We start from the raw sequence: 115343 nt of genomic DNA, 5'->3' as shown, positions 1-115343 counted from the left end.
AGAGTCCGAGCGCATTCGCGCCAACGCCGATCGCCGCCGTCGGGTGCTGCTGGCCCAGGCCAACGAGCGCGCCGAGACGCTGCGCGGCGAGGGCGATGCCGAGGCCGCGGCTATCTTCTCGGAGGCCTACGGCAAGGACCAGGAGTTCTTCTCCTTCTGGCGCAGCCTGGATGCCTATCGCAACAGCTTCAAGGGCGACGGCAACATGCTGGTGCTGGATCCGTCCAGCGACTTCTTCCAGTACCTCAAGAGCCCGAACGCCCAGACCGACGGATGACGACCGAGTCACGGGGCGGCGGTGTCGTCGCCCCGTCTCGGGGTTCATCCCGCGGGCAAACGTGATAGACTCCTGTAACCGGGCGTGGCCCGGTTTTTTTGTGGCCTCACCACGGGGTTTTCGTGGCCGCACCACTGCCCGGCAATCCCCTCCGGCACCCCCGCCATGATGTCACGCCGCGAGGCTTGCCGAAGGCCAATCACCGTCTTGCAGGAAGAACGACATGACCATCGCTGACCGCTGGCTGCTGCCCGACGGCATGGACGAGGTACTGCCGCCTCAGGCCAGCCGTATGGAGGAGCTGCGCCGGGCGTTGCTCGATCTCTATCATCGCTGGGGCTACGATCAGGTGATGCCGCCTCCGGTGGAGTTTCTGGATTCCCTGCTCACCGGTACCGGCACCGAGCTGGATCTGCAGACCTTCAAGCTGACCGACCAGATGACCGGGCGGATGATGGGCGTCAGCGCCGATGTCACCCCCCAGGTCGCGCGTATGGATGCCCACTCCCTGAAGCGCCAGGGTCCGGTGCGGCTGTGCTATTGCACCACCGTGCTGCGCGCCAAGGCCGACCAGCACCAGGGCGGCCGCAGCCCGGTACAGGTTGGTCTCGAGCTGTTCGGCCATGCCGGCCTGGAGGCCGACCTGGAGATCTTGCGCCTGGCGCTGACCAGCCTGCAGGTCGCCGGCGCCGGTGAGGTGCACCTGGCGCTGGGCCACATCGGCATCTACCGCAGCCTGGTGGAGGCCGCCGAGCTGGCCCCCGAGCAGGAGAAGGCAGTGTTCGAGGCCCTCGAGCTCAAGTCGCCGGGCGAGCTGGCGGCGCGGGTCGAGCAGAGCGTGAGCGATCCGGCGCTGGCGGCGATGCTGTGCGCGCTGGGCGAGCTGCACGGCGGCCCCGAGGTGCTCGACCAGGCCCGTGAGGCCTTCGCCGAGGCACCCCAGGCGGTGGGCGCGGCGCTGGACCAGCTGCGTGCCCTGCATGCCGGCGTGGTCGCCGAACATCCCGAGGTCGACCTGTACTTCGATCTGGCCGAGCTGCGCGGTTACCAGTATCACACCGGGATGATGTTCGCCGCCTACGTACCCGGCTATGGCCAGGCACTGGCCAAGGGCGGCCGCTATGATGACACCGGCCGCGCCTTCGGCCGCGCCCGGCCGGCCACCGGTTTCTCGCTGGAGCTCAAGCTTCTGGCCTCCCTGGCGCCCAGCGAGCCGCGCCACGATGGCATCTGGGCTCCGGCCGAGGGTGATGGCCTGGCCGAGGTCATCAATGCCCTGCGCCAGCAGGGCGAACGGGTCGTCCAGGCGCTGCCGGGGCAGCGCACCGGCCCGCAGGAACACCGCTGTCAACGACGCCTGGTCCAGGCCGACGGCGGATGGCAGGTGGCACCGCTGGCGCCGTCCGGCGATCAGGCCTGAAACCATATCGGCACCGCCCCCGAGACCGGCGGCGCAGCAACGAGAGACGAGAGCACTATGGGCAAGAACGTAGTCGTACTGGGCACCCAGTGGGGTGATGAAGGCAAGGGCAAGGTGGTCGACCTGCTCACCGAGTCCGCTGGCGCGGTGGTGCGCTTCCAGGGCGGGCACAATGCCGGCCACACCCTGGTCATCGACGGTGAGAAGACCGTCCTGCACCTGATTCCTTCCGGCATCCTGCGCGACGACAAGACCTGCGTGATCGGCAACGGCGTGGTGCTGTCCCCGGAAGCGCTGATCGAGGAGATTCGCGAGCTGGAAGCCAAGGGCGTGCCGGTGCGCGAGCGCCTGCGCCTGTCGCCGGCCTGCCCGTTGATCCTGCCCTACCACGTGCGCCTCGACCAGGCCCGCGAGAAGGCGCGCGGCGTGGCCAAGATCGGCACCACCGGCCGTGGCATCGGCCCGGCCTACGAGGACAAGGTGGCGCGCCGTGGCCTGCGCCTGGGCGACATGCTGCACCGCGAGCGTTTTGCCTCCAAGCTCGGCGAGGTGCTGGACTACCACAACTTCGTGCTGACCAAGTACCACGGCGAGGAGCCGGTGGACTTCCAGCAGGTGCTCGACGACGCCATGCGCATGGCCGACGAGCTACGTGCCATGGTCTGCGACACCGTGACCCTGGTCCACGACATCCGCAAGGCCGGCGACAACATCCTGTTCGAGGGTGCCCAGGGCTCGCTGCTGGACATCGACCACGGTACCTATCCGTTCGTGACCAGCTCCAACACCACGGCCGGCGGTACCGCCACCGGCTCCGGCGTCGGTCCGCTGTACCTGGACTACGTGCTGGGCATCACCAAGGCCTACACCACGCGCGTCGGCTCTGGTCCCTTCCCGACCGAGCTGTTCGACGAGCACGGCCGCCACCTGGCCGAGAAGGGCCACGAGTTCGGGGCCACCACCGGCCGCGCGCGCCGCTGTGGCTGGTTCGATGCGGTGGCCCTGCGTCACGCGGTGCAGATCAACTCTGTGTCCGGTATCTGCCTGACCAAGCTCGACGTGCTCGACGGCCTGGAGAACATCCGTGTCTGCGTGGGATATCGCAGCAAGGACGGCGAGGTGCTCGACAACCCGGTGGATTCCGAGGGTTACGAGGCCATCGAGCCGGTCTATCAGGACCTGCCGGGCTGGAGCGAGTCGACCCTGGGCGTCAAGCGGGTCGAGGAGCTGCCGGCCAACGCCAGGGCCTACATCAGCTTCCTCGAGGAGCAGGTGGGCACCTCCATCGACATCATCTCCACCGGGCCGGATCGCAACGAGACCATCGTGCTGCGTAATCCCTTCGGTGAATAAGCCCTGCGGTGAATAAGCGCCGCGGCGGGTAGGCCTTCGGGCCTCCCTCCGAACGACGACGGGCCGGCAGGAGACTGCCGGCCCGTCGTCGTTCGTGAAGGCTGTCGTCAGCGCTGCGCCGATGCCGTTCGCAGGGCATCCATGGCGTCCTCGTCGGACAGCAGGTCATGCAGCGTCTGGGCGGCCATCTCGCCGTCGCCTTCCATTACCTCATCGAGCCACAGCAAGGCCTGCTCGCGGTTGGCGTTCTCGAGCCCGTTGGCGGTCAGGTAGGCCTTGGCCAGCGCCAGGCGTGCGGTCTCGTGGCCCTGGCGAGCGGCTGCCAGCAGGTAGTCGGCGCCCTGGCGACGGTCCATGTCGAGGGTCTCGCCGCGCAGCAGCTCCCGGCCCAGGGTCGCCTGGGCACCGGCATGGCCCTGCTCGGCGGCCTGCTCGAGCAGGCGTCGGCCGCGTTCGACGTCGGTGGGCATGCCGCCGTCGCCGCGCAGCAGGGCGGTGCCCAGCAGGGTGCGGGCCGACAGGTTGCCGGCCTCGCTGGCCCGGCTGAGCCAGGTCTCGGCCTGCTGTGGATCGGGGCTGACTCCCTTGCCCTCGAGGTAGGTGGCGCCCAGCAGCTGGGCGGCGTAGTCGTCGCCGCTGTCGGCGGCCTGGCGCAGCAGCTCGAGACCTCGCTGGGTGTCCTGATCGACATGCTTGCCTTCCAGCAACACCTCGGCCAGGGTGAGCCGCGCACCGCCATTGCCGTTGGCGGCGGCCTGTTCGAGCAGGCGCAAGCCGCGCTCGGGGTCGGCGGGCAGGCCGCGACCGGTCAACAACAGCTCGCCCAGGTCGGCGCGGGCGCCGGCGTGGCCAGCACCGACGGCGCGCTGCAGGTAGTGGGCGCCCTTGGCCGGATCGCGCGGGACGCCGTGGCCGTCGAGATACATGCGGCCCAGGTCGGCGGCGGCACCGGCGTGTCCCTCGTCGGCGGCGCGCGTGAGCCAGATGCGCGCCTGTCGCAGGTTCTGCTGCACGCCGCGCCCGTTGAGGAACGCCTCACCCAGGGTCGCCATGGAGCCGGGGTGGCCGTCCTCCGCCGCCTGGACCAGGGCCTCGATGTTGCCGGCCTCGCCCTGGTCGTAGCGTAGCTGCGCCAGTGCCTCTTCGGCCGACGGGTGCCCGGCGTTCCGGGCCCGGGTCAGCCACTGCCTGGCCTTCTGGAGGTCGCGCGGGACGCCCTCGCCCTTGCGATAGGCGCGGCCCAGCACCACCATCGCGTAGGCGTCGCCCTCCTGGGCGGCTTCTTCCAGCAGCGCGACGCCGCGGGACGGTCGACGCTGCTTGAGGGTTCCGTCCAGGTAGCCGGCGCCGAGCGCCGTCCTGGCGGAGGCGTCGCCGGCCTCGGCCGCCCGGGTCAGCAGTTCCTCGGCCTTCGAGGGGTGATAGGGCAGCACCTCGCCTGCCAGGTAGCCCTCGCCGAGCAGGCGCAGGGCGGCGGTCTGGCCCTGTTCGGCGGCCTCGCTCAGCAGCTGCTCGGCGCGACTGCCGTCGGGGGCCACGCCGCGGCCTTCCAGGTACATCTGCCCCAGCTGCTGGGTGGCGTAGGGATGGCCAAGCTCATGGCCGCGCTCCAGGTAGTCGCGTGCCATGAGCGGTTGGCTGGCGTGGGCCTCGTCGTCGAGGTAGTAGGCGCCGAGCAGGGCCAAGGCCAGGCCGTCGGCCTGACCGGCGGCCTGCTCCAACAGTTCGATGCCCCGCTGCGGGTGGGCGGGCAGCCCCTCGCCAGTGAGCAGCGCCTGGCCCAGGGTGACCTTGGCGTTGACCGAGCCCTGGGCGATGGCGGCGCTCAGCCAGTGCTGCGCCTGGTCGGGGCGGTGGGCCACGCCGTTGCCGCCTTCCAGCAGGGCCTTGCCCAGAGCCTCCATCGCCGACACGTCGCCGGCCTCGGCGGCCTGCTCGAGCATCGACAGGCCGCGCTGCGGGTCATTGCCCTCCAGCAAGGTGCGCCCGGTCTGGCTCAGGGCGCCGGATTCGCCGGCATCGGCGGCCCGAGTCAGCCACTGCATGCGGCGCTGTGGCTGGTCGCCCAGCAGCCCGTCTTCGCCATACAGGGAGGCGAGCTTGGTCATGGCATTGACGTCGCCCCCGTCGGCACGCTGTTCCAGTCGCTTGGCATAGCGCTGGGCGTATTGCTGCGTGAGTGCCGGATCTTCCTTCATCCAGCCGCCGGGGCCATGGGCCTTGGCCAGGGCGACCAGGGCGTCTTCGTTGTCCGCCTCTGCGGCGCGTTGATAGAGCGAGGCGGCCAGTTCGGGATCGGCGTTGACCCCTTGGCCGCCCTCGGCCAGCAGCTCGGCAAGCGCGGCGTCGGCCCGCGGGCCGACCTCCTCGTCGGTGGCTTGCTGCAACAGGTAGTAGGCGAGTACGTCGTTGCGTTCGACGCCGCGTCCCTCGCGATACAGCTCGGCCAGCTTGAGCGAGGCGTTGCCCAGGATGTAGGAGGGTGTCTTGATGGCCTCGGCATACAGGCGAGCGGCGCGCTCCGGATCGGCAGGCACGCCCTTGCCCTGGTCGAAGATCTTGGCCATCTCGTAGTAGCCCTTGGGCAGCCCCTTCTGCATCAGCGTCTCGAGCTCGGCGATGGCCTCCTGGCTGTGGCCTTCCTCCAGCAGCTGATGCGCCTTCTCCACGGTGTTCTTGTGCATCCATTCCAGGGGGCGTGGCTGGCCGCCGTCGAACCAGTCTGCGTACTGGGGCGGCACGGGGGCGGTGACGTGGGCGTCGGGCTGCGGGGTGACGGCACAGCCGCTTAGAAAGGCCAACAGGGTGGCCGAGACGGCCAGCTTGCGCCTCGGCAACTGGCCGAGGGAGTGGGGGGGATGTGGAAACTTGGTCATGATGTCGGTTTGCCTCGCGGTAATGGATGAACGTCGGGGCGAGCGCTCATTGCTCGCTCAGGCCCTTGAAGGCGGCGTCCTCGCGCTGCTTCTCATCCATGACGATGTTCTGCTGGGCGTCGGTGGCCATGACGTAGAGCGTCATGTAGCCGCCGGCGCTGCGGTTGTAGATGGGACGCTGCCGGCGAATGAAGTCGGCGATCCGCGGATCGTGGTAGCGGGACTGGTAGATCTCCATCCACGAGAAGTACTGGCTGTCCTTGAGGAAGCCGGTGTATTGCTCGTGTGGGGCCATGTCGCCCAGGGCCATGGGGCTCTCGAAGGCGTCCAGGGCGAAGTCGACGGCGTCCCGGATGGTGTGCCCGTCGACCTCCAGGTCGAAGATGTCGTAGCCCTGACGCTCGATGACGCGCATGTTGGTGATCAGGTAGAGCAGGGCATAGTTCTGGTAGTGGGTGGCGCGCCGCCCGCGGGCCACCTCCATCGGCAGGGCACCTTCCTCGGTGATGTCGTGCAGGGCGGAATAGATCGCGCTGACGCCAAAGCGGAACAGTTCGTCGTCCTCGGTCAGCACGCCGACCATGCTCGCGTAGAGGGCGCGGCGGTAGAAGTGGTTGTTGCAGCAGCTGTTGCCGGGCTGGCCCTGGATGTCGGAATGCTGGTGGGCCAGGCCGTTGAGCCAGCGCTCGATGCGCTCGCGCTCCTCCTGCATGCCCTCGATCTCGGGGCGCACCACCGAGTAGGCCATGGCCGCGGCGAAGATCATCGATTCGGTGGCGAACCAGGCCTGTGGCTCCATGGAGTCGTAGTAGAAGTTGGTCAGCGCCTCGTCCTGGGACCACTTGTCGAGGAAGCGCACCAGGCACTCGGCGTAGTAGGCGTCGCCGGTGGCCACGTAGCTGCCGGCCAGGTGAGAGACGTTGTCCTCGAACTGGAACAGCGGCTCCGAGGCCAGTTCCCACTCCTTGGGGCTGGGGTAGTAGCCTGGAATCCGCATGCGGGTGTCGATGGGCTCGTACGCCAGCAGCTGCTCGCAGCTGGTGCCCGTCGACAGCTGGTCGATCTCCTGCAGCAGAATCGGATTGTCGGTGTCCTCGAGCATCGCCATGCGCTTCTCGACGTCGAAATAGGAGGCGTCGGGGGACGTCACCTCATACGCCGAAAGATCGAGCTCGGCGCGTTCCTCGAGGGTCATGGCCTGGGCCGCGGGCAGCCCGCCCGCGCCCAGCCCGCACAGGGCGAGGGAGACCCCGGCGAACAGGCGACGGGGCAGGAGGGAGCGGCGTGAGCCGCTAGGCTGGGGCATGGACATCGGCTCTCCTCGTGCCGCTGGATCAGGTGCGGGGTGCATAGAAGCGGAAGCCGGCAAAATCGACCCGCTGATCGCGGGGCGTGCGCCAGTCCTCGCCGTGGCCACCGAAGAAGGTGGAGAACATCAGGCCGTCGATGGTCACCGCGTCGGTGGTGCGATAGACGATGCCCTGCTGCTCGAGGATCGGTCGCCCGTTCACCCACACGCGGGCCAGTCCGTTGTCCTGGCCGGGGTCGTTGAGGATGATCTCCTGCTCGAGGGTCACCCACTGGCCGGTGGGAAAGGTCCAGCGCCCCCGGCCCACCGACTTGCCGTACTCCTCGCCCTGGCCGACCGCGTACTCGTAGAGTTCGCCCTGGCCGTCGGTGCGCCACATGTAGCGCATGGAGAAGCCGTTCTTGCCGTCGGCTTCCTCACCGCCGCTGGGGGCCTCGCCGCCGAACAGCCCGGGCAGCTTGCCGCCCTTGACGAAGTCGAAGCCGGGCTCGAAGCGAACCCGGTACTGCAGGCAAGCGCGCTCGGCGCCGGCCAGAGCGCCGGGCTTGGCATAGAAGCCCGCGCCACCCTTGTCGGTGTCGCCGGGCGAGGAGGTGCCCGCCGGATAGAGCACCCGCAGGCCGGCTTCCTCGAGGCCGGTCTCGGTGGCCGCCAGCAGTTCGACGTTCTCGTCGGTGCCCCAGTCTCGCTGGGTACCGAAACCGTCGCGCACGGCGGCCTTGGCATCCTCGGCCTGGGTGGCGGGCGCCGGGGCGGCGACCAGTGGATAGCGAGTCGAGCAGGCCGGTTCGCCGGGGATCGTCAGCTCGGCGTCCTCGCTGCCCTGGGCCGTGGTAGCAAGGCCGGGTAGCGCGGCCGCCAGCATCAGGATGAAGAGGCGACGCGTGCCGTTAGGAAGTCGGTTGGCAGACATATCGGGCTCCTGTCGGAGGCCGCCGCTTGGGCGGCCGGGATGTCCTTGCGAAGAGGCAATCGGGGTCAGCTCGCCTGGCGTTCCTGGTCGGGGAGGGGCGCCTCGTCGTTGTCCGCGCCGGTGAAGCGCTCGACGATGCCGCCGAACAGCTGGCCGACGGCGCGGGCGCCCTGCCAGACCCACTCGGCCGTGGTGCCGATCAGTGGGGCCTCGGTGAAGCGCACGTCGACCGGCGTGCCGACGCTTGCGGCGGGCAGCGGACGCTCGGGAACCAGTAGCACGCTGGCCACGTTCTGCTGCTGGCGTACCCAGCTGGGGAAGCCGGCGCGCGGCTGGCGTTCGATGTCCAGCGCCACGCTGCGCACCCGGGCGCTGATCGGCCCCGAGGTGTGGGGCAGAGAGATGTAGGCCTTCTGGTTGGGGTCGATGCGATCGATGTCGTCCATGTGCACCAGGGCTTCGACCATGATGTCGTTATCGCCGGTGCGGATGAGCGTCATGATGCGCTCGCTCTCGTTGATGTAGGTGCCGTCGGAGCTGCTCAGGGCCCAGGCCACCAGGCAGTTGCAGGGACTGTAGATCTCGTTCTGGGACTCCCGGGCTTCCAGGGCGGTGATCCGCGAGTTCTGGAAATCGCGTGCGGTCTCGAACTGGTCGATGCGCGCCCGGGCGATCTCCGGTGACACCGTCTCGAAGCTGACCGATTCGCCGTTGGCCGGGCGAGCGGAGTTGGCCAGACTGACCTGGCTCGTGCCGGCATCGAGGTTCTCCTGGAGATTCTCGATCAGCTGGCTGTTGTAGCGCTGGGCCGCCTGGGCCAGGATCAGATCGGACTCCAGGTCGACGTTCTTGACGCTGGTCAGCCTCTCGTCGCGCTCCACCCGGTCGCCGGCCTGGAGGTCGTGGGCCATCAGGATGCCCGGCCCCGGTGCGCGGATGTCGATGCGCGGGGCGGTCACGGCGGCGAAGCTCGGCTCGATCAGCATGAAGTTGCGATAGGCCGTGGCGGCCGCCACCACGCCCAGCAGGCCGAGGGCCATGAACAGCACGACATAGCGGCCCAGGGGCTTGGGAGGGCGCTGGGCGGGTTGGGCATGGGACGTGCCTTCGCCGCTGCGGCGCTTGCGGGGCGTCTGCGGATCCTCGCCGGCCATCAGGCCTTCGATGTCCATCTCGCGACCGCTCAGGCTGGCGCGCACCACGCGACGCAGCAGTTCCAGATGCCCGGGGGCGATGTCGGTGATCTCGAAGCCCGCGGTATGGCCCTGCTCTCCGGCCGTGGAGTGTCGGCACTCGGCGGCCACGGGAATGATCAGTTCGGCGCCGCCGGCCAGTATCAGCAGCGAGGCCTTGATCCTGGCGCCCTGGCGGATCGGCCGGGGGCTGTGGATCGCGAAGCCGCCTTGGGAAAGATCGACGCCGTCGAAGACGTTGCCGTCTTCCATCTGCACCTGGAAGGACCTGGCCACGCGGATATAGCGGCGTTCGTCGCGACGTTCGTGGGCGATGCCGGCCCCGCCGGCATTTGGCTGCCAGTGGCCCCGGCGCTCGGGGCCGATGCCGGCGTCGCTGGTGTCGTGGCCGCGGGCGTCGTGGCTGGCGGCGCGAGGGGCGGCCTCGCTCGGTTCGCGGGTGCCTGCGTCGGCATCGCGCCGGTCGTGCAAGGTGGGTTCCCGGCGGTCATGGGTGTCGGCGAAATAGTCGGTCATATGGTGTCTCCTGGAGAGCTCTCCCGGGGCCGGCGCCCGTCGGTGCGGTCAGGTTGTAGGCGGATATTCAGGTCGACCAGGGCCACGCTTCCGTCGTCCAGCTCGAGGGCGCAGCCTGGCGAGGCGTGGCAAGACTGGGGGCGGCGCGAATCGAGAGGGCGCCCGCTGGCGTCGCGGACATGGCGGGCCAGCGCCGGACCGATGTCGAGCGTGGTCGCCTGCTCGCCGCTTGCCCCGATCAGGCGGTCGACGCCTGGCTGGCCGAGCCCGGTCAGTTCGTCGAGCAGGCCGGCATCCAGGCGCAGGTGCGCCGGGGGCAGGCGCACGGCGCCGCTGGAGGTGCCGTCGACCAGTATCGTGGCCAGCCAGCGGTTGGCCGTGCCCGTTGCCGCTTCGCTCTCGTCGGGGCCGCGCAGGATGGCCATGGCGGTGCGGTCGGGGGGCTGCATCACGCCGGTGGCGAGCACCAGGACGTAGAGCATCACGGCGACGAAGAAACCATGCAGCACATGGCCCATGCGCCGCTGGCGGGCGACCGCAGTGGGATCGCCGGGCTCGCCTGCGGAGATTCCCTGGCGCGACCACTTCTGGCGGTTGAAGCGGAAACTGACGTAGGTCTTGAGCAGCGCGCCGAAGACCTGGTTGTAGTAGATCAGTGGGATCCACAGCAGGCTGAACCGGCCGCGCTGCCAGGCCAGGATCAGCGTCGAGATGCTGCGCGTGAACAGGATCCACAGCGCGTAGGCGAACAGGAAGGAGGGACGCACGAACAGCGTCACCAGGATCGCCACCATGGGGCCGATCAGGGTCGTCCACATGGAGAGCCGCTGGTCGACCAGGCTCCACCAGGTGAACATGCCCATCGGGCGCGGCCCCAGTGCGATCGCCCGGCCGCTGGTGCGCAGCATGTTGCCGTACCAGCGGCGCATCAGGTCGGTGGTCGACTTGAAGAAACGGCGCCGGTCCGGGAGCTCCTCGAAGCCGGACACGTAGACGTCCGGCAGGTAGAGCATCCGCCAGCCATTCTTCAGCAGCCAGTACCAGGTGGACTTGTCGTCCCCCGAGAGGAACTTGAAGTTGCCGAAGCGCCAATGGTCCACGCGATCGTTTTCCACCAGCTCGATGAAGCTCGGCTGGGTGGCCAGGTCCAGGCGAAAGGCGCTGTAGCGGCCGGTCAGCACCAGCAGGCGGCGCGATACCGACAGCGAGCTCATCACCAGGTGACGCTGGGCATAGCGCAGGTCGTACCACTCCTTGGTGACGTCGCCGCCGGTGACGATGGCGCTGTTGTTGGTGGTCAGCGCGCCGAGTTCTGGATCGGTGTGGAAGAACGACAGCGAGCGCGACAGGGTGCCAGGTTCGAGCAGGATGTCGCCGTCCATCGAGACCAGCAGGGCATCCGGGGCCGGGGCCCGGCGCGAGATGGCGCGCAGCACCTCGGCCATGGCGGAGCGCTTGCCGTCGCCCTTCTGGAACATGTAGCGCAGCTCGACGTTGCTCGGCCAGCCGAGGTCTTCCATCACGTGGGTGATGATGTCGACGTCGGTGCGATCGGACAGCGAGGCGAAGATCGTCGTCGGCACGTCGTAGTCGCGGACTTCGCGCACCAGCGCCTCGTAGACCCGATAGCTGACGTCCGGGTCGATGCGAAACGAGGTGCACAGCACGTACAGTTCGCCGGGCCGGGCCGCCTCGCCGGCGGCGTCCGCGGCGGCGCGCAGGCGCGGGAAGACGCGTCGGTTGTACCACACCGAGCGCAGCGCCTGGACGAACCACCAGGTGTAGCGCCAGGCGCCGATGGCGCCGATGGCGAAGAAAAAGCTCTTCGAGGCCGGCGAGAAGACCTCCGCCGGCAGTTCGCTGAGCAGCACCACCAGCAGGGTCAGCAGCAGCACCAGGGCGGTGAGCTCGGTTACCTTGCTGGCCACGGAAGTGTGATCGGGAAGCTTCGACATGGCGTGCCCTCAGACCACCACGGGACGTACCGACGCCCCGCGGCCGATGGCGTAGTAGGTGAGCCCGGCCTGCTGGGCGCTGTGCGGCGAGAACAGGTTGCGGCCATCGACGATGACCGGCTCGAGCAGTCGTTCGCGCAGGTCATCGAAGTCGACGGTGCGAAAGGCCTTCCATTCGGTGCAGATGACCAGGGCATGGGCGCCCTCAAGGGCCGCATCGCGCTGGTCGGTCAATGTCAGGTCGTCGCGTTCGCCATACAGGCGGCGACACTCCTCGGCGGCTTCCGGATCGTGGGCCTGGACTCGAGCCCCGGCCGCCCAAAGGGCCTCCATCAAGGCACGGCTGGGGGCCTCGCGCATGTCGTCGGTCTCGGGCTTGAAGGCCAACCCCCACAGCGCAATGGTCTTGCCGGCCAGTTCGCCGTTGAAGGCCTGGCAGAGCATCTCGAACAGGCGGTTCTTCTGGCGCTCGTTGACCCGTTCGACGGCGTGGATCATCTCGGCGGGGTAGCCCGCGGCCTTCGCGGTATGCGCCAGCGCCTTGACGTCCTTGGGAAAGCAGGAGCCGCCGTAGCCGCAGCCTGGATAGATGAAGTGATAACCGATGCGCGGATCGCTGCCGATGCCGTGGCGCACCTCCTCGATATCGGCGCCCAGGCGCTCGGCCAGGTTGGCGATTTCGTTGATGAAGCTGATCTTGGTGGCCAGCATGGCGTTGGCGGCGTACTTGGTCAGCTCGGCGCTGCGCACGCCCATGAACATCAGCTTGTCACGCTGGCGATTGTAGGGGCCGTAGCATTCGCGCATGACGCCACGAACGCGCTCGGAGTCGGTGCCTATCACGATGCGCGCGCCTCGGGAGAAGTCCTCGATGGCGGCGCCCTCCTTGAGAAATTCGGGGTTGGAGCAGACATCGAAGTCGAGGTTCGCATTGCGTTCCGCCAGGGTGGTCGCGACGGTGCGCGCCACCTTGCTGGCGGTGCCCACGGGAACCGTCGACTTGTCGACGATGATCCGGTAGTCGGTCATGTGGGTGGCGATGGTCTCGGCGACCTTGAGCACGTGGCTAAGATCGGCGCTGCCGTCTTCGTCGGACGGGGTGCCGACGGCGATGAACTGGAGCAGGCCGAAATCGACCGCGGCCTTGGCATCGTCGGTGAAGTGAAGCCGACCCGCCTCCAGGTTGTGGTGGATCAGCGTCTCGAGTCCCGGCTCGTAGATCGGGATGTCTCCCTGGCTGAGCCGGGCCACCTTGTCGGCGTCCACGTCCACGCACATCACCTCGTGGCCGACCTCGGCGAGGCAGGCGCCGGTGACGAGTCCTACATATCCGGAACCGAAAATGGTGATCTTCATGGGCGTCTTTGCTCCTGGTCTTGAGCGTGAACGCACGCCAGCCCTGGCCCACCTGGGGCTCGGGGCGCTGGCGAACGCGGGTATGCCCTTGGCAGTAGCAAGAAACGCGCCAATTAATGAACAGTGTTCTGCATCAGGGGGTTATCGCGGTCCGGCGGGCCTTGGCGATGAGGGAAGGGCGAGGCCGAATGCGAGAAACGTCGTCGATGGGCAACAGTCGTGGCAAAGGGGGCCGGATATTCGGCCGACCCGTCGAGGGCTTCCGCGGACCCGCCGGAAGCTGCCGGGGGCGATGGACATCGGGCTGTGAGCCTTGCCAGGCGCGCCCTGTGGCGAGACCGGTTGGTGCCGGCGGTGGCGTGAAACGAGGCCGCAGGCAGGATGGTCGCGTCGAGGGTGTTGCGACGCGTCGACACCGGTGCGGTGAAGGGAGGGTGCCACTACGAGAAAGGCGGCCCGTGGGCCGCCTTTCTGTAAGAGGTTCGAGGTGTTGCCTCAGACGCTCTTGGGTTCGCTCATCAGTCCCTTGATGATGGCGTAGCAGCCGACCAGCAGCACGATGGTGAAGGGCAGGCCGGTGGATACCGAGGCCGCCTGGAGGGCGGTCAGGCCGCCGCCCAGCAGCAGGGCGATAGCGATGGCGCCTTCGATGATCGCCCAGAACATGCGCTGCGGCTTGGGCGCGTCCACCTTGCCGCCGGCGGTGATGGAGTCGATGACCAGCGACCCGGAGTCCGAGGAGGTCACGAAGAACACGATCACCAGGATGATGCCGACGAAGGAGGTGATGCCGGTCAGCGGCAGCTGGCTGAGCATCACGAACAGCTTGAGTTCCAGCGCGGCATCCTGGACGCCCTGGAAGCCGTCGGCGACGTACTGGTTGATGGCGGTGCCGCCGAACGCGGTCATCCACAGCACGGAGACCAGGGTGGGCACCAGCAGCACGGCGATCAGGAATTCGCGCACGGTGCGGCCGCGGCTGACCCGGGCGATGAACATGCCGACGAACGGTGACCAGGAGATCCACCAGGCCCAGTAGAAGGCGGTCCAGCCCTGGCTGAAGTTGGCGTCTTCACGCCCGAAGGGCATGGACAGCGCCGGCAGGTCGGCCAGGTAGGCGCCCAGGTACTTGAAGAAGCCGGTGGCGATCATCAGGGTCGGGCCGACGGCGATCACGAAGGCCAGCAGCAGGAAGGCCAGTATCATGTTGATCTGCGAGAGACGCTGCACGCCCTTGTCGACGCCGAGCAGCACCGAGCACAGCGCCACCGCGGTGATGCCCACGATCAGCAGCACCATGGTGACGTCGGTGTTGGGAACGCCGAACAGGTAGTTCAGGCCCGCGGCGGCCTGGGAGGCGCCCAGGCCCAGCGAGGTGGCCAGGCCGAACAGCGTGGCGAACACCGCCAGGATGTCGATCAGGTGGCCCGGCCAGCCCCAGACGCGCTCACCCAGGATCGGGTAGAAGATCGAGCGCATGGTCAGCGGCAGCCCCTTGTTGAAGGAGAAGATGGCCAGCGACAGACCGACGATGGCGTAGGCTGCCCAGGGGTGCAGACCCCAGTGGAAGATGGTCGCGGCCATGCCCAGCGTCTGTGCTGCCGGCTCGTTGCCGGCGGCCGCGCCCAGCGGCGCCCAGTCGGTGCGCATGCCGTTCTCCATGCTGGTGCCGCCCAGCGACGTGGAGAAGTGCGTCATGGGTTCGGAGACGCCGTAGAACATCAGGCCGATGCCCATACCGGCGGCGAACAGCATGGCGAACCAGCCGGCGTAGCTGAAGTCCGGCGTGGCGTGGGCACCGCCGATCCTTACCTTGCCGAGCGGGGAGATGACCAGCCCCAGGGCCACTAATACGAAGACATTGCCACCCAGCAGGAATACCCAGGTGAGGTTACTGGTCAGCCAGTTGCGGATACCGTTGAATAACGGCTCGGCCTCGGTCTGCAAGGCCAGGGTAAGGATCACGAAGACCAGGATCACCAGCGATGAGATGGTGAACACCTTGCCGTGCAAGTCGACGTCCATGCCGAACTTGTTGGTGGTGATATTGTCCTGGCCGATCACGTAATCGGTGTCGATGAGGTTGGCCGGCCCTTCGGGGGCGGGAATGCCCTCGTCGGCCGTCGCCTCATGGGCTTTATTGTCGTTCGTCACGGGATGACTCCTTGTTGACGTCGATGAACGATGTGTGAGTGTGGCATCAATCCTGTTGCGGTCGCACGAGGAACACCGATGCTCGGGTATGCGTGGCGACCTTGCCACCATGGGAGGGAATGACCACATCCAGGTGCTTGGGGGGATGGGTGGGCATGATCACCAGGTCCGCGCCGACCTCATCGATGGCATCGACGAGAACGTCGTCGAGGTCGACGATGGGATCCGGGCAAGTAATGACGCGGGCGCTGACCGGTTGGCCGTGCACCTTGGCGCGTTCCCGGGCGAAGGCCTCGAGCTTCTGCTGGTATTCCTCGGGAGTGCGTGCCACGGCTCCCGGGGTGGTAGCGGTGACTGCCACGTAGCAGACTTCCGCGCCGTAGTGCCTGGCCTGGTCGGCAACCACCTGCAGCGATGGCTCGATCACGTCGAAGTGGGCCAGGTCCACCGGCACCAGGATCTTCTTGAACATGCCTGCGCTCCTTACGGGTTGTGTCAGCGGATCACACGCTAAGTGTGGCCGCTGGACGACGATTCTGGGAGCCCGCTTTTCAACGGGCTCCGGCAGCAAGCGTCGCCTCACTCCACCCTCCCTGGGTCATGTCGCGCTGGGAAATGGCGATGGGGCCATTTCGGATAAGCGATTCTAATCGAGTTTCGGTTTTTTGATAACAGCCGATTAGTGAATCAATCCGTCCTCTCGGGGCATCGTCGTTCGCGCCATCGGGATATCTTCCGGCGTCCTCGGTGCCGAACGCTGCCAAAACGTTGAGGGACAATCCCCGCGGAGCGTGGAGCAAGGGTCTTTGAATAGTTTTTTATGATGCTGGTTAAATAATAAATATATTTTAACTAATCAAGGGCGGCTCATAAGGTGTCAACACAAGACAGCACGTTGACGCAAACAACAAGGAGACCGCCCATGACCGAGCTCGCGCTTGAGAACATGAACGTCGATACGCTGGTGGTTGGCGCCGGTCAGGCCGGCGTAGCCATGAGCGAGCACCTGGGAAATCTCGGGGTGCCCCACCTGGTGCTGGAGCGACATCGCATCGCCGAGGCCTGGCGCACGGCCCGCTGGGATTCCCTGGTGGCCAATGGCCCGGCCTGGCACGACCGTTTTCCGGGCATGACCTTCTCGGAAATCGATGCCGACATCGGCGCCGATGCCTTCGCCCCCAAGGAGCGTGTCGCGGCGTATTTCGAAGCCTATGCCAGGCGCTGCCAGGCTCCCATCCACACCGGGGTGGACGTGCACAAGGTACATCGCAATGACGGTCGCCCGGGCTTCACCGTCGAGACGTCCGCGGGCGTGATACAGGCCAACCGCGTGGTGGCGGCCACCGGCCCCTTCCAGCACCCGGTGATTCCGCCGATCGCGCCCGGTGACGAGGCGCCGCTCACGCAGATTCACTCGTCCGAATACCGCCATCCCGGGCAATTGCCCGAGGGCGCCGTGCTGGTGGTCGGTGCCGGCTCCTCGGGCGTGCAGATCGCCGAGGAACTGCAGCGTGCGGGCAAGCCGGTCTACCTGTCGGTGGGGCCGCACGATCGTCCGCCCCGTGCCTATCGCGGCCGCGATTTCTGCTGGTGGCTGGGCGTGCTCGGCGAGTGGGATGCCGAGGCCATGAGGCCCGGCACCGAACACGTCACCATCGCCGTGAGCGGCGCGAACGGCGGGCACACGGTGGACTTCCGCGCCCTGGCCCATCGCGGCATGACGCTGGTGGGGCGGACGAGGGCGTTCGAGGATGGCGTGGCGACCTTCGAGCCTGACCTGGCCGACAATCTGGCCCGCGGCGATGCGAACTACCTGGCGCTGCTGGATGCCGCCGACGACTACATTGCCCGCAATGGCCTCGACCTGCCGGAGGAGCCCGAGGCCCGCCGCATTCTGCCGGACCCCGAGTGCGTGACCCGCCCGCTGCGTGGGCTCGACCTGGCCGCCGCCGGGGTGACCTCGATCGTCTGGGCCACCGGCTTCTCGGTGGACTACGGCTGGCTGGACGTCGATGCCTTCGACGAGCACGGCAAGCCTCGGCACCAGCGCGGCGTGTCGAGCGAGCCGGGCGTCTATTTCGTGGGGCTGCCGTGGCTGTCGCGCCGTGGCTCCAGTTTCATCTGGGGCGTCTGGCACGATGCCAAGCACGTTGCCGACCACATCGCCACCCAGCGCAAGTACCTGGCCTATCACGAGGCCGCACAGCGCCAGGAAACGCACACGCCATCCGAACCATCGGTCAACGATGCCAGCGCAGAGAGGGCCAGCTGATGCCGACGCACACCCGAATCCGCATGTTCAATACCCAGGAGACGTACCCCAACCAGGCGTTGGACAACGACCTCTGCCAGGCGGTCAGGGCGGGCAACACCGTCTATGTCCGCGGCCAGGTCGGTACCGACTTCGAGGGGCGGCTGGTCGGCCTGGGCGACCCGCAGGCCCAGGCCGAGCAGGCGATGAAGAACGTCGCGCAGCTGCTCGAGGAAGCCGGCTCCGAGCTCGGCCACATCGTCAAGACCACCACCTACATCACCGATCCGCGTTTCCGCGAGCCGGTCTATCGCGAGGTGGGTCGCTGGCTCAAGGGCGTCTTCCCGATCTCCACCGGCCTGGTGGTGGCCGGCCTGGCCCAGCCGGAGTGGCTGATGGAGATCGATGTGATCGCGGTGATTCCGGATGCCTCAAGCGACGAGGAGGGCACCTCATGACCTTTTCCATCGCCGGCGTGTGCCGCGAGACGGGGCAGTTCGGCACCGCCATCAGTTCCTCGAGCATCTGCGTGGCCAGCCGTTGCCCCTTCATCGCCCCCGGCAAGGGCGCGGTGCTGACCCAGAACGTGACCAATCCCGAGCTCGGCCAACTGGGCGTGCGACTGCTCCAGGAAGGGCTCGATGCCGAGGGCGTGCTGGCGCGGCTCGTCGAGAACGAAGCGTATCCCGAGTGGCGCCAGCTTCAGGTGCTCGATGCGGCTGGGCGCAGCGCGGTGCACAGCGGCGCACAGACCCTGGGCATTCACGCCACCCGGCAGGGCCGAGACTGCGTGGCCGGTGGCAACATGCTCGCCGATTCGGGCGTGATCGATGCCATGGTCGCGGCCTTCGAGTCCTGTGACGCTGAGCTGGCCGAGCGCCTGCTGGCCGCCATGGACGCTGGTCTGGCTGCCGGGGGCGAGATGGGGCCGGTCCATTCGGCGGGGCTGAAGGTCACCGACCGGGCCCGTTGGCCGGTGGTCGACCTGCGGGTCGACTGGCACGTGGCCCCGCTTTCCGAGCTGCGCATGATCTGGGAGACCTACCTGCCTCAGCGCGACGCCTATGTGCTGCGAGCGGTGTGCCCCGACGACTCGCCGTCCTATGGGGTGCCGGGCGACGAGCGTTGATATCGTTCTAGCCAGACCGGCCCACGCTGGACAAGGTGAGGGGCGCCGGGGACAGGTTGAAAAGGAGGTAAACCTGTCGACGGATCTGCCCCGAGCCGCTGCGATCGTCATCGCTGCCTTGTTTTCTTCCCTGACCATCCGGGGTCTCCATGTCACAAGATACCGTCGTCGAGCTGCTCGCCGAGCTGATCGCTTTCGATACCACCAGCCATCGCTCCAATCTGCCGCTGATTGCCTTCATCGAGGAGTACCTGGCCCGCTATGGCGTGGCCTCGCGGCGGGTGACCGACGCGACCGGCGAGAAGGCCAACCTCTATGCCACCATCGGCCCGGTGGATCGTCCCGGCGTGATGCTCTCCGGACACACCGACACCGTGCCGGTCACCGGCCAGGCCTGGCGCGTCGACCCCTTTCGGCTGACCGTCGAGGGCGAGCGCCTGTACGGGCGCGGCACGGCTGACATGAAGGGCTTCATCGCGGCGGTGCTGGCCGCCGTGCCGGCGCTTGTCGAGTCCGAGCTCGCGGTGCCCGTGCACCTGGCCTTCTCCCATGATGAGGAGGTGGGCTGCCTGGGCGTGCGTACCCTGCTCGCCGATCTCGCCTGCCAACCGGTACGTCCTGCGGCCTGCCTGGTCGGCGAGCCGACCTCCATGAAGCCGGCCACGGCGCACAAGGGCAAGCTCGCGGTGCGCCTGCACGTGCGCGGCAAGGCCTGTCATTCGGGCATGGCGCCCGAGGGCGTCAATGCGATCCACGCCGCCGCCCGGCTGGCCACCTGGGTCGAGCGGACGGCCGCTGCCAAGGCCTCCCGCGGGCCCTTCGACGCACGCTTCGCGATTCCCTGCACCACCCTGCAGGTGGGTACCATTCAGGGCGGGGCGGCGCTCAACATCGTGCCCCAGGACTGCCGGCTGGACATCGAGATACGCAACGTCGCCGAGGACGACCCGGAGGCGCTGCTCGGCGAGCTGATGGCCGTTGCCGCCGCCCTGGAAGCCGAGATGCGCGAGATCTCGCCCGAGGCGGGCATTCGGCTCGAGCGCCTCAGCGACTATCCCGGACTGTCGATGGACGACGACCATGCACTGGTGGCTTTCATCCTGTCGTTGCTCGATGAGCGGGAACTCGAGCGCATTGGCTATGGCACCGAGGGCGGGCTGTTCCAGCGCGAGTTGGGTATTCCTACCCTGGTCTGCGGCCCCGGCAGCATGGCCCAGGGCCACCAGCCCGACGAGTTCGTGACCCGCGGCCAGCTGGCCCGCTGCGAGGCGTTCCTGGTCCGCTTGATCGATGCCCTATCGGGTCCCGAGGCGCGGCGTCGCCTGGCCGCGGGCGAGCTGCTGGATGATGCCACGGCATGATCGAGCCGCCCCGGCGGTTAGCCAGGGCGGCGATGCTCCCGAGATGGGGCGTCGGTCGAGGGGCGGCAGGGATGGCCCTCCGTCGAGACGCCCGGCACGGGCGCCTGATATGCTGAGCGCAACTGCCCTGCGCCCGTCGCGGGGCGAGCTTGTTCGTCCAGCGACGGTAGCGAATCGATGCGTCAATTCACCCTCAAGCAGCTGCGCTATTTCGTGGTCGCCGGGGAGCTCTCCAGCGTCACCCAGGCGGCTCGCAAGCTGCACGTTTCCCAGCCATCGATTTCCGCGGCCATCCAGCAGGTCGAGGAAATTGCCGGGCTGCAGCTGTTCGTGCGCCACCATGCCCAGGGGCTGTCGCTGACGCCGTCGGGCAAGCAGCTGCTGACCCGGGCCCGTCAACTGCTGCGCGATGCCGAAGGACTGGAAAAGTACGCGCTGTCGCTGGGCGAGGAGATCGGCGGCGAGCTGCGCCTGGTGGCCTTTCCTACCTTCGCGCCGGTGTTCCTGCCGCAGCTGCTGCGGCGCTTCGCCGACCGCCATCCCTCGGTGAGCCTCTACTGCGACGAGATGAACCAGGTGGATATCGTCCGCGGCCTCGGCCAGGGCGACTACGAGCTGGCCTTCACCTACGATCTCGAGGTGCCCGAGGAGATCGAGTTCACGCCGCTGTATCGTTTCCCTCCCTATGCCGTGGTGGCGGCCGACCATCCGCTGGGGCAGCGCGACAGCGTCACCCTGGAGGAACTGGTGGCCCATCCCATGGTGCTGCTGGACTGGCCGCTGAGCCGTGAGTATTTCCTGTCGATCTTCACCCACCATGGCCTGTCGCCGGCGGTGGCCCACCGTGCCAAGTCGATGGACATGATGCGTGGCCTGGTGGCCAACGGCTTCGGCTTCTCGCTGTTCAATACCCCACTGACCGCCCTCGAATCCCTCGATGGCGGTGGCCTCAAGCCGTTGCGGCTGATCGGCGACGCCCGCCCGCTGTCGATGGGCATCGCCTGCCTGCGCGGGTTGCGCCTGAGCCCCGCCGCCGAGGCCATGCATCGCCTGGCGCAGGACCCCGAAGCCCGCGGCGAGGTGTTCGCGCGGCTCGGTGACGGCCTGGCCGAGGTGGCCATTCCCTGAGCGGCGTCGCCCGACCCGCAAGGACGAATCGCACGAATGGATGGTTCTCCTCCCTCAGGGGAGGGCAAGCGATGGCCCTTTGCATAGGAAATAATGATGCTGTTCTTCGAATAAAAATATTTTAGTTAATCAAGAGTCCGGGGCTATCGTGATTCCACGGTCGTAACCGGCGCCCAACAACAACGCACTGACTACGGAGACCTACCCGATGGCGGCACATGATCTGTCCTACTGGCGTGACCTGCGCACCCGGCTGACCCTGCCGGATGGCGCCTTCATCGCGGGCCGGCGCGTCCCGGCCGACGACGGTGAGACGCTGACCACCTGGAATCCGGCCACCGGCGAGGCCCTTGGCGACGTGGCGGCCTGCGGTATCGAGGACGTGGAGCGAGCCGTGGCAGCGGCGCGCGGGAGCTTCGAGGCCGGCGACTGGTCGCGGGCCGCGCCGGCAACGCGCAAGGCGGTGCTGCAGCGTCTCTCGGCGCTGATGATGGAGCACCAGGAGGAACTGGCCCTGCTCGAGACCCTGGATACCGGCAAGCCGATCCGCGATGCCTTCGAGCTCGACATTCCCGGCGCTGCCGGCTGCTTCGGCTGGTACGCCGAGGCCACCGACAAGCTCTACGGCGAGGTGGCGCCCACCGACGGCGACACCCTGGCCACCATCACCCGCGAGCCCGTCGGCGTGGTGGCCGCGGTGATTCCCTGGAACTTCCCCCTCGACATCACCGCCTGGAAGCTGGCCCCGGCGCTGGCCGCCGGCAACAGCGTGATTCTCAAGCCTGCCGAGCAGTCCCCGCTCACCGCGCTGCGCCTGGCCCAGCTGGCCAAGGAGGCGGGGATTCCCGACGGCGTCTTCAACGTGCTGCCGGGCCACGGCCATATCGCCGGCCAGGCCCTGGGCCTGCACCCGGACGTGGACTGCCTGACCTTCACGGGGTCGACCGTGACCGGCAAGCGCTTCCTGGAGTATGCCGCCCGCTCGAACATGAAGCAGGTGTGGCTGGAGTGCGGCGGCAAGAGCCCCAATCTGGTCTTCGCCGACAGCGACCTGGAGGCTGCGGCGAGGATGGCGGTGCAGGGCATCTACTTCAACCAGGGGGAGGTGTGCTCGGCCAATTCGCGGATTCTCGTGCAGCGTGACATCAAGGACGCCTTCGTCGAACGCTTCGTGGCCGCCGCCGCCGAGCTGGTGGTGGGCGATCCCCTGGATCCGGCCACCGACGTCGGCTCGCTGATCGACGCCGGCCATGCCGCCAAGGTGCGTGGCTATATCTCGCAGGGCCTCGAGGAAGGCGCACGACTGGCGCTGGGCACGGCGCCCAGCGGCGAGGAGCAGGACGCCTACGTGACGCCGACGCTGTTCGAGGGCGTGACGCCGCGGATGGCCATCGCCCGGGAGGAGATCTTCGGCCCGGTGGCGGCGCTGATCGAGTTCGCCGACGAGGACGAGGCGGTGGCCATCGCCAATGACTCCATCTATGGCCTGGCCGCCTCGGTGTGGACCCGCGACCTGTCCCGGGCGCATCGGGTATCGCGGCGCCTGCGGGCGGGCACCGTCTCGGTCAACACCGTGGACGCCATCGACTTCACCACGCCCTTCGGCGGCTACAAGCAATCCGGCTTCGGTCGTGACCTGTCGCTGCACGCCCTGGACAAGTTCACCCAGCTCAAGACCACCTGGGTGCGCCTGTGAATCGCCCCTGACTCCGCCCGCCGGCGACTCGCCGGCGGGCATCTAACCCGACAACAACAAGAGGGTGGATGACCATGCAAGATGCCATATCCAAACCGGCGGCGGTCGCGACCGCTGGCCACAAGAAAGCGCGCGGCGCGCTGGGGCTCAAATCGCTGATGGCCGTTGCGGTCGGCCTGGTGGTGTCCCAGGGCGTCATGGTGCTGATGCTGCAGGGCGTGGGCATCGCCGGCGCCGCCTTCATCGTGCCGTTGGCCATCGCCTGGGTGCTGGCGCTGTGCTACGCGGCGTCCTTCTCGGAGCTGTCGCTGATGATTCCTCGCGCCGGCAGCCTGAGTGCCTATACCGAAGTGGCCCTCGGCCACTTTCCGGCGATCCTCTCGGTGTTCTCCGGCTATGTGGTGGTGGCGATGTTCGCGCTCTCCGCCGAGCTGCTGCTGGTCAACTACCTGCTCGGCGTGCTCTATCCGGCGGTGGAGGGGACCCACTACATCGCCTTCGGCATCCTCGGCGCGTTCACGCTGCTCAACCTGCTCGGCATCGATGTCTTCGCGAAGCTGCAGAACGTGCTGGCCTTCGCCATGGTGGTTGCCCTGACGCTGCTCGGCGTCAGCGCCCTGACCGGCGGCTTCGCCCCCCACCAGTTCCATGCCGCCGACCTGGCGGCGGGCTTCGACCTTGGCAACGGCGCCTTCACGCTGATCGCGCTGGCCATCTGGGGCTACGTGGGCGCCGAGTTCGTGTGTCCGCTGGTCGGCGAGTCGCGTCGCCCCGAGCGCAACATCCCGCGCTCCATGTACCTCGGCCTGACGGTGATCTTCGCGGTCTTCGCCCTCTACTGCCTGGGCGCGCTGTTCTACGTGCCGCAGGAAGTGCTGCTTTCCGCCGAGCTGCCGCACCTGGAGTACGCCAGCGCCGCCTTCGGCGGTTCGGGCACCTTCCTGCTGGCGGTGGCGGCCGTGACCGCGACCTGCAGCACCGTCAACACGTCCCTGGCCGCGGTGCCGCGCATGCTGCAGGGCATGGCCGAGCAGGGCCAGGCCTTCCCGGCACTGGGCTGGCTGACCTCCGGCAGCCGGGTCCCCTGGGTGGCGGTGCTGTTCACCGCCGGCGTGACCGGGCTGCCGCTGCTGATCTGGGGCAACGATCCGAGCACCGTCGAGCTGTTGCTGATCGCTGCCGCCATTGCCTGGCTGATCGCCTACATCATCGCTCACGTCAACGTCATCGCCCTGCGCCTGCGCTATCCCGAGGCCAAGCGGCCCTATCGCTCACCGTTCTATCCGCTGCCGCAGCTGCTCGGCATCGCCGGCATGGCCTACGCCATCTTCTACGCCTCGCCGGCCCCGGAGCTGACGCGCCAGATCTTCACCAGCGCCGGGGTAGTGCTGGGCCTGGTCAGCGTGGTGGCCGTGGCATGGATCAAGCTGGTGATGAAGAAGCCGCTGTTCCGGCCCGAGCCCCTCGACGAGATCGCCGAAGGCTGACACGGCGCAACAACCGGACCCAACGCGAGGCGGTCCCCCCCGGGCGCCGCCTCCCGACCCCGAAGGAGAATCACAATGACCAGTCAGAATGCCTCCGCCAACCTCGAAAAACAGGAAATCTGGCAGAAGGATCGCGACCACTTCATGCATCCCTGGACCGATTTTTCCTCCTTCAAGGAGACCGGTTCCATGGTCTTTCAACAGGCCGACGGTGTCTCGATCCAGGATGCCGATGGCAAGCGCTACCTGGATGGCATCGGCGGGCTGTGGTGCGTCAACATCGGCTACGGCCGTGACGAGATCGCCGAGGCGGTGGCGGCACAGATCCGCGACATCCCCTACTTCTCCACCTTCGGCCACCACACCACCGCCCCGGCCGCGCGCCTGGCCGCCAAGCTGGCCGAGCTGGCGCCGGGCGACCTCAACCACGTCTTCTATGGCTGTGGCGGCTCGGTGGCCAACGACACCGCCGTGAGGATGATCCACTTCTACTTCAACCAGCTCGACAAGCCCAGCAAGAAGCAGATCATCTCGCGCATCGACGGCTACCACGGCAGTACCTACATGGCGATGTCGATCACCGGGGTCGAGTTCGACCACATCGGCTTCGACATCGATCGCCAGCTGGTGCATCACATCTCCTGTCCCAATCCCTATCGCCGGCCCGAGGGCCAGAGCCTGGAGGACTTCTGCGATGCCAAGGTCCAGGAGCTGGAGGACAAGATTCTCGAGCTGGGGCCGGACAACGTGGCGGCCTTCTTCGCCGAGCCGATCATGGGCGCCGGCGGCGTGATCGTGCCGCCCGAGGGCTATCACCGCAAGACCCTGGCGGTGTGCCGCAAGTACGACGTGCTCTACGTCTCCGACGAGGTGGTCACCGCCTTCGGTCGCCTGGGGCACATGTTCGCCTCCGAGGACGAGTTCGGCATCGTTCCGGACATCATCACCTGTGCCAAGGGGCTGACTTCCGGCTACCTGCCGCTGGGGGCGACGATCTTCTCCGATCGCATCTACGAGGTGATCAGCAAGCCACAGGCCGACGGCGCCATCTTCACCCACGGCTTCACCTATTCCGGTCATCCGGTGAGCTGTGCGGCGGGGCTCAAGAACATCGAGATCATGGAGCGCGAGGGCCTGTGCGAGCACGTCGAGGAGGTGGGCGACTACTTCGAGCGTCGCCTGCACGAGCTCGAGGATCTCGAGATCGTGGGCGACGTGCGAGGCCGCAAGTTCATGATGTGCCTGGAGAACGTGGCCGACAAGGCAACCAGGGAACTGATTGCGCCCGAGGCCAAGGTGGGTAATCGCATTGCCGACGAGTGTCAGCGGCGCGGACTGATCGTGCGTCCCCTGGCGCACATGAACATCCTCTCCCCGACGCTGATCCTGACCCGCGAGCACGTCGACTTCGTGGTGGCGACCCTGCGCGAGAGCATCGAGGCCGCGACCGCATCGCTCAAGGCCGACGGCTACCTGCCGGATTGATCCCCTCTCCCCGGTCTCGCGCGAGACCGGGGCACCCAAGGCCCTGCACGCTTTCCGCTGCGCTCCGTCGTGGCTCGGGGAGGGCGTGTCTCGTTATCCGGAGGAGACACCATGGAATCCTGGACGTTTCTCGCCTTCTTCATCGCCTCGGCCGTGACCCTGGCGATGGCCGTGACGGCGCTGGTCCTCGACCGCCGCCGCTGATGTCCCACGAGACGATAACCACAAGGAACTGCCCCGATGTTGAACTGGATACTGCTCGGCGTCTCGGCCGCCATCCTGGTCGGCCTGTCGCTTCATTCCATGCGTGCCGCGGGTGACAAGGAAGAGTCCGGCTTCTTGGTGGCCAACAATTCCCTTGGTCCCTTCGTGGCTGCGGCGACGCTGATCGCGACCGGCTACAGCGGTTTCGTGTTCATCGGCTCTCCCGGTGTGGCCTATGAATACGGTTCCCTGGAGCTGTTTTCCAACGTCTTCTATGCCCCTGCCTTTCTGATCGCCACGCTGTTCTTCGCCAACTTCCTGCGCCGAAAGGCGGCCAGCCTGGGCAGCCGAACCATGCCGGAATACGTCGCCCAGACCCATTCCGGCGGACGATCCGGTCGCTGGCTGCAGGGCCTGACCGCACTGATCATCGTCCTGCTGCTCGGCGTCTTCCTGATCTCTCAGGTCAAGGCGATCGGGCTGCTGGTCTCGAGCTGGCTGGGCGTATCGACCACCACCGGCGCCTTGCTGATCACGCTGCTGGTCATCGGCTACACCATGTTCGGCGGCCTGCGGGCCGTGGCCTGGACCGATGCACTGATGGTGCTGGGCATGGTGATGGGGTCCTGCGTGATCGCCTACGTCATCTTCGTGCAGGTGGGGCTCGGCGAGCTGATCGGTCGCCTGGATGCCCTCGACCCCGAGCTTGCCAATCCCAGCACGGGGGCGCCCTACGGCGACAGCAAGGCGTCGGCCTTCCTGCTGCTGCCCTATGCCTTCCTGTGGGCGGCGGCGTTGCCCTTCATGTCGGTGCGCTTCCTGGCCATCAAGCAGGGCGTGAGCATGGCTCGGGTAGGTATCTGGGTAGCGGTGCTGGGCCTGGCGCTCAACTTCACGCCGTTGGCCGGGCTCTATGCCAAGGCCTATTTCCCGTCGCTGGCCTCGCCGGATCTTGCCATGCCCACTTTCCTGGAGCATGGAGTCGGCCCGCTGATGTCCAGCGTGATGACCCTGTTCATCCTGTTCGCCATGAAGTCTACGGCCAACTCGCTGATGCACACCGTGTCCACGGCGCTGTCCTATGACCTGCGGTCGGCACTCGGCAAGCGGGAAGGCTTCACCACCACCATGACCTTCAATCGGCTGATGGTGCTGATCGTCGGCGTCAGTGCCTTCATCGGCATGGCCTATCTGCCGCCGGTGATGATCCTGTGGCTGGGGATCCTCGGTAACGGCACCCTGATGGCTTCGCTGTTCGGCGTGACGCTGTGCTCGACGTTCTGGCAGGGCAGTGCCGCCGGCGCTTTCGCGTCCATCGCGGCGGGGTTCGGCGTCAGCGCCTGGCTGCTGCTGGGCAGCGACCTCGGCTGGGTGCAGGGCCCGCTCTACGGCTGTCTGGCCTCGGCAGCCTGCTATGTGGGCGTGAGCCTGATGACCCGGCGCGTGGCGGTCTATGCCACCTGAATGTCGAGCCCCGCTCAACGGCGGGGTTCGAACATGCCTCGGGGGATTGGGCGCCGAGGCTCTGCCGCAGCGGGATGTATTCCCTTCATCGTGATGGCCGGCGCTGGCGCCTCAGCACCAGCAGGCCCGATGCGAGGATCAGACTCATGCCCAGCCAGGTCATTGCGTCGGGGACCTCATGGAACAGCAGGTAGCCCCAGAGGCTGACAAACAGCAGGTAGGCGTAGTCGAAGGTGCCGATCAGCGCGGAGGGGGCGACCTGGTAGGCCTTCGCGACGCTGGTGTTCACGGCCACCATCAACAAGGCGTAGGCGACGATGATGATGAGTTCATCGCGCCCGATGGGCTGCCAGGAGGCAAACAGGAAGGGCGACTGCTCGGCGAGGGATGAGGTGTCGGTGAAGGCGAGCAGGATGCTGACGCCGCCACCGGCCACCAGGAAGGCCAGGTTCAGGCCCAGTGCCAGCGTCAGCGGATGTTCCTTCTGGCAGTAGCGTCTCGTCGCCACCATTGCCAGGGCATACAGCACTGCCGCCATGACCGGCAGTAGTGTCGCGGGTGTGTAGGCGTCGCCGGTGGGGCGGAGCACTACCACGACCCCGATGAAGCCGCACAGGATGCCGCCCCATATGATGGGAGAGAGGGGCTCTCGGGCGCCCATGGAGGCCAGGATGGCGATGAACAGCGGCGTCGTGTAAATGGCGACGGCCGCCACGGACAGCGGTATCAAGGGCAGGGCCATATAGTAGGCCACCCACATCAGCAACAGCAGCAGGCTCCTGATGCCGACCCAGCGCCATGATGTGGGGGATAGTGGGCGTGTTTTTCGCTGGGCAATGATCAGCCCCGCCAGGGTGGGCAAGGATACCGACGAGGCAAGGACATAGAGTTGCCACAGGGTGATGCTTGCGCTTAGATACTTGACCAGAGCGTCGGCCAGGGCGAGAAGGAAGACGGCTCCCACGATCAAGGCCACGCCTCGGGATGTGTTGTCTTCATGCGCATCATCTGCGGTCATCACGGGCTCTCCTGCTGGTGTTCGACAAGGAGAGTGCCGATTTCCCGGTCAGGCCCTCAAACGATTTCTCGGCCCTTGCACATAAGGGAGCGTTATGGATTCGCCCACCAGGCCTCTGCCCCCGCTCGCGACGCTACGCCCTTTCGAGGCCGCCGCGAGACTCGAGAGCTTCACGCGTGCCGCGGCCGAGCTTCACCTGACCCAGGCGGCGATAAGCCGTCAGATACGCCTGCTGGAAGAGGACCTGGGTGTAACGCTCTTCGAGCGACGCCACCGCCGTGTCTTCCTGACCCGCGAAGGGCGCGAGTTCGGCCGAACGGTATCGCAGGCCCTGGACAGCATCGCCACCGATGCGCGCGTTCTGAGAGGCGATATCCGCGATACGCAGGTGGTGTTGTTCTGCCAGCTGTGCGAAGCCTTCTATTGGCTCATGCCGCGTCTGGATGATTTCAACCGGCGCCACCCCGAGCTGGATATCAAGCTGGCGACATCGACGCGTCCGATCACGGAATTCGGCGAGCCCTTCGACGTCGCCCTGCAGACCAGCGGACGCCCCAGTGGCACCCATCAACTGGCATTGACGGCCGCGGACGAGATCTTTCCCGTCTGCAGTCCCGCCTATCTGGAAGGACCGGCAGGCTCTTTGCATCTCGATGACCTGCCGGACCACCGGCTGTTGCACTATCGGGTCGAGCCGGCGGACTGGCTGGAATGGCCGGATTGGTTGCGAGCCGTGGGGTGCGGCGACCTCGTGCTCGGCAAGGGCGTAGACTTCGACAGCTATCCGCTGTTGCTGCAAGCGGCGGTCGCCGGACAGGGGATCGCCCTTGGCTGGCGGCGTACCACGCAGCACCTCATCGACAGTGGCGAACTGGTTCGGCCGGTCGTGGAAAGCCTGCCGCAGAAGGATGCCATCGCCATTTATACCCGTCGGGGTGCATCGCGGCGAGCCGCGACTCGTGCGTTGCTGGCATGGCTCGGCGAACGCCTGGCGGAAGACGGGTTTCCGCGCTGATGCCATCGTCCAGCACACGCACTGCGTCGGCCCGACGTAGGAGGGACGCGCCGGCCGTCGGCGGGCAAACGAAACGATAAAGGGGGAGATGCCGTCAGGCATCTCCCCCTTTCATGCGACCGGAAGGTCGTCGGAAAGCCTCAGGAGGCTTCCGGCAGCCACTCCTGGACCATGTCCTGATGCTCTTCGACCCACTGCTTGGCATTCTCGTAGGGGTCGGAGTCTTCCTCCTGGTTCATGAGCATGACTTCGCCCATGTCCTCGGCGGTCCACTGGAAGGCATCCAGGATGGCGTAGGCCTCCGGCATGTCTTCCTCGAGACCCTGGCGCACGATGGTGTGGATCTGCTCGGCGCCGCCGTAGACGTTCTTGGGATCCTCCAGGTACTTGAGGTCCCAGCGAGCGAACATCCAGTGCGGCGTCCAGCCGGTCACCGCGATGTCCTCGTGGTTGTCGATGGCGCTCTTGAGGGCCGCGGTCATGGTGGCGCCGCTGCCGCTCTGCAGGTCGAGGTCGAGGTCGTACTCGTCGATGACCTTGTCGGTCAGGCGCATGATCCCGGCGCCCGGATCGATGCCGGTGAGCTTGCCGTCGAAGTCCTCGGCATGCTCGTTCAGGTCGGCGATGGAGTTGGCCTCGCTGTAGGCCGGTACCACCAGGCCAAGCTTGGTGCCGTCCAGGTTGACGCCGGTGTCGACCAGCTGGTCCTTGAGGCGTGCGTAGTAGTCCTCGTGGGTGGTCGGCAGCCACCCGGCCAGGAAGGCATCGGTGTCACCGGTGGCCACGGACTGCCACATGGCGGCCGCGGACAGCGAGGAGACCTCGACGTCGTAGCCGGCTTGTTCCAGCACGGCGCGCATCACGTTGGTGGACGCCACGGTGGACGACCACTCGACGTAGGCCAGGTGGACAGTTCCCTTGTCCTGGGCCTGGGCGGTCGCCGCGGAGAGGCTGGCGCCGGCGATCATGGCCAGGCCGGCGAGACGCATCGGTTGCTTGATCATTGGACGTGCCTTTATTAGATGTGCGGTCTGAGGATGCAGGGACGAACCGCCGGATGCAACCGGCGGCTCGCTCACGCGGGTGTCAGGCCTTGCCTTTCTTGCGCAGCGACTGGGTCAGACGGTCGAGCAGCATGGCCAGGATTACCACGGCGATGCCGGCCTCGAAGCCGTCGCCCGGGCGCAGGCGTTGGATGGCGCGCCATACCTCGCTACCCAGGCCGTCGGCGCCGATCATGGCGGCGATCACCACCATCGACAGTGCCAGCATGATGGTCTGGTTGATGCCGGCCATCACGGTCGGCAGCGACAGCGGCAGCTGGACCTTGAACAGCTTCTGGCCGCGGGTGGCGCCGTAGGCGTCGGCGGCCTCGACCAGCTCGGTGGGCACCTGGCGGATGCCCAGGGTGGTGAAGCGGATCGCCGGCGGCATGGAGAAGATCACGGTGGCGAAGATCGCCGACACCGAGCCGATGCCGAAGAAGGGAATGGCCGGGATCAGGTAGACGAAGGCCGGCATGGTCTGCATGAAATCCAGTATCGGCATGATCGTCTTGTAGAGCCGCTCGGAGAGGGCGGCGGCGATGCCTACCGGCAGGGCGATGACCACCGCCACCAGGGTGGCGATCACCACCAGGGTCAGGGTCTCGATCATCGGATCCCAGAGCCCCAGGTCCCAGATCAGTGCCAGGCCGGCGACGGCGCCGATGGCCAGACGCACGTTGGCCAGCCACCAGCACAGGCCGACGATGATCACCAGCAGCGACCAGTCGGGCAGCCACATCAGGGCATCGTTGAGGCCATCGATGCCGGTCTGGGTGATGCGCGAGATGCCGCGGGTCACGCCGGAGTATTCGGTGGTCAGCCAGTTCAGGCCGCCTTCGATCCAGTCGCCCAGCGGGATGCGCGGAAAGTCGATAGCCATCAGTGATCTCCTGCCTGTGCGAGTTCGTCGAGGACGGCGCCTTTCACGACCACGCCCTGCAGGACCTGGTCGTCGTCCACCACGGCGATGGGGAAACGGTTCTCGCTGAACATGGCGAACAGGTTGTGCAGCGGTTCGTCGCGAGTGACCTTGCGGAAGTCCTGGGTCATCACCTCGGTGACGGTCTCCTTGCCGTCCTCCAGCGCCTGGCTGGCGGCGTCGGCGTCGATCAGGCCGATCAGGCGGCGGTCACGGTCGAGGATGTAGATGGAGTCGAGGGTATGGTCGCGCATCTTGCGCAGCGCGGTGCGCGGGCCGTCGGTGTCGCGCACGGTGGAGCGCACCTTGCGCATGGCGCTCTCGGCGCTGAGGATGCGTGACTTGTCGACGCCCTCGATGAAACGCCGCACGTAGTCGTCGGCGGGCTTGGTGAGGATCTCCTCGGGGGTGCCGATCTGCACCACCTCGCCGTCCTTGAGCAGCACGATGCGGTCGCCGATGCTCAGGGCCTCGTCGAGGTCGTGGGTGATGAAGACGGTGGTCTTCTTCATGCGGTGCTGGAGCTGCAGCAGCTCCTGCTGCATGTCGCCGCGAATCAGCGGATCAAGGGCCGAGAAGGCCTCGTCCATCAGCAGCACGCTGGCGTCGTTGGCCAGCGCACGGGCCAGGCCGACGCGCTGCTGCATGCCGCCGGACAGCTGGCGGGGCAGGGCATTTTCCCAGCCGTCCAGGCCGACCTGCTTGAGCGCATTGCGGGCGGTTTCACGGCGCTCGGCGGCGTCGACGCCGCGGATCTCCAGGCCGAACTCGGCGTTCTCCTGAACGGTGCGGTGGGGGAAGAGGGCGAAGTTCTGGAACACCATGGAGAAGTGGCGGCGGCGGCACTCCAGCAGCTCCTTCTCCTTGAGGCTCGGGATGTTTTGCCCGTCGATGACGATCTCGCCTTCGGTGGGCTCGATCAGCCGATTGAGGCAGCGGATCAGGGTCGACTTGCCGGAGCCCGAGAGCCCCATGATGACCAGCAGCTCCCCTTCGTAGACATCGAAGTCGATGTTGGAAAGGCCCAGGGTCTGGCCGGTCTTGTCGAGGATCTCGGGGCGCTTCAGTCCCTGGTCGCGCAGTTCCAGCGCCTTCTTCGGCTGGCTGCCGAAGACCTTGCTGAGATTGCGGACCCGAATCTTGACGTTTCGGTTGTCACTCATTGGCGATGCCTTGGTCGGCGCCCGGCCTCGCTACCGCAGGAGGCGGGCCGGGAATGGGTTGTCGGGATGGGGCGTCGCTCCAGCATGCCAGCCGGCTGCGTTGACGCGAATCGAAGCGCCATACCCTAGCGTTTATTGAATGGTCATTCAAATTGCGCCGAATGTCGTCGAACGGGACTCATTCGGCACATTGTGCGGCCGTTCCGCTGGTGTCGGCGGCCGGCGACAGGCGCCAGAGGCTACCGCTCGCATCGTCGTCCAGCAAGTAGATCATCCCGTCGTTGCCCTGCAGGACGGTACGGACACGACCGATTTCCCCCTGGAGAATCGTCTCCTGCTCGACCACGGCATCGCCCTCGAGGTGCAGTCGCAGCAGGGCCTCGCTGCGCAGGCCGCCGGCCAGCAGGTCGCCGCGCCAGGGCGCGAATGCCGGTGAAGAGGCCTGGGCGAGCCCGGAGGGCGCGAAGCGGCCTGTGAACAGGTACACGGGGTCGCGCATGCCGGCGGCGCTGTTGCGACCGATAGGCAGGTTGGTGACATAGTCGCGGCCCCGAGTGACCACCGGCCAACCGTAGTTGGCGCCGGGCACGAGGCGGTTGAGCTCGTCGCCGGTGCGCGGGCCGTGCTCGGTGGACCAGGCCGTGCCGTCGTCGGCGACGACCAGGCCCTGGGGGTTGCGGTGCCCGAGGCTGAAGATCTCGTCGAGCACTGCGGGGTCGTCGACGAAGGGGTTGTCGGCGGGCACCTCGCCGCTGTCGGTCAGGCGCAGGATGCTGCCGGCGTGATCGCCGCCGTCCTGGGCGCGCTCCGGGGTCACGCCGCGCTCGCCGACGCTCATCAGCAGGGTGCCGTCGGGCAACCAGGCGAGCCGTGAGCCGTAGTGGCGCCCGGGACGGGAATAGCGGTCCTGGACGAACAGATGCTCGAGATCGGTCAGTCGGGCCTCGCCGAGCCTGGCCCGCGACAGCGCCGTGGCATCGCCGCCCGGTCCCGGTCGGCTCCAGGTAAAGTAGAGCCAGTCATGTTCACCGTCGCCATGCGCGTCGCGGCCGAATCCGGGGTGCAGGGCCAGGTCGAGCAGCCCGCCCTGGCCGCGCGCCGAGACCTCGGGCAGGCCGGCGAGCCGGGTGATCTCGCCGCCGTCGATCAGGGCCAGGCTGCCGACTCGCTCGCTCACCAGGAAGCGGCCGTCGGGCAACTGGGCCAGCCCCCAGGGGTGGGCCAACCCGCCGGCGATGCGGGTCAGGCACAGCGGCAGGTTCCGGGTGTCGAGGGGAATCGGCGCGCCCTGGGCCTGGCCGATCAGCAGCAGTCCCAGCAGCGCCGCAGCCAGGCGTCTCGCGAAGGGAATCATGTTCCGGCTCCGTGGAAAATGGCGCTTTCCAGTATAGGCAGCGCTCCCGGACGTGCCGGTCCCGCCGCTACATCAGCAGCGCCAGCAGCCCCGGCAGGTAGAGCAGCGAGAGCAGGGTCGAGCAGAACACCAGGCTCGCCACGTACTCCGGCTCGCGGCGGGCCTTCTGGGCGAACAGGTAGTTGAACACCGCCACCGGCATGCTCATCTGCAGCACCAGGATGGCGTGAGCCATGGGCGGCAGCGCCAGCAGGGCGCCGATGCCCCAGGCCAGTCCCGCGGCCAGCGGCAGACGCATCAGGCAGAAGCCGAGGCCGGAGCGCAGGTTCCTGACCTGGATGTTGGCCAGCGAGACGCCGAGGGTGATCAGCATCAGCGGCACGGTGAAGCCCGAGATCAGCTCCACGCTGTTGGCCAGCCAGGGCGGCAGGCTGGTATCGCTGAGCAGCAGCGCCAGGGCGATCAGGATGGCGTAGACCGTCGGTGTCTTGGCCAGCGATTTCAGCGGATTGCCGCGGCTGGTCATCATCGTGCCCAGGGTGAACTGGAACAGCGATACCGTGACCATCACGGTGATGCCGAACGCGAACCCGGCCTCGCCGAAGGCATAGAGCACCACCGGCAGCCCCATGTTGCCGGTGTTGGGGTACATCATCGGCGCCAGCAGCACGCGCCAGTCGCGCTTCAGCAGCCGGGCCGTGACCAGCGTGGCCGCTCCCATGGCGATCAGCACCAGGGCGGTGGCCAGCATGGTGCGGCCGAAGCTGCCGGCATCGATCTCGGCGTTGGCCAGCGAGGCGAGCACCAGCGAGGGGGTGCCGATGTTGAATACCAGGCGGGTGACGAAGGCCACCGGGTAATCGTGGCCGAGCCGAACCCAGCCGAAGCCCAGACCGGCGCCGGCGATGACCGGCGCCATTACGGCGAAGAGTTCGGCGAACATGACGCTCCTCCCTGGAAGATGAATGAGGCGGCCGGCATCAGGCCACTTCTGCGCTCGCGGCGTCGAGGCCGCGCGAGCTGCGAGCCCGCTTCGCCTGGCGCTGAAGCGACAGGTCCAGGCGCTCCAGCAGCCCGGCGAGCAGGGCATGATGGCGCTCGGTCAAGCCGGGTTGGCGGCGCGCGGCCTCGATCAGTGACTCGCCCGCAGTGTGAATATCGCCGGGCTGTCGGCCCCGGGCGCTGTCGGCATAGGCCCTGGCCAGGGCGGCGAAGAAGGCTCGCTTGGCGCGGTGCAGGTCGTCGCCGGGCAGGTCATCGAGACGCCGGCGTAGCTGCAGGCAGGCGTAGCCGATATCCAGGCCGGTCAGGCCCAGGGTGAACAGATGACGCTGATCCTCGGGCAGCACGTCGTCGTGCTTGGCCAGGTGCAGCAGGCGGTCGGCCATGCCGCCGACGAAGCGAGCTTCGGCTTCGTGGATCGGGGGATCGGCGAGGCGGCGCAGGTCGCCGACGATGGCGCTGACCAGTCGCCGCTTGCGCAGGGTGGAGCCGAAGCCGGGCAGCAGCCGGAACCCCGTTACCACCGTGGCCAGTCCGATCATCACGGCGATGGCTCGGTTGATGAAGCTGTCGAACGAGAAATCCATGCCGTTGCCGGGCATGGTCAGCAGGATGTTGCCGATGGTGAAGGCCAGGCAGTAGCCCATCAGGCGCGGGTTGGCCGCGCCCAGCAGGCCCAGGAACAGCGGTGTCAGGAAGATCATCGCCAGCATCGGGAAGCCGCTGGCCTGGGCCAGCAGCACATGGCCGAACAGGAAGGCGCTGGGGATCGCGGCCAGCATGCCCTTGGCGAACATCATGCAGATCATGACCGGATTGTCGCGGCTGGCGAAGAAGGCCGAGAACAGGGTGCCGAGCAGCATGGCCACCTGGCCGTTGTTCCAGGCGGTGGCCAGCCAGAACGCGGCGAGCACGGTGAAGATGAGCCCGGCGCGCAGCGCATTGAGCCCGGCGACCAGATGATCGCGATGCCAGGCCAGGGCCACGCCGCGCAGCCGCTTGCCGTCGGGGCGGGTGATGGCGTCGCGGGCATCGAGCATCACCAGCGCATGGCCCAGCGCCTCGCGCATGCCCAGCAGGCAGCGCTGCTCGAGCGGGGAGAGCGCCTCGTCGGGGCACGACAGGGCCCGGTGGCGCAGCTCGTGCAGGCGATGATGGGCCGGGGCGATGCCGCTGACCTCGGCGGCGTCGCGAAAGCCCTCGGCGATGTCGCCGGCCAGCGCGTGGATCTCCGGCGACAGGCGTTCGCCGTAGTGGTGCAGTAGCTGCTGCAGGGCATGCAGGGTGGCCATCAGCCGCAGGGTACGGCGAGTCAGCACATGGCTGGCGCGGATCCGCCCCGGCCCCTCGGGCCCCTCGTAGCGGGCGGCCTGGCTGTCGCCCTCGAGCTGGGTGAGCGGCTCGAGGCTGCCGGTCAGGGTGCTCTGCAACTCGCCGAGATCGGAGGAATCGGTCAGCCGGCGGGCGGCGTGCCGAAAGGCCTGGTTGACGACCTCGTCGGCCTGCTGGCCCAGATGGTGGCCGACCTTGATCGGCCACAGCAGCGCGCTGACCAGGGTCGCGCAGGCCGCGCCCAGGGCCAGTTCCGAGAGGCGGGCCACGGCGATGGCGAAGATGCCGTCGGGCTGGCTGGCGCCGATCACCACGATCAGCATGGCCGTGACCGCCCCCATGATGCAGCCGTAGGAGGCATTGTTGCGCAGCAGCGAGCTGCCGTAGGTGCACAGCATGATCCACAGCGTCAGGCTGGCCAGCGCCGGAATGGGCGCCTGGGCGAACAGGCTCATGATGACGATGCCGGCGCCGCAGCCGACCAGGGTGCCGCTGATCTGGCTCAACCCCTTCTCGACCACCATGCCGCTCATCGGGCGGATCTGCAGGAAGGCTGCCGAGATCAGCGCCCAGTAGGGGCGCTCCAGGTCGCACCACAGGGCCACGTAGAGCGCCAGCAGCATGGCCAGGGTCGCCTTGACGGCAAACCGAACGGCCTGGCCGCTGGGTGTCAGGTAGGCCTGAAACCAGGGCGACATGCGCGGTTACTCCGTCGGCTCGATGTGTACCGAGGCCGTCATGCCGGCGCTCAGCAGCGTGCCATCGGGGATCTCGTCGAGGGCGATGCGGACCGGAATGCGCTGGGCCAGCCGCACCCAGCTGAAGGTGGGGGCCACCTGCGGCAACAGCTGGGCATTGGGCGAGGTGTTGGAATCGGCGATGGCGCGCCCGATGCTCTCGACGTGGCCGCGTAGCTCGGTGTTGCCGCTCATCAGCGTCACCCGGGCCTGATCGCCGACCTTGAAGTGGGGCGTCTTGGTTTCCTCGAAATAGCCGGTGACGTAGTAGGAGTCCGACTTGACCAGCGCCATCACCGCCGTGCCGGTATTGACGTAGTTGCCTTCGGCGAGCTGCAGGTTGAGCACGTGCCCGCTTGCCGGGGCCTGGACCGTGGTGCGTTCCAGATCGAGCCGGGCGCTGTCGAGTTCGCTGCGTGCCTGGGCGAGGCTGGCGCTGGCTACCTGGCTGTCGATGCGCGCCGTTTCCTGGCTCTCGGCGCTGATCGCCTCGCGGCTCAGCCGGTTGCGGCGCGAGGCCTGATGCTGGCTCAGCTCGAGTTCGGCCTGGCGCTGGGCCACCACCGCCTCGGCCTTGTCGACCGCCGTCTGGTAGCGCTGGCGATCGATCTGGAAAAGCGGCTCGCCCTCGGCGACACGCTGGTTGTCCTCCACCGCCAGCGACACCACCCGCCCGGAGACGTCCGGGGCAATGGTGATCACCTCGGCCCGTACCCGGCCGTCGCGGGTCCAGGGCGTGTAGAGATAGTAGTGCCATAGCCACAGGCCGGCGGCGATGGCCAGGGCCACGATGACCAGGGTGACGAGGCTTCGTAGCAGGGTGCGCATAATCAGACGGTCCCGGTGGCGGAGGAGAGGTAGGCGATGCCGGCGGTGCAGATCACGAACAGGGCGGTGTCGAACCAGGCCTCGAACCACAGCCGGTTCGTGCCCAGCAGGCGGTAGAGCACGGCGCGGATCAGCAGGGTGACGACGAGTCCGCTCAGGGCGTACAGCAGCAGGGGAGAGAGGTAGAGGCCGCCGATGGCGATTTCACGAAGGGCCATGCTCGCTCCTTGAGCGTCGGAGAGAGCCCCATTCTAGCAACCGAGGCTGCGGGAGGCACGGTCGCCGGCTTGACGCCCGGGCGAGCCCTCTCTAATTTTTTGTATACGATACGGGTTTCGTGAGCGGCCGACATGGGCTGCCCGCAGGCCCGAAGACGTCAGCAATGCCCGGGCGGATGACGCTCGGTGCCCCTTTCCCTGACTCCGGCTGGATGCCGCCCTCACCGAAGCCGCGCCGACCTGCCGCTCGCCCGAGGCGAGGGGGTGGCATGGCACCCGACGATCGAGCCCCGACGGATCGCCACAAGGTGGTGGTGGAGCACTTGTTCAAGGTCTTCGGCGGCGACGCCGAGGAGACCATTCGCCGCGCCCAGGCCGGCGAGGCCAAGGACCGCATCTACGCCGAGACCCATTCGGTGGCCGCCGTGGCCGATATCTCGTTCAGCGTCGACCTGGGCGAGATCTTCGTCGTCATGGGGCTCTCCGGCTCCGGCAAGTCGACCCTGATCCGCTGCCTCAATCGCCTGATCGAGCCGACCCGGGGGCGCATCCTGCTCGACGGCGAGGACGTGCTGGCCATGGATGCGGGGGCGTTACGCCGGCTGCGTGCCCACAAACTGTCGATGGTCTTCCAGCATTTCGCGCTCTTTCCCCACAAGACGGTCGCCGAGAACGTCGAGTTCGGTCTCAAGGTACGCGGCATGGGGGCTGCGGAACGCCGCGACAAGGCGCTGCGCGCCCTGGCCCAGGTGGGCCTGGAGGCCTATGCCGACGTGCCGCCCGACAATCTCAGCGGCGGCATGCAGCAGCGCGTCGGCCTGGCCCGCGGGCTCGCCGTGGACCCCGATATCATGCTGATGGACGAGCCTTTCAGCGCCCTGGACCCGCTGATCCGCCGCGACATGCAGGACGAGCTATTGGCCCTGCAGTCGCAGCTGCACATGACCATCCTGTTCATCACCCACGATCTCCACGAGGCGCTGCGCATCGGCGATCGCATCGCCATCATGAAGGACGGCCGCTTCGTGCAGACCGGCACGCCGGAAGAGATCGTCGCCCGGCCCGCCGACGACTATGTCGCCGCCTTCACGCGCGATGTGGACCGGGGCCGCGTCTTTCGCATGGGGCGCCTGAGTCGCCCGGCCGCCACCGTGACCCTCGGTGATGCTCCTGGCGAGGCGCGCCGACGCTGTGACGACGCGGCCCAGGCAGGCATCCACGTGGTCGACGACGACGGCTTCCCGCTGGGCATCGTGCCGCGCGCCGACCTCGATGTGCTCGAAGACGGCGGCGGTGAGCTGCGCGCCTTGATGCGACGCAACTATCCCGCCGCCCGGGCCGACCAGGAACTGATCGAGCTCTACGGGGCCTGTGCCCGGGGGCTGCCCATCGCCGTGCTCGACGCCGCCGGGCGCCTGCAGGGCTGCGTCGACCCGCTGCGGATCTTCGCGCTGCTTGCCGGCGACGCAGCGGCCGGAATGCCGGCGTGCCGATCCGAGACCGCCGCCTGCGAGGCGGCCAAGGAGCCGTGAGCCATGGCCGACCGACTCTCCGATTTCTATACCCTGCCGCTGGACGACTGGATCGAGGTGGTGGTCAAGGAGTGGCTGGTCCCCAACTTCCGGCCGGCTTTCCAGGCCCTGCAATGGCCCATCGATCAGTTGCTGGGCTGGCTGGAGGACGGTCTGCTGTGGCTGCCCTATCCGGTCTTCGTGGCGATGGTGCCGCTGATCGCCTGGCGGGTCGCCGGCACGCGAGTGGCGATCTTTGCCCTCTCGGCGGTGCTGCTGCTCGACCTGCTGGGAATCTGGCAGGAGACCATGATCACCCTGTCGATGATCATTACCGCCGTCGCCTTCTGCGTGATGGTGGGCGTGCCGCTGGGCATCCTCGCCGCGCGCAGCGATCGCTTCGCCGGACTGATCCGCCCGGTGCTGGACATCATGCAGACCATCCCGCCCTTCGTGTACCTGGTGCCGATCGTGATGCTGTTCGGCGTCGGCATCGTGCCCGGGGTGATCGCCACCATCATCTTCGCCCTGCCGCCGATGATTCGCCTGACCAACCTGGGCATCCGCCAGGTGCAGTCGGAGCTGGTGGAAGCCGGCCTGGCCTTCGGGGCCAGCCGTCGCCAGCTGCTGTTCGAGATCCAGATTCCGCTGGCGCTGCGCACCATCATGGCCGGCCTCAACCAGACCCTGATGCTGTCGCTGTCGATGGTGGTGATCGCCGCCCTGATCGGTGCCGGCGGCCTGGGGTTGACGGTATTCACCGGCCTGGGGCGCCTGGACATCGGCCGGGCGAGCCTGGGCGGCATCGGCATCGTGCTGCTGGCGATCCTGCTCGACCGGATCACCCAGGCGCTTGGCGAGGGTGGCCAGGCCGGGCGAGGGAGCACCAAGCGCTCGTTTCGCCAGCTGCTGTTCAAGGGAGGCAGGCAACACGGCACGGAGGACGACTCATGACATGGCCTCGCGCATCGGGGCCCGATAGAGGAGGGAGTCTTATGTATCCGCGCATCGAACCCCGTCGTACGCTGGCGGGACTGGTGTTGACGCTGGGCCTGATGCCGGGCGTGGCCCTGGCCGACCAGGCCATGCCCGGCGAGGGCGTGACGGTCACCCCCGCACGCGCCACCTGGGATACCGGCTGGTTTCCGGCGGCGGTCTACAGCCGGTTGCTCGAGGAGCTGGGGTACGACGTGAAGCGTCCCACCACCCTCGACAACCCGCCCTTCTACCAGGCGGTGGCCCAGGGCGACGTCGATTTCTGGGTCAACGGCTGGTTCCCGCTGCACAACACCTATCGCAGCACCTTCGAGCCGGGCGCCGAGCTGATCGGCTACGTGGCCCAGGGTGGGGCCCTGCAGGGCTATCTGGTGGACAAGAAGACCGCCGACGAGCATGGCATCACCCACCTCGAGGATTTCCGGGATCCCGAGATCGCGGCGCTGTTCGATTCCGATGGCAACGGCAAGGCCGAACTGGTGGCATGCCCACCGGGCTGGGGCTGCGAACTGGTGATCGCTTACCAGCTCGAGGCCTACGGACTGACCGATACCGTCGAGCCGATCAAGGCCGGCTATGCGGCGTCGATGGCCGATGCCCTGGGGCGCTACCAGGAGGGAGGCTCGATCTTCTTCTACACCTGGACACCCAACTGGACGCTGGGTTTGCTCAAGCCCGGCCAGGACGTGGTGTGGCTCACCGTGGAGGAGGCGAAGCTGCCCGAGGACCAGAAACAGTTCGAGGACGACACCGTCGCCGAGGGCGTCGTCGGCTGCGTCGCCGACCCCTGCAACCTGGGCTGGCCGGCCAACGACATCCGGCCGGTGGTCAACACGGCCTTCGCCGAGGCCAATCCGGCGGCCGCCAAGCTGTTCGAGGTGGCGGGGATTCCCGTTGAGGACATCTTCGCCCAGAACGCGAGGATGTTCGACGGCGAGGATAGCGCCGACGATATCCAGCGCCATGCCGACGAGTGGATCGCGGGGCATCGTGATCAGGTCGATGGCTGGCTCGAGCAGGCGCGCGACGCGGCGGCTCAGTGAGCGGTGCGGCGCCGGGCGGTTCAGCCGCCGGGCGTCGCACGCCAGTCGGCAGGCCGGGCCGCGCGCAGGAACTCGAGCAGCGCCGTGACCTTGCGCGGTCGATGGCCGTGCGGATAGAGCAGGCTGATCGGCACCGCAGGGGCTTCCCACGCCGGCAGGCAGCGCACGAGCTGACCCGGGTGGGCCGCCAGACGTCGTTCGGCCATCCAGATCGGCAGGATGCCCAGCCCATGGCCACGCACGATGGCATCCGACTGGAGCACCAGGCGATCGACGCGCAGGCGAGAGCCCGGGAGGCGCACGTCGTATTCGCCCTGGCGGGGATGACGCAGCACCAGCTCCTGGTTGGCTTCTCCGAGCAGGTCGATCCAGGCATGGCCGTCCAGGTCGCGGGGGTGTTCCGGCGCGCCATGGCGGGCCAGATAGTCGGGGTGGGCGTAGAGTCCGCGCTCCAGGCGGGTCACCGGCTCCTGGCGCAGCGCGGTGTTGCCGGCGTCGCCGTACCAGACCACCACCGAGCCGTCGACGCGGGGGTCCGTGAGACGCTCGCGGGTGACCAGGCTCAGTTGCAGCCCCGGGTGACGTGCCATGAACTCTTCGATGGCCGGGCCCACCCAGCAGCGAGCCAGGGCCTCGTGGACTTCCAGCGTCAGCCCGCCGCTGATGTCCTCGCGCAGCTCGTCGAGGGCCTGCTGTCCCTTCTCGGCCAGCGCGATCAGGCGCAGGCAGTAATCGTGGAAGACGCGGCCGGCCTCGGTGGGCGCCAGGCGGTTCGACTGGCGGCGCATCAGCGGCTGGCCCAGCCGCCCTTCGAGCTGCTGCAGGCGGCGGCTGAGGGTCGATTTCGCCACGCCCAGCCGGCGAGCGCTCAGCGTCAGGCTGCCGGAAGCCATGACGTCGGCGAAAGCGATCAGTTCATCGGCATCGTGCATGGACGGACCCTGGCGGCGAAGGAAACTTGGCATTATGCCAGAGCGCTGTGCGGATAAAAATCATTATTGTTTGCGAGGCGTTGGTCGCCGACTGTTTCCTGCGTCGGATGGCGGTGAGGGCGAGGGCGGAATATAGAGAAGGGCGATGAACTAAAAAACCCCGGCATGGCCGGGGCACAAGGGATAACGGGTCGATCGAAACGCGGGATTAGCGCCCGCCGGACTCAGAAATCCACGGTCAGCCCCAGGTTGAGCTGACGACCGTCCAGCACGACTTCGTAGTCGTCGTTGGTGATTTCCTTGTCTGCAATGTTGTAGATGCCGGCCTTGACGCGGGCATTGTCATTGAGCGCGTAGACCAGGCCGGCGTCGACGAAGCCGTAGCCGGGAGTGCCGTCGCTCATGCTGCTGCGGCCCAGATAGTCGCTGGTCCCGCTGCGGATGTTGTTCTGTACCCAGAGATTGAGGTCTTCGGTGGCTTCCCAGTCGAGCAGTACGTTGAACATGTGCTCGGGTATCTTGTTGAGCGGCTCGCCCTCGAACTCCCCACTCTTCTGCTCGGAGTCGGTGAAGGTGTAGCTGGAGGTGACGTTCAGCCGGGGCGTGATGTCATAGCCCAGTGACAGCTCGACACCCTGCATCACCGCCTCGTCGATATTCTGGCGGGTGCTCAGGAAGACGAAATCGTTGCCGGAGTAAGGGCAGGCCCAGGTCGAAGGGTCGTTGCGATCGGCGTTGGCCGTTTCGCAGAGCCGCTCCTCGGCGATCTTGTCCTCGAACCGGGTATGGAACAGCGTCGCGCTTGCGTTGAGGTTGCCTGCGGCGTTGTTGTAGGCGAATCCGAACTCGTAGTTGGTACTGGTTTCCGGATCGAGATCCTCGTTGCCGATGATCAGCGCGCGCGGGTGCGGCGCGGGAGAGCCGCCGCCGCCGGTGCCGCGGCCGAAGCCTTCGGTGGCGTCGGACAGGCTGGGCTGCTTGTAACCGGTGGAGACGCCGCCCTTGAGGGTCCACTCCGGGGTCAGGTGGTAGTTGGCGTAGACCCGTGGCGAGAGATGGCCGCCGAACAGTTCGTCGTCGTCGTAGCGCAGGCCGGTGGTCAGGTTGAGGGCGTCGGTGATGCCCCACTCCATCTCCACGAACAGCGAGGCCAGCCAGCGATCCACGCTGTTCACGGCACCGGGCACGTTGGAACTCAGCAGGCCGTTGGTGTCGTCGGTCAGGTCCTCGTACTTGTACTGACCGCCGAAGGTCAGCATATGGTTGCCCCAGAAGTAGGTCGACTGGGTGTTGAAGGTGGTCATTTCATTGGTCTTCTCCTCGCTGGCCTCGTCCAGGTGCCGGTCGGAGATGTCGTGCTGCAGGTAGGTATCGGTCAGGAAGCTACCGTAGCTGCCACTGTGCGACAGCGTGTAGACGTCCTTGTCGTAGCGGGTGGTGCTGGCCTCGGTCGGATTGCCGCGGCTGTCGACCAGGGCCATGCTGCGCCCGGGCGTGTGAGTGTACTCCTTGGTGGAAGAGGTATAGCCGAGGGTGAACTCGTTGCTGTCGTCCGGGGTGAGGATCAGCTTGACGCCGCCCTGGCGGGTGTCGCTGTCGGGCGTGCTTTCGGCGTTGTCGTCGCCGCCGATGAAATCGCTCTCCTCGTTGCCGATCCAGCTACCGTGGAACTGGGCGCCCAGCAGGCCCTCGATCAGTGCGCCGCCGGTGAAGAAGCTGACCTGCTGGGCATCGCTGTTGATGTCGTTGAGCGAGTGGGTGTACTCGGTGGTGACCGAGCCCGTCCACTCATCGGTCACTTTCTTGGTGATGACGTTGATGACGCCGCCCATGGCCTGGGACCCGTAGAGGGACGACATGGGACCGCGGATCACCTCGATACGCTCGATCATGGAAATCGGCGGCAGTCCGATCTGCTTGCCGCCGTCGGTGCCATTGGTATTGACCAGGCGGCCGTCATTGATCGGGCGTCCGTCGATCAGGTACAGGGTATAGCTGTCGTCCATGCCGCGGATGCTGATGTCCTTGGACAGCCCCCCGCCGGTGACGTAGACGCCCGGGATGTTATCCACGGCGTCGGTGATATCAGAGTAGGACTGCTTGTTCAGCTCCTCCCCGCTGATCACCGAGATGCTGGCCGGGGCGTCGGAGAGCGCCTGTTCGTAGCCCGAGGCGGTGACCACCACCGGCTCCAGCTCGGTGGCGTCATCGGCCAGCGCGCCGCCGCTGGCGCAAGCGGCGGCGATGCCGAGGGCCAGCGCCGTGCGGGTGAAGGGAAGGGGGGTGACATCCTGCATGTTCCTAGCTCCTTGCTCTGACAAGTAATGGGGCATGCGGCCTCATGGTTGTTATTGGCGTGCTGGCCGTGTCGGTGGTCGGCGATGCCGTTGTCGAGGGATCAACGGTGGGGACCTTTCTCGGGGAACCCGTGGGTCGGCGAGCCACTCCAATGCGGCAAAAACGATAAAGATTCGCATTTGTGTTGGGAAGGTCGAATACCGGAATGTGGCGTTGCGTAAATGGCAACCGGGCGGCGTCGTGCCGGCGATGAGGCCGGTTGCGCGTCATGCAACCCGATGTTGCGGCAGCGGACGCCAGGCACATGGTAGTGTTCAGCCATCTTTCAATATTGATTCGTATTCGTTTTTAGGAGGTGGCAATGAAAGGTATCCGATGGTGCATGCCGGCGCTGGCCCTGGGAGTGTTCGCCCTGCCCTCGATGGTTCAGGCCCACGAGGTCGAAGGGGAGGCGCACGGGCCCGATGTCGTCAGCTTCGACTGGGGAGCCGCGGACACGCTGGCGGCCCTGGGGCTCGAGGACCATCTCGTCGGCCTGCCGCACCAGGCCGCGCCGGCCTACGTAGCCGACCTGCTGGACGGGCGTGCCGACGTGGGCGGCCTCAAGACGCCGGATCTGGCGGCGGTCGCCGCCGCCGATCCCGACCTGATCCTGGTGACCGGTCGCCAGTCGGCGGCGCTGGAGGACCTGGAGGCGCTGGCCGAGACGCAGGACGTCTCGATGGGCGAGGGCGACTACTTCGAGGCCTTGAGCGCCAAGGTGACGGGGCTGGCCGAGCGCTTCGGCGCCGAGGCCCGGGCCGCCGAGCGGCTTGCCGCTCTGCACGACGAGATCGAGGCCGCGCGGGCGAGCCTGCCCGACGACCTCGAGGCGGTGGTGGTGACTCACAACGACGGCCACTATTCGCTGCGCGAGGAGCCAGTGGTCGGTGAGCTGCTGCAGATTGCCCAGCCGGCGCTGCCGGCGTCGGTCGAGCCGATGAGTCGCGGTACCCGCACCTTCACTCCGCTCACCCCGGCCGCGATCGGCGAGATGGCGCCGGATGCGCTGCTGGTGGTGGACCGCAGCGCCGCCATCGGCGCGACGCCGCTGGACGTCACGTCGCTCGAAGAGGCGCTGGCGGCCGAGGGCGGCGAGGCGATCGAGGTGACGGTGCTGTCCCCGGCGCTGTGGTACCTCTCCGGCGACGGCCTGCAGAGCGTTCGCGCCCAGGTGCAGGAGGTCACCGGCAGCCTGTCGTCGCTGTGAGCCGATTCGACACGCTTCCCTGAGCCCACCGAATGCGTTGCATGCTCTCGAACGCGACGTTGCGGGCGAGCAGGGTGAGAAGTTTTTTGCGATTAATTATCATTGGCGAATATTCGCATGTCCGGGTGGCCAGACGCCCGATCAGTCGAGGAGCATCCATGTCCGTTTCCCTGTCCAAGACCCCGTTTCTGGTTGGCGCCTGCCTGGCGGCGGCGTTCACCGTCGCCTCAGGCGTGGCCCAGGCCCGCAACCTGGATACCGCCCATGGCCAGGTCGAGGTGCCCGATGCCCCCGAGCGGGTGGTGACCCTCTATGAAGGCGCCCTGGATGCGTCCCTGGCGGCCGGCGTCATGCCGGTCGGCGCGGTCACCACCCGCGGCGGCGACGATGTGGCGCGCTATATCGAGCCGCATCTCGACGACGAACGCCCGTCGATCGTCGGCGTGGTGCGCGAGGTCAACATGGAGGCGGTGGTGGCCGAACGGCCGGACCTGATCCTGGCCGGGCCGCGCCTCGCCGATGCCCAGTACGCGTTGCTGTCGAAGATCGCGCCGACGGTGGTGCCGGAAAGCCCGGGCATCACCCCCGAGGCGTGGAAGGCCGAGGCCCGTCAGTACGGCCGGGCGCTGGGACGCGAGGCCGCGGTGAACGATGCCATCGACGGCGTCGAGACCCGCGCCGCCGAGATGGCGGAACGCCTGGACGCGGGCGATATCGACGCCACCGCCAACCTGGTGCGCTGGATGCCCCAGGGGCCGCTGGTGATGTCCGACCAGCTGTTCTCCACCGGCCTGCTCGCCGCCGTGGGCCTCGAGGTGGACGCCGCCGGCCTGCTCAACGGGCGGGGCGTGCACAGTGACCCGCTGAGCCTGGAAAACCTCTCCAGGCTGCAGGGCGACTGGCTGTTCCTGGCCACCCTCAACGAGGAGGGCGACGAGGCCCTGGCGGCTGCCGAGGAATCGCCGGCCTTCGCTCGCCTGCCGGTAGTCGAGAACGGTCGGGTGGTGCCGGTGGACGGACAGCTGTGGACCAGCGCCAACGGGCCGCTGGCCGCCGAGGCGATCCTCGACGACATCGAAGCGGCGCTGCTGCCCTGATGTCCCAGGGAGTCATCGCCAACACCGAGCCCCGCCCACCGGCGGGGCTTTCGGGTGTGTTGCTGCTGCTCACCGGCTTGCTTGGGCTGGCGGCGCTGGCCAGCCTGCTGTGGGGCGCCGGCGACGTCGGTGCGTCCCGAGCGCTGGCCGTGCTGTTCGGCGTCGGCGACGAGGAGGCGCGCTTCGTGGTCGAGACGCTGCGCCTGCCGCGGACCCTGATCGGCATCGCCGTGGGGCTGGCGCTGGGCGTGTCCGGGGCGCTGCTGCAGGCGGTGTCGCGCAATCCGCTGGCCGAGCCGGGGCTGCTCGGCGTCAGCGCCGGGGCCGCCTTCGCCGTGGCCGTGGCGCTGTGGCTGGGTGCCAGTGCGGCGACCCTGCGCGTCGCGGTGGCCCAGGTCGGCGCACTGGTCGGCTGCCTGTCGGTGATGAGCGTGGTGCGCCTGCGTGGCCTGGGCGATGATCCGGTGCGCCTGGTGCTGGCCGGTGCCGCCTTCTCGGCGTTGCTCGCCTCGCTGACGTCGCTGCTGCTGCTGTTCGACCAGCGCACCGCCGACGAGATCCGCTTCTGGGTGGTCGGCAGCCTGGCCGGGCGTCGCCTCGACGACCTGATGGCCGTGCTGCCGAGCCTGGCCTTGGCACTCGTCGTCACCGGGCTGATCGCCCGCCCGTTGGCCGCGCTGGCGCTGGGCGAGCGGGTCGCCTCGGGGCTCGGCCATCGTCCCGGTCGGGTGCGGGCCCTGGTGGTGCTGGCGGTGGCGCTGCTGGTGGGCGCGGCCACCGCGATTGCCGGGCCGATCGCCTTCGTTGGCCTGGTGGTGCCCTTCGCGGCGCGCTCCCTGGCCGGCCCCGACATCCGTCGCACCCTGTGGCTGTGCCTGCCGCTGGGCCCCCTGATGGTGCTGTCCGCCGACGTGGTCTCGCGCCTGGTGGTGGCGCCCTCGGAGCTGTCGCTTGGGGTGCTTACCGCGCTGGTCGGCGCCCCGGTGCTGGTCGCCGTGGTGCGGGCCCGTCGACTGCCCGTCCTGTGAGCCGGAGAGCCATGTGAGTCCCATGTCCGAGACCGTCCCGATGTTGCGCCGAGGGGATGCCGTGCCTCGGCCTGCCCCGGTGCCGCCGCCCCCCGGCTGCTGGCGGCTGGCCCGTGGCGAGTGGCACCTGCTGATCGAGCGCCGTGCGCTGGCCGTCGGCCTGTCATTGCTGGCGCTGCTGCTGGCCGCCTCGCTGGCCTACCTGTGCCTGGGCCAGCAGTGGCTGTCGCCCGCCGGCGCTTGGGTGGCGCTGCACGGCGAGGGCGATGTGATGGCCGCCTTCGTGGTCCAGGAGCTGCGGCTGCCGCGCCTGCTGGCAGCCTGGCTGACCGGTGCCGCCTTCGCGCTGGCCGGCTGCCTGATGCAGGCCCTGGCCCGCAACCGCCTGGCCACGCCGGGCATCATCGGCATCGACAACGGCGCCACCGCCTTCGCCGTGGCCTCGGTGGTGGGGCTCGGCGCGTCGCTGGCCCCGCCGGCCATGGCGCTGGCCGGGGCCGCCACCGCGGCGGCCGTCACCTTCGGGGTGGCCAGCGGCGGCGATACCCGCGGCTATCGCTTCATCGTCGCCGGCATCGGCATCGGAGCGGTGTTTGGCGCCGTCACCCAGGTGCTGCTGGCCCGAGTGGACATCGACACCGCCAACGCCGCCTACCCGTGGACGGTGGGCACGCTCAACGCCCGCCCGGGAGGGGCCGTCACGATACTGGCCCTCGGCCTGGCCGTGGGCTGGCCGCTGGCGCTCGGGCTGGCACGCTCGCTGTCGCTGATGCGGTTCAGCGATGCCGTGGCCCGGGGGCTCGGCGTCGGGCTGCGTCGTCGGCGCGCCCAGGTGCTGGCGTTGTCGGTGCTGTTGACCGCACTGGCGGTGGCGGTGGCCGGCCCGGTGGGCATGGTGGCGCTGATCGGCCCCGAGATCGCCCGCTCGCTGGCTTCGCCTCGTGGCGTACCGTTGACCGCCTCGGCGCTGGCAGGGGCCCTGGTGATGGTGCTGGCCGACCTGACGGGACGGCTGCTGCTGGCGCCCATCGAACTGCCGGTGGGCATCGTCACCGCCGTGGTCGGCGGCCCCTGGCTGCTGTGGATCCTGATGCGTCCCGCCAAGAGGAAATCGCCATGACCGTGCCCCATCGCCTCGAGGCCAGTGAACTGAGCCTGGCCTATGGCCGCACCTCGATCATCGACAACCTGGCCGTCGAGCTGCCGCCGGGCAAGGTGACCGCCATCGTCGGTCCCAACGGCTGCGGCAAGTCGACCCTGCTGGCCGGGCTGGCCCGCCTGCATGCACCGAGCGCTGGCGCGGTGCTGCTCGACGGCGAGGATATCCAGCGGCTGCCGCCCCGGGAGCTGGCCCGGCGGCTGGCGCTGCTGCCCCAGGAGGCCAGCGCGCCGGAAGGACTGACCGTGAGCGACCTGATTCGCTTCGGTCGCCAGCCGCACCAGGGCTGGCTGCGCCAGTGGTCCGGCGAGGACCAGCGGGCGGTGGAGGAGGCGCTGGCGGCCGCGGGGCTGGAGGCGCTGGCCGAGCGGCCGCTGGAGGCGCTCTCCGGCGGGCAGCGACAGCGCGCCTGGATCGCCATGACCATCGCCCAGCAGACGCCGCTGCTGCTGCTCGACGAGCCGACCTCGGCGCTGGACCTGGGCCACCAGCTGGAGGTCTTCGAGCTGGTGCGGCGGCTGGCCGCCGACGGGCGGACCCTGGCGCTGGTGCTGCACGACCTGGCCAGCGCCTGCCGCTACGCCGACCATCTGGTGGCCATGCGCGACGGGGCGATCGTCGCCCAGGGCGCCCCCGCCGAGGTGGTCACCGAGGCGCTGGTGCACGAACTGTACGGGGTGGCCTGCACGCTGGTGCCGGATCCTGCCACCGGGGCGCCGCTGCTGGCCGACCTGCGCCGGGCCTGAACGCGACGCGCCCCGGCGAGGGCCGGGGCGCGGGTGAGTATTTCGGTAGCGGGTAAGTGAGGACTTGGACCGGGCTTGCGCACGGGCTGATGTTTAACGCCGTATCGCCGAGCACAGGCGCTTATCAGCCACCGACAACGTTATTCGGCGGCCTTCTGGGCGCTTTCGCCTGCGCTTTGCAGCGCCTGACCGATGCGGTCCAGGGCGTTGGAGGCACCTTCCTGGGTGGTCTCCCAGGCGCTGGCGGCGCCCTCCTGAGTGTCGGCCCAGGCCTGGCGCATGCTTTCCCGGGCCTGGTTCCACCAGCCGTCGGTGTATTCCGGTTGCTCGGCGACGGCGGCCGCGTCGAGGTCCAGGTTCACTCGATACTCGATGTCGTCGAGGCGTTCGCCGTGGTGGGTCTCGACGCTGAAATGCCCGGCTTCGATCACGTATTGCTTGTCGCCCAGATCGAGCAGATTGCCGGTGTCGACCACCAGCGCACGCAGGCGCATGTCGTCGTCGAGCAGCACGTCCTCCACCTCGCCGATGGCGCGTTCCGGCGCGTCCGGGGTGTAGACCTCGGCGTCGAGCAGCTCGTTGGTGGAGTAGAGCCCCTGTGGCGCGGCCTGGGCGGTGGTGCTGACGGCCAGGCCTGCGGCGAGCAAGGCGGCGGTCAGGGTCGGCAGTCGCAGGGTATCGCGTGTCATGACATCTCTCCTTGCATCGGTGTCCATGACGCCGCAGCGCGGCGTCTTGCTACATTAGTGTCGTTGCAAGGGATGAGGTTCGCGCCATCGTGTAACGAAATGTTGTGGCGAGGCGAGGTCACGCCTCCGTTTCCGTTAGCTCCGCGGCTCGCCAGATCAGGCTGTCGGTGGGGCCTTCGTCCAGATCGGAGCACATGTCGACGCGCCGGATGGTGGTCGTCTCGCAGACGATGCGCAGGTGGCCACTGGCGCCATTCTGCTCCCAGTGCCAACGGGTCTGTCGCCGGTGCTCGCTGCCGCTGTCGTCCAGCAGCGTCAGCCCGGGCGAGTGTGGCTTTGAGGCCAGGTGCTCCAATGCCGCGAGCTGGGCGCACTGCTGAGCGGGCGTCAGCCGGGAGTCGCCGCGATACCCGGGCAGGAAGCGCTGGCCGCGGGCCTCGGCTTCCAGGAACGGCAGCGCCTGTTCAGGGGTGATGCGGCCGTACTTGCGTACCGGCGAGAGCAGGATGAGGCTGGCGGCGAAGCGGCAGCCGCCCAGGTGGCTGCTTTCCCACACCTCGAAGGGCAGCCCGTGGGTCGCGACGGCCCCGGCCAGCGCCTTGTAGGTGCGGTACCCGTACTTCGCGCAGCACTTGTCCTTCTTGCCGTGGGTACAGCACAGCAGCAGATCCCGTTCGACGCCTTCCCGTTCCCATGCCGTCAGCGAGCCTCCCGATCGCCAGGCACTCAGGAAGTCTTCCAGGGCCTCTCGCGGCACGACGAAGTCCCGACGCTCCGGCATCAGGAACACCCGGTGGATCCCGTCGGGCTGGTCATGGCGATGGATCAGGTTGACTCGCCGCCCATCGGCGGCGATGGCATCGAGCGCACGTACCAGGTCCTCCGGCATGTCGCTGGCCTGGCGGGCCTTGCGGGTCCACTTGGCGCGGGGCCAGCTGATCAGCAGGTTGTGCTCGGCGTGGGCGCCACTGCCGGCCAGCGGGTCGTCCTGCTCGCGGCTGAGATCGGCGCAGAAGACATGGTTCATGAGACGCAGCGCCGCTGGACGTTGGGGGAGCCCGCCGGCGTTCGCGGCCGCCGATGCGGCACGCAGATCGGGCTGCCCGTCTCGGGATCCTCGAGCACGTGGGCATCGAGATCGAAGACGCGCTTGAGATGGCTGGCCGTGAACACTTCCCTGGGCGTGCCGCTGGCGACGATGCGCCCGTCGCGCATCATCACCAGTCGGTCCGCGTAGGCCGCCGCCAGGTTGAGGTCATGCAGCACCAGCAGCAGGGTGCGGCCGTGCTCATGGGCCAGTCGGGACAGCAGCTCGAGCAGGTCCACCTGGACCTTGAGGTCGAGGAAGGTGGTGGGCTCGTCGAGCAGGATCAGGTCCGTCTGCTGGGCCAGCACCATGGCGATCCAGCAGCGCTGTCGCTGGCCGCCGGAGAGCGCATCGACGCTGCGTTCGGCGAAGTCGGTGACATCGGTATAGGCCATCGCCTCGCGGATGGCGCGGGCGTCCCGTTCGGCATCCTGCCGCCACAGCCGCTGGTGGGGAAAGCGCCCCATGCCGACCAGTTGCCTGACCGTCAGCCCTTCCGGGGCGGAAGGGCCCTGCGGCAGCAGGCCAAGCCGCTGGGCGACTTCTCGCGTGTTGCGGCGGTGAATGTCCTCGCCATCGAGGCAGACCCGGCCGGCGCTGGGCGTCAGCGTACGCGCCAGCGTCTTCAGCAGCGTCGATTTCCCGCTACCGTTCGGCCCCAGCAGCACCGTCAGCTTGCCCTCGGCCACCGCCAGGTCGACGCCGTCCAGCACGCGTCGGGACTCGTACCCGGCGTGCAGGCCTTCGCCCGTCAGTCGCGGCGGCTTGGCAGGTGTCGAGGGCATGGGGGCTCGTCGATGTGGATTCTGGAGCGCAGCACACTATGACAAAACATTCTCATTTTCAACGTCGTGGTCGGGGGCGGTGGGCTCCTTTCAGCGCAATCGGTTGTCAGCATATAGCGAACGGTTTGTTCGATGATCGTGGACATCCCGATTTTTAATGATTAGTGTAATCATTCTCATTTGCAGATCGGTCCCGGCATCGTCGACGACACGGCAGTCGTCGGTGGCACGCAAGACGGCGGGGGCCATCCATCGGGCCTTGGATCATCCCGAGGGATGTCTTCGCACGCCGGGGCAGGGGGCTTCCGCCAGGGAGGCGGGTGCCCACCGTCTCGATCGACATAACAACCACAAACACCCTGACCACTTCGCAACGTGACTAGCGAGGGACGCGCGAATTCACCGGCCCACGGAGGCCGCGGCCGTCGGCGGGAAGGCCATCGACGCCGATGGTGACGTCTCGCTGACGGCATCGCAGGCGACCGAGCGGGCAGGTGGATTCTTACAGGACGGTATGATTGCGGAGGCCATAATGAGCTACGCCCGTTTCTCTCGTTTGCCTGGCGAGACGAGTCGACATGCATCCATGCATGCGCTGCTGAATTGCATCATCAAGGAAGTGGCAATCCCCCGGAATACCCTGGGCTATCGATGGCCGGCCCGTCGGGAGGGCCTGTCGGAGCGCCTGCACGGCACGCCACTGCTGATCGAATGGTCGTCGACGCTGGCGCTGTTCGTGATGGTGGACCGGCGTTCGGTCATCGGCAGCCACTACTACCTTTCCGAGGTCCATCTCCGCGAGGCGGGAGCCTCCGGCTGGCATGCTCCCGCGCTGGCGGAGCTGATCGCCGCGCTGCTGGCCCACTGCCAGTGGCATGACGGCACGCTCAATCAGGAGCTGTGTGACCAGGTCGTGCAAAGCCAGGACGTCATGACGTCGATCGTCGCCCATGCCGTCGGACAGTCCCGGCTGCATCCGTTGACGGACTACCGCCGCAGCGAGCAGGGGCTGTGGTTCGGGCATCCCAACCATCCCACTCCCAAGGCCCGGAAATGGCCGCGTCACCTGCTGCAGGACCGGCCCGACTACGCGCCGGAGTTCGGCGCCACCACGACCCTCCACCAGTTTTCCTTTCCCGTGGCGGGACTGAGCATGCAGGCCAATCGTCTGAGCGCTCTCGAGGTGCTGCCCCACGTGGCCGACCAGGGCCAGGCCGAGAACGACGATCGCGTGGTGCTCAGCATGCACCCGGTGCAGGCCGACCTGTTCCGCCAGGATGCCCGGGTGGCACGGCTGATCGGTGAGGGCGTCATCGGCGACCTGGGGCCGAGCGGCTGGCAGGCCGCGCCCACCGCGTCCATGCGTACCTGGTATCTCGAGGATCATCCCTGGTTCCTCAAGGGATCGCTCAACGTGCGCATCACCAACTGCGTGCGCAAGAATGCCTGGTACGAGCTGGAGAGCACGCTGGTCATCGATCGCATCCTGCATCGGCTCGCCCATTCGCAGGACGACGCTCTGGAGGCGCTGTGCGTCGCCCAGGAGCCGGCGACGGTGCACTGGGCGCCGACGTGGGGCGATGAGGACGAGCGACGCTGGTTCCGGGAGCAGACCGGCATGATCCTGCGGGAGAACTTCTGCCGCCGCTTCTCGCCGGAACGCTGCCTGCTCAGCGGCACGCTGTTCGCCCGCGACGCCCAACTGGCGCCCATGGTGCTGTCATTCATCGCGGGAACGCCCGCCGAGGGGCCGCTCGTCCTGCCGTCGGAGGGCCGGGTTCGGGAGTGGTTCCAGGCCTATCTGCATACGCTGGTGGCCCCGGTGATGGGGCTGTTCTTTCGCCACGGCATCGTCATGGAGCCGCACTTGCAGAACTGCGTGCTGATCCACGACGACGGCATGCCGTGCCGGATGCTGCTGCGCGACTTCGAAGGGGTCAAGCTGACCCATGACAAGGGCGTGGACTGGCTCGCCGGGGAGTCGCTGCACCCCCGCGTCAGGGCGTCGATGACCTACGATCGCGAACAGGGCTGGCATCGCATCGCCTACTGCCTGCTCGTCAATCACGTCGCCGAGGCGATCCTGGCGTTGAGCTGGCAGCGCCCGGTGCTCGGTGACGTGCTGTGGCAGGACACCCAGGACGAGTTGCATCGCGTGCGGCGCGCCCTCGGCACGTCGGCCCCCGAGCTGGATGCGCTGCTGGCGGGCGGCGAGCTGCCCTGCAAGACCAACTTCACGCTGCGGCTGATGGCAAAGGCGGATCGGCAGGCCCGGTACGTGTCGCTGCCCAACCCCTGGCAGGCCACCGAGGTGCTGGATCGGGAGGTGGCCTATGGTTGAGCGGCTCTCGATGACCGAGTACAGGATTCCCGAGCGGATCCTCGCCGCCATCGCCGCGCATCGCCAGGCTTGCGACGACCCCATGGCGGCGTTCTTCTACGACCTGCCGGCGCTCGAGGCCCATGGCCGGGCCATGAAGGCGGCGCTGCCGGCTGGGGTCGAGCTCTACTATGCGATCAAGGCCAACAGCGAGGCGGCGATCATCGATACGCTGGCGCCGATCGTGGACGGCCTGGAGCTGTCGTCCGGCGGCGAGATCGCCCGAGCCTGCGCCGCGTCGACGCCGCGTCCCTGGGTGCTCTCCGGTCCGGGCAAGCTGGATGCCGACATGCGCGATGCCATGAGGCGGGGCGTCGAGGCCTTCCATGTCGAAAGCCTCGGCGAGGTGGCCCGTCTGCAGGCGATCGCGGCCTCGCTGGGACGCGTGCAGCCGGTGCTGTTGCGCATCAACCCGGCGCTGCCCGAGGAGCTCACCAGCCGCCTGCGCATGGCCGGCACCGCTACGCCGTTCGGCATCGACGAAGCGCAGCTGGCTGATGCCGTCCGGAGCGTCGACGAGGCCCCGAACCTGCGGCTGGTCGGCTTTCACGTTCATGCCATGTCGCACCAGGCCTGCGAGCGGCGACACCAGCGGCTGCTGGCTTCCTACCTGGAGCGCTGGCCCCGCTGGCGGGCGCTGGCGCGCCATCCCGAGCGGGTGACCCAGCTTAACGTGGGCGGCGGCATCGGCGTGAACTATCTCCACCCGCCCGGGCGTCGACCGTCCTCGCAACAATCCTCCGCGCAGTTCGACTGGCCCGCCCTGTGCGACGCGCTGGGGTGGCAGCTGGAGGCCATGTCCGAGCCCCCGCGTGTGCGCTTCGAGATCGGTCGTTTCCTCTCGGCCTTCTGCGGCTACTACGCGATCGAGGTGCTCGATACCAAGGTCAGCCACGGGGAGGGCTTCCTCGTCTGTCGCGGCGGCACCCACCAGTTCCGGCTGCCCGCGGCCCAGGGGCACGATCATCCGGTCATCCACCTGCCGGGCGACCCCGAGCGGGCGCGCGAGGGTGAGCGCAGGCCCTGGACCGTGGTCGGGCAGCTGTGCACGCCCAAGGATGTGCTGAGCCGGCGGCAGTCGCTGACCGGGGTGGCGGTGGGCGACCTGCTGGTGCTGCCGCTGGCCGGTGCCTACGGCTACAACATCTCCCACGCGGACTTCCTGTGCCACCCGCGGCCCGAGCAGGTGTTCGTCGACGATTCCCGTGAGCGCGCACCGTGGGGCTGCGCGGAAGCGGTGCGCTGATCAAGCGCCGCCGATCCCTTTTTCAGGAGTTACCTTATGTCATCCCATGAACGCGCCCTGCCGGCGGCCCCGATGATCGAGGCCGCCGACGGCGCAGCGCCTTCCGCCGACATGCCGTTTGCCCGCGCGTCGCAGTGGCGGCATCACGAGCGCATCGAGCGACGGGTCGTCGGCCAACTGCTGCAGACCCTGCTCTACGAGGCGGTATTGCCCTTCGAGGCCGCCGCCGATCCGCAGCGCGGCGTCTCCGGCGCGACGCGCTTCACCCTGACCCTGGGCAAGCGCCGCTATCGGGTCAGCGGCTGGCAGTGCCACGGTTTTCGCCTGATTCGCCTCGAGCACTCGTCGCTGCAGGCCGAGGAGCAAGGGGGCGACCCGGCGCCGGTGAGCCTGTCGCAGTTCCTCGAGGATCTCGAGGCGGCGCTGGGCGACGGGGCGATCCGGCCGGGATTCGTCAACGAACTGACCCAGACCCTGGTCAAGGACCTGCAGTCCTCCGCCTGGCCGGCACCGTGCCACGCATCCCCGCAGGCGCTGGATGCCGATGCCCTGGAGCAGTACTTCACCGACGCGCACAGCTATCACCCCTGCTACAAGTCGCGGCTCGGCTTCTCGCTGCGCGACAACCAGCGCTACGGGCCCGAGTTTGCCCAGCCGCTGAGGGTCGTCTGGCTGGCCGTGCCGGCGCGCCTGGCGCATCGCGGCGCCGTCGACGGGGAGTCACTCGACGAGCGGATCGCGCAGGAGGCCGGTCCGCAGGTGCTGGCGCGGCTGGGCGATTATCTCGCCCGGCGCCGGCTGTCGCGCCACGAGGTCGTGCTGATGCCGGTGCACCCTTGGCAGTGGGAAAACGCGCTGGTGACGGCGCTGCATCCCGAGCTTGCCAGCGGCGAGATCGCCCTGCTCGGCGAGGGGGAGACAACCTATACCGCCCAGCAGTCGATTCGCACCCTGGCCCCGCAGGACACCCGACAGGCCTATCTCAAGCTGGCGATGAGCCTCACCAACACCTCCAGCACCCGCATCCTGGCGCGCCATACCGTCACCAACGCTCCTGCCATCACCGAGTGGCTGAAGCGGCTCATCGACACCGACGAGACCGCTCGTGACGCCGGGTTCGTGATCCTCGGCGAGGTGGCCGGCGTGGCACTGGACGAACGGGCCTTCCCGGACGCGCGCCATGACGACGCGTACGGCAAGGTCGGCGCCATCTGGCGCCAGAACGTCGGCGAGTGCCTCGCCGCCGACGAGCGGGCCGTGCCCTTCAACGGGCTCAGCCAGTTCACCCGAGACGCCGAGGGCGCACCCGCCGCTCCCTTCATCGCCCCCTGGATCGAGCGCCATGGCCTGGAGGCCTGGACCCGGCAGCTGGTGAATGTCGCCACCCTGCCGATCATTCACCTGCTGTTCGCCGAGGGCGTGGGCATGGAATCCCATGGCCAGAACATCGTGGTCATTCACCGCGACGGCTGGCCGCTCAGGGTGGCGCTGAAGGATTTCCACGACGGCGTGCGCTTCAGCCCCGCGCACCTGGCGCGGCCCGAGCTGGCCCCCGACCTCGAGCCGGTGCCCGAGCGTCATGCCGCTCTCAACCGCAACTCCTTCATCGTCACCGACGACCCGGACGCGGTGCGCGACTACTCCTGCGATGCCTTCTTCTTCATCGCCCTGGCGGAGATGGCGATCTTCCTGCACCGGCACTTCGGGCTGGACGAGCCAGCGTTCTGGGCCATGGCGGCGGACACGATCAAGGCCTATCAGCGCGCCCACCCGCAGCACGCCGAGCGCTATCGCTGCTTCGACGTCTTCGCGCCGACCTGGGAAGTGGAGGCCCTGACCCGCCGCCGGCTGTTCGGCGATGACGATCCCCAGGTCAAGCACGTGCCGAATCCGCTGGCGGCCTTCGCCCCGGAAGAGGAGGCGGCATGCTGAGAACCAATCGACTCAAGCGGGCGCTGGGCGAGGGCCGGGAGGTTCATGGGGTCATGGCCTCGCTGCCCACGGCCGCTTCCATCGAGCTGATCGCCGAGGCGGGCTTCGACTTCGTGGTGATCGACACCGAGCACGTGCTGATCAACCCGGAAACCGTCGAGCACATGATCCGCACCGCCGAAAGCTACCGGCTGACGCCCCTGGTGCGGGTGGCGGACGCCGATCCCAAGACGCTGCTGCGCCTGCTCGACGGCGGCGCCCAGGGCATCGTGCTGCCCAACGTGGAGGATGCCGCGACCCTCCGGCGTGCCGTGGCCGCCTGCAAGTACGCCCCGGAGGGCGAGCGCAGTCTCAACGCTGGCCGGCCCGGCGCCTTCGGCAAGGCCTCGCTGGCGGAGTACGTCATCGAGGCCAACCGCGAGATCCTGGTGGTCGCCATGATCGAGAGCCGCCGGGGCGTGGCCGGGATCGAGGCGATCTGCGCGGTGCCGGGCCTCGACATGGTGCTGGAGGGCGCCGCGGACCTGTCCCAGTCGCTGGGGGTGACCTGGCAGACCGGCCATCCCGAGGTCGTCCGTGCGCTGGAAGCGGTCCAGCGCACGGCGAGAGAACATCGTTTGCCCTATTGCGCCTTCCTGCGTGATCCGGCCGCCAAGGCGCGCTGGCAAGCCCGCGGCGTAAGCGCCTTCATGCTGGGCGACGAGCGCGGCATCGCCTTTCGCGCCCTGCAGAAGGCCCTCGGCGATGCCAGGGCGCCGATCGACAGCGAGGTCGCTCGCCCATGAGTCCAGCCATGCAGAACGTTTCCTTTCCTTCAAATCGGGCGGGCGATGATGCCGCGCTCGAGCGTGCCGATTCACCGATGGAGCCTACGCCCATGACCTCTCTCGATGCCCAGCGCCATGCCCAGGCGCAGATCCTGCAGTCGCTGGTGGACGGCCTGCTGGTCGAGGGCCTGCTGGACGACCTCGGTGCGACCTGGTGGGTCGCCGGCGAGGCCGACGAGTGGCTAACCCGCCTGCCGGCGTTCCAGGCCCACCTCCACGAGCCCTCGACGTGCGTCTGGTGTTGGTCGCCGGACGCTCACCGCGACATCGTCCTGCTGCTGCGGCCCGGCATCGCCCAGGCGTGGGAAAAGGTCCCTCAGACGCCGGTGATCCTGGTGCATCATGAGACCGGGGAGTGGGCGTCGCTCGACCCCGTGGCCTTCATGCGCCGTGTCTTCGGCGCCGACAGCGACGACGACCAGGCCCTGAGCCAGGGACAGCGGGTATTCCTCCAGGCGCTGGCCGACAGCCTCTGGCAGATGGAAAGCTCCGTGGATCACCGGGTGGAGACCCGCGGCCTGCCGTCGCGGGGTACGGCCGAGCACTTCGCGATCATGGAACAGTGGGCGTCGCTGCTCGACCGGCCCTATCATCCCACGGCCAAGGCCAAGCAGGGCCTGAGCGAGGCCGAATACCGCGCCTACCTGGCCGAGTTCAATGCCCCTATCCGGCTGCGCTGGGTGGCGATGGCGTGCGGCCAGGTGATGACCGGTGCCGGCGTCGACGAGGCCTGCCCGGTGCCGGTTCGGTGGCTTGCCGGCGACGAGGAGCGCCGGTCCCTCGAGGAGGAGATGGCCTCGCGGGGCCTGTCGCAAAGCCACGTCGCCATTCCCGTGCACCCCTGGCAGCACGAGCACGCGCTGCCCCGCTGGCTGGAGGCGGCCTTCGCGGCGGGAGACTGCGTCGCGTTGGACGCGGTCAGCGCGCCCTGGCTCGCCACCTCCTCTCTGCGCTCGCTGGCGCCGACCTCGGCGAGCCCGCACTTCCTGAAGCTGCCGATGGCCATCCATTCGCTGGGCGCCTCGCGCTACCTGCCGGCAGTCAAGATGTTCAACGGCGACCTCAGCGCCCGGTTGCTGCTCCAGGCCAGGGAGAAGGACGCTCGCCTGGGCGAGTGCCTGCACCTGTGCGACGAGGGCAAGTGGTGGGCTTACCTGCCCGAGGGGGCGACGCTGTTCGACGAGGCGCCAAGGCATCTGTCCGCCATGGTGCGCAGCTATCCCGTGGCGCTGCTGGAAGATCCGGACGTGCGGCTGGTGCCCATGGCCACGCTGGGCACTCCGCTGCCGGGAGGTGAGCATCACGTGTTCGGCGACTGGCTGGCGCAGCGCGGCATGGCGGCCGATGGCGCTTCGGTGCAGGCGCTGTTCGGCGAGCTCTGCGAGGTGTTCTTCGATATCAACCTGCGCCTGTTCCGCCTCGGCATGCTGGCGGAAGTGCATGGCCAGAATGCCGTGCTGGTGTTCCGGCAGGGCCGCTGCCACGGGCTGCTGCTGCGCGACCACGACTCGCTGAGGATCAGCGTCGCGCGACTCGAGCGGCACGGCATGCAGGACCCCTGCTACTGCATCAAGCCCGGCCACGCAAATACCCTGTATCACGACGATCTCGAGGCGCTGCTGTTCTGGCTGCAGACCCTGGCGATCCAGGTCAACCTGCGGGCGATCATCGATACCCTGGCGGATCACTATGGCCTGTCGCGACACGACCTGTGGCGGGAGATGGCGGCACGCCTCGCGACGGCGATCGAGACGATCCCCTTCGACGAGTGCGATCGTGACATGCTCGAGGAGCGGCTGTTCGCGCGCGAGCGGTGGCCTTACAAGCGGCTCATCGCGCCGATCATCGAGCGTGCCGGTGGGCCGGGCAGCATGCCCTTCGGCACCAGCACGACCTGCAACCCCTTCCTGCGGGTCGGATGGTCTGTTGAGGCAACGTCTGCCGAAGCGCTGGCCGAGGCCTGAGCCGACCAAGCCCGGAGCGTAAATGTCGCCTCGGCAGGCCGCTGCCGAGGCTTTCCTCCGCCAATATATCTCGCAGCAGAGCTGCCTCCACGCTACGCGACGACGCGGACCTTGTGGGAGTGCAGCTCTGCTGCCGGTTCGACGCCTCGACGAATGGCGCCGCCAGGCGCCCGGGATCTCTGCCACTAATCGCGCAGCAAGCTGCGCTCCCACGAAAACCTGTGTGGTGGCTCTGTTCCGCCGAGCGGATCTTTTCCATACAAGCGCCGCTCTGCTGCCGGTTCGAGGCCTCGGCGAATGGCGCCGCCAGGCGCCTTGGATCTCTGCTACTGAATCGCGCAGCAAGCCGGAGCCCTGGGCCGTGCGACCTCACCACTCCATGGCTTGCACGCTGATCTGCGCGACCCCCTTTTCGAGCGTCCCGCTCAGCGAAACCATTCGGGAAACTCGGCCTCCATCGCGCAGCAAGCTGCGCTTGTATGGCCCCCCACGAAAACCTGTCAGGCGGCTCTGTTCCGCCGAGTGGTTCTACCACTTCCGAGGCCTGAGCCGACCAAGCCCGGAGCGTGAAGGTCGCCCCGGCAGGCCGCTGCCGAGGCTTTCCTCCGCCAATATTTCTCGCAGTAGAGCTGCCTCCGCGCCATGCGACGACGCGGATATTGTGGGAGCGCAGCTCTGCTGCCGGTTCGACGCCTCGACGAATGGCGCCGCCAGGCGTCTTGGATCTCTGCTACTGAATCGCGCAGCAAGCCGGAGCCCTGGGCCGTGCGACCTCACCACTCCATGGCTTGCACGCTGATCTGCGCGACCCCTTTTCGAGCGTCCCGCTCAGCGAAACCACTCGGGAGACTCGGCCTCCAGCGTCCGGCGCTTCTCCTCCTCCTGGGCCTGCTTGGCCTCGGCGGCCTCGGCCAGGGCGTCGGCGCGATGCGGCGGGATGACGAACAGGCCGTCGTCGTCGCCGACCACCAGATCACCGGGATTGACGGTGGCGCCGTCGATGGTGACCGGCACGTTGATCTCGCCCTCCAGATCCAGCGCCCGGGTGGTCAGCGGGCTGGTCGAGTGCGCGTAGGTGGGCAGGGGCAGCCGGGACAGGGCCTCCCGGTCGGTGACGGCGCCGTTGGTGACCACGCCGGCGAGCTGCTTGCGCAGCGCCGCAAAGGCGCGAAACTCGCCCCAGCAGGCGCGTCGCTGGTCGCCGGACACATCGATCACCAGTACATCGCCCGGGCAGGCCATCTTCAGCGCCTCGCGGATGATGCTGCCGTCGACGTGGGGAATCCTCACCGTCAGGGCCGGGCCGAGCAGCCGCACGGGGCGCTGGATCGGCGACAGCGAGGCGATGGCGCCGAAGTCGGTGAGATGGCCCAGGGTGGAGGTGGCAAGATGCCGATAGCGCTGCCGCTGCCGCTCCGTGATGGTGTCCTGGCGTGGGGCGATATGGAACATGGGCTCTCCCTTGCTGGCCATGGATGTGCTGGGGGATGAGGGGTGGGTGACGGTTGGCCCACGTCAATGACGGTGGTCACGCGTCCGATGCAGCAGGTAGACGAAGAAGGGCGCGCCCACGCCCGAGACGAAGATGCCGGCGGGCAGGTCCTTGGGCAGGAACGCCACCCGGCCCAGCAGGTCGGCGTAGAGCACGATCAGCGCGCCGACCAGGGCGGCGGCGGGCACCAGCCGGGCGAAGCCGCGCCCCACCAGGCGGGCGGCAATGTGCGGCGCGATCAGTCCCACGAAACTGAGCCCTCCGGCGAAGGCCACGGCGGCGCCTGCCAGCGCCACGCTGCAGCCCATCAGCGCCAGCCGGCTGTGCAGCACGTTCACGCCGAGCCCCTGGGCCACGTGATCGCCCAGGGCCATGGCATCCATGTGCCGCGCCCGGGTCAGGCACAGCGGCACGGCCACCAGCAGCCAGGGCAGCATGCCGAGCACGTCTTGCCACTGGGCGGCATAGAGGCTGCCGGTCAGCCACACGTAGGCGGTCATGGCGGCGGCATCGTCGCTGATCACGATCAGCAGGGTCGTCACGGCGCCCATGGCGGCGGAGAGACCGATGCCGACCAGCACCATGCGCGAGGGTGTGATGTCGCCCTTCCAGGCCAGCAGGAACACCAGCAGGGCCGACAGCAGTGCGCCGGCAAGCGCGGCGGCCGGCAGCCAGTGGGCGCTCAGCACGCTGCCGAACAGCGCCAGGAAGGTCACGGCGGCAAGCGCGGCGCCGCTGGTGATGCCGATCACGTCGGGGGAGGCCAGCGGGTTGCGCACGATGCCCTGGAGGATGGCGCCGGCCACCGCCAGGGCCGCGCCCACCAGCGAGGCCAGCACGATGCGCGGCAGGCGCAGTTCCCAGATGATGAAGGCGATGTCGCTGCCCTGCGGGGCGACCAGCGCATGCCACACCTGGCCGAACGAGGTCGGGAAACTGCCGAGGGTCAGTGACAGGCCCATGCTGGCCAGCAGCAACAGCCCGAGCAAGGCCGTGATGCCCAGGTAGCGGGCCCGATCGGCTTGCGCGCTGGCGTTGCCCGATGAAGTCAGCGAAGCGGAGTGCGTCATGGTCAGGCCTGTTTCCTGCGCGCCAGGTAGATGAAGAAGGGCGTGCCGATCAGCGCGGTCATCACCCCCACCGGCACGTCCTGGGGAGCCATCAGGAAACGCGAGGCCACATCGGCCAGCAGCAGCAGGCTCGCCCCGAGCAGGGCACAGGCCGGCAGCAGCCAGCGGTGGTCGACGCCGAACAGCCCTCGTGCCATGTGCGGGACGATCAGCCCGACGAAGCCGATCATGCCGGCCAGCGCGACCGAACTGCCGGCGAGCAGGATCACCGCCAGGCCCAGCAGCAGCTTGATGGTGCCGGCGCGCATGCCCAGGCCCTTGACCATGTCATCGCCCAGCATCAGCGCATTGGCGTGGCGCACGAGCAGGGCACACAGCAGCAGGGCAGCGCCGAACAGCGGTAGCAGCGGCGTCACCAGCGACAGCTCGCGTCCGGACACCGAGCCGGCCAGCCAGTACAGCACGCTCTCGAAGCTCTGGCGGTCGATGATCAGCAGGCCCTGGCTGAAGGAGACGAACATGGCGGTGATGGCCACTCCCGCCAGCACGACCCGCAGTGGCGACAGTTCCCCCTGGCGCCCGCGGCTCAGCGCGACCACCAGGCAGGCCGCCACCAGGGCGCCCAGCAGCGCCGCCCAGACGAACTCGGCCGGCGTGTGGAGGGGCAGCAGCGAAACCGCGACCACCACGAAGAACATGGCGCCCGCATTGATGCCGAGCAGGCTCGGCGAGGCGAGAGGATTGCGGGTCATGGTCTGCATCAGGGCGCCGGCGATGGCCAGGCTGGCGCCGACCAGGGCGGCGATCACCGCCCGCGGCAGGCGCTCGGTGCGAATGATGATATGCGCGACCCGGGAGGGGTCGTAGTGCACCAGCGCCTGGGCGAAGGTCGACGGGGCGATCTCGGTGGTGCCCAGCATGACGCTCGCCGCGAAGGCCGCGGCGACCAGCAACAGGCCCAGCAGCAGCCCGGCGGCCCGTGAAGCATGATGGTTCAGCATGCGTGGGGCTCCCCGTCATGGGCGCGGGACATCGAGGAAGCCCCGCCGGTGCAGGCTGCGGCGGGCATCGCGGTGACCGACGTGGCCGGCCCTGGGGCGGCGGAGTCGTGATGGGTGTCCAGCCCGTAATGGCGGTAGAGGTCGTCCAGCATGGCATTGGCGGCCAGGATGCCGCCGCCCATGATCCAGTTCACCGCATCCACCTCGAAGACGCGGTCGTGCCGCACGGCATCCAGCCGCTGCCAGAGGGGGTGAGCGGCCCAGTGGCGATAGTTTCGCGCGATGGCGGGATCGTCCGGCTCCAACAGCACGAAGATCACGTCGGCATTGATGACCGGGATGTTTTCCTCGCTGGTCAGCTTCATGCCCCAGCCCTGGTCCTGCACGGCCTCCGGCTGCTCGAAGCCCAGCTCATCGAGGATCGAGCCGGCGAAGCCGGTGGAATAGAGGCGCAGGTGGTCGCTCTTGAAGCGCACCACGGCGGCCTTCTGGGGCCAGGCGTCGCCCAGCTTGGCGCTGATGCGCCGACGAAAGTCCGCTACGCGCGCGTCCCAGGCCCGCAGCAGCTCGCGGGCGCGGTCTTCCCGGCCCGTGGCGTCGGCCATCAGCCTCAGGGTGGCCTTGAAGTCGAAGACGCTGCCGGTCGCGACGGTCGGGGCGATCTTCGCCAGCAGCGGTTGGACCCGCTCGTGGCGAAAGCGCGTGGCGACGATAAGGTCGGGGTCCAGCCAGGCCACCTTTTCCAGGTTGGGCTGGGTCTCCAGGCCGACGTGCTCCACGTCGCCCAGGGCGTCGCGCAGGTAGCGATACATGGGCTTCTCCAGCCAGGAATCGACCACGCCTACCGGCGTGATGCCGAGCGCCACCGCGCTGTCCGTCGCCCCCTGGTAGAGCGTCACGACGCGCTGTGGCGTGTCGGCAAGACGGGTGTCGCCGAAGGCATTGGCGATGACGCGCTCCTCGCCGGCATGGGCTCCAGGCGACAGCAGGCTTTCCAGCGATATGAGAGACGCCAGCGACACGAACAACGCTAGTAGCGCCATGGCCCAGCGGTGCCGGGAGTGAGGGCGAAGCGTCATTGCGGCCTCCTGGCGGCTACGGTCTTCGGGTCGTGTTCGGGCACCCTGGCCGGGGCCGTTACGGCGCGGCCCAGCCGCCAGGCCAGCGGCAGGCAGATTACCGTGATCGCCGCCAGCGCCAGGAAGGCGTGATGGAGGGCGGCGGCGCTTGCCTCGGGGTAGGTGATTCCCTGCCCCAGTGCGGCCCGCACGGTCGTGTCGTAGTAGATGGACAGGGCGACGATGCCGAGCGACGAGGCCAGTCGCCGGGCCATGTTGTTCATCGCCGAGGCCTGGGCGACGTTGGGTTCGGGGAGATCCCGCATGCCGACGGTGCTCGAGGGCAGATAGGCGCCGCCGAGGCCGAGGCCGCGCAGGCCCATCCAGGCCCCGATCACCCACACCGGGGTGGCCGCCGTCAGGGTGGCGAGTCCGATCAGGCTGGTCATGGTGATCAGCAGGCCGACGCCGATGCACCACTGGGGCGGGTAGCGGTCGATCAGGCGTCCTGCCACGGGCGAACAGCAGGAGGCGGCCAGCGCGGTGGCCAGGAACGTCAGGCCGGTGGTCAACGGGCCGAGTCCCAGTGCATTCTGCATCCACAGCGGTACCAGCAGGATGCAGCCGAACAGGATGATCGACTGCAGGCAGGCCAGCACGACGCTGAGCCGGTAGCCGCGATGGGTGAACAGTGTCAGGTCGAGCAGGGGCGTGAGGGCCCGTCGCTCGGTTCGCACGAACATCACCAGCGCCAGCAGGCCGGCCGCCAGCGGCAGCAGGACATTGGCGCGTCCCAGGTCGGCCAGCGTCTCCACCCGGCTCAGCGAGAACAGCACCGCGCCCATGCCCAGGGTGATCAGCACGAAGCCGGGCAGGTCGAAGCGACGCCGGCGGTTGGCGGCCTCGACCGGCAGGTAGCGATAGCCGCACGCGAGCCCCAGCAGCGCGAAGGGCATGTTCATCAGGAACAGCGCCCGCCAGTGGCTGACTTCGAGCAGCAGCCCACCGACGCTCGGGCCCACGGCCGGGGCGATCATCACCGCGAAGCCCCAGACCCCGCTGGCGCGGCCCCGCTGGTCGGAAGGGTAAGCGGAGAAGATCAATGACAGCGACAGGGGAATCATCAGCCCCGCGGCCATGCCCTGAAGCCCGCGGGCGAGGATGATGCCAGCCAGGCTATGGGCCGAGGCGCCAAGCGCGGAGCCGGCGAGAAATCCCCACAGGCCCAGCAGGTAGATGCGCCGGCGGCCGAAACGGTCGGCCAGGTAGCCGGTCAGCGGCATGGTCATGCCCATGGCGATCATGAACAGGGTCACCACCCAGCTGACCTCGGTGGCGCTGGCCTCGAAGGTCGCCATCAGTGTCGCGACGGCCAGGTTCAGGGCGCTGTTGTTGAGGCTGACGGTAAAGGTACCCAGCAGCACACTGATCAGCACCTTTCCGCCATGCCCGGGAGCATTCGGCATGGACCTTCACTCGGCGGGGGACAAGGGCGTGGCGCAGTGCCGCGCCCTGTGGAAAGCGTCATGGGGGCAGCATGATGACATGCCGCCGCTCTAGATGCAAAACGTTATCAATTGCGTGCTGGCTGACCGCATGGGCATCGTTGGCGTGTCGCCGAGGGCAAGGCAACGGTCCAGGCCCCCTCAGATGATATCTAGGCCGTCCATGCCGGTGTCACTCTGCCACCTATCGATCAGCCACTGCTTGACCCGTTCGGCGCCGGGCGTCGGCTCTGGTGAGTGCCGGTGCACCAGATAAAGATGCCGCCGCGCTGGCAGGGAAGCGGTGAGCGGGTGGACGAGGCGACCCGCTGCCAGGGAGTGGTGGCCGAGCATGCCATCGATCAGGGCGACGCCCAGGCTCCGCTCGGCGGCCTCCAATGCGAGCACAGACAGGTCGCAATGCAGGTGCTCCACTCGTTGGGCCGAAAGTGCGTGGGCTTGCCTCATGCGATTCCAGTCCTGATGCAGACTATCGTGGATCAGGGTGACCCCATCTAGCTTGCCATCCCGCAACGAAGGGAAGGCCTCGAGGTACTCAGGGCTGCAGACCGGAAACACGTTGAGCGTCACCAGCCGGGTGCAGTCCAGAGTGTCATCGGGACGAGTCAGATAACGCAATGCGAGGTCGCTGCCACTCTCCTGCAGTTCATGTAGTAGGGAGGACGCGTAGATATGCAGCTCGATGTCGGGAAAACGCTGCCGCAGTGCCGGCAGCAACCGGCCTAGATAGAACGCTGCTAGACCGGGTGGCACTGCCAGCCCTACGACACGGGCGCGGTCCATTTGTTGGATGCTGTGGCTGACGCCTACCAGTTCCTCCATGAGCGGGACGACGCGATGGTAGTAGGCGTTGCCCGCTTCGGTCAGGGTGATGGAGCGAGCGCGTCGCCGGAATAGCGAGAAACCCAGCCAGTGCTCCAGAACCTTGACCTGCTGGCTTACGGCGCCGGCCGTCACGGCCATTTCCGTGGCGGCTTGCTTGAAGCTGAGATAGCGGGCGGCCAGGCAGAAACACTGGATCGCTTTCAGAGGTGGTTGGCTCATGGCATAGATTTTCTCATTCATGTGGCCCATGTTTCTAGTTTGTTTAGTGGCCCAGGCTCTCCGAAGATGACGCTTCTTGTTCGCCAACCCTCGGAGGAGTGCCATGTCTATCGCCCGCCTGCCAGCCGCCAGCCTATGGTTGATCGTCAGTGGCTGCTTACTGCTGATGCTGTCGTTCGGCCTGCGCTCGAGCTTCGGCCTGTTCGTGCAGCCGATCCAGGAGGTCAACGATTGGGGACGTGATGTCATGGGGCTGGCCCTGGCGATCCAGAATCTCGCCTGGGGGGTGATCGCGGTGCTGGCGGGTGGACTGGCCGACCGCTTCGGTAACGTCAAAGTGCTGGTTGCCGGCGCCGTGCTGTACGCCCTAGGGATCTGGATGACCGCCGATGTGGCATCGGTCTGGATGCTGAATGGCGGTGCTGGGTTCCTGATTGGGGCGGGGGTGGCCGGTACTGCCTTTGGCATCGTATTGCCGGCGATGGCGCGGGCCGTGTCGCCTTCCCAACAGCAGTCGGTGCTGGGCGTGGGCACGGCCGCAGGTTCCATGGGCCAGTTCCTGTTGGTGCCAGTGATCCAGCGGCTGATCGATGGCCTCGGCTGGAGCGGTGCCTTGCATGTGATGGCCGTGATGGCGCTGGGCATGGCAGTTCTGGCCATGCCCCTGGCGGCCCGCCAGGGTGCGGCGGGGTCGAACAAGATGGAACCTGGAACACAGCAGGCCGAGCAACGGCTTCGGGAGACCCTGAGCCTGGCGCGTGGCCATGCGTCCTTTTGGATGTTGACGTTGGGGTTCTTCGTCTGTGGCTTTCATATCGGCTTCATCACGGTGCACTTGCCTCCTTTCCTCGCCGACGCCGGCTTCGACCCGTCCGTCGCCGCTTGGTCAATCAGCCTGATCGGGCTTTGCAACGTGGCGGGGGCGCTGCTGTCTGGAACCTGTTCCGGACGTTTCTCCATGCGCACTGTGCTGATCGTGATCTATGGCGGGCGCGCCGTCGCCATTACGCTGTTTCTGTTGCTGCCGTTGAGTCTGCCTTCGGTGCTGGGGTTCAGCGCCGTCATGGGACTGCTGTGGCTGGCTACCGTCCCGCCGACCACGGGGCTGGTCGTGGCGATGTTCGGCACTCGCTACATGGCGACCCTGTACGGGGTGGTTTTTTTGGGACACCAACTCGGCAGCTTCAGCGGCGTCTGGCTGGGCGGTTGGCTCTTCGAGACGACGGGCAGCTACGACAGCCTGTGGTGGACGGCCGTCGCCCTGAGCCTGGTCGCCGTGGCACTGCACTGGCCTATCAGCGAGCGTCCTGCCCTGGATAAAGGGCGGCCGGCATCGGCATAGCCATCGCGTGTGACTGTGACTGCCGGCTATGCCCGGTGCGACTCGCCTGACCTTAACAACGGCATGCTGGCGGCGACGGTCGTTCGAGGAGGGCGTCTGTCTTGGTTGCGGGTAAAGACAGGGGCGCGTCTCTGTGCGTCAAGGCAGCGAGAAATAAAAAGCGGCGCCATGCGGCGCCGCCAAGCAAGCCAGTGCTGGAGGAGACGTGGCTCAGAAGTCGAGCTGGTAGCTCAGGGTCAGGGTCCGCCCCCGGCCCTTGAAGTAAAGATCGTCTTCGAGCGCGGACGACTGGGGGAACGACTGTGAGTAGTAGGTGAAGTAGTCCTTGTCGGTGAGGTTCTCGACGCCCAGGCTGGCGCGGCCCACCGGCAGGCGATAGGCCAGCGAGGCGTCGATCAGGCCGTAGCCGTCGAACTCGATCGCCGGGTCGTCGAAGCTGCGGTCGCGGTAATAGCTGTACTGCAGGTGTGAGGAGAGCTTGTCGTTCCAGGCCGCGCTCCAGGCCAGCTTGAGGGTATCCGGGGCCAGGTCGCGGCCTGTCAGCTTGGTGTCCACGCTGCCGTCGCCGTCGGTATCGGATTCGCCCTCGGCGTGGGTGTAGGAGAGCCGCAACTGGTGGGCGTCGCTCACCCGCGTCTCACCGGTGATCTCGAAGCCCTGAATCTCGGTCTTCTCCCGCTGGACACGGTAGTTGCCGGCGTCGTCGGGCTGGATGCGCTGGCCCAGGTCGGAGTTGGACTCGTAGTAGCTCAGCTCGAGCCCATAACGGTCCCAGTTGAAGCGGGCGCCGATCTCGCGATTGTCGGTGACGATGGGCGAGAGGTCGATCAGGGTGTCGACGTCCTGGCCGGGGGTGCTGACGCCCCGCAGTACACGCCCCACGTCGGGCATGCCGAAGCCTTCGGAGTAGTTGGCATAGAGCTGGGCCCAGTCGGTGGCCTGGTAGACGATGCCGGCGTTGAACAGCGTCTCGTCGAAGTCGGGGTTGCCGCCATCCACCGAGACCAGGTCATTCTCGACGCTGGTGCCGCGGTCCACGGTCGAGTAGTCGTCGACGCTCAGTTTGGCATGCTCCTGGCGAACGCCGGCATGCAGGCTCAGCGAGTCGGTCAGGTCGACGTCGCCCTGCAGGAAAGCCGCCACGTTGCGGAACTGGCTCTCGGGGACATACTGACGACCGGTCTGCACCAGCACCTGCTGGGTCTCGTCCTGCAACAGGTCGAGGCCGGTGGTCAGGGTCAGGCGATCGTTCAGCAGGCCGTCGCGGCTCAGCGTGAACTTGGCGCCGACCTTGTCGGATTCGTTGCGTGTCTGGTCGTAGAGGGTATTGCCGGCACTGTCCTGGTAGGGGAAGGAGCCCAGGCCGGTGGCGCCGAACTGGGCGCGAAAGCGCTGGGTGTAGAGTTGGGCGTCGACGCTGTTGCCGTACCAGTCGGCGTGAGAATAGGACAGCCGGGCGGTGGTGACCTCGTTATAGCCAGGGTCGCCGTCAGGATTCCCCTTGCGCGCGCTGGTCGCGATGCCGGCGGAGCGATCGCCGGATACCGGCACATAGTCGTCGTTAATATCGAGATCGAAATGGTTGAGGGAGAGTTCGAGGTTCTGGTCCTCATCGATCCAGTAGCCCGCCTTGGCCAGCAGGTCGTAGCTCTCCGAGTTCTGGATCTCGCCATGATAGGCGATGCCCACCGGTTCATCGTTGCCGTCGTAGAAGACGCCGCGCTCCTGGCGGCTGGCGGCTACCACGTAGTCCCAGTCGCCCTGCTGGCCGCTGAGCCGATAGTCCAGCTTGTGGCCGAAGCCCTCCGACTCGAAGTCGTCGTCGCTGGTCAGGCTGATGCCGACATGCTGGCGGATGCCGGCGCCATCCGGTTTCTTGGTCACGTAGTTGATGATGCCGCCGGTGGCGCCCAGGCCGTGCTCGGCGCTGGCGCCGTGGATGACCTCGATGCGCTCGACCATGGACAGGTCGATGGCATAGCTGTCGCGTCCGCCGTCGCGCAGCGGGTTGGACTGAGGCACGCCGTCGATCATGAACAGCACCGAGCGGCCGCGGAAGGTCTCGCCGGTATTGTTGAGTTTCTGGCGGCTGGGCGAGTAGGAGGGGATCAGGTTGCTGAGCACCTGACTGGGGTCCTGGGTGATCGCCAACTGCTGCTCGATCTGCTCGCGGCTGATGATGGTGACCTTCTGCGGGGTCTCGCCTGCGCTGCTGCGGTTGCGGGTCGCGGTGATCACCAGCGGGTTCAGCTCGTTGCCGCCGGTGGCCGCCTGGGGAGCGTCGGCGGCCGTGCCGGCCTGGGCGAAGACCGTGGCGGGCAGGGTGGAGCAGAGGGCGAGGGGCAGCAGGCGCAGTCGAGATCGGCGCTGTCGTTGTGGCATTGACATGGTGAGGAATGTCCCTTGTTCGATTCGATATATGCGTTTTTTGTTGTTGATCGACGCTGTGTCGGTAAAATACGAAGCGAACGATAACGTTTTTCATTTGCGGCTGCAATGCAGCCGCAAGACCATGGCGGGTGGTCCAGGTCTCGGGTGCTGGCGCCTTGACGTGAGTGCCCAGCGGCGCACAATGCCCCCGCCTTTCGACCTGGGACAAGGATTCATCGTGGAGCTGTTGCGCGTCGTCTTTCGCCACTATCGCTGGCCCTTCCTGGCCGTCATGCTGCTCAGCCTGGCCAGCGCCGGGCTCGGCATCGGCGCCATCGCCTTCATCAACCAGCGGCTGATCGAGACGGTCGGTGATCCGGCGGGCGTGCTGCCGGCCTTCCTCGGCGTGATCGTCGCGCTGCTGGTGGTCACCCTGGCCGCCCAGCTGGCGCTGACCTCACTGGGGCACCATTTCGTCTATGGCCTGCGCGGTCGCCTGGTCAAGCAGATCCTGGATACCGATGTGGAGCGGCTGGAACGGCTGGGCAGCGCCGAGCTGCTGGCCAGCCTGTCGAGCGACGTGCGCAACATCACCATCGCCTTCGTGCGATTGCCCGAGCTGGTGCAGGGCGTGGTGCTGACCGCCGGGTCGGCGCTGTACCTGGGCTGGTTGTCGCCCGGATTGCTGGCGGTGACGGCGCTGTGGCTGGCGGTCACCATCGCCGGCGGCTCCTGGCTGGTGGCGCGGGTCTACCGGCATCTGGCGCAGGTGCGCGAGAGCGAGGATCGGCTCTACCGCGACTACGAGGCGGTCATCCACGGCCGCAAGGAGCTGGCGCTCAACCGCGGGCGGGCGCGGCGCCTCTACCGGGAGCGCTACGAGCCGGATGCCCGCGACTATCGGGGCCACATCATTCGCGCCGACACCTACCACCTGAGCGCCGTCAACTGGTCGAACATCATGATGCTGGGTGCCATCGGCGTGGTGTTCTACCTGGCCAACGGGCTGGGCTGGGCCAGCACCTCGGTGGCGGCCACCTATTCGCTGACCCTGCTGTTCCTGCGTACGCCCTTGATCCAGGCGGTAGGGGCCCTGCCGACGCTGCTGAGCGCTCAGGTGGCCTTCGACAAGATCGCCGCGCTGGAGCTGGCCGAGCCGCAGACGGACTTTGCGGTGGCCGAGGTCCCGGCGGGCGACTGGCAGACCCTGAGCCTGCGCGGCGTGAGCTTCCGCTATGCCGGCGACAATGGGGCGCCGGGCTTTCGGGTCGGCCCCCTGGACCTGACCCTGCGTCGCGGCGAGCTGGTGTTCCTGATCGGCGGCAACGGCAGCGGCAAGTCGACCCTGGCGAAGCTGCTGACCGGCCTGTATCGCCCCGAGGCGGGGGAGCTGCTGCTGGACGGCGAGCCGATGCACGAGGCCAACCGAGCGGCGTATCGCCAGCGGTTCTCCGCGGTGTTCACCGACTTCCACCAGTTCACGGACCTGGTCGGCCCCGAGGGCGCGACGCCCGATCCGGCGCTGGTCGAGGCGTGGCTCGAGTACCTGGCGATGCGTGACAAGCTGGCGTTCGAGGGCCAGCGCGTGACCAACCCGGAGCTCTCCCAGGGGCAGCGCAAGCGCCTGGCGCTGCTGATGGCCGTTGCCGAGCAGCGCGATATCCTGCTGCTCGACGAGTGGGCCGCCGACCAGGACCCGCAGTTCCGACGGGTCTTCTACCATGAGCTGTTGCCGCGGCTCAGGGACATGGGCAAGACGGTGCTGGCCATTAGCCACGATGATCATTACTTCGACCGTGCCGACCGCCTGCTGGAGATGCGCGATGGACGGCTGAGCGAGCTGACAGGGCGGCAGCGAGAGCGGGTCAGCCGCGATGCCGTGGCACGGCTGGACGAAGCGACGCCTTGAGGATGGCGCAAGGGGGAGCGCGTTCGTGATGCCAGCGGGTGGCGGGGCGGGAAGGGAATTGCCTATCTAAATAAAAGCGATTATCATCCACAAGATCGCTAATGTCGAACATATCGTTCCGTACTGGCTCTCCCTTGCTCCCTGTTCTCCGAGGCATACAACATGCGTGCATCATCCCGCCCGTGGCGGTTGTCTCCCCTGACCGCTGCCGTCCGCTATGGCCTGGGCCTCTCCCTGGTCGGCGCGTCCTCCCTGGCGCTGGCCCAGGACGACGCCGCCGAGATGGCGTCCGACACCCTGGTCGTCAGTGCCACCGCCCTGAAGGTGGCCACCCCGCTGGTGGAGACGCCGCGCCCGGTCTCGACGGTCGAGCGGGAAGAGCTCGACGAACGCAACGTCCAGCGCCTCGACGAGACATTCCGCTACCGGGCCGGCGTGCTCTCCGGCCATTACGGGGCGGATAACGATACCGACTGGTTCAAGGTGAGGGGCTTCGACCAGTCCACCTATCAGGATGGCTTGCGCATTTATCGGACCGGCTACTACCAGTGGCTGCCCGAGCCCTATGGCCTGCAAAGCGTCGACGTCTTCAAGGGGCCGTCATCGATCCTCTACGGCGAGGCGCCGGCGGGTGGCCTGATCAACGCCGTCAGCAAGCGACCCACCGCCGAGCGCCAGGGCGAGATCGAGCTTCAGTTCGGCAATCGCGACCATCGCCAGTTCGCCTTCGATACCTCGGGGCCTGCGACCGAGAGCGGCGACGTGCGCTATCGTCTGGTGGGGCTCTACAAGGAGCGCGACGGCGATCTCGACCACACCGACAACGAGCGCTACTACTTCGCACCGAGCCTGGCGGTGGATCTCAGCGACGATACCAGCGTGACCTTCCTGGCCAGCGTGCAGAAGGATGACGGGGTACCGACCAATCCCTTCAAGCTGCTCTACGGCACCGTTCAGGACACCCCGTTCGGCAAGGTCGATCCGCAGACCAGCTACGGCGAGCCGGACTACGACAAGAACGAGCGTACCCAGGCGTCGATCGGCTATGAGCTGCGCCATCGTCTCGACGATACCTGGCGCTTCGAGCAGAACCTGCGCTACAGCCACATGGACCTGGCGCTGCGCAGCACCTATGTGCTGGCCCAGCTCGACGAGCGCACCGCCGGCCGCGGCCTGGTCTACCGCGATGGCGAGATCGACAGCTGGACGATGGACAACCGCCTGATCGGCAACTGGTATACCGATCGCACGGAGAACACCTTGCTGCTCGGCGTCGGGTATCAGGACCTGGGCCTCGAGGGCAAGGAAGCCGATCCCTATCCCTTCGGCTCGCCCATCGACATCTTCGATCCCCAGTACGGCAATTTTACCCCGGTGTCCGAGGATCAGTTGACCGATCGCAAGATCGACAAGCAACAGACCGGCCTCTACGTGCAGGACCAGCTGCGAATCGACGACCGCTGGGTGCTGCTCGGCAGCGTGCGCTATGACCAGGCACAGACCGATAACGTCGATCGCACCGCCGGAACCACGCAGCGCGCCGACGACGACCAGGTCTCCTGGTCCGGCGGCGTGATGTATCTCGGCGCCAACGGCATCAATCCCTATCTGAGCTATACCGAGTCCTTCGAACCGCAGGCCAGCGTCGACGACGACGGTCGTCTCTACGAGCCGCTCGAGGGCGAGCAGTGGGAGGCCGGGATCAAGGTGGCGCCCCCGGGGTGGGATGGCTACGTCACCGCGGCGGTCTTCGACCTCGAGCAGCGCAACAGCCTGGTCACCTCGCCCGATGGCGGCCGTCAGGAGCAGAGCGGCAAGCAGACCTCTCGAGGGTTCGAGCTGGAAGGCGTCGGCTATCTCACCGACCAGCTGCAGCTCACCGCCGCCTATACCTACACCGACGCTGAAGATGAAGACGACCAGCGCAAGAGCCTGATTCCGCGTCACCAGGCCTCGACCTGGCTGGATTACGCCTTTCAGGAAGGCGCCTTGCAAGGGCTCAAGCTGGGAGGCGGCGTGCGCTACGTCGGCGGCAGCGTCTACGGCGATGTCTCGGTGCCGGAGTACACCCTGGTCGACGCCATGGCCCGCTACGACTTCGCCGGCAGCTGGCGGGCCCAGGTCAACGTCAACAACCTGACGGACAAGGAGTACATCGCCAGCTGCGACTACTGGTGCTACTACGGTGAATCGCGCAGCGTGATCGGTAGCCTCAGCTACCGTTTCTGAGCGGCTCCGCTCATCGAGCCTCCCGCGCCCGGCCCACTGGCCGGGCGCGGTCGTTTGGGCCAGGCGTCCCAGGCGCGGGAGTGGCCGTGCGGCCGGCTAGCCGCCGAAGGGCGAGGTCGTGGGGGCTGGGTCGAGCAGCGGCAGGTCCGCGGGGGCCTGCCCGCCGGCCACGAACAGCGACAGCCCCAGCATCAGGATGATGGCACCGCCCGCGAAGCCGGCCGCGCGCAGGCAGCGCTCGACGTTCGAGCCGAGCGTCGAGCGCGCGAGGCGGCGCTCGGCCCAGTCCCGGGCCATCACGCTGGCAAGTGCCAGCGCCGAGACCGTCAGGGCCGTGCCCGCGGCCATGGCCAGCACCGCCAGCACGCCGCTCCAGTAGTGCCCGAGCAGGGAGGCGGCGCCGACCAGCAGCACGCTGCCGCTGCAGGGGCGCATGCCGATCGAGACCACCACGGCCAGGGCGCCGCGCCAGTCCTTTGCCTGGTCGGGCGTCAGGTGATGGGCGCAGTCACACTCGTGTGCGTCATGGTCATGGTCGTGAGCATGGGCGTCGGCCCGGTGAGCGTGGCCGTGCCCGGCCAGCGCCCGCCAGCACAGCCAGCCCCCCAGCAGGGCGACGAGCAGGTAGCTGGCCTGCTCGAGCCAGGTCACCGAGCCCATGGCCTGGCGCGTCAGCCAGCCCAGGCCGTGGACCAGCACCGTGACCAGGCCGATGGCCACCAGCGCCTGCAGCAGCGAGGCCAGGCAGGACAGCAGCAGCGCCCGGCGCAGCGCCCCGCCCTGGCTGAGCAGGTAGGTGCTGAGCACCGCCTTGCCGTGGCCGGGGCCGGCGGCATGGAAGACCCCGTAGCCGAAGCTCAGGCCCAGCAGGCTCAGCCAGGCGGTCGTGCCCGGGGCGTCGCTGAGACGGGTGATCGCCTCGGTCAGGGCGCGATGCAGGTCCCGCTGCCAGGCGACCAGCTCCAGGCCGAGGCCCTGGCCGGCGACGTACCAGGCGCTGGCCAGCACCGCCAGGGTCAGCGCGCCGAGCCCGACCAGCCTGGGCCAGCGCCGCGCAGATGTCATGCGCTTCAGCGAGGGCTGCATTGCACTTCTCCCGTTTCGGCGAAGAAGCGTCCCAGTCCTTCCTCCGCCTGTTCGCCGCGGTCGAGGCTCGCCGCCTCGGCGACCTTCGCCGGATCGGGATCGGCGGCCAGGATGCGGGTGGTGCAGTCGGCGCCGGCGACGCGCAGCGCGTCCGGCCTGGGTATTTCGTTGTCCGCCTCGTGCACGACCTCGAGATAGTAGGTCGGGTCATAGATGCGATAGCGCATCGGCGCCCCGTCCAGGGGCTGGGGCGTGGCCAGCGGCAGCCGGAACATCAGCTCGACGCGGCCATCGCGGGCCAGGGTGGTGATGTCGTCGACCTCGCCGAGCGCGACCGGCCGGCCGTCCCGGGTCACGTGGGTGAAGTAGTGCTTGGGCGCGAGGTTATGGCGGATCTCCACGCCGAGCCGGTCGAGGCGTGCCTCCATCGAGGCCTCGCCCTTGGCGGCGCGCAGCTCCTCCAGCAGCAGCTGGCTGTAGAACGGGTCGAGGCGCCAGCGTTGTTCCAGCGCCTCGGCTCGTCCCTGTTCATCCGTCATGACCCGGACCGAGACGTCCACCCAGCCGTGGGGATGGGCCGCGGCCAGCAGCGGCCACAGCGACAGCAGCAGGGTGGCGAGGCCCAGGCCGGCAGGGCGCCGGGCGACCGAGTGCGCAGCGCTCATAGTCGTCTCAGCCCCCACATGAAGTAGGCGCCGCCGAGCAGCGAGGCGACCAGGCCGGCGGGAATCTCCTGGGGGAACAGCAGCTGCCGGCCCAGCCAGTCGGCCAGCACCATCAGCAGGGCGCCGACCAATGCCGCGCCGGCGAGATGCGCACGGGCGCGGGCGAACCCCAGCAGCCGGGCCATGTGGGGCGCCAACAGGCCGACGAACGACAGCGGCCCCACCACCAGGGTTGCGGCGGCGGTGAGCAGGGCCACCAGCAGCAGCAGGGCGAGCCGCGCCCGGCGCAGGTGAATGCCCAGGGCGGCGGCGGTAGCGCCGCCCAGCGGCAGGATATCCAGCCAGCGGGCGAGCGGCGCGGCGGCCATCGTCAGCAGCAGGGCTGCGGCGGCCACGACTCCCGCGCTGGTGGCGTCGACGTAGTAGGTAGAGCCGGACAGCCAGGCGATGATCTGCTGGCCGCGCGGGTCGCCGCCGGCCAGCACCACGGCCTTGATCGCCTCGAACAGCGCGGTGATCGCCACCCCGGTGAGCAGCAGGCGCGCCGGCTGGAAGCCGCTCTTGCGGTTGACCAGCACCAGCACCGCCAGCGCCGTCAGGGCGCCCAGGGTGCCGACGCCGACCAGGGTCAGGTTGCCGGGGGCGGGCAGCAGGAAGATCGCGCCCATCAGGGCGATGGCGCTGCCGCCGCTGATGCCGAGCACCTCGGGGCTGGCCATGGGGTTGGCGGTCAGTCGCTGGATCAGGGTGCCGGCAATGGCCAGCATCACGCCGCAGCCGGCGGCGGCCAGCAGGCGCGGCAGCCGCCACTGCAGCAGCTCGCCATTGGCGGGAGATGCCCACTGCCAGCCGTCACCGCCCTGGCCGGCCAGGGCGGCGATCACCGCCACGCCGAGCAGGGCGATGGCCAGCCCGGCGGCCAGCCGCCGGGGCGCCGGATGCCGGGTGCCGACGGCATGGGCCTCGCGGGGGGGCGACTCGCCGCCGAGGCGCAGGCGGGGGATCAGCCACAGCAGCAGCGGCGCCCCCAGGGCGGCGGTGGTGGCGCCGGTGGGGATCAGCGTCGGCAGGATGCCGGCGTAGCGCTGCAGCAGTTGGTCGGTGGTCGCCAGCAGCAGGGCGCCGAGCAGGGTCGACCAGACCAGCCGCGCTCCCAGCCGGCGGGCGCCGGCCAGGCGCACGATGTTGGGCGCCGCCAGGCCGATGAAGCCGATGATGCCGACCACGCTGACCACGCAGCCGGTCAGGAACACCGCCAGGCCGAGCCCGCCCAGGCGCAGCCACTTGAGCGATACGCCGAGGCTCTTCGCGCCTGCTTCATCCAGTTCCAGCACTCTCAGCGGGCGCAGCAGCCAGGTAGCGAGCAGGGCACCCAGTGCCAGGCGCGGGGCCAGGAAGGCGGCATCCTGCCAGCCGTTCTGGGCCAGCGAGCCGGCGCCCCAGATCAGCAGGCCCTTGAGCGCTTCCTGGTGGAAGAGCAGCAGCACCATGGCCAGCGCGCCGAGGTAGAGATTGACCACCAGCCCGCTGAGCACCACCACCACCGGCGACAGCCCGCGCCGCCAGGCAAGCAGGAACACCAGCCCCATGGCCAGGCCACCGCCGGCCAGGGCCACCCACTCGCGACCCAGCGCCAGCAGGCCCGGCGCCGCAAGGCTGGCAGCCATCAGCCCCAGGTTGGCCCCGCTGGCCACGCCCAGGGTAGTGGGCGCCGCCAGCGGGTTGCGCAGCACCTGCTGCATCAGCACCCCGGCCAGCGCCAGGCCGCCCCCGGCCAGCAGCGCCATGGCCAGGCGTGGCCACCAGGCGAAATGCAGCACCAGAGTGTCGGCGGCCGAACCGGGGGCCGCGAGCAGCGCGGTCAGGCCCTCCGCCAGGCCTGGGCCGGCATGCAGGTGGGCGAGCGCCAGTGCTGTCAGCATCAGGCCGAGCAGCAGGCAGGCGCGGCCCGGCGTCAGTCGGCGCGGCGCGGAAGAAGGGTGGGGGAGCGTGTCAGCGGGCATCGTCGTTCTCCAGTGCTGCGACCAGCAGTTCGGCGAAGCGCTGCGCCGAGGGCAGGGCGCCGAAGCTCCATACCGGCGCCAGGGTGAGGGGCGCACCGCGGCTCTCGGCGACCAGCCGCTGCCACAGGCCGCTGTCGGCCAGGGGCGTACGAACACCCGCCGGATAGGGTTCGACCACCACCAGCCGGGCGTCGAGGCCGATCAGCGCCTCGATGGGCACCAGCGCAAAGCCCCAGGCGTTGGTGGTGCCGCTCCAGGCGTTGGTGATGCCCAACCGGTCGAGTACCGCCTGGTAGAGGCCGTTGTCGCCAAATACCCGCACGTGCCGCGCGTCCATGAATTGCACGACCAGCAGGGGCGGAGTGCCCTCGTCGAGCCGCTCGCCGAGGGTCGCCAGGCGTGACTCGGTGGTTTCGATCAGCCGCGTGGCCGCCTCGGGGCGTTCGACGATATCGGCGACCCGGCGGGTCAGCTCGCGCATCTCCGTCCAGGTGTCGCGGCCGGGGCTATAGAGCGACAGGTTGTCCACCGGGGCAATACGCTCGAGGCGCGGGGTGAGGTTGGCGAACATCGGCGAGATCAGGATGCGCGAGGGCGCCAGGCTGGCCAGCAGCTCGAGGTTGGGCTGGGTGCGCAGCCCCAGGTCGGTGACCGAGTCGGGCAGGGTCGGCGCCTTCACCCAGGCGCGATAGGCGTCGACCTGGGCGACCGCCGCGGGCGGCGTGCCGAGAGCGACCAGGGTCTCGGCCACCGTCCAGTCGAGGGTGGCCAGGCGTGGCTGGGCGGCCATGGCCGGGGACGCGCAGAGCAGGGCCAGGGCCGCGAAGAACAGGGCCAGCACGGCGACGAACGGCCGTGCGACGCGGCGCCGAAGAGGGCGGCGAAGGGCAGACACGATAGGCTCCATGATCGATTGAGGGCGCGACTAGTGGGCGATGGCGACCCGGTGCTCGCCGATGGGGTGGCGCATCACGTGCATGGGGATGCCGTAGATGGCCTCGAGGGTATCGCCGGTCATCAGCTCGGGCGGGGTGCCCTGGGCCAGCAGCCGGCCGCCGTGCAGCGCCACCAGGCGGTCGCAGTAGCGCGAGGCCATGTTGATGTCGTGGAGCACGATGATCACGCCGAGGCCGAGCTCCTGGGACAGTCGGCGCGTCAGGGCCAGCACCTCGACCTGATGGGCGATGTCCAGCGCCGCCAGCGGCTCGTCGAGCAGCAGGAAACGGCTGCCCTGGGCCAGCAGCATGGCTAGCCAGACGCGCTGGCGCTCGCCGCCGGAGAGGGTGTCCACCAGCCGGTCGGCGAAGGGCTCGGTATGGGTCAAGGCGATGGCGCGCTCGACCTGCTCGCGATCTTCTCGGGTATGGCGCCCCAGCAGGCCGTGCCAGGGATAGCGCCCCAGCCCGATCAGCTCGCGTCCGGTCAGCGACTCGGCGCTGGGCAGGTGCTGGGGCAGGTAGGCCACCTGGCGGGCGAACTCACGATTGCCCCAGTCGCTCAAGGGGCGGCCGTCGAAGCGGATCTCGCCGCCGCTGGCGGGCTGTTGCTGGGCCAGCAGCTTGAGCAGCGTCGACTTGCCCGAGCCGTTGTGGCCGATCAGGCCATGGACCTGGCCTTCCTCGAAGCGCAGGTCAATGGGAGACAGCAGGCGTTTGCCGTTGACCTCGAAGGTCGCGGCCTGGGCGTCGAACATGGTGGACTCCGTGGCTCGTAGAGTGCGCTCCGCCCGGAAGAAGGCCGGAAACGGGCGACTGCCCGAGGGTACCTGGAATAAGAATGGTTATCAATGTACTGCTGTTGAGCCTCGATTCATCGCGATGACGATGGCTGTCGGACCGTCCCCGGACGGAGGCCGTGGCGACGGGACAGGGGCCCGGCGACAGGGTATGGTAGCCATCCCCGCTCGCCTGGCGGTGCATGAGGCCGTCGGGCGACGCCCCCTTGCGCTGTCATGGAGAGTCACGCATGTCGAGTACCAGTAGCTTCAGGGCCCTGGGACGCCTGTTGCGCTACGCCCGCGGGCACCGTCGTCATATCATTGCCGCCACCGTCTGTTCGATCATCAACAAGCTGTTCGATATTGCCCCGGAGATCCTCATCGGGGTGGCCATCGACGTGGTAGTCAACCAGGAGGACAGCTTCGTTGCCGGGCTCGGCTTCACCTCGGCGAAGGAGCAGATCCTGATCCTCGGGGTGCTGACCTTCTTCATCTGGGCCGGCGAGTCGCTGTTCGAGTACCTCTACCAGATCCTGTGGCGCAACCTGGCCCAGCGGTTGCAATCCGATCTGCGCCAGGACGCCTACGAGCACGTCCAGCGCCTGGACATGGGCTTCTTCGAATCGAAGAGTTCGGGGCAGCTGGTGGCGACCATGAACGACGACGTCAACCAGCTCGAGCGCTTCCTCGACGGCGGCGCCAATTCCATGATCCAGGTCGGGGTCACGGTGGTGGCGGTGGGCGCGGTGTTCTTCGTGCTCTCGCCGCTGATCGCGCTTTTGGCCTTCACGCCGATCCCGCTGATCGTGTGGGGGGCCTTCTACTTCCAGCGCAAGGCCGGGCCGCTGTACGCCGAGGTGCGCGAGCGGGTCGGCGAGCTCTCGAGCCGGCTGTCCAACAACCTGGCGGGCATCGCCACCATCAAGAGCTTCACCGCCGAGGCCCGCGAGGCCGAGCGCCTGCGTCAGGCAAGCGAAGCCTACGTGGCGGCCAATCGTCGGGCGATTCGCATCAGCTCGGCGTTCATCCCGGTGATTCGCATGGCGATCCTCACCGGCTTCCTGGCCACCTTCACGGTGGGCGGCATGATGGCGCTCAGGGGGGAGCTCAATGTCGGCGCCTACGGCGTGCTGGTATTCCTCACCCAGCGGCTGCTGTGGCCGCTGACCGGGCTGGCCCAGGTCATCGACCTGTTCGAGCGCGCCATGGCCAGCACCCGGCGCATCCTCGACCTGCTGGCCACGCCGATCCGGGTGCGCGACGACGCCGGCCGGGTGCTCGCCGCCCCGGTGCGCGGCGAGGTGCGCTTCGAGGACGTGGCCTTCCGCTATAGCGAGTCCGGTGCCGGGGTCGAGGGCATCGACCTGGCGGTGCCGGCGGGGCATACCCTGGCGCTGGTGGGCGCCACCGGCTCCGGCAAGTCGACGCTGATCAAGCTGCTGCTGCGCTTCGTCGAGCCGGCCGCGGGGCGGGTGACCGTCGATGGCCAGCCGCTTCACGAGGTCTCGCTGGCCTCGCTGCGCGGGGCGATCGGGCTGGTCAGCCAGGACGTCTACCTGTTCGAGGGCTCGATCCGCGACAACATCGCCTACGGCAGGCCCGACGCCGGGGAGGCCGAGATCATCGAAGCGGCACGCACCGCCGAGGCCTGGGACTTCATCCAGGCGCTGCCCGAGGGGCTCGACACCGCGGTGGGCGAGCGCGGCGTGCGGATGTCCGGCGGCCAGCGCCAACGGCTGTCGCTGGCCCGGGCGCTGCTCAAGGATCCGCCGATCCTGGTGCTCGACGAGGCCACCAGCGCGGTGGACAACGAGACCGAGGCGGCCATCCAGCGCTCGCTCAGGCGCATCGGTCACGGGCGCACGGTGATCATGATCGCCCACCGCCTCTCGACCATCGTGCATGCCGACGAGATCGCGGTGATCGAGGCGGGCCGGGTGGCCGAACGCGGCAGCCACCGCGAGCTGCTGGCCCGCGACGGGCGCTATGCCGCCCAGTGGCGAGTGCAGACCGGCGAGCTGGAGGCAGCGGACGCCACCTTCTAGCGGCTCCCGAGAGTTCGGCGCAGGACGGCCGGGCGGCAAGATGCAACGCACCAAACAACCGGCGGCCCGAGGGCCGCCGGTTTGCGTCGTCGTGGTGTAGTGGCGAAGCGTCGTAACGGCCGGCTCAGAAATCGTAGCTGAGGGTGGCCTTCACGCTGCGCTCGGCGCCGAAGTAGCAGTAGTTGAGGTCGTAGCAGGAGGCGACGTACTCCTTGTCGAGCAGGTTGCCGACGTTGAGTCGCGCCGAGACGCCGTCGAGGCCCACGCGGGACATGTCATAGCCGAGGGTGGCGTCGACCAGGGTGTAGTCCGGGACCTTCTCGGTGTTTTCCTCGTCGGCGTGGATGTCGGCGTGATAGCGCACGCCGAGCCCGGCATCCAGGCCCGCCAGGGCGCCGCGGTCGAAGGCGTAGTTGGCCCAGACGCTGGCCTGGTGACGCGGCACCTGGTTGGCGGCGTTGCCCTGGGTGTCGTCCTCGGTCTTGGCGTAGGTCACGTCGGTGAAGCTGTAGCCGGCCTGGAGACGCAGGTTGTCGGTCAGCTGGGTATGGGCCTCGAGCTCGACGCCCTGGGACTCGATCTCGCCCACCGCGCGGTAGAAGCTCTCGTTGGGGTCCTTGGTGGCGACGTTCTCCTGGGAGATGTGGAACAGCGCGAGGCTGTAGCGGTCCCGGGTGCCATTGGGCTGGAACTTCAGGCCCGTCTCGACCTGCTCGCCCTCGGTGGGCGCCAGCAGGTCGCCGTTCGCGTCGGCATAGGCATTGGGCGAGAAAGAGGTGGAGTAGCTGACGTAGGGCGAGACGCCGTTGTCGAAGCGATACAGCAGCCCGGCGCGGCCGCTGAGCTGGGTGTCGTCCAGTTCGCTGCGGGTGCCGGTGCCTTCGTTGGTGTTCTCGATGTCGACCCAGTCGTGGCGCAGGCCCAGCACCATGTGCCAGTTGCCGACGGCCATCTGATCCTGCAGGTAGACGCCGGTCTGGTTCAGGTCGCGCTGCTGGTCGTCGGTCTGGTAGATCGCGACGTCGCTGCCGTACTGCGGGTCTGTCACGTCGAGCAAGGCGGTGGTGCCGTAGTCCCAGAGCACGTCGTTCTCGCGCTGCTGGTAGTCGGCGCCGAACAGCAGGGTGTGGTCGACGGCGCCGGTGGTGAGCTCGGCCTGCAACTGGTTGTCGACGGTCCAGGCCTTGAGGTCCTCCTGGCCGCCGGAATAGTAGCGGATGAGGTCGGTATCGTTGGCCCAGCCGTAGGCGTAGACCTGGTTCATGGTGACGTCCGCGTTCAGGTAGCGGGCGTTCTGGCGAAAGGTCAGGGCGTCGTTGAGGCGATGCTCCAGCGCATAGCCGAACATCCGCTGCTCGCGCTCGAAGGCCTCGAAGTCCTCCTCGCCCTCGAAGAAGGTGTTGGAGAGCCGACGGCCGGCGTGATTCTTTATGGTGCCCTCGAACGGCAGGCCGGAGTGGTAGCCGCCCTCGGGATCCTTCTGCAGGTAGGCGTACAGCGTCAGGCTGGTGTCATCGGTGGCGTCCCAGGTGAGCGAGGGCGCCAGGGCGTAGCGCTGCTCCTCGACCGGGCCGAACTGGGTGTCGGCGCTGCGCGCCAGGCCGGTCAGCCGGTAGGCCAGGCGGCGCTCGTTGTCCAGCGGGCCGGTGAGATCGAAGGCGGCGCTCTTGTGGGCGTTGTTGCCGACGCCCAGGCGCAGCTGGCCCGAACGCTCGAACTCGGGGCGCTTGCTGGTCAGCGCCACCAGGCCGCCGGGGGAGGCGCGGCCATAGAGCACCGAGGCCGGCCCCTTGACCACCTCGATGCTGTCGAGGAAGTAGGGGTCGATGACCATCGAGCTGAACGAGCCCGCATCGCCCATCACCTTGAGGCCGTCGAGGAAGGTGTTGTTGATGCTGCCGTCGGAGAAGCCGCGCAGCACCAGATAGTCGTAGCGATTGGACGCACCGATCTGGTTGGTGAAGACGCCGGGGGTGTAGTCGGCGGCGCGCTGCACCGTTTCGGCGCCGCGCTCTTCCCACTCCTCGCGTTCGATGACCGAGATGGCCTGGGGCGTCTCGCTGAACGGTGTCTCCGTCTTGGTCGCCGCGGTGCCGGTGACGGTCAGGGTGGAGAGCTGTTCGGTGTCCTGGGCCTGGACCATGAGCGACGAGCCGGCAGCGGCGAGCGCTACCGCCAGTGCCAGGGGGCGTGGGGTCGGCATGAGGGGGATCCTGTGATGTGAATGGGTAACGCTAAGTAATGAGAATTATTGCTTTTTATGGGGCGGGTCGAGGTATGCGCCACGCTCACTCATCTATGCGTGATGCTCAGTTCGCGTGGCCGAGGGAACTCGGTGACACGCCGTAGCGGCGCCGGAAAGCGGTGGCGAAGTTGGTGGCGTGGCGGTAGCCGCAGAAGTGGGCGGCCTGCTGCACGCTGTAGCCGCGCTGGAGATAGTCGTGGGCGAGGCTGAGCCGGCAGTCGCGCAGGTAGTCGAAGACGCTGCGGCCGAAGGCCGCCCGGAACTTGCGCCGCAGGCTGGCGGGGCTCATGGCGGCCGCCTGGGCCAGGGTCTCCAGGCGATGCTCGGCGGCGGGGGTCTCCTCCAGGGTGGCACGAAGGCGCACCAGGCGCTGATATTCCCCCGGTGAAAGTCGTGCCGAGGGCGCGGGGTCATGCGCCAGGCTCGGTGGCAGGCCGTGGGCCAGCAGCTGCAGGCCGAGGCCTTCCAGCAACAGGCCCTGGGTGCGTTCGGGCAGCGGCGAGGCCAGGGCCTGTTCGAGCCCCTGGCGCAGCGGGGTGGGCAGCTGCCAGGCATGCATGCGCGAGCCCTCGTGGCCCGCAGGCGCCGCGCCCAGCTCGGCCAGGCGCGCCTCGCCGAGCCCCAGGGTCAGGGCACGGATGCGCTGCCCGGCGGGCTGGGTGGCCTGCAGGCCGTGGCGGGCATCGAGCTGCACGCTCAGCGCCGTGCCCGGCGTCAGGACCAGGCGGCGGTCCGCCAGGCGAACCTCGGCCCGGCCCTCCAGCATGACCACGATCGACAGCGGCGAGGGCGCCCGGGAGCGGGAGTCGTAGCGATGCAGCACCTCCACGTCGGAGGCCACCAGCTCCATGCCCTGGCCCAGGGCCATCTCGCGGACCTCGCCGCGCACCACCGGCTCCTCGGCCCTGGCGTGCAGCGCCGGCACCCGGTAATCGATGCCGTAACGCCGCCCGTAGGCCTGCAAGTCGCGGGCGGTATGCTGGCGTACCTGGGAAGCGATCGCGCTCAAGAGACCGCCTTTGCCGCTCGGGCATCGCCTCGGCATTCGAGCGGGCAGTTGCCGCAGTAGCCGAGCTCGTCGAGCAGGTAGCGGATGCAGCACAGCCGACGCACCCGACGCGGTGCCTCGGCGTCGCCGGACTCGAGATAGCGCACCGGACGATACAGCGGGTTGCGGCGCCCATCGGCCAGCTGGCGGCTGGCCATCAGGCGGTGGGCCTCGTCGGCGCCGTGGGGCGAGGCCATGGGATGGCTCGGCAGGGCGCCGGCGAAGTACTCGAAGTAGTTGCCGGCGTTGCTCCAGAACACCTTGGGTGAGGCCCCGGTGAGGGAGGCCAGGGCCTCGATCAGCGGCGTCAGGTGGCCATCGAGCAGGGTGGCGAAGCGAGACAGGCCGTCGAGCTCATCGAGCGGCCGGCCGGCGTGCAGCAGATGGAGCCCGGTAGTCTGGCCCTCCGACGACTGTGCGAGGTGCAGCTCGTCCAGCCCCAGCGGCAGGTCGCGTTCCAGCAGCAGGTTGGCGGCCAGGCCGTGGGCGCAGAGCGCGCTGAAATGCCACTTGGACCACAGCGAGGCCACGGCCCGGCGGTCGCCGTTGCCGTATTGGACGCCGAAGCGCTCGAGCAGCGCGGCCAGATAGGCGGGATCGAGCAGGTGGCGGGCGGGCACGCTGTCGGCCGCGGGCGTCGCCGCGACCTGCGGGGGTGGCAGGTGCTGCAGGGGGCCGATATAGAGCTGCGACAGCGCGAGAGTCATGGCACATCCACCGCCGAAGGAAACGTCGGTATCTTATATCAAATGGTAATCGTTATCAAAATGGCGGGCGGCGAAACGACAGCGCCCACCGAGTGGGTGGGCGCGGGGTGGGGCGAGAGCCCTCAGTTGTCGTATAGAGCCTAATAGTCCATGGACCAGGTCAGGGTATAGGTCCGACCGCGGCCCTGATAGTCGTAGAGGTATTCCGGGCCGTAATAGGGGGAGTAGAACATCGCGGCGCGCTGCCCCCAGACGGTGGAATACTCCTTGTCCAGCAGGTTGGCCACGCCGAGGCTGACTTCCCCGACCGGCAGGGCCTGGCGGAGGTTCAGGTCCAGGGTGGTGAAGCCGTCGATCTCGCGGTCGTTGTCGTCCTCCAGGTCGAAGGCGTGGTTGGCCTGCAGGCGCGCCGAGCGCTCGCCCTGGAGGTCCTGCCAGCCGAGGAAGGCGGTGGCGGAGGACAGCGAGGCGTAGCGGGCGTCACGCTTTTCCCATTCGCCGTCGGCGTTTTCCTGCTCGGAGCGTACCAGGTGCAGGGTCGCGCCGGCCTCGAGGCCGCTGTCGAAGTAGCGGGTCACGGCGCCCTCGAAGCCGTAGTCGCGCTTCTTCTCCTCGACCACGCTGACGCTGAGATCCTCGGCATTCTCCACGGCCTTGTCGGACCAGGCATAGTAGAGCGCCGCCTGGGTCATCCAGGCGCCGCTGTTGTAGCGCCAGCCCAGTTCGACCTGGTCGGTCTTGATGGCGGACAGCGGGTTCTGGTCGACGCTGACCTCGGCGCTCTTGCCGTAGTACTTGGCCGGGTCGGGCAGCTCGAAGCCCTGGCTGAACTGCAGCCAGTTCTGGTGGCCGTTGCCGTAGTCGTAGAGGACACCGGCGTTGATCAGGGTGGCGTCATAGTCGTTCTCGCCGCCGGGAATTCCCTGGAAGTCCTCGACCTCGACGTCCATGTGCTGGCGACGCACGCCGGCGGAGAGCTGCAGCCCCTCGGTGGCCTGCCATTCCCCCTGGGCGAAGGCCGAGATGCCGTCGACCCTGTAGCTGGGGTAGCGCGGCGTCACGCCGGCCTCTTCCTGCACCAGGCCGCCGCTGGCGTCGGAGACGGCCTTGTCGAAGGTCATCTGGGTGGCGTCGAATGACTCGCGGTCCAGATCCAGGCCGTAGGTCAGCGACAGGGTGTCGGTGAGGTCGGCATCGAACAGCGCCTTGAGGCCCGAGAGGTCGGTGTTCTGCCGGGAGGCGCGGAACTCCGATCCGCCGGCCACCGGATAGGGGAAGGCCTGGAAGCTGGCTTCTTCCTCGCGGTGGAAGGCCTGCAGGTAGAAATTCTGGCCGAGCAGGTCGGCATGGTGATACTGCAGGTTGACCATCTTGCGGTCGGTGGCCGGATCGCGGTCGGAGGCATAGCCGTCGCGGATCTCGGCGTCGTTCAGGTCGGGGCTGGCGGCGTCCAGGTTCGGGAAGTAGACCCCGCGATCCCCTTCGTAGCCGGAGCGGTACAGCTGGGCGCCGAACTGCAGGCTCTGTTGCTCGGTCAGCTGCACGTCCAGGCTGCCCATGACGTCGATGCTGCGATTGTCCTGCAGGTCGGTCTGGGCGATGTCGGGGAAGATTTCGTCGCCGCCGGCATCGAAGTGGCGGCCGTTGTCCTGGTAGGCCACGGCGAGGCGGCCGCGGACGGTCTCGTTGCCGCCGCTCATCGACTGGGCGAGGCGGTAGTCCAGGTCGTCGGCGCCGTTGAAGCCGGAGGTCATGCCGGCCTCGGTGGCCAGGTGGATGCCCTCTCGATCCCCTTTCTTGGTGATGATGTTGATCAGGCCGCCGGTGGCGCCTCCACCATAGAGGCTGCTGGCCCCCGAGAGCACCTCGACGCGCTCGATGTTGAAGGGGTCGATGGCATCGAACTGGCGCGACAGGCCCCGAGAACTGTTCAGCGACACGCCATCGATCAACACCTGTACGCTGCGCCCGCGCATGTTCTGGCCGTAGTTGGTGCGCCCCTGGGGCGCCAGGTCCAGGCCGGGCACCAGCTTGCCCAGGGCCGTCTTCAGGTCGGCACCGGTGCGCAGCTGCGTCTGCAGCTGCTGCTGGTCGACGACCCACACCGCCCCGGGAATGCGGCTGATCTCGGTGGGGGTGCGCGAGCCGACCACCACCATGGTGTCCTGAATGTCGGTCTCATTGGTGGCTTGGGCAGCGGCCTGGGCGAAGGTCGGGCCGGCTAGGGCGCCGGTCAGGGCCGCAACGCTGGCGGCCAGGTGACGTGGGTTCATGGGTTCCCTGAATCTTTCTGATAATGGATGTCAATTGCATGAAGAGCCGGCGAGTATAGCCAAATATGCAAAGAACAAGAAAGGTTCTTATTCGTAATCGAGGTCGATACGGGCCTGGGCCGCGACAGGCGGGGGCGTGCGACGAGATAGCCCGGGACACCTCAGGGCATGCATGGCAGCGAGGTCATCGCGCGGCGCCCAGCGGCTGTATTAGGCTGGGCAAGCTTCGCCATTCCCACACGGAGGCTATCCATGGCCAACGCACGGATCCTGCAGCAAGGCACCATCCACTGCTTTCCCGCCGGGCTGCGCGACGAGGCCGGCAAGATCGTCAACGCCGAGATCTCGGCCGTGCTCTACGACGGCGAGCGGCTGCTGCTGGCCAGCGACAAGCCGGTGCCCGGCAACGAGCGCTCCGCGGTGTTCGCCCTGCCGCTGACGCCCGAGGGCCCCGACGATACGCGGCTGGAATACTTCACCACCCAGCGTCTCCAGCAGGCGGTGAAGTACGAGGACTTCGCGCTGACCACCGACGGCCGCCACGTGCTGGCGGTGACCGGCTTCGACCGTATCGACGACGAGAGCCATGCGCTGAACGACTACAATCACCTGCTGATCTGGCCGCTGGGCGAGCCCGAAGCCGTGCAGGTGGTGGACCCCGACCCGCGCGACGGCGTGGAGGGCTCGCTGGAGCTGCGCCGCAAGCTCGACGCGGCCATCGGCTTTCCCTACTACAAGATCGAGGGGCTGGCCGCGGTGCCCGGCAACCGCGGCGATGGCCTGCTGCTGTTCGGCGTGCGCGAGCAGGGCAACGCCCACGACGACTTCGCGTACGTGAGCCGCGTGGTGGGGGCGCACTACCAGATCACCGACGGCGGCAACATCGAGTTCATCGACGCCCTGCGCGAGCACTTCAGCTTCGTGCCCCACGAGCAGGCCGGCGTGCGCTTCGAGTGCGGGCTCTCCAGCCTGGAATACGACCCTTACCACGCCCGGCTTTACCTACTGACCAGCTTCGAGGTCGAGGAGGGCGGCGAGGAACGCATCGGCGGCTACCTGTGGGAGATGAGCCTGGAGGAGTTCCGCGACGGCGAGATCCCGCGGCTGGTGACCACCCCCGAGGGCGCGCCGCTGGAGTTCGAGCACAAGGCCGAAGGCCTGGCGGTGCTCGACCGCGAGCGACTGTTCGTGGCCTACGACAACGACCGCAACCTCAAGCTCGGCAGCGTCGACGAACGCGACGAGCGCCACGCCTGCGAAGCGCCCTATACCATTCTGGAGATGGGCTGACCCGGTCGGATCGCCATGCCGCTGGCATGGCAGGTCTGCAGCCCCCAGGTTGGGCTCCGACCTGTAGGAGCTCAGTTTCACTGAGCGATGGCGCCGATTGGCGCCTCTGGGAATGCCACTTTCCCTAGCCTGGAAAAATGATGCCGCTGGCCTCGGCCGGCGGCTTTCGCTATCATACGCAACCGCTGATACGGGCCTATAGCTCAGTTGGTTAGAGCAGGGGACTCATAATCCCTTGGTCGCTGGTTCGAGTCCAGCTGGGCCCACCAATTAAATCAGTGTCTTACGAATTTTACCTGGTGAGTCCCATAGTCCAAGGGTACAGTTTCGGTACAGTGCCGATCCTTCAGCCCCCTGGAGACTTTCATGGCCACCATCGTTAAGACCCCTGCCGGTAGCTGGAAAGCCGTCATCCGCAAGACCGGCTGGCCCACCACCGCCAAGACCTTCCGCACCAAACGAGACGCCCAGGACTGGGCACGCCGCACCGAAGACGAAATGGTGCGCGGTGTCTATATCCAGCGCAGCGCTTCGGAGCGCATGACGCTCGAAGCAGCCCTCAAGCGCTACCTGGCCGACGTCACACCCACCAAGAAACCCAGCACCCAAAAGAGCGAGCGCCACAAGGCCAGCACGCTGATCGAGCACTTGGGCAAGTACTCCCTCGCGGCCCTGACGCCGGAGCTGATTGCCAACTTCCGTGACACCCGCCTGAACAGTATTGGCCATCGTGGCCAGCCTATCAGCGCCAATACCGTGCGCCTGGAGCTCGCCTTGCTCGGCCATCTCTACACCGTGGCCATCCAGGAATGGGGTCTGGGCCTGTCCTACAACCCCGTCCAAAACATCCGCAAACCCAGCCCTGGAGAAGGGCGCGACCGGCGCCTGAGCGCCGACGAGGAGAAGCGCCTGTTCGCCGTGCTACGGCAGCACAGCAATCCCATGTTGGCCTGGATCGCCAGAATCGCCCTGGAGACGGGCATGCGCTCCTCAGAGATCCTGACCCTCACTCGCTCCCAGGTCGACGTGAAACGCCGCGTGGTGCGCCTCACAGACACCAAGAACAACGAAGCCCGCCTGGTGCCGCTGACTCAGGCCGCCACCGAGGTGTTCAAGCAGGCGCTGAACAACCCGGTGCGCCCGCTCGATTGTGATCTGGTGTTCTTTGGCGAGCCTGGAAAGGATGGAAAGCGCGGCCCCTACGCCTACACCAAGCTCTGGAACCAGGCCAAGAAGCAGGCCAGGCTCGATGACTTCCGCTTCCATGACCTGCGCCATGAGGCCGTCAGCCGGCTGGTAGAGGCCGGGCTGTCTGACCAGGAGGTCGCCGCGATCAGTGGCCACAAGTCGATGCAGATGCTGAGGCGGTATACCCATCTCAGGGCAGAGGATTTGGTGAAGAAGCTGGATGGTCTGCGTGAAAGTTTTATTTAACTGTTTGATCTGTTCTAGCCAGTTGGAGACAAAGACAGGAAAGTCCTGAGTAAAATCAGAACAAACATGCGAGCTCGAGATGGTGATGATCACTTTAGTGCTCATATTGTAACATGAGACGATATTAAGCAAGGTGGTGGTTATGGATAAAGAAAAGCTGGAAAAGTATTTATATGAAAATGTCGCTAGTGTGTTTTGGTCAGCTGTGCTTCTTATAGGTGGTGTGATTTTTGTAATTTATTACGCTCTTATAGGATACATGCCGGATTTTGATTTAAAGTCTTCGGTAACTATAACGGCGGCAGCTTCGGTCACTTCAATTGTGATCATCATAATGATGCTGATTATGATGATTTTTGCTGGGTCGTTCTGGAGAGGGGTGTGGGAGTTCTTGGGGGATAATTCAGAACTTAAAAGGTACTGGCTAGAGGGTAGTGCTAGTTCTGGTTTTCGTAACCTGTTGATTTGGTTTTCTATTCCCCTGTTTACTGTTTATGTCAGTTTAGGGTTAAGCCTTTTTTTAGGGAATTGGTGTTGGATGTTAACCCTGGGTCTTGTTGCGTTGATGTATTTATTCTATCTATGCCTTTATAGTGGCTTTGGTGTGGTCAAGGGAGGTAAAGAGTTTGTTTTCTTAGTGGCTGCGACATTCTGCTCTGCTGTTTTTATCTTTTTTCCACTGTATCTGGTTTTTAGGCTGTCAGTCGTTGAGTTTGAAAGCATTAGTGATAGGTCATGGTTTTTGGGTTTTTTGTCAGCGATGTTTATTGTTTTTATAAATACTGCATCCGCTTCACCTCAGGGGGCTTCCTCTCCATACGCAAAAGAGTTTGTTCTAGGTCTTATGGCTATTGTTATGATATTCATATCCTTTGGGAGATTCGATAGGATTCCGTATGGTGTGATGGGAATATATAAATTTGGAAATATAGAAGCTTCTGAGTTGGTTCTTAAGAAGGAGGGGTGCGAGCTTTTTAAGTCGCTTGAAATCAATGTGTTAGATAAAGATGGTGGTCTTTGTGTGGTTAAAGATGTGCTCATTCTCTCTAGGTTAGGGCGAGAAGCTTACTTGGAAGTCGACAGAGATCATTTAGAGTCATTAAAGCTGACACTATCGTCGTCATCTATTGCATCTTGGACTCTTCATGAGAGTCAAGGCGATGAAAGCTGATGTTTGTATTTATTATTGTTAATGAGTTGTAAGCAAAGGCGGTTGGCTTTCTTGGGTTTGTATGTAGTATGTTGTAGTAGTATACAACATACTACATCGATTGGAGGGTGATCATCCCTCAGTGACGCATAGGAAAAATTTAGCGGCTAAAGTTTCTTCTGCCTTTCTGGTGTGACCTCAGTGGTGCGCATACTCAATGCCATCCTCTCCTGCCTAGCATTCCTCATGCTGGACATGTTTTCCCATATGCATATGTGCCTGAAGGATTGTGGTTATAAAAAGTGCTCCTCAAGTGTCAGTGAAATAAAATGCATTGACCAAGTCTCGTGCATAAGGTGATCGACTCAAGCTGTTTGTTGACACTTGAGGGGCAGGGTCGCTTTGGTTGTTGTTCGAGTTTTATATGCGGGATTGGTGGTTCTTTTTTTAACTGAGGTGCTGATGGAAAAGTATAGATAAACTTTTAAGTTGGCGTATAGCTATACTTTTTTAACAACAAAATCAAAGTGTTGAAAGTTTTTTCAAGATGGCGTAAATATTGAAAGTGAAGTCTTGCTTTGCGTTATCTTGAGGTGTTTATGACAACCGAAGAACAGTTGCTTGAACGTTATGGACCACTGCTCTCCCTGACCGATTTATCGGAATTATTGAAGCGTAGTCCCGATGGTCTCCGAATATCTTTGCAGAGCCAGTCAGAGTTTGCAGTGAAATGGAATGCCGCCAAAAGGAAGGTTGGAAGGCGTGTCTATTTCCGTGCAACCGACGTTGCAGGGCTGATTGATGAAGCCTGAGCGGTTAGAGCGGCAAAGTGAAGCGGATACGAAGGGGTAAGGCGTGAGTATTGTCGCCATGAACTGGGCATGGGATGTCCAACTGAGCTACCTGAACGAGCGTGACAACAAGGCTGGGCGTCGCTTGCTGTTGGTAGCTTTGGGCGATAACGCCAACGAAGAGGGGGTGTGTTGGCCAGCCATCTCCACTCTGGCACGTCGCTGTGAGTCCAGTACCAAGAGCGTTCGCCGTTGGTTACGTGAGTTCGAAGAGTATCAGTTACTCAGCATTCAGCCTCGTCGGAATGCGGCGGGACAGACCAGCAACCTGTATCAACTGAGACTGGCAAATCGAGTCGCGGAGAGGACTTACACCCCCCTGGACACCGAGTCCACCCCCCAGGGACGTGGAGTCCGGGGCCCCCGGACACTTGGTGACCAGGGCCCCTGGACATCTGGTGTCCTCCTAACCACCAATGAACCATCAATGAACCTCTCTCACTCTCAGGCGGGAGAGTCGATGCTTGGTCGAGCGGATCAGAACAGTGACGCAGTTCCTCTTCAAGAATCTTCGTCAGCCATCCCAATGCGTTCGGATCGCTTTCCCATGACGCTCGAATGGACGCCGGACCTGACTGAGCTGTCGATGGCCTGTTTACGAGCAGGTCTCTCAGCTGATCTGGCTCCCGAGCGATATCAGCTCGCCAAGTTCACGGCCCACCATGCCGATACTGGTCGCACGGCCAGTACGGCTGCCTGGCATACCAAGCTTGCCGACTGGCTGCGCAAAGATGTGCTCGCAGCTCAGTCCACTACCGGAGGACTCGCTAATGGACATCGCCGCCAACGCACTCCATCTCGCCGTGTTACCGCCGCAGAAGCACGCGCACGCGCCAAAGCTCAACAGAGTGGGGGAATCATCGACGAAGACTGGCCCGCTGATCGGAGAAGCTGATGTGGATCAGTTGTTTGATGCCCTGGGTGTGTTGTTCGGCTGGAAGTTCACGGGCCAGTGGGGCGCCTTCGATGAATCAGGTGTCTGGATGGCTGAGCTGGCTTTTCTGACTCGCCGACACCTGGAGCTGGGGATTCAACGCTGTCGTGAGGTGGTGCAGGAAGCAACGCGTACGGGTAACGAATCCTGGCCACCGCAACCTGCTGCATTCTCGGTTCTCTGTGAGCCGCGCCCAGAGGACTTTGGGATGCCCGGTCTGGAGGAGGCGTGGCGTGAGGTATGCGCCCATGCTCATGAACCGACCCGATGGCACTGGAGCCATGAAGCCGTGAGGATGGCGGGTAGCGCCGTCGGTTGGTGGGAGCTTACACATAGCACGGCGTTGTCGGCTTGGTCACGTCTCGAACGTCACTTCATCCAAGAGTATGGGGCCTTGGTCAATCGGTTGATGAATGGCGAACAACTGGCGGCCTATGCGCTGCTGGAGAGTGACCGCAATCGTAGCCCCGCCGATCTTGCAGAGCGAGCTGGGCACGAGGCTGCGAACCGAGCGGTCAAGGCGGCGGGTCTTCCTCATCGAATGAGTTCCGCGCATGGACTTACAGCTCTACGCAACGCGGTCGACAAGACTTGAGTGTTTTCATTGACACTTGAGGGGCAGCGCTTCTGATTCATTGACATTTGAGGGGCAGTGCGGAAGCCGCGTGGAAAGCTGTGTATTTGAATGTGGAAAGCGCAAGGACACCGCTATGTGTAAATCGCTGTTAGATCGCTGCTTTACCGCTTCTGGAGCGCTACTTTATCGCTGTAAGTGTCGGCGTCATAAGGTTTTGTGGCGGTATGTCACGGAGGCACAGGAAAAAACAGACCCGTGCAACGAAATGCAGAGAAATAGCACTGCTTTGCACATGACGTACCTACAAGAATCAACGCTGAAGTGCGGGCAGGATGTGTGAAGTAGTCCCACCCCGCAAGCGTGGTGTGCCTCTTCACTGGTCCTTATTCGCACCTGCGGTGCTCAACGGAAATCCTGCTCTGCAAGGCATGGCATCTGAGATAGGAGCTGGCATGAGTGAGAAGCAAAGGGTGACACGGAAGAACAGCACTCCGCTCAAGGTGTACTGCCTTCCGGAAGAGAGAGAACTGATTGAATCCAACGCCAGGCAGGCAGGGCTAAGCGTTGCCTGTTTTCTGCGTGAAGTGGGGCAGGGCTATCAGGTCAATGGCGTTATGGACTACGAGTATGTCCGCGAGTTGGTTCGTGTAAATGGAGACTTGGGTCGTTTGGGAGGATTACTGAAGCTCTGGCTGACAGATGACGTGCGAACGGCTCACTTCGGGGCGGCTACCATCCTAAGCCTGCTCGGAAGGATCGAAGCCACTCAGGAGGAAATGAGCCAGGTGTTGAAATCCGTGGTGCAGCCAAGGGCCAGGTCGTGATTTTTTTAGCCGCTAAAATGTGGGGCTGGCACTCATGATCGCCAAACACGTCCCTATGCGCTCCCTAGGTAAGTCCGACTTTGCTGGTCTGGTGAACTACATCACCGACGAGCAAAGCAAGGAGCACCGTCTTGGTGCGGTACGGCTGATCAACTGCGAGGCGTATTCGGTCCAGGATGCCGTCAGCGAGGTACTAGCGACCCAGTTCGGTAATACCCGAGCGAAGAGCGACAAGACCTATCACTTGATTGTCAGCTTCCGGGCCGGGGAACAGGTTGAGGCCGATACCCTGGTGGCCATCGAGGACCGTATTTGCAAGGGGCTGGGCTTTGGAGAGCATCAGCGCATTAGCGCCGTTCACAACGATACCGACAACCTGCACATCCATATCGCCGTCAACAAGATCCACCCGACGCGCAACATCATCCACGAACCCTACTACCCACACCAAACCCTGGCCGAGTTATGCGAGGTCATGGAACGGGATTACGGGTTGCAGCAGGACAACCACATGCCGCGCCGACGCGGGGCCGAGGCGCGAGCCGCCGATATGGAGCGTCACGCCGGTATTGAAAGCCTGATTGGCTGGATCAAACGCGAGTGCCTTGACGAGATCAAGGCCGCTCAGTCCTGGAGTGAGCTGCACCAGGTCATGCGTGACAATGGCCTGGAACTCCGGGCGCGGGGGAATGGGCTGGTTGTCGTGGCCGGTGATGACGCGGCGGTCAAGGCGAGCACCTTGGGGCGGGATTTCTCCAAGCCGAAGTTAGAGGCCCGTTTCGGCCCGTTTGAGCCTGACCAGGCGCAACAGGCCAAACCCCACCGCCAGTACGGCAAAGACCCGGTACGGCTGCGCATGAACACCACCGAGCTTTACGCCCGGTTCAAATCAGAACAGCAGAGCGCTGCAGCCCACAAGACGGCGGCCCTGGACAAAGCCCGGCGGCAGAAAGACCGCCGGATTGAGAGCGCCAAGAAGAAGGGCAAGGCCCGGCGGGCGGCCATCAAGTTCACCAGCGGTAGACTGACCAAGAAGGTGCTGTATGCGCAGGCCAGCAGCGCCTTGAAAGCCGACATTGACGCGATCCAGAAGCAGTACCGGGAGGAACGCCAGGCGATCCATGAGGCCCACGGACGCCGCTCCTGGGCCGACTGGCTCAAACGGGAAGCCTTGCAGGGCGATACCGGGGCCCTGGTCGCGTTGCGAGCCAGAGAGGTCGCCCAGGGCCTCAAGGGCAACACCTTGAAGGGGGAGGGACAGGCGAAGCCCGGCCATGTGCCGGTGATCGACAGCATCACCAAGAAGGGCACCATCATTTACCGGGCCGGGGCCAGTGCCGTACGCGACGATGGCGACCGGCTCCAGGTATCCAGGGAATCCGACCAGTCAGGCGTTCAGAGCGCACTGCGAATGGCGATGGAACGCTATGGCGACCGCATCACCGTGAACGGTTCGCCAGAGTTCAAAGCGCGGGTGATCCGGGCGGCAGTGGATGGGCAGTTGCCGATCCGGTTTGCGGATGCCGGTCTGGAACGTCGCCGCCAATCCCTGGCGAACGGCGGGAGCACCACCCAGACCAAGATCCGCAGCAAACGGGCGGGCGTGCCGCCTATCGGTCAGCTGCCTCCCCCGGTGCGCCGAAACCGGCTGCAATCGCTGTCCCAGGCCGATGCGCTTCACCTTGAGGGACAAGCGGGCAAGACGCCGACACCGCCCCCATGGGGGCCGAGCGAGCAAGAGCGCCGCAAAGCCAAGTTACGGGCAGAGATGGACGCCAAGAGGGCAAAAAGACAGCAAAAGGGACGTTCACTATAGTGCTTTCCCTTTGGAAGGCGGCAACAAACAGTAGATGCGATTAACCCTTGGGAAGCCTAACCGTTCCCCAGGACAATGACACCGATGTTCAACAACCATTGGCCGCGCGTTCTGACGGTGTCGCGCAGGTCGGACGCCGGGATAGTAAGTGACGAGCTATCCCTGTAGAGGTCCACACTTCACCGCTGGGTTCTCCGGTAGGGGTAGTGGCTCGTAATCTTCATGAGCAAGCCGCTACAGGTTGGTGAGTGCAACTTAGTCACGATGAAGCTAAGAGCACTCAATCATGAGAAGAGAAAGAATTTTAGCGGCTAAAATTCCTGTCGCAGTCATGTCCTTGGCGTTAACTGCTTCCATGCCTGCCCAAGCGGGCATCCCTGTCGTCGACGGCGCCAACCTTCAGCAAAACGTTATGACGGCGATGGAGTCCGTCTCACAGACTCTCAAGCAGATCGAGCAGTACCAGACGCAGTTGCAGCAGTATGAAAACCAGTTGCAAAACACCATGGCTCCAGCGGCCTATATCTGGGACAGGGCACAATCCACGATTAATGATCTGATCCAAGCCACCAATACACTTCAGCATTATCAGAACCAGCTCGGCAGCCTCGATGCCTATCTGGGCAAGTTCCAGGACGTAGCGTATTACCGGAGTTCCCCCTGCTTCAATGGCGGCGGTTGCACGGATGCCGAACGTGCAGCGATGGATGAAAACCGTCGCCTGGCGTCTGAATCGCAAAAAGCGGCCAACGATGCGCTCTTCCGGGGGCTGGATCAGCAACAGGATAACCTGGCGTCTGATGCTCGACAGCTTGAACGTCTGCAATCCGCTGCCCAGGGCGCGGATGGCCAGCTTGCCGCCATTGGTTACGCCAACCAGCTCGCCAGCAACCAGGCCAACCAACTTCTGCAAATCCGCAGCTTGCTGATTGCTCAGCAGAACGCTGAAGCCGCCCGTCTCGCCGCCGAACTGGATGCAAACGCCAGAGGGGAAGCGCGGGAAAGGCAGATGCGTACCTGGAATTACCAACCTAGCGCAGCAGATCGCTATTAAGGAGGCTGCGATGAAGAAGATCATCCCACTTGTTGCAGCTGTTGCCTTGGTAGGTTGTGAGCAGGAAACGGTACCAGAGGCGAGTGCGATCACGTGCGCGCCAGTTGCGTTTCAGCAGACCATCAGCGAGCTGAGCCGAGAATCGAGCCGAAAAGCCTTTGCCGAAGCCTGTCGGTCGTTCGAGAAGGCCCAACGCATGCGGGAATGGGAGTTCGAACCCAGCTCCCCCGACAGGTATTGAGGGAGGGCGTCGTATGAAACGATTCGTTTTTGGTGGTTTGGGCGTGATGGCCGTCGTCATGTTGTCCGATACCGCAATGGCTCAGGAGCTATCCAGCAGCAACATCATGGATGATGTGTTGGATCGCTTTCACTCTGCGGCATCAACGTGGGGGCCTGCCATCGAAGCGGCTGCCAGCCGGTTGTTCTGGGCCCTGGTAGTGATCTCGATGGTCTGGACGTTCGGCATGATGGCGCTGCGCAAGGCCGACATTGGTGAGTTCTTTGCCGAGCTTGTTCGTTTCACCATCTTTACAGGATTTTTCTGGTGGTTGCTGACGAACGCGACTCAGGGCATGAACATCGCGGGAACTATTGTGCAGTCATTGCAAATCCTTGGAGCACAAGCCGGTGGTCTTTCCAACGGCAACTTGGGGCCATCCAGCATCCTTGATATCGGTTTTGAGCTGTACGACAAGACGGTGAAGGCTACGTCAGAGTTGAGCTGGAAACAGTTTGCTACTGCGTTGGTGATGGAAGGTATGGCCTTGGCTGTATTGCTGGTGTTGGCGATTATCTCCGTCAACCTGCTTCTGCTGCTAGCCGCCAGTTGGATACTGCTTTATGCGGGAGTGTTTTTCCTGGGGTTTGGCGGCTCCCGTTGGACATCTGACATGGCGATCAACTATTACAAGGCCATTCTCGGCATAGCGGCTCAGTTGATGGCAATGGTGCTCTTGGTCGCCATCGGTAGGGAGTTTATTACTCACTACTACTCGCAGATGAGCGAGAACATGGCGTCTCAGGAGTTGGTCGTGATGCTGGTCGTTTCGGTGATCCTGCTATTTCTGGTTAACAAGATTCCACCGATGATTTCCGGTCTGGTGTCGGGTGGCAGTGTGGGAGCAATGGGCATCGGGTCATTCGGTGCTGGTGCTGCGGTAGGAGCAGCCATGACAGCGGCAGGTATGGCCCTCTCGGCGGGCAAGATGGCTGGGGGAGCGATGTTGGGCGGTGCGGCGAATGCAGTAGGTGGCGGGTCAGCCATCAAGGCTGCCTTCGAGAAGGCCCAGTCCAATATGTCGGGGTCTGGAGCTGACATGCCGAGCTTTGGCACTGGAGGTGACAGCAGCGGTGGTGGGAGTGGCAGCAGCTCCACCGGAGATGAAGCTGGCACCGGTGACACCCCATTTGCGCAGGCGGCTGGTTTCGCTGGTTCTGGCTCCCGATCTGGTGGCGGTAGCGGATTCAAGCGAGCAGCATCCTTGGGAGCTGGAACGGCTGGCGAGCTAGCTAAAGGGGTTGGGTCGAAGGTGGCTGGGAAGTTCCAGGGCAAGGTTGATCAAACCGCTGGTGGCCGCATGGCGTCATCCATCCGCGCGAGCATGAAGCCGGAAGGGGATAGTAAGGTCGCGGAAGCGGATGATTCTGTTCCCTCGTTCGACAGCGACAGCTTGGGTGGTAGTGAACGTCAGCAGGATCGTAATGACGAGATAGCTAGCTTTGTGAACCGTGGCCAGCAGGACATCTAAGGAGAGCCCACGATGAAACAACGCCATTTTATGGTAGCCCTGGCTATGCTCGACGAAAGGCGGGAGGCCTACACAGAAGCCGCTTTCGTACCTGCTGTCGAGTATCGGCCGAGGGGGAGAGGAACGCTGAGGCAGAGATTACCGCGTTTGTGAACCGACCGGCCCACTCAGGCCGAGAGGAGGCACCACGCAGCACGCATACTAGCAACGATGTAGGAACTGGAACCGGAAGAACCCCGTTTTCAGAGGCGGCGGGATTTTCCGATACTGGCTTCTGACATTATGGGAGTCATTGACCAGCGATAGCTCAGGCGGCCAATGGCCGCCTTTCCGCAAGGAGGGGAACATGGGCGAACAATCACGCCGACAACAGCGTAAAGAGCTGGAAGGCAAGACCGTCGAGCAGGTCGGCGAGGCGCACCCAGAAAGCGGGGAGCCGGCGGTTCGGTGGCTGACTTCCGAAGAACTGGATGAACTGCGGCGGGACATGGCCGAAGCATCTGCTTGGGCGCGGGCTGAGCTGAAACGGCGAAAAACAGATAGTTAGGCTGGGAACCGAAGCCCGTATGCACAGACCCAAACTCTCTCAGTCTTTTAGTTCTGATCTGTGCTGTTGCAGCCGCTAGCGTGCATAATTGTCAAATGCATTCAGGCGAGAAACCTATAACTAACTGATCGAAAAGGGAACTTTTGAGGGTATGCTGGTCTACAACGCCACCAAGCAGCAATTCATCGACGATGTGCGAGCCAACCTCATCACCGACGCCATCGAGAACGAGGTGGCTCGCAGACTGAACCGCAACTCGCCGCGCAGTGAGGTGACGTCCTGGGAGAACTCCCTGCGCTTCATGATGAGCGTTCTGCTCGACGAGGGCATTCCCGCATCGGCGGGAGTGGCCATCGAGTACAACATCCCGCTGACCAATCGCCGCGTGGACTTCATCCTGACCGGCAAGAACCACCAGCGGGACGATGCGGCGGTCATCGTGGAACTGAAACAGTGGCAGTCCGTCGAGGTGACGAAGAAGGACGCCATCGTTCGCACTCAGCTGGGCGGCGGCGTACGCGAGACCAACCATCCGTCGTATCAGGCGTGGTCCTATGGCGCGCTGATCGAGGACTACAACGAGACAGTACGCTCCGAGTCGATCCGCCTGGTGCCCTGTGCCTACCTGCACAACATGAAGCAGGGGAACGCCATCAATGATCCCTTCTACGAGCACCACACGCGCCGTGCCCCGGTCTTCATCTCGCAGGATGCCTTGAAGCTCTCGGAGTTTCTGAGCCAGCACATCAAGTACGGCGACAGCAACGACATCATGTATCGCATCGAGCACGGTGTGATCAAGCCGAGCAAGAACCTGGCAGATGCCCTGGCCTCGATGATGCAGGGCAACGCCGAGTTCCTGATGATCGACGACCAGAAGCTGGTCTATGAAACCGCCATCGATCTTGCGCACCGCGCAGGCAGCGGCAACAAGCAGTGCCTGATCGTCAAGGGCGGGCCGGGTACCGGCAAGTCGGTGGTGGCCATCAACCTGCTGGTGGAGCTGACGAAGCGCGAGATGATGACCCAGTACGTCTCGCGCAACTCGGCCCCTCGTGAGGTCTTCAAGAAGAAGCTGACCGGCACGCGCAAGAAGACGCACATCGACAACCTGTTCAAGGGCTCGGGCAGCTACGTCAACGCCGAGCCGGATACCTTCCATGCGCTGATCGTCGATGAAGCGCACCGGCTGAACGAAAAGTCCGGCATGTATCAGAACCTGGGAGAGAGCCAGATCAAGGAAGTGATCGCCGCGTCACGCTTTTCGATCTTCTTCATCGATGAGGCGCAGCGTGTGACGCTGAAGGACGTGGGCACGGTCGAGGAGATCCGGCGGCGGGCGGCCGAGTGCGGCGCCGATGTCCACGAACTTGAGCTGGCGTCGCAGTTTCGCTGCAACGGCTCGGATGGCTATCTGGCCTGGCTCGATCATGCCCTTCAGATTCGCACCACGGCCAACACTGACCTGAAGGACATCGACTACGACTTCCAGGTGTTCGATGACCCGAGTGCCATGCGCCTTGCGATTCTCGAAAAGAACCGCAAGGCCAACAAGGCCCGCATGGTGGCGGGCTACTGCTGGCCCTGGGCCAGCAAGAAGGACAAGCAGGCCATGGACATCGTGTTTCCCGAACATGGCTTCGCGGCCCAGTGGAACCTCGATGACGACGGCATGCTTTGGGCGATCGCCGATGGATCAGCAGAGCAGATCGGCTGCATCCACACCTGCCAGGGGCTGGAGTTCGACTACGTCGGTGTCATCATCGGAGACGACTTCGTGATTCGTGACGGTCGCGTGGTGACAGACGCGGGCAAGCGGGCGGGGCAGGACCGCTCGGTTCATGGCTACAAGAAGATGCTCAAGGAGCAGCCCGAGCATGCCCGTGCCCTGGCAGACCAGATCATCAAGAACACCTATCGCACGCTGATGACACGGGGCCAGAAGGGCTGTTACGTCTATGCCACGGACCCCGAGACCCGCGAGTACTTCGCGGCCTATGCCCGCTCTCAAGCAGCGGCTGAGCGGCTGGACGCGCCCGAGAATGCCGAGACGCTGGATGGCTTGCATCTTCCCATCGTGACGCGTGATGAGGCGGTGCCGTTCGAGCGCCATGTACCCGTCTACGACCTGAGCATCGCTGCCGGTGAGTTCAGCGAGATGCAGATAGCCGACACCGAGCACTGGGTCGAGCTACCGGATCATGTGCGTATAAGCCCCGACCTGTTCGTCAGCCGGGTGGTGGGGGAATCGATGAATCGGCGCATTCCCAATGGCGCCTGGTGCCTGTTCCGCGCGAACCCTGGCGGCACACGGCAAGGCAAGGTCGTCGTGGTGCAGCATCGCGCCATCGAGGACCCGGACCACGGTGGCAGCTTCACGGTAAAGCTGTACCAGAGCGAGAAGATCGAGGAGTACGGCGAGTTCGTGAACCAGCGTATCGTACTGAAGCCACAGACCAACGCCTTCGGCTACAAGGACATAGTGCTCGAGGATGAGCTTGAGGACCTGAAGGTCATCGGCGAATTCCTCTCCGTGCTGTGAGCGAGTGGGCGGCCGGATGGTCGTCTATGCCGATGCCGGCTGGATAGCGAGCGGCAGAGCAGGCATGCTCACTGCTATTCGATTTTGCAGAACCAGGTGAGTGACACATGTCAGACCCGTTCAAGCAGCTCCGTGACGCCATGGACCAGTTCGCCACCGAGCGCGACTGGGACCAGTTCCACTCGCCCAAGAACCTGGCCATGGCGCTAACGGTGGAGGCAGCTGAGCTGCAGGAGTGCTTTCAGTGGCTGACCGAGGCGCAGTCCACGGAGCTGGATGAGCAGCAACTGGCCGCCGTGCGCGACGAAATTGCCGATGTGCAGCTCTATCTGATTCGGCTGGCGGGCAAGCTGGACGTGGATATCGAAGCTGCATGCCAGGAGAAGATGGAGAAGAACGCGGAGAAGTATCCCGCCGACCAAGTGAAGGGAAGTGCGAAAAAGTACACGCACTATCAGGATTGACGTGATGTGTGGCCGCTTTGTCCCCCTGCAGCAGCCTTCTCAGCCTGGCCTCGTCCCTCAAGCTTCCTCCGGCTAAATTTGGGCTCAAGCAGGGCCGGAGACTCAGCTTTCGGTTTAAATTCTGCGCTAAAAGCGGCCTTGAATGGCGATTTTGTGCTTGAAGATAAACCTGCGCGGTTTATTCTTCCTTCTGAAGACGGAATTTAAGGCCGCTTTTTCACGTGAAAATAAACCAGTTGCTGCACAAGATACCATATGGCGCCGTCGTGACGACCGCCTGGCTAGCATCACACGGCGTCACCTCGGATCAGGCGCGTAAGCTGGCCGGCAGTGGCTGGCTGCAACGCGTGGGGCACGGCGCCTACTGCCAAGCGGGGGAGCCTCTTACCTGGGAGAGCGCTGTTTTCGCTCTGCAGGCGAGCGACGGCTCGGGGATGCCACCAGTTTGGCCGGGTGGCCAGACGGCCCTGGCACTGCATGGCTTTGCCCACTATCTGCCCATGGGGGAGCGCACAACGCACCTGTATGGCAAGGAGGCCGCTCGGCTGCCCCGGTGGTTGAGTGATGCCGAGTGGGCAGGGCGGATGGTGCTCCACTCCGAAAAGGGCCTGCCAGTGCAGCTTCCCGGCAGCTTCACGGACTACAAGCCGGATGGCATGGCCTTCAGCTTGCAGGTATCGACCCCCGAGCGAGCGGTCCTGGAGTGGATTGCCGTGACGCCGAATGAGCTGCTGTTCAACAGTGAGCTGGTGGACACCTTCGGTGGGCTCAATACGCTGCGTCCGCGTCGGCTGCAGGCATTGCTGGAGGGGTGCCGTTCGGTGAGAACCAAGCGGGCCTTCCTGGTGCTGGCTCGCCACGCCGGGCATGCCTGGTACGCTCGCCTGGAACCACGTCGACTGGACCTCGGCAAAGGCAAGCGGCAGCTCTGCCAGGGCGGCAAGCTGGATAGGGAATATCACGTGACGGTGCCGGAGGCGTTCCTGCATGCCGATTGAAACTCGCTACCACGAACAGGTCAGGCTGTTGGTCTCGCTGCTGCCTTTCCTCAATGACGAGCCGTGCTTCGCCCTGAAGGGCGGTACGGCCATCAACCTCTTCGTGCAGCCATTACCCCGCCTATCGGTCGATATCGACCTGGCCTACTTGCCGCTGGAGCCCCGTGACGAGGCACTGCGACGCTGTCGCGAGGCGCTGCAGCGACTGGCAGGGACCTTCAGCGCCCGACTGCCAGGCGTGCGCGCCGAGCTTCAGGATAATCGCCGAGACGAGCTGAGGATCCTGGTACGCCGAGGGCGTAGCCAGGTGAAGGTCGAGGTATCGCCGGTACTGCGTGGCACCCTGCACCCGCCGCAGGAGCGCGATGTCGTGGAAGCCGTGGAAGACGATTACGGCTTTGCTGCGGTGCAGGTGGTGTCACTGCCGGACCTGTACGGCGGCAAGATCTGCGCCGCGCTGGATCGCCAGCACCCCCGGGACCTTTTCGATGTGAAGCTGCTTCTGAACCAGGGCGGCCTCGATCGAAGCGTATTCGAAGGCTTCCTGGTCTATCTGCTGGGGCATCCCAGACCCTTGAACGAAGTGATCAACCCGCGGCTGAAGCCGTTGGACGACGTCTACCAACAGGAGTTTGTCGGGATGGCCAGGGTTGACCTTCCTTTGCAGGAGTTGGAGAGCGTCCGTGATGAGTTGCTGTCACGGCTGGGGCAGCTGATGACCGAGGAGGACGTTCGCTTCCTGATGTCCTTCAAGCAAGGGGCGCCTGACTGGTCGCTGCTTCCACTGCGCGGCGTTGAACGGCTGCCTGCCGTGCGCTGGAAGCTCGCCAACATCCAGAGGATGGGGGCTGACAAGCATCGTCAGTCTCTGGCGCTCTTGGAGCAGGCGCTGGGTCGTCTTCGGAGCTAATGCTCAATATCCCTGCGACGTACCGTCTTAAGTAGACTTCTCCTCACATCCCCAAGGCGCTAGGCTGTTACGCATAATTACGCCAGGCGCAGGGCATAACATGGCGAACAGCAGGGAAGGTCAGCTCCAACGGGACATCAACAAAGACATGACCGCCCGCGGCTGGATGGCCGGTACGGCCGGCGGCTACATCCTTAAGGGTGAGTACGTCAGCGAGCTGGAACTACTCCACCACAGCCTCACCAAGCGTGATGAGAAGCGCCTGCGCCTCGAGGAGGCCGAGGGTGACTACGGCCTCACCCCGGTCATCGAGGAGGGCTCAGGCAAGCCCCGCGATCCCGAGAAGCAACGCCCGGCTGAGATCATCTACCGCTACAACGACCTGTACGGCGCCGAGGTCAGCGACGATGACGAGCTCCACTTCGCCAACGGCATTGCCGACCGTATCGAACGCGACAAAGAGGTGCTGGCCCACGTGCGCATCCATAGTAAAGGCCAGGTGATGCACGGCCTGTTTCGCAGAAAGGTCACCGACGCCGTGCTCGATGCCCTCAGCGACCACGAAAAGCTCAGCATACCGCTGCCGGAATATGAAGAGACCGGCAGGCAGTTTGCGCTGTTGATACTCCAGTTGTTGGCGAGGAGGTCGAGTCGTGATTTGTGTGCTGGGTAGCAGTCTAGGGAAAAGGCCTGTTATGGCGGATAACGATCCAAAGCGGACATGCTGGCAAAGGCAGCGTGCGTGTTCACTCGTATTATGCCGCACGCACGATAATCTGTACTATATGGCCGATTATCAACTGATTTTCGATAAAACTATTAAGTTGTGGGGTGACGGAACGCGGTATAAAATTGTTGAACGAGAATGCGCGTTCAAGTGAGAAAAGAGGCGTGCTGCCTAATACCTGTTGAACTAAACCGCTTCGCGGTAGCTGTCGTCGAATCCTGTCTTTCGCCTCATCGCACCACACTGTTCGTTGACCCACGTGGGTCAACGAACAGGAGTGATGACGATGACTGCCTTGCGACAGAGGATGATCGACGCCATGCGTCAGCGTGGCTTCGCACCCCGCACCCACACCACCTACCTGATGGTGATCACCGACCTGGCGCGCTATTGCCACCGGTCGCCAGACACGTTGAGCACCGACGACCTGCAGCGCTTCTTCACCCATCTGGTTCAGGAGCGCGGTTTGTCCGCCGCCAGCTGCCGCCTCTATCTGCACGGCGTGCGGTTTCTGTACCTGCAGGTGTTGCACTGGCCGTCGGTTGACGTATCGCCCGTGGTGCCGAAGGCACCGCAGCGGATTCCGGAACTGCTGACCCGCGACGAAGTCCGGCGAATCCTGGCCGCCTGTCACAACCGCAAGCATCGCATGATGCTCGAGCTGTGCTACGGCTGCGGACTGCGCGTGAGCGAGGTTTGCCACCTGCGGGTCGGCGACATCGACAGTCAGCGCGGCCAGCTACGGGTGGCGCAGGGCAAGGGCGCGAAGGACCGCATGGTCCTGCTGTCGGCGACCCTGATTGCTCGCCTGCGCGACTACTGGCGTGTCTACCGGCCGCGAACCTGGCTGTTTCCGAGCGCCCTGTTCCCAGATCGTGCGCTGCACCCGAGTGCGCCGCAGAAGGCCTTTAGCCAGGCCAAGCGACTGGCCGGTGTCGCGCGGATCGGTGGCATCCACAGCCTGCGCCATGCCTATGCCACGCATGTCCTGGAACAAGGCCTGCCCGTTCATCAGCTCCAGCGGCTACTGGGCCATCGCAGCATCCAGTCGACGATGCGCTACCTGCACTGGCTGCCGGGCCAGCAGGGGGCGAGTCAGGGCCCCATCGACCTGGTGGCCGGCTTGGCGGTGGGCCATGAGTGAGCCCGCCACCCTCCAACAGGCCCTGAGCCGCTTTCTCACCCCGGCCTGCCTGGACCGCCAGCGCCAACGCGTGTGCCATCACCTGCTGGCCTGTCGCACCGAGGCGATGGGCGGAACGGTCTTGCAGTGCACGGGCTGCGACCACACCCAGCCGCACTACTTCGGCTGTCGCGATCGCCACTGCCCGCAGTGCCAGGGCCGCGCCATGCACCAGTGGGCCGAGCGTCAGCAGGCGAATATCCTGCCCGTGCGCTATTACCACGTCGTGTTCACCCTGCCGCACCGCCTCAACGGCTGGGTCCAGTTGCATCCCGAGGTGATCTACCGGCGGCTGTTCCAGAGCGCCTGGCAGACGCTGCGCGCCTTCGGTCGCAATCCCAAGCGCCTCGGCGGCGAGATGGGCATGAGTGCGGTGCTCCACACCTGGGGCCAGACCCTGAGCCAGCACGTGCACCTGCACTGCCTGGTCCCCGGCGGCGCCTTGGGTGACGATGGCGGCTGGCGTGGGGCGCGCAGCCCCTACCTGTTCCCGGTGCGGGCCCTGTCACGCCACTTTCGTGGGCACCTGGTCAGTGCCCTGCGTCAGGCCGCCAAGGCCGGTGAACTCCACCGGGTCACCCGGCCCGGTGACGTCGATGACCAGCTCAACGCCCTGATGGCCACCGAGTGGGTGGTCTACAGCAAGGACTGTCTCGAGCACACCGAGACGGTGGTGCGCTACCTGGCACGCTACACGCGCCGGATCGCCATCAGCAACGCGCGCATCCTCGCCGTGGACGACCACCAGGTGACCCTGCGCGTCAAGGACTACCGCGACCGTGAGCGACCCAAGCCGCTCGTTCTCGCTGGTGAGGAGTTCGTGCGCCGCTTCCTGCTCCATATATTGCCCAAGGGGCTGATGCGGGTCCGTCACTACGGTTTTCTGGCCAATCGCTGCCGGCGACGACGGCTGGCCCAGATCCGCCACGCGCTGGCCGTTGCCGAGGCGACGGCGGATGCCGATACCGCCGCCAGCGACTCGGCACCGACCTACACCTGCCCGCACTGCCAGCAACCGACACTGCGGGTGATCGGGACACTCAGCCCTCGACGATCCCTACCCGGCCGACGAGACAACCACAGGACGCAACGTTATCGAACATGAGCTGACGCCACCCCCACACAATGGACTCGGCGATCCGGCTCGCTGGCGGGCCACGGCGGGGCTCGTCCTGCCGGTGGATTTTGCCCAGCAGACGCGCTAGGTTGGGTTAAATTGGGTTCGGAAGGGGGGAAATCATGGTCAATCTCACGGCGGGTACGCGACACCACAGGCCCGTACCCTCGCGACCGGATGCCTCAGGCCACGCTCCGGCCAATACAATACCCTATAGAAGCGGCGTAGCAGCCTGATGGGCGGCTTAGTCCAACAGGCATTTATCCGCCATGCTTCGCACGGCGAACAAATGCTGAACAGTTAGGTGCTCGAATGCTGTGAATTACAGGAGTAGGAATGGCTATTAAGACAAGGGACTTACGATCAGCATCTAGTCGCTCGGGAAGAATTGTTGTGGCTAAATCGCTAAGTGAAGCTTTAGCAAAAAAACAGCAAACGGCATTTTTATGCCACAGTCACAAAGACCATGAGCTAGCTAAAGGCCTTCAAGTTCTAATGAAAGAAAATGGATGGGACTTGTACATTGACTGGGAAGATGGCGAAATGCCGAGCACTCCCAATAAAGAAACTGCAAACAGAATTAAGACAAAAATATGGTCTACAGATTGGTTCTTGTTTTTAGCAACTGATAATTCAACTCAATCACGCTGGTGTCCTTGGGAAATTGGTTTTGCAGATTCAGCCAAAGGATACGAAAAGATATTAATTATTCCAACGGAAGATGTTTACGGAACTTGGTATGGAAACGAATATCTTCAATTGTATAAGAGAATGGATGAAGGGAGCAATAAGCAAACGGGCAAGACTGGTTATGCTGTTTTTGATGCGGGTACGAGTTCTGGGACTTGGGTGGAAAATCTATAAAGGAAGCTGAAAATGGCTAAAATTCCTGTTTTTTATAGCTTTCATTTTGACAACGACGTAATGAGAGTTCAGCAAATACGTAATATTGGTAGCATTGAGGGTAATCCACCTACCACTCCAAATGAATGGGAAAAACTAAAGCGAACTGGTAATAAGGCTGTTGAGAATTGGATAAATCAAAATATGAAGTACAAACGATGTATTGTTGTTTTGATTGGTAGCGAAACCGCTTCAAGACCGTGGGTAGAGCATGAAATAATCAAGGCGTGGAATGATGGGAAAGCTCTGTTAGGCATTCATATTCATAATCTAAGGTGCCCAAGAAACGGGACTAGCAGGAAGGGAAGAAATCCGTTTGATCTGATAAAGTTTAATGATGGTAGAGCAATGTCAAGCGTTGTGCCTTGTTATGATCCTAGTTCTTTAAATGCTTACCAAGACATAGCGAATAATATCTCAAGCTGGATTGATTGCGCCATTCGAAATAAGGAAAATTGAGATGACTGGTGAATTTATTTCAGTAAATATAGAAGCAGCAGCAATTTGAATGTATTCAGGTATCCTGGTGATTTCATCAAGATTGCTTGGGGTTATATTTTACGGCTTATAAACCACTCAATGTCTGACAGGCTCGCATTACATGGCGAGCACTGAAAACACATTCCAAGATGAGCTGCAGTCGCTACGGAGTGAGAGGTGAAGATTATCAAAGAACAGGAGAAAGGGGTGACACGAAAAACGTTTTTTTCCTTCCACTATCAGGAAGATGTGTGGCGCGCCTGGAATGTCAGGAATTGCCTGGTCGTCAGCAAGAATCAAGAGGTGGGTGGGTTCTTAGACAGCAGTGTGTTCGAAGCTTCCAAGAAGGAAAGTGATGAAGCACTCAAGACCTTCCTTCGCAATGGCCTCAAGAACACTTCTGTGACGTGCGTGCTCGCCGGTCAGTATACCGCTGCCAGACGGTGGGTGCGTTATGAGATCGTGCGCAGTGTCTTGAAGGGTAATGGGCTATTCACAGTCGATATCGATGGCCTCAGGAATAAGGCGAAGGCGCTTGGTGTGAAAGGCACAGATCCACTGACTGAAGTGGGTGTCTATTGCTCCAACGATAAGATTTATTTCGCGGAGCTACAGGACGGTAAGTGGGTGAAATACTCGGACTACACCTTAGCTATCTCTGCCTCTGATTTGTGGTTTGACGCCCCTACCAGCAACACGGTTGTTCGACTATCCAAGTACTGTATGAGATATGACTTCGCGGCTCAAAACGGTCGGAAGAACATCGCAGGCTGGATCGAAACCGCAGCTGCCCAGGCGGGTCGTTAACAACACGACCTTAGACGTACTAGCAGGCAAGACTCGACATTTCAGATCATTTAGGTATTACACATGGCAGCCACGCAGCGCTTGGCCGGCGTCAGGGTTCACCTGTCCGGGTCGAACAAAGAACAGCAAGCAGACATAGCTGATTTTGTACAGAAATTTGCAGCGAAAGTCTTCAATGAAGGGGGCTCTATTGTCCACGGGAGCCATCCTTCGTTCACCGAGCCACTGCGCAAAGCTGCTGAGGATTTCATCCAGGCGGGTGGGAGCAAGGGGGCGCTTACCATGGTGCGGGCGAAAAGCTACTCAACTGACCAGTACACTGCTGAAATTGAAGAGCAGAGAACATTTGCTTCTGTAGAGATTGTGCCTGCAGATAACTGCGATGGCCCGGCCGCAGAAGGCCTGACTCCTATGCGTGATTGGATGGCTGATCGTTCCGACGCCGTTATCTGCGTCGGTGGTGCATGGTGGGACGTTAATAAAGCAAAAGCAGGCGTTCCCAATGAGTTGGATACGATGCTTGAACTCGGAAAGCCAGGCTTTGTCGTCGCTGGCTTTGGCGGGGCTATCGCAGGTTATCTCAAAGAAGATCCTTCGTTGTTATCTCGTCTGCGAAACGGACTATCTCACGAAGCGAATGCGACCATTGCCAACAGTACATCGGTTGACCAAGTCGCAGGTCTGATCGTCGACCAACTGAAGAACCTACCGCTTACTCGCCGTAACGTCTCGCGCGGCCGCAACTTCCGTATCTTGGCGCTTGACGGAGGAGGGCTCAGAGGTACCTTCACCGCGGCAGTCTTGTCCAAGTGGGACGACATGCTGAAGGCTGGTGGTGGGAACGACCTCATTTCTCACTTCGACCTGGTGGCCGGCACATCCACGGGTGCGATCTTGGCTATTGGGCTCGCCATGGGCTTGAAGCCACGTGAAATCCTTGAGTTTTACGAGAAAAAGGGCCCCCAGATTTTTCCGAAGGATCGGAAACTGCGGCACTGGCTCAAATCCAAGCATGACTCAGCCACACTTCGGGGCCTCCTGACAGAGGTGTACAGGGACAAAACGTTGGAAGCAGATTCCCGCTGCCGCCTGGTGATTCCCACTGTGAGGGCCAAGCAAGGTCAAGCAGAGGCGATCGTCACCCCGCATAGCCCAGATCGAACCGCCTATCGAGATATTTCAGCCGTCGATGCTGCACTGGCTTCCTCTGCTGCACCTACCTATTTTGATGAAGCTACCTTCGATGGGCCTATCGCGCTGGAGACGTTTCTGGATGGAGGTGTTTGGGCCAATAACCCCATCCTCCCGGCGTTGGCGGAAGCGGTTCGATACTTGAAAATTCCTTTAGACAGGATTGATGTATTGAGTATTGGCACTCTCAGTAGCGAAAGCGACTTCACTGAACAGCTAGGAAAGGGCAAAGCAGGTTGGGCACCTCACAGCGTCGATCTCTTTTTCGCCGCCCAAGAGCATGGTGCTTTGGCAATAGCAGAAAGTTTCCTAGGCCCGACACGTCATGTACGCGTTAACCAGAAAACCCCTGTCGAAATCAAAATGGATGACGCCGAGGCTATCCATGAAATGGTACAACGTGGCAATGAGGCTGGCAAAGAGCATTTTTCTGAAGTGCGTTCGAGATTCTTTGACGGCCAACATGTTGATCCGTGGGAGCGGTTCTGAGAATACACGGGCACTTAGGAGATAGTCTCTCGGCGCCCGTTTGGTTAGTAATGCTTTATCGAAACTGATAGCGAGGCTGTCATGTCATTCATCTATCATCTTGCTGTCCTAGGGGCACCCTCGGATGAGCAAATCTCTGAGCTTGAAACAGCTGTAGCAGATGCGGTTTCTAGGTTTGGCTTGAGGTTGGGCCAGGAGATCGGCTGGGAGGTAGTTCCTGCTGACTTCATTCCTCATCGGCAACGATCGGCTGCCGTTGTATTTTTTGGCGGTGTCGACGCGGATCACCCCAGTCTACCAGGCTTGCTGAGGGGTGGTGTTCCTGTTGTCCCAGTCGTGTCTGACCTAGGTCGAGTTGCAACGGAAGCCCCGGAAATCCTTCGGCCATTAAATTGTTTGTCGTACGAAAATGGTGGGGCCAAACGGGTAGCCACTGCGCTCTTGGAATGTGCAGGTCTGCTTCCGAAGCAACGTCGGGTATTTGTCAGTTATAGACGGGACGAGGCTAGGCAGGCGGCGCTGCAGGTGTTCGACGCGTTGTCTGCCAGGCATTTCGACGTTTTCCTGGATACCCATAGTATCGCACCGGCAGAAGATTTTCAGACCATGCTGTGGCATAGGCTTTGCGATTCTGATGTGTTGTTGATGCTCGACACGCCTGACTATTTCAACAGTCGATGGACGGCTGCAGAGTTTGGAAGGGCGCTTGCCAAGGGTATCAGCGTTCTTCGAGTAGGGTGGCCTGAAGCCCAGTGCTCCGCTCGCTTGGCAACTGCAAGCCTCGCTGAGCTTGATACAAGCGAGCTAGATGCTACATCAGGACGGATTAGTGACCACGCGATTGATCGTATCTGTCTTCAGCTTGAGGAAATCCGCAGCAAAAGTCATGCGGTGAGAACCGTTAACCTAATGAGCAATCTGCGAATAGGCATTGAGACTATAGGTGGCGAGGTGATCGGTATGGGCACCGGTCGAGGGGTTCGAGTACGCCTTCCCGATGACCGAATGGTTGTGGTCTACCCAACGGTAGGTGTGCCGACCTCCACGACAATGCACGAAGCTTCAATGAACTCTCCTGACGAATCCGTAGCCATACTCTATGATCATGTAGGCCTACATCCTCAATGGTTGAGTCACCTTGACTGGCTGGGCCAGTACATCCCGGCTACGCGCTGGGTTAAGGCTTGTGAAGCTGGCTGGCAATTTGCAGACTGGAGGGCATAGAAATGGGGGCGATTTTCCTTTCAGCAAGCATCCCCGTGATCGGGCGAGGAGTTATCGTCAAATCTGGTGGATGGCGGTCAGGCCGCATTCCTGTCTGATTGATCGGCTACCTGCTCTCCGTCCTGGAACTTGACGTTGCTGAC

Annotated in this window: 92 protein-coding genes and 1 tRNA gene (1 of these 93 running past the window's edge); 55 read left to right on the top strand and 38 right to left on the bottom strand. The window is 65.7% G+C overall.

Annotated elements, in window-relative coordinates:
* The 3 genes from hflC to FHR96_RS12085 form a co-directional block, all read left to right on the top strand.
* Positions 1–277, top strand: partial view of a protease modulator HflC gene (hflC, locus tag FHR96_RS12095; RefSeq protein ID WP_183387939.1) — the 3' end only. 608 nt of this gene lie to the left of the window's left edge; 277 of the gene's 885 nt are visible here — the last part of the coding sequence; its start codon lies off the left edge, out of view; it ends in the stop codon at positions 275–277.
* A 223-nt stretch (positions 278–500) separates the two neighbouring features.
* Entirely contained in the window at positions 501–1697 is a 1197-nt protein-coding gene (locus FHR96_RS12090) for an ATP phosphoribosyltransferase regulatory subunit (protein WP_183387938.1), read from the top strand.
* Positions 1698–1754: 57 nt separating this feature from the next.
* Positions 1755–3050, top strand: coding sequence for an adenylosuccinate synthase (locus FHR96_RS12085; RefSeq protein ID WP_183387937.1), 1296 nt, complete (start codon positions 1755–1757; stop codon positions 3048–3050).
* 107 nt (positions 3051–3157) lie between these two features.
* Here the strand turns inward: FHR96_RS12085 and FHR96_RS12080 are convergent, their stop codons facing one another.
* The 8 genes from FHR96_RS12080 to FHR96_RS12045 all read right to left on the bottom strand — a co-directional run bounded on the left by FHR96_RS12080 (position 3158) and on the right by FHR96_RS12045 (position 15794).
* On the bottom strand, positions 3158–5926 hold the full coding sequence (locus tag FHR96_RS12080; RefSeq protein ID WP_183387936.1) for a tetratricopeptide repeat protein: 2769 nt from the start codon (positions 5924–5926) through the stop codon (positions 3158–3160).
* Positions 5927–5972: 46 nt separating this feature from the next.
* Positions 5973–7238: an alginate lyase family protein gene (locus tag FHR96_RS12075; protein ID WP_246392915.1), complete on the bottom strand. Its 1266-nt coding sequence runs from the start codon at positions 7236–7238 to the stop codon at positions 5973–5975.
* Between the two features lie 22 nt (positions 7239–7260).
* Positions 7261–8148 (bottom strand): polysaccharide lyase, encoded by an 888-nt coding sequence (locus tag FHR96_RS12070; RefSeq protein WP_183387935.1) that lies wholly within the window; start codon positions 8146–8148, stop codon positions 7261–7263.
* A 65-nt stretch (positions 8149–8213) separates the two neighbouring features.
* The gene (locus tag FHR96_RS12065; protein WP_183387934.1) at positions 8214–9857 is read right to left on the bottom strand and encodes a PilZ domain-containing protein; all 1644 of its coding nucleotides are present in this window, start codon (positions 9855–9857) and stop codon (positions 8214–8216) included.
* On the bottom strand, positions 9854–11812 hold the full coding sequence (locus FHR96_RS12060; protein WP_183387933.1) for a glycosyltransferase: 1959 nt from the start codon (positions 11810–11812) through the stop codon (positions 9854–9856). Before FHR96_RS12060 ends, FHR96_RS12065 begins: the two co-directional genes overlap by 4 nt.
* Before the next feature lie 9 nt (positions 11813–11821).
* Positions 11822–13168, bottom strand: a complete 1347-nt coding sequence (locus tag FHR96_RS12055; protein WP_183387932.1) for a UDP-glucose dehydrogenase family protein — start codon at positions 13166–13168, stop codon at positions 11822–11824.
* 495 nt (positions 13169–13663) lie between these two features.
* Complete coding sequence (locus FHR96_RS12050) at positions 13664–15322, bottom strand: BCCT family transporter (RefSeq protein ID WP_343066366.1); 1659 nt, start codon at positions 15320–15322, stop codon at positions 13664–13666.
* A gap of 46 nt (positions 15323–15368) precedes the next feature.
* A complete protein-coding gene (locus FHR96_RS12045) occupies positions 15369–15794 on the bottom strand; it encodes a universal stress protein (protein WP_183387930.1) in 426 nt (141 codons plus the stop codon).
* 450 nt (positions 15795–16244) lie between these two features.
* Between FHR96_RS12045 and FHR96_RS12040 the strand changes: the two genes are divergently transcribed.
* The 9 genes from FHR96_RS12040 to FHR96_RS12000 all read left to right on the top strand — a co-directional run bounded on the left by FHR96_RS12040 (position 16245) and on the right by FHR96_RS12000 (position 27527).
* Positions 16245–17594, top strand: a complete 1350-nt coding sequence (locus tag FHR96_RS12040) for a flavin-containing monooxygenase (RefSeq protein WP_183387929.1) — start codon at positions 16245–16247, stop codon at positions 17592–17594.
* The gene (locus FHR96_RS12035) at positions 17594–18031 is read left to right on the top strand and encodes a RidA family protein (protein ID WP_183387928.1); all 438 of its coding nucleotides are present in this window, start codon (positions 17594–17596) and stop codon (positions 18029–18031) included. The genes FHR96_RS12040 and FHR96_RS12035 overlap by 1 nt, the downstream gene beginning before the upstream one ends.
* The gene (locus FHR96_RS12030; protein ID WP_183387927.1) at positions 18028–18702 is read left to right on the top strand and encodes a DUF1028 domain-containing protein; all 675 of its coding nucleotides are present in this window, start codon (positions 18028–18030) and stop codon (positions 18700–18702) included. Before FHR96_RS12035 ends, FHR96_RS12030 begins: the two co-directional genes overlap by 4 nt.
* Positions 18703–18851: 149 nt before the next feature.
* Positions 18852–20063, top strand: a complete 1212-nt coding sequence (argE, locus tag FHR96_RS12025) for an acetylornithine deacetylase (RefSeq protein WP_183387926.1) — start codon at positions 18852–18854, stop codon at positions 20061–20063.
* A gap of 177 nt (positions 20064–20240) precedes the next feature.
* A complete protein-coding gene (locus FHR96_RS12020) occupies positions 20241–21191 on the top strand; it encodes a LysR family transcriptional regulator (protein ID WP_183387925.1) in 951 nt (316 codons plus the stop codon).
* A gap of 208 nt (positions 21192–21399) precedes the next feature.
* The gene (locus tag FHR96_RS12015; RefSeq protein WP_183387924.1) at positions 21400–22887 is read left to right on the top strand and encodes an aldehyde dehydrogenase; all 1488 of its coding nucleotides are present in this window, start codon (positions 21400–21402) and stop codon (positions 22885–22887) included.
* 68 nt (positions 22888–22955) lie between these two features.
* Complete coding sequence (locus FHR96_RS12010) at positions 22956–24374, top strand: APC family permease (RefSeq protein WP_221195801.1); 1419 nt, start codon at positions 22956–22958, stop codon at positions 24372–24374.
* Between the two features lie 75 nt (positions 24375–24449).
* On the top strand, positions 24450–25859 hold the full coding sequence (locus tag FHR96_RS12005) for an aminotransferase (RefSeq protein ID WP_183387923.1): 1410 nt from the start codon (positions 24450–24452) through the stop codon (positions 25857–25859).
* Positions 25860–26099: 240 nt separating this feature from the next.
* Entirely contained in the window at positions 26100–27527 is a 1428-nt protein-coding gene (locus FHR96_RS12000) for a sodium:solute symporter family protein (protein ID WP_183387922.1), read from the top strand.
* Positions 27528–27612: 85 nt separating this feature from the next.
* On the opposite strand, the gene FHR96_RS11995 is transcribed toward FHR96_RS12000, so the two are convergent.
* Complete coding sequence (locus FHR96_RS11995; protein WP_183387921.1) at positions 27613–28545, bottom strand: DMT family transporter; 933 nt, start codon at positions 28543–28545, stop codon at positions 27613–27615.
* 94 nt (positions 28546–28639) lie between these two features.
* Here FHR96_RS11995 and FHR96_RS11990 point away from each other — a divergent pair, with 94 nt between their 5' ends.
* Positions 28640–29560 carry a LysR substrate-binding domain-containing protein gene (locus FHR96_RS11990; protein ID WP_183387920.1) on the top strand — a complete coding sequence of 307 codons (921 nt, stop codon included), beginning with the start codon at positions 28640–28642 and terminating at the stop codon, positions 29558–29560.
* A 140-nt stretch (positions 29561–29700) separates the two neighbouring features.
* Here FHR96_RS11990 and FHR96_RS11985 read toward each other — a convergent pair whose 3' ends face one another.
* The 8 genes from FHR96_RS11985 to FHR96_RS11950 form a co-directional block, all read right to left on the bottom strand.
* Positions 29701–30564, bottom strand: coding sequence for a glycine betaine ABC transporter substrate-binding protein (locus FHR96_RS11985; RefSeq protein ID WP_183387919.1), 864 nt, complete (start codon positions 30562–30564; stop codon positions 29701–29703).
* A gap of 82 nt (positions 30565–30646) precedes the next feature.
* Positions 30647–31480, bottom strand: coding sequence for an ABC transporter permease subunit (locus FHR96_RS11980; RefSeq protein WP_183387952.1), 834 nt, complete (start codon positions 31478–31480; stop codon positions 30647–30649).
* Positions 31481–31485: 5 nt separating this feature from the next.
* Positions 31486–32688 (bottom strand): quaternary amine ABC transporter ATP-binding protein, encoded by a 1203-nt coding sequence (locus FHR96_RS11975; protein WP_183387918.1) that lies wholly within the window; start codon positions 32686–32688, stop codon positions 31486–31488.
* 178 nt (positions 32689–32866) lie between these two features.
* Complete coding sequence (locus tag FHR96_RS11970) at positions 32867–34042, bottom strand: PQQ-dependent sugar dehydrogenase (RefSeq protein WP_183387917.1); 1176 nt, start codon at positions 34040–34042, stop codon at positions 32867–32869.
* 67 nt (positions 34043–34109) lie between these two features.
* On the bottom strand, positions 34110–34985 hold the full coding sequence (locus FHR96_RS11965; RefSeq protein ID WP_183387916.1) for an AEC family transporter: 876 nt from the start codon (positions 34983–34985) through the stop codon (positions 34110–34112).
* A 37-nt stretch (positions 34986–35022) separates the two neighbouring features.
* The gene (locus FHR96_RS11960; protein ID WP_183387915.1) at positions 35023–37074 is read right to left on the bottom strand and encodes an FUSC family protein; all 2052 of its coding nucleotides are present in this window, start codon (positions 37072–37074) and stop codon (positions 35023–35025) included.
* 6 nt (positions 37075–37080) lie between these two features.
* Entirely contained in the window at positions 37081–37941 is an 861-nt protein-coding gene (locus FHR96_RS11955) for an efflux RND transporter periplasmic adaptor subunit (protein ID WP_183387914.1), read from the bottom strand.
* A gap of 2 nt (positions 37942–37943) precedes the next feature.
* Positions 37944–38159, bottom strand: coding sequence for a DUF1656 domain-containing protein (locus tag FHR96_RS11950; RefSeq protein WP_183387913.1), 216 nt, complete (start codon positions 38157–38159; stop codon positions 37944–37946).
* Between the two features lie 269 nt (positions 38160–38428).
* Between FHR96_RS11950 and FHR96_RS11945 the strand changes: the two genes are divergently transcribed.
* From FHR96_RS11945 to proX, 3 genes are read left to right on the top strand one after another with little or no spacing between them, the layout of a single operon-like run.
* On the top strand, positions 38429–39691 hold the full coding sequence (locus FHR96_RS11945) for a quaternary amine ABC transporter ATP-binding protein (protein ID WP_183387912.1): 1263 nt from the start codon (positions 38429–38431) through the stop codon (positions 39689–39691).
* Positions 39692–39694: 3 nt separating this feature from the next.
* Positions 39695–40624 carry an ABC transporter permease gene (locus FHR96_RS11940; RefSeq protein ID WP_183387911.1) on the top strand — a complete coding sequence of 310 codons (930 nt, stop codon included), beginning with the start codon at positions 39695–39697 and terminating at the stop codon, positions 40622–40624.
* Positions 40625–40665: 41 nt separating this feature from the next.
* Positions 40666–41709 (top strand): glycine betaine/L-proline ABC transporter substrate-binding protein ProX, encoded by a 1044-nt coding sequence (gene proX / locus FHR96_RS11935; RefSeq protein ID WP_183387910.1) that lies wholly within the window; start codon positions 40666–40668, stop codon positions 41707–41709.
* Between the two features lie 20 nt (positions 41710–41729).
* On the opposite strand, the gene FHR96_RS11930 is transcribed toward proX, so the two are convergent.
* Entirely contained in the window at positions 41730–42641 is a 912-nt protein-coding gene (locus tag FHR96_RS11930; protein WP_183387909.1) for a LysR family transcriptional regulator, read from the bottom strand.
* Positions 42642–42865: 224 nt separating this feature from the next.
* Positions 42866–44938, bottom strand: a complete 2073-nt coding sequence (locus FHR96_RS11925) for a TonB-dependent receptor domain-containing protein (RefSeq protein ID WP_183387908.1) — start codon at positions 44936–44938, stop codon at positions 42866–42868.
* A 362-nt stretch (positions 44939–45300) separates the two neighbouring features.
* On the opposite strand from FHR96_RS11925, the gene FHR96_RS11920 reads away from it, so the two are divergent.
* The 5 genes from FHR96_RS11920 (at position 45301) to FHR96_RS11900 (ending at position 50218) form a co-directional block, all read left to right on the top strand.
* Complete coding sequence (locus FHR96_RS11920; RefSeq protein WP_183387907.1) at positions 45301–46188, top strand: ABC transporter substrate-binding protein; 888 nt, start codon at positions 45301–45303, stop codon at positions 46186–46188.
* A 158-nt stretch (positions 46189–46346) separates the two neighbouring features.
* Positions 46347–47285, top strand: a complete 939-nt coding sequence (locus FHR96_RS11915) for an ABC transporter substrate-binding protein (protein ID WP_183387906.1) — start codon at positions 46347–46349, stop codon at positions 47283–47285.
* On the top strand, positions 47285–48313 hold the full coding sequence (locus FHR96_RS11910) for a FecCD family ABC transporter permease (protein WP_221195799.1): 1029 nt from the start codon (positions 47285–47287) through the stop codon (positions 48311–48313). The genes FHR96_RS11915 and FHR96_RS11910 overlap by 1 nt, the downstream gene beginning before the upstream one ends.
* A gap of 22 nt (positions 48314–48335) precedes the next feature.
* Positions 48336–49433, top strand: a complete 1098-nt coding sequence (locus FHR96_RS11905) for a FecCD family ABC transporter permease (protein ID WP_183387905.1) — start codon at positions 48336–48338, stop codon at positions 49431–49433.
* Complete coding sequence (locus tag FHR96_RS11900) at positions 49430–50218, top strand: ABC transporter ATP-binding protein (protein ID WP_183387904.1); 789 nt, start codon at positions 49430–49432, stop codon at positions 50216–50218. The genes FHR96_RS11905 and FHR96_RS11900 overlap by 4 nt, the downstream gene beginning before the upstream one ends.
* A gap of 140 nt (positions 50219–50358) precedes the next feature.
* Here the strand turns inward: FHR96_RS11900 and FHR96_RS11895 are convergent, their stop codons facing one another.
* The 3 genes from FHR96_RS11895 to FHR96_RS11885 form a co-directional block, all read right to left on the bottom strand.
* Positions 50359–50907 carry a PRC-barrel domain-containing protein gene (locus FHR96_RS11895; RefSeq protein ID WP_183387903.1) on the bottom strand — a complete coding sequence of 183 codons (549 nt, stop codon included), beginning with the start codon at positions 50905–50907 and terminating at the stop codon, positions 50359–50361.
* Positions 50908–51025: 118 nt separating this feature from the next.
* Positions 51026–51934 carry a ferredoxin family protein gene (locus FHR96_RS11890; protein ID WP_183387902.1) on the bottom strand — a complete coding sequence of 303 codons (909 nt, stop codon included), beginning with the start codon at positions 51932–51934 and terminating at the stop codon, positions 51026–51028.
* Positions 51931–52779, bottom strand: a complete 849-nt coding sequence (locus FHR96_RS11885) for an ABC transporter ATP-binding protein (protein WP_183387901.1) — start codon at positions 52777–52779, stop codon at positions 51931–51933. Before FHR96_RS11885 ends, FHR96_RS11890 begins: the two co-directional genes overlap by 4 nt.
* 586 nt (positions 52780–53365) lie before the next feature.
* Between FHR96_RS11885 and FHR96_RS11880 the strand changes: the two genes are divergently transcribed.
* From FHR96_RS11880 to FHR96_RS11860, 5 genes are all read left to right on the top strand, one after another.
* Positions 53366–55120, top strand: coding sequence for an IucA/IucC family protein (locus FHR96_RS11880; protein ID WP_246392914.1), 1755 nt, complete (start codon positions 53366–53368; stop codon positions 55118–55120).
* Entirely contained in the window at positions 55113–56405 is a 1293-nt protein-coding gene (locus FHR96_RS11875) for a type III PLP-dependent enzyme (RefSeq protein ID WP_246392913.1), read from the top strand. Before FHR96_RS11880 ends, FHR96_RS11875 begins: the two co-directional genes overlap by 8 nt.
* Positions 56406–56441: 36 nt before the next feature.
* Entirely contained in the window at positions 56442–58337 is a 1896-nt protein-coding gene (locus tag FHR96_RS11870) for an IucA/IucC family protein (protein ID WP_183387899.1), read from the top strand.
* The gene (locus FHR96_RS11865; protein WP_183387898.1) at positions 58331–59122 is read left to right on the top strand and encodes an HpcH/HpaI aldolase family protein; all 792 of its coding nucleotides are present in this window, start codon (positions 58331–58333) and stop codon (positions 59120–59122) included. Before FHR96_RS11870 ends, FHR96_RS11865 begins: the two co-directional genes overlap by 7 nt.
* Positions 59123–59214: 92 nt before the next feature.
* Positions 59215–61128, top strand: a complete 1914-nt coding sequence (locus tag FHR96_RS11860) for an IucA/IucC family protein (RefSeq protein WP_246392912.1) — start codon at positions 59215–59217, stop codon at positions 61126–61128.
* 828 nt (positions 61129–61956) lie between these two features.
* Here FHR96_RS11860 and FHR96_RS11855 read toward each other — a convergent pair.
* The 6 genes from FHR96_RS11855 to FHR96_RS11830 form a co-directional block, all read right to left on the bottom strand.
* Positions 61957–62580: an RraA family protein gene (locus tag FHR96_RS11855; RefSeq protein WP_183387896.1), complete on the bottom strand. Its 624-nt coding sequence runs from the start codon at positions 62578–62580 to the stop codon at positions 61957–61959.
* 63 nt (positions 62581–62643) lie between these two features.
* Complete coding sequence (locus FHR96_RS11850; RefSeq protein ID WP_183387895.1) at positions 62644–63690, bottom strand: FecCD family ABC transporter permease; 1047 nt, start codon at positions 63688–63690, stop codon at positions 62644–62646.
* A gap of 2 nt (positions 63691–63692) precedes the next feature.
* On the bottom strand, positions 63693–64691 hold the full coding sequence (locus tag FHR96_RS11845; RefSeq protein WP_183387894.1) for a FecCD family ABC transporter permease: 999 nt from the start codon (positions 64689–64691) through the stop codon (positions 63693–63695).
* A complete protein-coding gene (locus FHR96_RS11840; protein ID WP_246392911.1) occupies positions 64685–65770 on the bottom strand; it encodes an ABC transporter substrate-binding protein in 1086 nt (361 codons plus the stop codon). The genes FHR96_RS11845 and FHR96_RS11840 overlap by 7 nt, the downstream gene beginning before the upstream one ends.
* Positions 65767–67215 carry a DHA2 family efflux MFS transporter permease subunit gene (locus FHR96_RS11835; protein ID WP_183387893.1) on the bottom strand — a complete coding sequence of 483 codons (1449 nt, stop codon included), beginning with the start codon at positions 67213–67215 and terminating at the stop codon, positions 65767–65769. The genes FHR96_RS11840 and FHR96_RS11835 overlap by 4 nt, the downstream gene beginning before the upstream one ends.
* Before the next feature lie 180 nt (positions 67216–67395).
* Positions 67396–68319: a LysR substrate-binding domain-containing protein gene (locus FHR96_RS11830; protein WP_221195798.1), complete on the bottom strand. Its 924-nt coding sequence runs from the start codon at positions 68317–68319 to the stop codon at positions 67396–67398.
* An 82-nt stretch (positions 68320–68401) separates the two neighbouring features.
* Between FHR96_RS11830 and FHR96_RS11825 the strand changes: the two genes are divergently transcribed.
* Entirely contained in the window at positions 68402–69640 is a 1239-nt protein-coding gene (locus FHR96_RS11825; protein WP_183387892.1) for an MFS transporter, read from the top strand.
* Between the two features lie 210 nt (positions 69641–69850).
* Here the strand turns inward: FHR96_RS11825 and FHR96_RS11820 are convergent, their stop codons facing one another.
* Complete coding sequence (locus FHR96_RS11820) at positions 69851–72028, bottom strand: TonB-dependent receptor (RefSeq protein ID WP_183387891.1); 2178 nt, start codon at positions 72026–72028, stop codon at positions 69851–69853.
* Between the two features lie 220 nt (positions 72029–72248).
* Here FHR96_RS11820 and FHR96_RS11815 point away from each other — a divergent pair, with 220 nt between their 5' ends.
* Positions 72249–73919 (top strand): multidrug ABC transporter permease/ATP-binding protein, encoded by a 1671-nt coding sequence (locus FHR96_RS11815; protein WP_183387890.1) that lies wholly within the window; start codon positions 72249–72251, stop codon positions 73917–73919.
* A 162-nt stretch (positions 73920–74081) separates the two neighbouring features.
* Positions 74082–76148: a TonB-dependent siderophore receptor gene (locus tag FHR96_RS11810; protein WP_183387889.1), complete on the top strand. Its 2067-nt coding sequence runs from the start codon at positions 74082–74084 to the stop codon at positions 76146–76148.
* Positions 76149–76244: 96 nt separating this feature from the next.
* Here the strand turns inward: FHR96_RS11810 and FHR96_RS11805 are convergent, their stop codons facing one another.
* The 5 genes from FHR96_RS11805 to FHR96_RS11785 are packed head-to-tail and all read right to left on the bottom strand — an operon-like array spanning position 76245 to position 81595.
* Positions 76245–77234, bottom strand: a complete 990-nt coding sequence (locus FHR96_RS11805; RefSeq protein ID WP_183387888.1) for a nickel/cobalt transporter — start codon at positions 77232–77234, stop codon at positions 76245–76247.
* Positions 77219–77899, bottom strand: a complete 681-nt coding sequence (locus tag FHR96_RS11800) for a DUF1007 family protein (protein ID WP_183387887.1) — start codon at positions 77897–77899, stop codon at positions 77219–77221. Before FHR96_RS11800 ends, FHR96_RS11805 begins: the two co-directional genes overlap by 16 nt.
* Positions 77896–79902 carry a Fe(3+)-hydroxamate ABC transporter permease FhuB gene (gene fhuB, locus FHR96_RS11795; RefSeq protein ID WP_183387886.1) on the bottom strand — a complete coding sequence of 669 codons (2007 nt, stop codon included), beginning with the start codon at positions 79900–79902 and terminating at the stop codon, positions 77896–77898. Before fhuB ends, FHR96_RS11800 begins: the two co-directional genes overlap by 4 nt.
* Positions 79892–80797 carry an iron-siderophore ABC transporter substrate-binding protein gene (locus FHR96_RS11790; protein ID WP_343066365.1) on the bottom strand — a complete coding sequence of 302 codons (906 nt, stop codon included), beginning with the start codon at positions 80795–80797 and terminating at the stop codon, positions 79892–79894. Before FHR96_RS11790 ends, fhuB begins: the two co-directional genes overlap by 11 nt.
* Positions 80798–80827: 30 nt before the next feature.
* Positions 80828–81595: an ATP-binding cassette domain-containing protein gene (locus FHR96_RS11785; RefSeq protein ID WP_183387884.1), complete on the bottom strand. Its 768-nt coding sequence runs from the start codon at positions 81593–81595 to the stop codon at positions 80828–80830.
* A gap of 272 nt (positions 81596–81867) precedes the next feature.
* On the opposite strand from FHR96_RS11785, the gene FHR96_RS11780 reads away from it, so the two are divergent.
* Entirely contained in the window at positions 81868–83664 is a 1797-nt protein-coding gene (locus FHR96_RS11780; RefSeq protein ID WP_183387883.1) for an ABC transporter ATP-binding protein, read from the top strand.
* Positions 83665–83788: 124 nt separating this feature from the next.
* Here FHR96_RS11780 and FHR96_RS11775 read toward each other — a convergent pair whose 3' ends face one another.
* The 4 genes from FHR96_RS11775 to FHR96_RS11760 form a co-directional block, all read right to left on the bottom strand.
* Positions 83789–85867 (bottom strand): TonB-dependent siderophore receptor, encoded by a 2079-nt coding sequence (locus tag FHR96_RS11775; protein WP_183387882.1) that lies wholly within the window; start codon positions 85865–85867, stop codon positions 83789–83791.
* 106 nt (positions 85868–85973) lie between these two features.
* Positions 85974–86918, bottom strand: coding sequence for a helix-turn-helix transcriptional regulator (locus FHR96_RS11770; RefSeq protein WP_246392910.1), 945 nt, complete (start codon positions 86916–86918; stop codon positions 85974–85976).
* Complete coding sequence (gene fhuF, locus FHR96_RS11765; protein ID WP_183387880.1) at positions 86915–87664, bottom strand: siderophore-iron reductase FhuF; 750 nt, start codon at positions 87662–87664, stop codon at positions 86915–86917. Before fhuF ends, FHR96_RS11770 begins: the two co-directional genes overlap by 4 nt.
* Positions 87665–87804: 140 nt before the next feature.
* On the bottom strand, positions 87805–89937 hold the full coding sequence (locus FHR96_RS11760) for a TonB-dependent receptor (protein ID WP_183387879.1): 2133 nt from the start codon (positions 89935–89937) through the stop codon (positions 87805–87807).
* A 252-nt stretch (positions 89938–90189) separates the two neighbouring features.
* Here FHR96_RS11760 and FHR96_RS11755 point away from each other — a divergent pair, with 252 nt between their 5' ends.
* The 25 genes from FHR96_RS11755 to FHR96_RS11635 all read left to right on the top strand — a co-directional run bounded on the left by FHR96_RS11755 (position 90190) and on the right by FHR96_RS11635 (position 115200).
* Positions 90190–91227, top strand: coding sequence for a hypothetical protein (locus FHR96_RS11755; RefSeq protein WP_183387878.1), 1038 nt, complete (start codon positions 90190–90192; stop codon positions 91225–91227).
* A 192-nt stretch (positions 91228–91419) separates the two neighbouring features.
* Positions 91420–91496, top strand: a tRNA-Ile gene (locus FHR96_RS11750).
* A 97-nt stretch (positions 91497–91593) separates the two neighbouring features.
* Positions 91594–92661: a tyrosine-type recombinase/integrase gene (locus tag FHR96_RS11745; RefSeq protein ID WP_183387877.1), complete on the top strand. Its 1068-nt coding sequence runs from the start codon at positions 91594–91596 to the stop codon at positions 92659–92661.
* A gap of 142 nt (positions 92662–92803) precedes the next feature.
* Positions 92804–93832, top strand: coding sequence for a hypothetical protein (locus FHR96_RS11740; protein WP_183387876.1), 1029 nt, complete (start codon positions 92804–92806; stop codon positions 93830–93832).
* A gap of 578 nt (positions 93833–94410) precedes the next feature.
* Entirely contained in the window at positions 94411–94623 is a 213-nt protein-coding gene (locus FHR96_RS11735) for a hypothetical protein (protein WP_016416860.1), read from the top strand.
* Between the two features lie 58 nt (positions 94624–94681).
* Positions 94682–95557 (top strand): DnaT-like ssDNA-binding domain-containing protein, encoded by an 876-nt coding sequence (locus tag FHR96_RS22750; protein WP_379685311.1) that lies wholly within the window; start codon positions 94682–94684, stop codon positions 95555–95557.
* Entirely contained in the window at positions 95439–96191 is a 753-nt protein-coding gene (locus tag FHR96_RS11725; protein WP_379685313.1) for a replication protein P, read from the top strand. Before FHR96_RS22750 ends, FHR96_RS11725 begins: the two co-directional genes overlap by 119 nt.
* 434 nt (positions 96192–96625) lie before the next feature.
* Positions 96626–96997: a conjugal transfer transcriptional regulator TraJ gene (traJ, locus tag FHR96_RS11720; protein ID WP_183387873.1), complete on the top strand. Its 372-nt coding sequence runs from the start codon at positions 96626–96628 to the stop codon at positions 96995–96997.
* A gap of 34 nt (positions 96998–97031) precedes the next feature.
* Positions 97032–98813, top strand: coding sequence for a TraI/MobA(P) family conjugative relaxase (gene traI / locus FHR96_RS11715; RefSeq protein WP_183387872.1), 1782 nt, complete (start codon positions 97032–97034; stop codon positions 98811–98813).
* Positions 98814–99099: 286 nt separating this feature from the next.
* Positions 99100–99867 carry a P-type conjugative transfer protein TrbJ gene (gene trbJ, locus FHR96_RS11710; protein ID WP_183387871.1) on the top strand — a complete coding sequence of 256 codons (768 nt, stop codon included), beginning with the start codon at positions 99100–99102 and terminating at the stop codon, positions 99865–99867.
* A gap of 10 nt (positions 99868–99877) precedes the next feature.
* Positions 99878–100108, top strand: a complete 231-nt coding sequence (gene trbK / locus FHR96_RS11705) for an entry exclusion lipoprotein TrbK (protein ID WP_183387870.1) — start codon at positions 99878–99880, stop codon at positions 100106–100108.
* Between the two features lie 13 nt (positions 100109–100121).
* Complete coding sequence (trbL, locus tag FHR96_RS11700) at positions 100122–101618, top strand: P-type conjugative transfer protein TrbL (RefSeq protein WP_183387869.1); 1497 nt, start codon at positions 100122–100124, stop codon at positions 101616–101618.
* Between the two features lie 346 nt (positions 101619–101964).
* Positions 101965–102165 carry a hypothetical protein gene (locus FHR96_RS11695; protein WP_183387956.1) on the top strand — a complete coding sequence of 67 codons (201 nt, stop codon included), beginning with the start codon at positions 101965–101967 and terminating at the stop codon, positions 102163–102165.
* Between the two features lie 151 nt (positions 102166–102316).
* Positions 102317–104707, top strand: coding sequence for a DNA/RNA helicase domain-containing protein (locus FHR96_RS11690; protein ID WP_183387868.1), 2391 nt, complete (start codon positions 102317–102319; stop codon positions 104705–104707).
* 107 nt (positions 104708–104814) lie between these two features.
* The gene (locus FHR96_RS11685) at positions 104815–105171 is read left to right on the top strand and encodes a nucleotide pyrophosphohydrolase (protein ID WP_183387867.1); all 357 of its coding nucleotides are present in this window, start codon (positions 104815–104817) and stop codon (positions 105169–105171) included.
* 221 nt (positions 105172–105392) lie between these two features.
* Positions 105393–106169: a type IV toxin-antitoxin system AbiEi family antitoxin domain-containing protein gene (locus tag FHR96_RS11680; protein WP_183387866.1), complete on the top strand. Its 777-nt coding sequence runs from the start codon at positions 105393–105395 to the stop codon at positions 106167–106169.
* On the top strand, positions 106159–107079 hold the full coding sequence (locus FHR96_RS11675; protein WP_183387865.1) for a nucleotidyl transferase AbiEii/AbiGii toxin family protein: 921 nt from the start codon (positions 106159–106161) through the stop codon (positions 107077–107079). Before FHR96_RS11680 ends, FHR96_RS11675 begins: the two co-directional genes overlap by 11 nt.
* A gap of 100 nt (positions 107080–107179) precedes the next feature.
* Positions 107180–107752, top strand: coding sequence for a hypothetical protein (locus tag FHR96_RS11670; protein WP_183387864.1), 573 nt, complete (start codon positions 107180–107182; stop codon positions 107750–107752).
* A gap of 340 nt (positions 107753–108092) precedes the next feature.
* Positions 108093–108950 carry a tyrosine-type recombinase/integrase gene (locus tag FHR96_RS11665; protein ID WP_183387863.1) on the top strand — a complete coding sequence of 286 codons (858 nt, stop codon included), beginning with the start codon at positions 108093–108095 and terminating at the stop codon, positions 108948–108950.
* Positions 108943–110094 carry an IS91 family transposase gene (locus FHR96_RS11660; protein ID WP_183387862.1) on the top strand — a complete coding sequence of 384 codons (1152 nt, stop codon included), beginning with the start codon at positions 108943–108945 and terminating at the stop codon, positions 110092–110094. The genes FHR96_RS11665 and FHR96_RS11660 overlap by 8 nt, the downstream gene beginning before the upstream one ends.
* A gap of 348 nt (positions 110095–110442) precedes the next feature.
* Positions 110443–110970, top strand: coding sequence for a toll/interleukin-1 receptor domain-containing protein (locus tag FHR96_RS11655; protein ID WP_183387861.1), 528 nt, complete (start codon positions 110443–110445; stop codon positions 110968–110970).
* Between the two features lie 12 nt (positions 110971–110982).
* The gene (locus tag FHR96_RS11650; protein ID WP_183387860.1) at positions 110983–111468 is read left to right on the top strand and encodes a TIR domain-containing protein; all 486 of its coding nucleotides are present in this window, start codon (positions 110983–110985) and stop codon (positions 111466–111468) included.
* Positions 111469–111666: 198 nt separating this feature from the next.
* Positions 111667–112296 carry a TIR domain-containing protein gene (locus FHR96_RS11645; RefSeq protein ID WP_221195795.1) on the top strand — a complete coding sequence of 210 codons (630 nt, stop codon included), beginning with the start codon at positions 111667–111669 and terminating at the stop codon, positions 112294–112296.
* Positions 112297–112359: 63 nt separating this feature from the next.
* Positions 112360–113976: a CBASS cGAMP-activated phospholipase gene (locus FHR96_RS11640; protein ID WP_183387859.1), complete on the top strand. Its 1617-nt coding sequence runs from the start codon at positions 112360–112362 to the stop codon at positions 113974–113976.
* A gap of 81 nt (positions 113977–114057) precedes the next feature.
* Entirely contained in the window at positions 114058–115200 is a 1143-nt protein-coding gene (locus FHR96_RS11635; protein WP_183387858.1) for a Thoeris type III anti-phage system protein ThcB4, read from the top strand.
* Positions 115201–115343 lie beyond the last annotated feature (143 nt).

Origin of the sequence: Halomonas organivorans (assembly GCF_014192055.1) — a bacterium.
In the GTDB taxonomy this organism is placed as follows: domain Bacteria; phylum Pseudomonadota; class Gammaproteobacteria; order Pseudomonadales; family Halomonadaceae; genus Halomonas; species Halomonas organivorans.
The sequence above is the reverse complement of the archived record's forward strand: the minus strand, read 5'-3'. Positions and strand labels throughout refer to the sequence as shown.

Excerpts from the sequence above, each read along its gene's own strand:
- FHR96_RS12090 (WP_183387938.1), top strand. The coding sequence starts at position 501 with ATGACCATCGCTGACCGCTGGCTGCTGCCCGACGGCATGGACGAGGTA.
- FHR96_RS12085 (WP_183387937.1), top strand. The coding sequence starts at position 1,755 with ATGGGCAAGAACGTAGTCGTACTGGGCACCCAGTGGGGTGATGAAGGC.
- FHR96_RS12080 (WP_183387936.1), bottom strand. The coding sequence starts at position 5,926 with ATGACCAAGTTTCCACATCCCCCCCACTCCCTCGGCCAGTTGCCGAGG.
- FHR96_RS12075 (WP_246392915.1), bottom strand. The coding sequence starts at position 7,238 with ATGTCCATGCCCCAGCCTAGCGGCTCACGCCGCTCCCTCCTGCCCCGT.
- FHR96_RS12070 (WP_183387935.1), bottom strand. The coding sequence starts at position 8,148 with ATGTCTGCCAACCGACTTCCTAACGGCACGCGTCGCCTCTTCATCCTG.
- FHR96_RS12065 (WP_183387934.1), bottom strand. The coding sequence starts at position 9,857 with ATGACCGACTATTTCGCCGACACCCATGACCGCCGGGAACCCACCTTG.
- FHR96_RS12060 (WP_183387933.1), bottom strand. The coding sequence starts at position 11,812 with ATGTCGAAGCTTCCCGATCACACTTCCGTGGCCAGCAAGGTAACCGAG.
- FHR96_RS12055 (WP_183387932.1), bottom strand. The coding sequence starts at position 13,168 with ATGAAGATCACCATTTTCGGTTCCGGATATGTAGGACTCGTCACCGGC.
- FHR96_RS12045 (WP_183387930.1), bottom strand. The coding sequence starts at position 15,794 with ATGTTCAAGAAGATCCTGGTGCCGGTGGACCTGGCCCACTTCGACGTG.
- FHR96_RS12040 (WP_183387929.1), top strand. The coding sequence starts at position 16,245 with ATGACCGAGCTCGCGCTTGAGAACATGAACGTCGATACGCTGGTGGTT.
- FHR96_RS12035 (WP_183387928.1), top strand. The coding sequence starts at position 17,594 with ATGCCGACGCACACCCGAATCCGCATGTTCAATACCCAGGAGACGTAC.
- FHR96_RS12030 (WP_183387927.1), top strand. The coding sequence starts at position 18,028 with ATGACCTTTTCCATCGCCGGCGTGTGCCGCGAGACGGGGCAGTTCGGC.
- argE (WP_183387926.1), top strand. The coding sequence starts at position 18,852 with ATGTCACAAGATACCGTCGTCGAGCTGCTCGCCGAGCTGATCGCTTTC.
- FHR96_RS12020 (WP_183387925.1), top strand. The coding sequence starts at position 20,241 with ATGCGTCAATTCACCCTCAAGCAGCTGCGCTATTTCGTGGTCGCCGGG.
- FHR96_RS12015 (WP_183387924.1), top strand. The coding sequence starts at position 21,400 with ATGGCGGCACATGATCTGTCCTACTGGCGTGACCTGCGCACCCGGCTG.
- FHR96_RS12010 (WP_221195801.1), top strand. The coding sequence starts at position 22,956 with ATGACCATGCAAGATGCCATATCCAAACCGGCGGCGGTCGCGACCGCT.
- FHR96_RS12005 (WP_183387923.1), top strand. The coding sequence starts at position 24,450 with ATGACCAGTCAGAATGCCTCCGCCAACCTCGAAAAACAGGAAATCTGG.
- FHR96_RS12000 (WP_183387922.1), top strand. The coding sequence starts at position 26,100 with ATGTTGAACTGGATACTGCTCGGCGTCTCGGCCGCCATCCTGGTCGGC.
- FHR96_RS11995 (WP_183387921.1), bottom strand. The coding sequence starts at position 28,545 with ATGACCGCAGATGATGCGCATGAAGACAACACATCCCGAGGCGTGGCC.
- FHR96_RS11990 (WP_183387920.1), top strand. The coding sequence starts at position 28,640 with ATGGATTCGCCCACCAGGCCTCTGCCCCCGCTCGCGACGCTACGCCCT.
- FHR96_RS11985 (WP_183387919.1), bottom strand. The coding sequence starts at position 30,564 with ATGATCAAGCAACCGATGCGTCTCGCCGGCCTGGCCATGATCGCCGGC.
- FHR96_RS11975 (WP_183387918.1), bottom strand. The coding sequence starts at position 32,688 with ATGAGTGACAACCGAAACGTCAAGATTCGGGTCCGCAATCTCAGCAAG.
- FHR96_RS11970 (WP_183387917.1), bottom strand. The coding sequence starts at position 34,042 with ATGATTCCCTTCGCGAGACGCCTGGCTGCGGCGCTGCTGGGACTGCTG.
- FHR96_RS11965 (WP_183387916.1), bottom strand. The coding sequence starts at position 34,985 with ATGTTCGCCGAACTCTTCGCCGTAATGGCGCCGGTCATCGCCGGCGCC.
- FHR96_RS11960 (WP_183387915.1), bottom strand. The coding sequence starts at position 37,074 with ATGTCGCCCTGGTTTCAGGCCTACCTGACACCCAGCGGCCAGGCCGTT.
- FHR96_RS11955 (WP_183387914.1), bottom strand. The coding sequence starts at position 37,941 with ATGCGCACCCTGCTACGAAGCCTCGTCACCCTGGTCATCGTGGCCCTG.
- FHR96_RS11950 (WP_183387913.1), bottom strand. The coding sequence starts at position 38,159 with ATGGCCCTTCGTGAAATCGCCATCGGCGGCCTCTACCTCTCTCCCCTG.
- FHR96_RS11945 (WP_183387912.1), top strand. The coding sequence starts at position 38,429 with ATGGCACCCGACGATCGAGCCCCGACGGATCGCCACAAGGTGGTGGTG.
- FHR96_RS11940 (WP_183387911.1), top strand. The coding sequence starts at position 39,695 with ATGGCCGACCGACTCTCCGATTTCTATACCCTGCCGCTGGACGACTGG.
- proX (WP_183387910.1), top strand. The coding sequence starts at position 40,666 with ATGTATCCGCGCATCGAACCCCGTCGTACGCTGGCGGGACTGGTGTTG.
- FHR96_RS11930 (WP_183387909.1), bottom strand. The coding sequence starts at position 42,641 with ATGCACGATGCCGATGAACTGATCGCTTTCGCCGACGTCATGGCTTCC.
- FHR96_RS11925 (WP_183387908.1), bottom strand. The coding sequence starts at position 44,938 with ATGCAGGATGTCACCCCCCTTCCCTTCACCCGCACGGCGCTGGCCCTC.
- FHR96_RS11920 (WP_183387907.1), top strand. The coding sequence starts at position 45,301 with ATGAAAGGTATCCGATGGTGCATGCCGGCGCTGGCCCTGGGAGTGTTC.
- FHR96_RS11915 (WP_183387906.1), top strand. The coding sequence starts at position 46,347 with ATGTCCGTTTCCCTGTCCAAGACCCCGTTTCTGGTTGGCGCCTGCCTG.
- FHR96_RS11910 (WP_221195799.1), top strand. The coding sequence starts at position 47,285 with ATGTCCCAGGGAGTCATCGCCAACACCGAGCCCCGCCCACCGGCGGGG.
- FHR96_RS11905 (WP_183387905.1), top strand. The coding sequence starts at position 48,336 with ATGTCCGAGACCGTCCCGATGTTGCGCCGAGGGGATGCCGTGCCTCGG.
- FHR96_RS11900 (WP_183387904.1), top strand. The coding sequence starts at position 49,430 with ATGACCGTGCCCCATCGCCTCGAGGCCAGTGAACTGAGCCTGGCCTAT.
- FHR96_RS11895 (WP_183387903.1), bottom strand. The coding sequence starts at position 50,907 with ATGACACGCGATACCCTGCGACTGCCGACCCTGACCGCCGCCTTGCTC.
- FHR96_RS11890 (WP_183387902.1), bottom strand. The coding sequence starts at position 51,934 with ATGAACCATGTCTTCTGCGCCGATCTCAGCCGCGAGCAGGACGACCCG.
- FHR96_RS11885 (WP_183387901.1), bottom strand. The coding sequence starts at position 52,779 with ATGCCCTCGACACCTGCCAAGCCGCCGCGACTGACGGGCGAAGGCCTG.
- FHR96_RS11880 (WP_246392914.1), top strand. The coding sequence starts at position 53,366 with ATGCATGCGCTGCTGAATTGCATCATCAAGGAAGTGGCAATCCCCCGG.
- FHR96_RS11875 (WP_246392913.1), top strand. The coding sequence starts at position 55,113 with ATGGTTGAGCGGCTCTCGATGACCGAGTACAGGATTCCCGAGCGGATC.
- FHR96_RS11870 (WP_183387899.1), top strand. The coding sequence starts at position 56,442 with ATGTCATCCCATGAACGCGCCCTGCCGGCGGCCCCGATGATCGAGGCC.
- FHR96_RS11865 (WP_183387898.1), top strand. The coding sequence starts at position 58,331 with ATGCTGAGAACCAATCGACTCAAGCGGGCGCTGGGCGAGGGCCGGGAG.
- FHR96_RS11860 (WP_246392912.1), top strand. The coding sequence starts at position 59,215 with ATGACCTCTCTCGATGCCCAGCGCCATGCCCAGGCGCAGATCCTGCAG.
- FHR96_RS11855 (WP_183387896.1), bottom strand. The coding sequence starts at position 62,580 with ATGTTCCATATCGCCCCACGCCAGGACACCATCACGGAGCGGCAGCGG.
- FHR96_RS11850 (WP_183387895.1), bottom strand. The coding sequence starts at position 63,690 with ATGACGCACTCCGCTTCGCTGACTTCATCGGGCAACGCCAGCGCGCAA.
- FHR96_RS11845 (WP_183387894.1), bottom strand. The coding sequence starts at position 64,691 with ATGCTGAACCATCATGCTTCACGGGCCGCCGGGCTGCTGCTGGGCCTG.
- FHR96_RS11840 (WP_246392911.1), bottom strand. The coding sequence starts at position 65,770 with ATGACGCTTCGCCCTCACTCCCGGCACCGCTGGGCCATGGCGCTACTA.
- FHR96_RS11835 (WP_183387893.1), bottom strand. The coding sequence starts at position 67,215 with ATGCCGAATGCTCCCGGGCATGGCGGAAAGGTGCTGATCAGTGTGCTG.
- FHR96_RS11830 (WP_221195798.1), bottom strand. The coding sequence starts at position 68,319 with ATGAATGAGAAAATCTATGCCATGAGCCAACCACCTCTGAAAGCGATC.
- FHR96_RS11825 (WP_183387892.1), top strand. The coding sequence starts at position 68,402 with ATGTCTATCGCCCGCCTGCCAGCCGCCAGCCTATGGTTGATCGTCAGT.
- FHR96_RS11820 (WP_183387891.1), bottom strand. The coding sequence starts at position 72,028 with ATGTCAATGCCACAACGACAGCGCCGATCTCGACTGCGCCTGCTGCCC.
- FHR96_RS11810 (WP_183387889.1), top strand. The coding sequence starts at position 74,082 with ATGCGTGCATCATCCCGCCCGTGGCGGTTGTCTCCCCTGACCGCTGCC.
- FHR96_RS11805 (WP_183387888.1), bottom strand. The coding sequence starts at position 77,234 with ATGCAGCCCTCGCTGAAGCGCATGACATCTGCGCGGCGCTGGCCCAGG.
- FHR96_RS11800 (WP_183387887.1), bottom strand. The coding sequence starts at position 77,899 with ATGAGCGCTGCGCACTCGGTCGCCCGGCGCCCTGCCGGCCTGGGCCTC.
- fhuB (WP_183387886.1), bottom strand. The coding sequence starts at position 79,902 with ATGCCCGCTGACACGCTCCCCCACCCTTCTTCCGCGCCGCGCCGACTG.
- FHR96_RS11785 (WP_183387884.1), bottom strand. The coding sequence starts at position 81,595 with ATGTTCGACGCCCAGGCCGCGACCTTCGAGGTCAACGGCAAACGCCTG.
- FHR96_RS11780 (WP_183387883.1), top strand. The coding sequence starts at position 81,868 with ATGTCGAGTACCAGTAGCTTCAGGGCCCTGGGACGCCTGTTGCGCTAC.
- FHR96_RS11775 (WP_183387882.1), bottom strand. The coding sequence starts at position 85,867 with ATGCCGACCCCACGCCCCCTGGCACTGGCGGTAGCGCTCGCCGCTGCC.
- fhuF (WP_183387880.1), bottom strand. The coding sequence starts at position 87,664 with ATGACTCTCGCGCTGTCGCAGCTCTATATCGGCCCCCTGCAGCACCTG.
- FHR96_RS11760 (WP_183387879.1), bottom strand. The coding sequence starts at position 89,937 with ATGAACCCACGTCACCTGGCCGCCAGCGTTGCGGCCCTGACCGGCGCC.
- FHR96_RS11755 (WP_183387878.1), top strand. The coding sequence starts at position 90,190 with ATGGCCAACGCACGGATCCTGCAGCAAGGCACCATCCACTGCTTTCCC.
- FHR96_RS11745 (WP_183387877.1), top strand. The coding sequence starts at position 91,594 with ATGGCCACCATCGTTAAGACCCCTGCCGGTAGCTGGAAAGCCGTCATC.
- FHR96_RS11740 (WP_183387876.1), top strand. The coding sequence starts at position 92,804 with ATGGATAAAGAAAAGCTGGAAAAGTATTTATATGAAAATGTCGCTAGT.
- FHR96_RS11735 (WP_016416860.1), top strand. The coding sequence starts at position 94,411 with ATGACAACCGAAGAACAGTTGCTTGAACGTTATGGACCACTGCTCTCC.
- FHR96_RS22750 (WP_379685311.1), top strand. The coding sequence starts at position 94,682 with ATGAACTGGGCATGGGATGTCCAACTGAGCTACCTGAACGAGCGTGAC.
- traJ (WP_183387873.1), top strand. The coding sequence starts at position 96,626 with ATGAGTGAGAAGCAAAGGGTGACACGGAAGAACAGCACTCCGCTCAAG.
- traI (WP_183387872.1), top strand. The coding sequence starts at position 97,032 with ATGATCGCCAAACACGTCCCTATGCGCTCCCTAGGTAAGTCCGACTTT.
- trbJ (WP_183387871.1), top strand. The coding sequence starts at position 99,100 with ATGAGAAGAGAAAGAATTTTAGCGGCTAAAATTCCTGTCGCAGTCATG.
- trbK (WP_183387870.1), top strand. The coding sequence starts at position 99,878 with ATGAAGAAGATCATCCCACTTGTTGCAGCTGTTGCCTTGGTAGGTTGT.
- trbL (WP_183387869.1), top strand. The coding sequence starts at position 100,122 with ATGAAACGATTCGTTTTTGGTGGTTTGGGCGTGATGGCCGTCGTCATG.
- FHR96_RS11695 (WP_183387956.1), top strand. The coding sequence starts at position 101,965 with ATGGGCGAACAATCACGCCGACAACAGCGTAAAGAGCTGGAAGGCAAG.
- FHR96_RS11690 (WP_183387868.1), top strand. The coding sequence starts at position 102,317 with ATGCTGGTCTACAACGCCACCAAGCAGCAATTCATCGACGATGTGCGA.
- FHR96_RS11685 (WP_183387867.1), top strand. The coding sequence starts at position 104,815 with ATGTCAGACCCGTTCAAGCAGCTCCGTGACGCCATGGACCAGTTCGCC.
- FHR96_RS11675 (WP_183387865.1), top strand. The coding sequence starts at position 106,159 with ATGCCGATTGAAACTCGCTACCACGAACAGGTCAGGCTGTTGGTCTCG.
- FHR96_RS11670 (WP_183387864.1), top strand. The coding sequence starts at position 107,180 with ATGGCGAACAGCAGGGAAGGTCAGCTCCAACGGGACATCAACAAAGAC.
- FHR96_RS11665 (WP_183387863.1), top strand. The coding sequence starts at position 108,093 with ATGACTGCCTTGCGACAGAGGATGATCGACGCCATGCGTCAGCGTGGC.
- FHR96_RS11660 (WP_183387862.1), top strand. The coding sequence starts at position 108,943 with ATGAGTGAGCCCGCCACCCTCCAACAGGCCCTGAGCCGCTTTCTCACC.
- FHR96_RS11655 (WP_183387861.1), top strand. The coding sequence starts at position 110,443 with ATGGCTATTAAGACAAGGGACTTACGATCAGCATCTAGTCGCTCGGGA.
- FHR96_RS11650 (WP_183387860.1), top strand. The coding sequence starts at position 110,983 with ATGGCTAAAATTCCTGTTTTTTATAGCTTTCATTTTGACAACGACGTA.
- FHR96_RS11640 (WP_183387859.1), top strand. The coding sequence starts at position 112,360 with ATGGCAGCCACGCAGCGCTTGGCCGGCGTCAGGGTTCACCTGTCCGGG.
- FHR96_RS11635 (WP_183387858.1), top strand. The coding sequence starts at position 114,058 with ATGTCATTCATCTATCATCTTGCTGTCCTAGGGGCACCCTCGGATGAG.